At 63.4% G+C, this 87,346-nt stretch carries 95 protein-coding genes and 1 riboswitch (1 of these 96 cut by a window edge); of the genes, 68 read left to right on the forward strand and 27 right to left on the reverse strand.

The features are described 5' to 3' along the window. Both NKH06_RS04350 and NKH06_RS04355 read right to left on the reverse strand, forming a co-directional pair. Positions 1 to 219, reverse strand: partial view of a GFA family protein gene (locus NKH06_RS04350; RefSeq protein WP_023813817.1) — the beginning only. The gene continues 225 nt to the left of window position 1, outside the view; 219 of the gene's 444 nt are visible here — the first part of the coding sequence; it begins with the start codon at positions 217 to 219; its stop codon lies off the left edge, out of view. A 263-nt stretch (positions 220 to 482) separates the two neighbouring features. Continuing rightward, entirely contained in the window at positions 483 to 662 is a 180-nt protein-coding gene (locus tag NKH06_RS04355; protein WP_023813816.1) for a DUF3606 domain-containing protein, read from the reverse strand. 565 nt (positions 663 to 1,227) lie between these two features. Here NKH06_RS04355 and NKH06_RS04360 point away from each other — a divergent pair. Then, positions 1,228 to 1,656, forward strand: a complete 429-nt coding sequence (locus NKH06_RS04360; protein WP_352441241.1) for a DoxX family protein — start codon at positions 1,228 to 1,230, stop codon at positions 1,654 to 1,656. A gap of 58 nt (positions 1,657 to 1,714) precedes the next feature. Here NKH06_RS04360 and NKH06_RS04365 read toward each other — a convergent pair whose 3' ends face one another. Together NKH06_RS04365 and NKH06_RS04370 are read right to left on the reverse strand one after the other, a co-directional pair. After that, positions 1,715 to 2,020, reverse strand: coding sequence for a hypothetical protein (locus tag NKH06_RS04365; RefSeq protein WP_023813813.1), 306 nt, complete (start codon positions 2,018 to 2,020; stop codon positions 1,715 to 1,717). A 73-nt stretch (positions 2,021 to 2,093) separates the two neighbouring features. Next, positions 2,094 to 2,363 (reverse strand): hypothetical protein, encoded by a 270-nt coding sequence (locus tag NKH06_RS04370; protein WP_023813812.1) that lies wholly within the window; start codon positions 2,361 to 2,363, stop codon positions 2,094 to 2,096. Positions 2,364 to 2,710: 347 nt separating this feature from the next. Between NKH06_RS04370 and NKH06_RS04375 the strand changes: the two genes are divergently transcribed. The 10 genes from NKH06_RS04375 (at position 2,711) to NKH06_RS04425 (ending at position 7,638) form a co-directional block, all read left to right on the forward strand. Beyond that, complete coding sequence (locus NKH06_RS04375; protein ID WP_023813811.1) at positions 2,711 to 2,908, forward strand: hypothetical protein; 198 nt, start codon at positions 2,711 to 2,713, stop codon at positions 2,906 to 2,908. 171 nt (positions 2,909 to 3,079) lie between these two features. After that, entirely contained in the window at positions 3,080 to 3,496 is a 417-nt protein-coding gene (locus NKH06_RS04380) for a hypothetical protein (RefSeq protein ID WP_352441240.1), read from the forward strand. After that, positions 3,489 to 3,911, forward strand: coding sequence for a hypothetical protein (locus NKH06_RS04385; RefSeq protein WP_352774108.1), 423 nt, complete (start codon positions 3,489 to 3,491; stop codon positions 3,909 to 3,911). The genes NKH06_RS04380 and NKH06_RS04385 overlap by 8 nt, the downstream gene beginning before the upstream one ends. Then, a complete protein-coding gene (locus tag NKH06_RS04390) occupies positions 3,832 to 4,533 on the forward strand; it encodes a terminase large subunit domain-containing protein (RefSeq protein WP_352774110.1) in 702 nt (233 codons plus the stop codon). Before NKH06_RS04385 ends, NKH06_RS04390 begins: the two co-directional genes overlap by 80 nt. A gap of 374 nt (positions 4,534 to 4,907) precedes the next feature. Continuing rightward, on the forward strand, positions 4,908 to 6,023 hold the full coding sequence (locus NKH06_RS31995; RefSeq protein ID WP_502914404.1) for a glycosyl hydrolase 108 family protein: 1,116 nt from the start codon (positions 4,908 to 4,910) through the stop codon (positions 6,021 to 6,023). Next, entirely contained in the window at positions 6,020 to 6,238 is a 219-nt protein-coding gene (locus tag NKH06_RS04405; RefSeq protein ID WP_352441210.1) for a hypothetical protein, read from the forward strand. Before NKH06_RS31995 ends, NKH06_RS04405 begins: the two co-directional genes overlap by 4 nt. A gap of 1 nt (position 6,239) precedes the next feature. Beyond that, positions 6,240 to 6,473 (forward strand): hypothetical protein, encoded by a 234-nt coding sequence (locus tag NKH06_RS04410; protein WP_023814075.1) that lies wholly within the window; start codon positions 6,240 to 6,242, stop codon positions 6,471 to 6,473. After that, entirely contained in the window at positions 6,458 to 6,643 is a 186-nt protein-coding gene (locus NKH06_RS04415; RefSeq protein WP_032909564.1) for a hypothetical protein, read from the forward strand. Before NKH06_RS04410 ends, NKH06_RS04415 begins: the two co-directional genes overlap by 16 nt. Next, positions 6,643 to 6,966, forward strand: coding sequence for a hypothetical protein (locus NKH06_RS04420; protein ID WP_013530789.1), 324 nt, complete (start codon positions 6,643 to 6,645; stop codon positions 6,964 to 6,966). Before NKH06_RS04415 ends, NKH06_RS04420 begins: the two co-directional genes overlap by 1 nt. A 432-nt stretch (positions 6,967 to 7,398) precedes the next feature. Then, positions 7,399 to 7,638: a hypothetical protein gene (locus tag NKH06_RS04425; protein WP_352441209.1), complete on the forward strand. Its 240-nt coding sequence runs from the start codon at positions 7,399 to 7,401 to the stop codon at positions 7,636 to 7,638. Positions 7,639 to 7,724: 86 nt separating this feature from the next. Here the strand turns inward: NKH06_RS04425 and NKH06_RS04430 are convergent, their stop codons facing one another. Both NKH06_RS04430 and NKH06_RS04435 read right to left on the reverse strand, forming a co-directional pair. Further along, positions 7,725 to 8,432: a hypothetical protein gene (locus NKH06_RS04430; protein WP_352892351.1), complete on the reverse strand. Its 708-nt coding sequence runs from the start codon at positions 8,430 to 8,432 to the stop codon at positions 7,725 to 7,727. A gap of 39 nt (positions 8,433 to 8,471) precedes the next feature. Further along, positions 8,472 to 8,642 carry a hypothetical protein gene (locus tag NKH06_RS04435; RefSeq protein WP_164762750.1) on the reverse strand — a complete coding sequence of 57 codons (171 nt, stop codon included), beginning with the start codon at positions 8,640 to 8,642 and terminating at the stop codon, positions 8,472 to 8,474. A gap of 89 nt (positions 8,643 to 8,731) precedes the next feature. On the opposite strand from NKH06_RS04435, the gene NKH06_RS04440 reads away from it, so the two are divergent. The 4 genes from NKH06_RS04440 to NKH06_RS04455 all read left to right on the forward strand — a co-directional run bounded on the left by NKH06_RS04440 (position 8,732) and on the right by NKH06_RS04455 (position 12,348). Further along, positions 8,732 to 10,276: a glycosyltransferase family 39 protein gene (locus tag NKH06_RS04440; protein ID WP_352441207.1), complete on the forward strand. Its 1,545-nt coding sequence runs from the start codon at positions 8,732 to 8,734 to the stop codon at positions 10,274 to 10,276. A 132-nt stretch (positions 10,277 to 10,408) separates the two neighbouring features. Continuing rightward, positions 10,409 to 10,927, forward strand: coding sequence for a peptide-methionine (S)-S-oxide reductase MsrA (msrA, locus tag NKH06_RS04445; protein WP_023814070.1), 519 nt, complete (start codon positions 10,409 to 10,411; stop codon positions 10,925 to 10,927). Between the two features lie 25 nt (positions 10,928 to 10,952). Then, a complete protein-coding gene (locus NKH06_RS04450) occupies positions 10,953 to 11,186 on the forward strand; it encodes a hypothetical protein (RefSeq protein ID WP_155930624.1) in 234 nt (77 codons plus the stop codon). A 130-nt stretch (positions 11,187 to 11,316) separates the two neighbouring features. Beyond that, complete coding sequence (locus NKH06_RS04455) at positions 11,317 to 12,348, forward strand: formyltransferase family protein (RefSeq protein ID WP_352441206.1); 1,032 nt, start codon at positions 11,317 to 11,319, stop codon at positions 12,346 to 12,348. A gap of 44 nt (positions 12,349 to 12,392) precedes the next feature. Here NKH06_RS04455 and NKH06_RS04460 read toward each other — a convergent pair whose 3' ends face one another. Next, positions 12,393 to 12,713: a RodZ family helix-turn-helix domain-containing protein gene (locus NKH06_RS04460; protein WP_023814068.1), complete on the reverse strand. Its 321-nt coding sequence runs from the start codon at positions 12,711 to 12,713 to the stop codon at positions 12,393 to 12,395. Between the two features lie 195 nt (positions 12,714 to 12,908). Continuing rightward, positions 12,909 to 13,022, forward strand: a riboswitch (TPP riboswitch). Here NKH06_RS04460 and NKH06_RS04465 point away from each other — a divergent pair. From NKH06_RS04465 to NKH06_RS04495, 7 genes are all read left to right on the forward strand, one after another. Continuing rightward, positions 13,013 to 13,621 carry a YkoF family thiamine/hydroxymethylpyrimidine-binding protein gene (locus tag NKH06_RS04465; protein ID WP_352441205.1) on the forward strand — a complete coding sequence of 203 codons (609 nt, stop codon included), beginning with the start codon at positions 13,013 to 13,015 and terminating at the stop codon, positions 13,619 to 13,621. It overlaps the preceding riboswitch by 10 nt. A 95-nt stretch (positions 13,622 to 13,716) precedes the next feature. Then, positions 13,717 to 14,478, forward strand: a complete 762-nt coding sequence (locus NKH06_RS04470) for an ABC transporter permease (RefSeq protein WP_023814066.1) — start codon at positions 13,717 to 13,719, stop codon at positions 14,476 to 14,478. Next, positions 14,475 to 15,242, forward strand: a complete 768-nt coding sequence (locus NKH06_RS04475) for an ABC transporter ATP-binding protein (protein WP_023814065.1) — start codon at positions 14,475 to 14,477, stop codon at positions 15,240 to 15,242. The genes NKH06_RS04470 and NKH06_RS04475 overlap by 4 nt, the downstream gene beginning before the upstream one ends. Further along, the gene (locus NKH06_RS04480; protein ID WP_352441204.1) at positions 15,235 to 16,254 is read left to right on the forward strand and encodes an ABC transporter substrate-binding protein; all 1,020 of its coding nucleotides are present in this window, start codon (positions 15,235 to 15,237) and stop codon (positions 16,252 to 16,254) included. Before NKH06_RS04475 ends, NKH06_RS04480 begins: the two co-directional genes overlap by 8 nt. Before the next feature lie 236 nt (positions 16,255 to 16,490). Next, positions 16,491 to 17,126 (forward strand): methyltransferase family protein, encoded by a 636-nt coding sequence (locus NKH06_RS04485; RefSeq protein ID WP_352758656.1) that lies wholly within the window; start codon positions 16,491 to 16,493, stop codon positions 17,124 to 17,126. Between the two features lie 376 nt (positions 17,127 to 17,502). Beyond that, positions 17,503 to 18,108 (forward strand): hypothetical protein, encoded by a 606-nt coding sequence (locus tag NKH06_RS04490; RefSeq protein ID WP_031213861.1) that lies wholly within the window; start codon positions 17,503 to 17,505, stop codon positions 18,106 to 18,108. Between the two features lie 251 nt (positions 18,109 to 18,359). After that, the gene (locus tag NKH06_RS04495) at positions 18,360 to 18,515 is read left to right on the forward strand and encodes a DUF3309 family protein (protein WP_023814061.1); all 156 of its coding nucleotides are present in this window, start codon (positions 18,360 to 18,362) and stop codon (positions 18,513 to 18,515) included. Positions 18,516 to 18,797: 282 nt separating this feature from the next. Here the strand turns inward: NKH06_RS04495 and NKH06_RS04500 are convergent, their stop codons facing one another. After that, complete coding sequence (locus NKH06_RS04500; protein WP_023814060.1) at positions 18,798 to 19,055, reverse strand: hypothetical protein; 258 nt, start codon at positions 19,053 to 19,055, stop codon at positions 18,798 to 18,800. 60 nt (positions 19,056 to 19,115) lie between these two features. Between NKH06_RS04500 and NKH06_RS04505 the strand changes: the two genes are divergently transcribed. The 10 genes from NKH06_RS04505 to NKH06_RS04550 all read left to right on the forward strand — a co-directional run bounded on the left by NKH06_RS04505 (position 19,116) and on the right by NKH06_RS04550 (position 28,208). Further along, positions 19,116 to 19,409, forward strand: a complete 294-nt coding sequence (locus NKH06_RS04505) for a DUF982 domain-containing protein (RefSeq protein WP_245482812.1) — start codon at positions 19,116 to 19,118, stop codon at positions 19,407 to 19,409. A 217-nt stretch (positions 19,410 to 19,626) separates the two neighbouring features. After that, positions 19,627 to 20,352 carry a GntR family transcriptional regulator gene (locus tag NKH06_RS04510; RefSeq protein WP_352892354.1) on the forward strand — a complete coding sequence of 242 codons (726 nt, stop codon included), beginning with the start codon at positions 19,627 to 19,629 and terminating at the stop codon, positions 20,350 to 20,352. 3 nt (positions 20,353 to 20,355) lie between these two features. Next, positions 20,356 to 21,396, forward strand: a complete 1,041-nt coding sequence (locus NKH06_RS04515) for an ADP-ribosylglycohydrolase family protein (RefSeq protein WP_023814057.1) — start codon at positions 20,356 to 20,358, stop codon at positions 21,394 to 21,396. Then, entirely contained in the window at positions 21,393 to 22,364 is a 972-nt protein-coding gene (locus NKH06_RS04520) for a PfkB family carbohydrate kinase (protein ID WP_128304630.1), read from the forward strand. Before NKH06_RS04515 ends, NKH06_RS04520 begins: the two co-directional genes overlap by 4 nt. Before the next feature lie 57 nt (positions 22,365 to 22,421). Continuing rightward, the gene (locus tag NKH06_RS04525) at positions 22,422 to 23,483 is read left to right on the forward strand and encodes an ABC transporter substrate-binding protein (RefSeq protein ID WP_128304631.1); all 1,062 of its coding nucleotides are present in this window, start codon (positions 22,422 to 22,424) and stop codon (positions 23,481 to 23,483) included. Between the two features lie 65 nt (positions 23,484 to 23,548). Further along, positions 23,549 to 24,412: an ABC transporter permease gene (locus NKH06_RS04530; protein WP_127317861.1), complete on the forward strand. Its 864-nt coding sequence runs from the start codon at positions 23,549 to 23,551 to the stop codon at positions 24,410 to 24,412. Next, the gene (locus tag NKH06_RS04535; protein WP_352630498.1) at positions 24,412 to 25,200 is read left to right on the forward strand and encodes an ABC transporter permease; all 789 of its coding nucleotides are present in this window, start codon (positions 24,412 to 24,414) and stop codon (positions 25,198 to 25,200) included. The genes NKH06_RS04530 and NKH06_RS04535 overlap by 1 nt, the downstream gene beginning before the upstream one ends. Beyond that, the gene (locus NKH06_RS04540) at positions 25,200 to 26,264 is read left to right on the forward strand and encodes an ABC transporter ATP-binding protein (protein WP_352630452.1); all 1,065 of its coding nucleotides are present in this window, start codon (positions 25,200 to 25,202) and stop codon (positions 26,262 to 26,264) included. The genes NKH06_RS04535 and NKH06_RS04540 overlap by 1 nt, the downstream gene beginning before the upstream one ends. A gap of 238 nt (positions 26,265 to 26,502) precedes the next feature. Further along, positions 26,503 to 27,753: an aconitase X gene (locus NKH06_RS04545; RefSeq protein WP_352630454.1), complete on the forward strand. Its 1,251-nt coding sequence runs from the start codon at positions 26,503 to 26,505 to the stop codon at positions 27,751 to 27,753. Continuing rightward, positions 27,750 to 28,208 carry an aconitase X swivel domain-containing protein gene (locus NKH06_RS04550; protein ID WP_352441197.1) on the forward strand — a complete coding sequence of 153 codons (459 nt, stop codon included), beginning with the start codon at positions 27,750 to 27,752 and terminating at the stop codon, positions 28,206 to 28,208. The genes NKH06_RS04545 and NKH06_RS04550 overlap by 4 nt, the downstream gene beginning before the upstream one ends. On the opposite strand, the gene NKH06_RS04555 is transcribed toward NKH06_RS04550, so the two are convergent. Both NKH06_RS04555 and NKH06_RS04560 read right to left on the reverse strand, forming a co-directional pair. Beyond that, entirely contained in the window at positions 28,169 to 29,254 is a 1,086-nt protein-coding gene (locus tag NKH06_RS04555) for a siderophore-interacting protein (protein WP_128303399.1), read from the reverse strand. The genes NKH06_RS04550 and NKH06_RS04555 overlap by 40 nt on opposite strands. A 2-nt stretch (positions 29,255 to 29,256) precedes the next feature. Continuing rightward, complete coding sequence (locus NKH06_RS04560; RefSeq protein ID WP_352721965.1) at positions 29,257 to 31,383, reverse strand: TonB-dependent hemoglobin/transferrin/lactoferrin family receptor; 2,127 nt, start codon at positions 31,381 to 31,383, stop codon at positions 29,257 to 29,259. Positions 31,384 to 31,569: 186 nt separating this feature from the next. Between NKH06_RS04560 and NKH06_RS04565 the strand changes: the two genes are divergently transcribed. The 7 genes from NKH06_RS04565 (at position 31,570) to NKH06_RS04595 (ending at position 38,198) form a co-directional block, all read left to right on the forward strand. Next, positions 31,570 to 32,511 (forward strand): heme/hemin ABC transporter substrate-binding protein, encoded by a 942-nt coding sequence (locus NKH06_RS04565; RefSeq protein WP_352892358.1) that lies wholly within the window; start codon positions 31,570 to 31,572, stop codon positions 32,509 to 32,511. A gap of 278 nt (positions 32,512 to 32,789) precedes the next feature. Continuing rightward, positions 32,790 to 33,386 carry a thioredoxin family protein gene (locus tag NKH06_RS04570; RefSeq protein WP_352892360.1) on the forward strand — a complete coding sequence of 199 codons (597 nt, stop codon included), beginning with the start codon at positions 32,790 to 32,792 and terminating at the stop codon, positions 33,384 to 33,386. Between the two features lie 30 nt (positions 33,387 to 33,416). Beyond that, a complete protein-coding gene (locus NKH06_RS04575) occupies positions 33,417 to 35,042 on the forward strand; it encodes an FAD-binding protein (protein ID WP_352554748.1) in 1,626 nt (541 codons plus the stop codon). Beyond that, positions 35,039 to 35,365, forward strand: coding sequence for a 4Fe-4S dicluster domain-containing protein (locus NKH06_RS04580; protein ID WP_023814043.1), 327 nt, complete (start codon positions 35,039 to 35,041; stop codon positions 35,363 to 35,365). The genes NKH06_RS04575 and NKH06_RS04580 overlap by 4 nt, the downstream gene beginning before the upstream one ends. Before the next feature lie 32 nt (positions 35,366 to 35,397). Then, positions 35,398 to 36,234, forward strand: coding sequence for an ABC transporter ATP-binding protein (locus NKH06_RS04585; protein ID WP_352775310.1), 837 nt, complete (start codon positions 35,398 to 35,400; stop codon positions 36,232 to 36,234). A 12-nt stretch (positions 36,235 to 36,246) separates the two neighbouring features. Further along, complete coding sequence (locus tag NKH06_RS04590; RefSeq protein ID WP_352554749.1) at positions 36,247 to 37,143, forward strand: ABC transporter permease; 897 nt, start codon at positions 36,247 to 36,249, stop codon at positions 37,141 to 37,143. Between the two features lie 35 nt (positions 37,144 to 37,178). Next, positions 37,179 to 38,198 carry an aliphatic sulfonate ABC transporter substrate-binding protein gene (locus NKH06_RS04595; RefSeq protein ID WP_352554750.1) on the forward strand — a complete coding sequence of 340 codons (1,020 nt, stop codon included), beginning with the start codon at positions 37,179 to 37,181 and terminating at the stop codon, positions 38,196 to 38,198. 49 nt (positions 38,199 to 38,247) lie between these two features. On the opposite strand, the gene NKH06_RS04600 is transcribed toward NKH06_RS04595, so the two are convergent. Beyond that, positions 38,248 to 39,276, reverse strand: a complete 1,029-nt coding sequence (locus NKH06_RS04600; RefSeq protein WP_352554751.1) for a LacI family DNA-binding transcriptional regulator — start codon at positions 39,274 to 39,276, stop codon at positions 38,248 to 38,250. Positions 39,277 to 39,612: 336 nt separating this feature from the next. Here NKH06_RS04600 and NKH06_RS04605 point away from each other — a divergent pair, with 336 nt between their 5' ends. The 15 genes from NKH06_RS04605 to purU all read left to right on the forward strand — a co-directional run bounded on the left by NKH06_RS04605 (position 39,613) and on the right by purU (position 54,579). Next, positions 39,613 to 41,226 (forward strand): extracellular solute-binding protein, encoded by a 1,614-nt coding sequence (locus NKH06_RS04605; RefSeq protein WP_023814038.1) that lies wholly within the window; start codon positions 39,613 to 39,615, stop codon positions 41,224 to 41,226. An 81-nt stretch (positions 41,227 to 41,307) separates the two neighbouring features. Further along, complete coding sequence (locus NKH06_RS04610) at positions 41,308 to 42,168, forward strand: carbohydrate ABC transporter permease (RefSeq protein ID WP_013530821.1); 861 nt, start codon at positions 41,308 to 41,310, stop codon at positions 42,166 to 42,168. Further along, positions 42,165 to 43,124 carry a carbohydrate ABC transporter permease gene (locus NKH06_RS04615; protein ID WP_352892363.1) on the forward strand — a complete coding sequence of 320 codons (960 nt, stop codon included), beginning with the start codon at positions 42,165 to 42,167 and terminating at the stop codon, positions 43,122 to 43,124. Before NKH06_RS04610 ends, NKH06_RS04615 begins: the two co-directional genes overlap by 4 nt. After that, positions 43,121 to 44,212: an ABC transporter ATP-binding protein gene (locus NKH06_RS04620; protein WP_352798914.1), complete on the forward strand. Its 1,092-nt coding sequence runs from the start codon at positions 43,121 to 43,123 to the stop codon at positions 44,210 to 44,212. Before NKH06_RS04615 ends, NKH06_RS04620 begins: the two co-directional genes overlap by 4 nt. Position 44,213: 1 nt before the next feature. Continuing rightward, positions 44,214 to 45,275: an ABC transporter ATP-binding protein gene (locus tag NKH06_RS04625; protein ID WP_352441187.1), complete on the forward strand. Its 1,062-nt coding sequence runs from the start codon at positions 44,214 to 44,216 to the stop codon at positions 45,273 to 45,275. Positions 45,276 to 45,310: 35 nt separating this feature from the next. Further along, complete coding sequence (locus NKH06_RS04630) at positions 45,311 to 46,396, forward strand: Gfo/Idh/MocA family protein (RefSeq protein ID WP_352798912.1); 1,086 nt, start codon at positions 45,311 to 45,313, stop codon at positions 46,394 to 46,396. A 56-nt stretch (positions 46,397 to 46,452) separates the two neighbouring features. Continuing rightward, positions 46,453 to 47,367, forward strand: coding sequence for a sugar phosphate isomerase/epimerase family protein (locus tag NKH06_RS04635; protein ID WP_023814032.1), 915 nt, complete (start codon positions 46,453 to 46,455; stop codon positions 47,365 to 47,367). A gap of 56 nt (positions 47,368 to 47,423) precedes the next feature. Next, positions 47,424 to 48,368, forward strand: coding sequence for a sugar ABC transporter substrate-binding protein (locus NKH06_RS04640; RefSeq protein WP_352892365.1), 945 nt, complete (start codon positions 47,424 to 47,426; stop codon positions 48,366 to 48,368). Between the two features lie 82 nt (positions 48,369 to 48,450). Beyond that, positions 48,451 to 49,431: an ABC transporter permease gene (locus tag NKH06_RS04645; protein ID WP_352674316.1), complete on the forward strand. Its 981-nt coding sequence runs from the start codon at positions 48,451 to 48,453 to the stop codon at positions 49,429 to 49,431. Next, complete coding sequence (locus NKH06_RS04650) at positions 49,428 to 50,210, forward strand: ATP-binding cassette domain-containing protein (RefSeq protein ID WP_164892899.1); 783 nt, start codon at positions 49,428 to 49,430, stop codon at positions 50,208 to 50,210. Before NKH06_RS04645 ends, NKH06_RS04650 begins: the two co-directional genes overlap by 4 nt. A gap of 16 nt (positions 50,211 to 50,226) precedes the next feature. Continuing rightward, positions 50,227 to 51,408: an aldose 1-epimerase family protein gene (locus tag NKH06_RS04655; RefSeq protein WP_352892368.1), complete on the forward strand. Its 1,182-nt coding sequence runs from the start codon at positions 50,227 to 50,229 to the stop codon at positions 51,406 to 51,408. 49 nt (positions 51,409 to 51,457) lie between these two features. Then, positions 51,458 to 52,540 carry a fatty acid desaturase family protein gene (locus NKH06_RS04660; RefSeq protein WP_164892896.1) on the forward strand — a complete coding sequence of 361 codons (1,083 nt, stop codon included), beginning with the start codon at positions 51,458 to 51,460 and terminating at the stop codon, positions 52,538 to 52,540. Between the two features lie 11 nt (positions 52,541 to 52,551). After that, positions 52,552 to 52,866: a MocE family 2Fe-2S type ferredoxin gene (locus NKH06_RS04665; RefSeq protein WP_013530832.1), complete on the forward strand. Its 315-nt coding sequence runs from the start codon at positions 52,552 to 52,554 to the stop codon at positions 52,864 to 52,866. Positions 52,867 to 52,900: 34 nt separating this feature from the next. Next, complete coding sequence (locus NKH06_RS04670; protein ID WP_031213845.1) at positions 52,901 to 53,701, forward strand: 3-methyl-2-oxobutanoate hydroxymethyltransferase; 801 nt, start codon at positions 52,901 to 52,903, stop codon at positions 53,699 to 53,701. After that, a complete protein-coding gene (purU, locus tag NKH06_RS04675; protein WP_128303416.1) occupies positions 53,698 to 54,579 on the forward strand; it encodes a formyltetrahydrofolate deformylase in 882 nt (293 codons plus the stop codon). Before NKH06_RS04670 ends, purU begins: the two co-directional genes overlap by 4 nt. Before the next feature lie 11 nt (positions 54,580 to 54,590). Here the strand turns inward: purU and NKH06_RS04680 are convergent, their stop codons facing one another. Further along, on the reverse strand, positions 54,591 to 56,078 hold the full coding sequence (locus NKH06_RS04680; protein ID WP_128303417.1) for an HAL/PAL/TAL family ammonia-lyase: 1,488 nt from the start codon (positions 56,076 to 56,078) through the stop codon (positions 54,591 to 54,593). Continuing rightward, a complete protein-coding gene (locus NKH06_RS04685; protein WP_023814023.1) occupies positions 56,075 to 57,076 on the reverse strand; it encodes an ornithine cyclodeaminase family protein in 1,002 nt (333 codons plus the stop codon). Before NKH06_RS04685 ends, NKH06_RS04680 begins: the two co-directional genes overlap by 4 nt. A 137-nt stretch (positions 57,077 to 57,213) precedes the next feature. Between NKH06_RS04685 and NKH06_RS04690 the strand changes: the two genes are divergently transcribed. The 7 genes from NKH06_RS04690 (at position 57,214) to NKH06_RS04720 (ending at position 66,514) form a co-directional block, all read left to right on the forward strand. Beyond that, positions 57,214 to 58,647: a DHA2 family efflux MFS transporter permease subunit gene (locus tag NKH06_RS04690; protein WP_128303418.1), complete on the forward strand. Its 1,434-nt coding sequence runs from the start codon at positions 57,214 to 57,216 to the stop codon at positions 58,645 to 58,647. A 270-nt stretch (positions 58,648 to 58,917) separates the two neighbouring features. Next, positions 58,918 to 59,904: an ABC transporter permease gene (locus tag NKH06_RS04695; protein ID WP_128303419.1), complete on the forward strand. Its 987-nt coding sequence runs from the start codon at positions 58,918 to 58,920 to the stop codon at positions 59,902 to 59,904. 65 nt (positions 59,905 to 59,969) lie between these two features. After that, on the forward strand, positions 59,970 to 60,995 hold the full coding sequence (locus NKH06_RS04700; RefSeq protein ID WP_128303420.1) for a sugar ABC transporter substrate-binding protein: 1,026 nt from the start codon (positions 59,970 to 59,972) through the stop codon (positions 60,993 to 60,995). 77 nt (positions 60,996 to 61,072) lie between these two features. Beyond that, the gene (locus NKH06_RS04705; protein WP_352798904.1) at positions 61,073 to 63,196 is read left to right on the forward strand and encodes an ABC transporter permease; all 2,124 of its coding nucleotides are present in this window, start codon (positions 61,073 to 61,075) and stop codon (positions 63,194 to 63,196) included. Continuing rightward, the gene (locus tag NKH06_RS04710; protein ID WP_352892371.1) at positions 63,193 to 64,248 is read left to right on the forward strand and encodes an SMP-30/gluconolactonase/LRE family protein; all 1,056 of its coding nucleotides are present in this window, start codon (positions 63,193 to 63,195) and stop codon (positions 64,246 to 64,248) included. Before NKH06_RS04705 ends, NKH06_RS04710 begins: the two co-directional genes overlap by 4 nt. After that, positions 64,248 to 65,744: a sugar ABC transporter ATP-binding protein gene (locus NKH06_RS04715; protein WP_352892373.1), complete on the forward strand. Its 1,497-nt coding sequence runs from the start codon at positions 64,248 to 64,250 to the stop codon at positions 65,742 to 65,744. Before NKH06_RS04710 ends, NKH06_RS04715 begins: the two co-directional genes overlap by 1 nt. A gap of 362 nt (positions 65,745 to 66,106) precedes the next feature. Continuing rightward, positions 66,107 to 66,514 carry a carboxymuconolactone decarboxylase family protein gene (locus tag NKH06_RS04720; RefSeq protein WP_352892375.1) on the forward strand — a complete coding sequence of 136 codons (408 nt, stop codon included), beginning with the start codon at positions 66,107 to 66,109 and terminating at the stop codon, positions 66,512 to 66,514. A 4-nt stretch (positions 66,515 to 66,518) separates the two neighbouring features. Here the strand turns inward: NKH06_RS04720 and NKH06_RS04725 are convergent, their stop codons facing one another. From NKH06_RS04725 to NKH06_RS04780, 12 genes are all read right to left on the reverse strand, one after another. Then, the gene (locus NKH06_RS04725) at positions 66,519 to 67,406 is read right to left on the reverse strand and encodes an amidohydrolase family protein (protein WP_352892398.1); all 888 of its coding nucleotides are present in this window, start codon (positions 67,404 to 67,406) and stop codon (positions 66,519 to 66,521) included. Next, positions 67,406 to 68,542 carry a vWA domain-containing protein gene (locus NKH06_RS04730; RefSeq protein WP_352892377.1) on the reverse strand — a complete coding sequence of 379 codons (1,137 nt, stop codon included), beginning with the start codon at positions 68,540 to 68,542 and terminating at the stop codon, positions 67,406 to 67,408. The genes NKH06_RS04725 and NKH06_RS04730 overlap by 1 nt, the downstream gene beginning before the upstream one ends. 220 nt (positions 68,543 to 68,762) lie before the next feature. After that, positions 68,763 to 69,644, reverse strand: a complete 882-nt coding sequence (locus tag NKH06_RS04735; protein ID WP_352892380.1) for an AAA family ATPase — start codon at positions 69,642 to 69,644, stop codon at positions 68,763 to 68,765. An 8-nt stretch (positions 69,645 to 69,652) separates the two neighbouring features. Continuing rightward, entirely contained in the window at positions 69,653 to 70,657 is a 1,005-nt protein-coding gene (locus NKH06_RS04740; RefSeq protein WP_127295450.1) for a xanthine dehydrogenase family protein molybdopterin-binding subunit, read from the reverse strand. 1 nt (position 70,658) lies between these two features. Further along, entirely contained in the window at positions 70,659 to 72,026 is a 1,368-nt protein-coding gene (locus tag NKH06_RS04745; RefSeq protein WP_127295452.1) for a xanthine dehydrogenase family protein molybdopterin-binding subunit, read from the reverse strand. Between the two features lie 13 nt (positions 72,027 to 72,039). Continuing rightward, positions 72,040 to 72,522 (reverse strand): (2Fe-2S)-binding protein, encoded by a 483-nt coding sequence (locus NKH06_RS04750; protein WP_127295454.1) that lies wholly within the window; start codon positions 72,520 to 72,522, stop codon positions 72,040 to 72,042. Between the two features lie 60 nt (positions 72,523 to 72,582). Further along, positions 72,583 to 73,377 carry an FAD binding domain-containing protein gene (locus NKH06_RS04755; protein WP_127295456.1) on the reverse strand — a complete coding sequence of 265 codons (795 nt, stop codon included), beginning with the start codon at positions 73,375 to 73,377 and terminating at the stop codon, positions 72,583 to 72,585. 13 nt (positions 73,378 to 73,390) lie between these two features. Further along, on the reverse strand, positions 73,391 to 73,834 hold the full coding sequence (locus NKH06_RS04760) for an SRPBCC family protein (RefSeq protein ID WP_127295458.1): 444 nt from the start codon (positions 73,832 to 73,834) through the stop codon (positions 73,391 to 73,393). A 130-nt stretch (positions 73,835 to 73,964) separates the two neighbouring features. Next, entirely contained in the window at positions 73,965 to 74,792 is an 828-nt protein-coding gene (locus tag NKH06_RS04765; RefSeq protein WP_127266791.1) for an AraC family transcriptional regulator, read from the reverse strand. A gap of 175 nt (positions 74,793 to 74,967) precedes the next feature. Beyond that, complete coding sequence (locus NKH06_RS04770; protein ID WP_023813246.1) at positions 74,968 to 75,735, reverse strand: SDR family oxidoreductase; 768 nt, start codon at positions 75,733 to 75,735, stop codon at positions 74,968 to 74,970. Positions 75,736 to 75,801: 66 nt separating this feature from the next. After that, a complete protein-coding gene (locus NKH06_RS04775; RefSeq protein WP_023813245.1) occupies positions 75,802 to 76,800 on the reverse strand; it encodes an ABC transporter permease in 999 nt (332 codons plus the stop codon). 41 nt (positions 76,801 to 76,841) lie between these two features. Continuing rightward, a complete protein-coding gene (locus NKH06_RS04780; RefSeq protein WP_013530854.1) occupies positions 76,842 to 77,582 on the reverse strand; it encodes an ATP-binding cassette domain-containing protein in 741 nt (246 codons plus the stop codon). 466 nt (positions 77,583 to 78,048) lie between these two features. On the opposite strand from NKH06_RS04780, the gene NKH06_RS04785 reads away from it, so the two are divergent. After that, positions 78,049 to 79,038, forward strand: coding sequence for a sugar-binding protein (locus NKH06_RS04785; protein WP_023813244.1), 990 nt, complete (start codon positions 78,049 to 78,051; stop codon positions 79,036 to 79,038). A 198-nt stretch (positions 79,039 to 79,236) separates the two neighbouring features. After that, complete coding sequence (locus tag NKH06_RS04790; RefSeq protein WP_023813243.1) at positions 79,237 to 80,019, forward strand: FadR/GntR family transcriptional regulator; 783 nt, start codon at positions 79,237 to 79,239, stop codon at positions 80,017 to 80,019. Between the two features lie 24 nt (positions 80,020 to 80,043). Here NKH06_RS04790 and NKH06_RS04795 read toward each other — a convergent pair whose 3' ends face one another. Next, on the reverse strand, positions 80,044 to 80,982 hold the full coding sequence (locus NKH06_RS04795; protein WP_023813242.1) for an NAD(P)-dependent oxidoreductase: 939 nt from the start codon (positions 80,980 to 80,982) through the stop codon (positions 80,044 to 80,046). 119 nt (positions 80,983 to 81,101) lie between these two features. Between NKH06_RS04795 and NKH06_RS04800 the strand changes: the two genes are divergently transcribed. Together NKH06_RS04800 and NKH06_RS04805 are read left to right on the forward strand one after the other, a co-directional pair. Then, positions 81,102 to 81,998 carry an NAD-dependent epimerase/dehydratase family protein gene (locus NKH06_RS04800; RefSeq protein ID WP_023813241.1) on the forward strand — a complete coding sequence of 299 codons (897 nt, stop codon included), beginning with the start codon at positions 81,102 to 81,104 and terminating at the stop codon, positions 81,996 to 81,998. Positions 81,999 to 82,099: 101 nt separating this feature from the next. Continuing rightward, on the forward strand, positions 82,100 to 82,876 hold the full coding sequence (locus NKH06_RS04805; protein WP_023813240.1) for a FadR/GntR family transcriptional regulator: 777 nt from the start codon (positions 82,100 to 82,102) through the stop codon (positions 82,874 to 82,876). A gap of 12 nt (positions 82,877 to 82,888) precedes the next feature. Here the strand turns inward: NKH06_RS04805 and NKH06_RS04810 are convergent, their stop codons facing one another. Continuing rightward, positions 82,889 to 83,179: a DUF3175 domain-containing protein gene (locus tag NKH06_RS04810; protein ID WP_031213606.1), complete on the reverse strand. Its 291-nt coding sequence runs from the start codon at positions 83,177 to 83,179 to the stop codon at positions 82,889 to 82,891. 170 nt (positions 83,180 to 83,349) lie between these two features. Here NKH06_RS04810 and NKH06_RS04815 point away from each other — a divergent pair, with 170 nt between their 5' ends. The 3 genes from NKH06_RS04815 (at position 83,350) to NKH06_RS04825 (ending at position 87,214) form a co-directional block, all read left to right on the forward strand. Next, complete coding sequence (locus NKH06_RS04815; RefSeq protein ID WP_023813238.1) at positions 83,350 to 84,579, forward strand: MFS transporter; 1,230 nt, start codon at positions 83,350 to 83,352, stop codon at positions 84,577 to 84,579. 177 nt (positions 84,580 to 84,756) lie between these two features. After that, on the forward strand, positions 84,757 to 85,785 hold the full coding sequence (gene gntR / locus NKH06_RS04820) for an HTH-type transcriptional regulator GntR (protein WP_023813237.1): 1,029 nt from the start codon (positions 84,757 to 84,759) through the stop codon (positions 85,783 to 85,785). 301 nt (positions 85,786 to 86,086) lie between these two features. Further along, positions 86,087 to 87,214 (forward strand): sugar ABC transporter substrate-binding protein, encoded by a 1,128-nt coding sequence (locus NKH06_RS04825; protein WP_023813236.1) that lies wholly within the window; start codon positions 86,087 to 86,089, stop codon positions 87,212 to 87,214. Positions 87,215 to 87,346 lie beyond the last annotated feature (132 nt).

The raw sequence follows: 87,346 nt of genomic DNA on the forward strand, positions 1-87,346 counted from the left end.
GCCGCAGGTCGGGCAAAAGCTGCGCGTGCCATAGGAGCTGACGAGGCCGGTCGTCTCGAAGGCCTCGCGCGGCCAGATGGCAAAGGCCGAATAGACCGACCCGCCGGCCTTGCGGCAATCCTTGCAGTGGCACAGGCCGACGCGCAACGGCGGGCCGTGAACCTCGAACTGCACGCCGCCGCACAGGCAGCTGCCGGTCCTGCGTATGGTGTCGGACATGACGACCTCCCTCAATGCGTGGCGCTGCGGGCCGGGTGGGACAGATGCTCGTCTGCCGTTTCGTTGGCCAGGATGAGAAACCGGGAAAAAGACATCCTGTTCACCGTACCACCAGGCCCGGTTGACACGGCCCGCAGCATCTTCAACGCCGTCCAGGCGAAATGGTTTCGGGCCTAAAGCGCGCCGCGCCCGAACGAGTTCAGACGACCCGCTTCATGCATGTCGTTCTCCCAAAACCGAGATCCACTTTTGGGCGACATGCGCTAGCCGCGGGCCGCCATATGGGCGTCGAGCTTTTTGCGCGATGGGCCGTAGCGCTTGATGATGGTTTGTGCCTCGCTTGGCGGAATGCCGTATTTGCGGGCAAAGGCGGCAACCTCGTAGGGCTCTTCGCTCGAGACCTGCTTGCGGTCCTGTTTCGTCTTCGACTTGTCGTCAGCCATCTCAGGCCTCGCTTTCTGTTGTCGGGACGCGCAGCCTTCGGCGCCCGCGATCAACACGACATAACACAGATTGGCGCCGCCGGTTCCACCAGACGACACGGCCTGGGCTGCGATAGGCATGTATCAGGCCGATGGCCGCATGGGGTCGGCGTCGGCAGTGTGGTCGCCGTCACATTCGGAGCATGCCGCGCTGAGGCCGGGGCAGCCGCGCCGGTGCGTACCGGCAGGGCAGCAATGGCCGTTGGAACTCGTCCAGCGCGGACACTGGAAGACCTGGCCAGCGCCGCCGCAGCCGCTGCATTCCAGCGTCGCCGACCGCACGCTATGAGATATCGCCCCAAACCTGACGCTTGTACGCAAATTCAGCCCACCCAAAATCGCTGCGCCGGCACGCCGGTGCATTAGCCCCGACTAACGATAGCACTTCCGTGATTACCAACAAGTTTCAATCGCGGGCGGCGCCGGAAGCCGTTCGGGCCTCTCGAGAAAAATTGGCCTGATGTGTCGGACCTGGCGTCCGTCGCGCGTCCTAGGAGCGAGCAACCTGCAAAGCTGGAGAACGAGCATGTCGTCGCAAATCACTCAATCGCCGTGGCAGACCGCGGCCCTTCTCATCGCCCGGCTGATCTTCGCCGGCGTCTTCCTGATGGCCGTGACCTTCAAATTCATGGGCATGGCGGCGACCGCCGGCTATATCGCCGCCGCCGGCTTTCCGTTTCCGTTGTTCCTGGCCTGGTGCGCTGCGATCCTGGAAGTCGCGCTGGTGCTGTGCTTCCTGACCGGCGCCTTCTTCTCGCAGGCGGCCCTTGTCGCCGCCGCCTATGTGCTGTTCCTCGCCCTGGCCTTCCACGGACCCAGCCACTGGGCCGGCAACCAGGCCGAGTTCGGCTTCTTCGTCGACCATTTTTCGTTCCTGGCCGGACTGCTGTTTGCGGCCGTGCATGGACCGGGCAAGGTGCTTTCGCTCAATTTGGGATGGCCGGGCAGGGCTTGAGGCGAGACCGACCGGCACCGCGCGAAGGACGCGCGCCGGGGCCTGCCTTGGCACCCCCTCACAGCTGGTCGTTGTAGGGTTCCTTTATCTTGCCGACCATGCGGGCCAGCTTCGAAAAAGACGGCATCTCCGCCTCCGGCTGGCACTGGTTGGCGAGTTCCAGCAGCCGGATCGGAAAGTTGACGGCGTCGCGGCTGGACGCGGACATGCCTTCGGACCGCTCCTGGTTGGTTTCGCCTGCCTCGGTCTTGCGCAAGGCCAGGTCGATTTCCTCCGCCGTCAGCACCCCCTTTTGAACCAGGAGGCGGTTGATCGAGGCGACGGCCATCAACAGGCCTTCGAGTTGCAGGTTGGCGACATTCATGGCGATTGCTCCCGTGACTGGGGTTGAAACGCGCGAGCGGCATTTCCGCTCCAGAAAGGCTGCGGGCGAACGCCTATTCCTGCGTCAGCCGTTCGCCATATTCGCGCCACAGCGCCTTGACCTCCAGGCTGCCGAGGCTGCCGATCGAAACATCCCCACAGCTGATGGCGACGGCGCCGATGTCGTATTGGGGGTAGGCGTTGGCGACGAAACGGATGGCTTCGCCCAGCGAACGCACGCGGATGACCGGATCCGCCTGACCCTGGCCGGTGCTGCGCACGCCGGAAACCATGGCTGGTGCATGCCGCATCCTGAACACGGATGCCATGGCTGGTCTGTCCATCGTCCTCTCCCACAAGGCCGTGCGACGGGAATCATTCCATGAGCTTCGACGAATGATTTCACACCTGCCGGCTTGTGACCAGCCGCCGGCAAAAGCAGGGTTTTACGCGCTTTGCCAGCGTCGGTCAGGCCGGAATTGCGATCGATCTAGGAATTTTTTCTCAGAAAACGGTTGACGGGGTGAGTGCAGCTATGCTACATTTTTGTCCATGGTGCTGAGTTGCGCCGACGACCCGCCGCCGAGGCGGGTTTTTTGTTTCTGGGCTAGACATGTCGGCAGGACAGAGGGGGGGCCCAAGGAATGCCATCCTTCGCCCGATGACTCATTTCGCAATCCGAGAGACACTCATGACCCGCTATGCCACCATCATCACCGATGCTGACGGCCAGGAAATCGTCAGCGCCATCGGCGAATTCGAAGGTGCTGCGCCGCAGCCAGGCCTGGGGCGTGTCGAGCAGGTCGCGCCCAGCGTAAAGATCGGCATGGTGCGGGATGCGGCCGGCGGGTTTGACCGAATTAGGAATTTTTTCTCAGAAAACGGTTGACGGGGTGAGTGCAGCTATGCTACATTTTTGTCCATGGTGCTGAGTTGCGCCAACGACCCGCCCCTGAGGCGGGTTTTTTGTTGCTGGGCTAGACATGTCGGCAGGACAGAGGGGGCGCCAAGGAATGCCATCCTTCGCCCGATGACTCATTTCGCAATCCGAGAGACACCCATGACCCGCTACGCCACCATCATCACCGATGCTGACGGCCAGGAAATCGTCAGCGCGATCGGCGAATTCGAAGGCATTGCGCCGCAGCCACGCCTGGGGCGTCTCGAGGAGGTCGCGCCCGGCGTAAAGATCGGCATGGTGCGGGACGACGCTGGCGAGTTCGGGTTCTCGCAGGCCGGCATCGCCGGGCACCTTGTCGGTCTGGTCATGGCGCGTCTCAGGGCGCGGGCCGGTCTGGCAAGGCCTGCCCCGGCGGCGAAGCCTGCCGACGCGGCAAAGCCAAAGCGCGTCCAGGGAGCCAAGAAGCGCACCAGGAAGAAATCCGCTCGTTCAAAGAAACCGGCCAGCCGGGCCGGATCGATGCCGAAGGCCGGCATTCCCGCTGCCAACGCCGTGGGTGGTGACGTCCGTGACTGACAAGACCGCCGCCGGGCCAACGCGCCGCAAGCCGGCAAAGCGCAAACCCGCCGCCAAACCGGCCGCGCAAAAGCCGCGCCGCAAGCGCGCCAAGAAGACACTGGGCGACGATTTCCTGGCTGCCGTGCGGGCTGATTTCCGCGCCTATGGCGCCGGCGTGATCGCCCAGGTGCGAGCCGACAAGCCGGACCAGTATCTGAAGATCGTGCTGTCGGTGCTGCCCAAGGATTTCGATGCCAAGATCAACCAAATGGACAGCCTGAGCGATGACGAGATCCGCAGCCGCATCCGCGCCCTCGAGGCCGTCGTCAGGCCGTTTCTCGAAGAGCCCGGTGATGTCCGTGAAGATGGAATATCTGGCGCTGCTGGCCGAACTGGACAGACGGCGCCGGACCAATCAATTGGCGGCCTATAGACCGTATGAACGCCAGGCCGAGTTTCACGCTGCAGGCGCGCAGAACCGCGAGCGCCTGTTCATGGCCGGCAACCAGCTCGGCAAGACCAGGGCAGGGGGCGCCGAATGGGCCATGCACCTGACCGGCCGTTATCCCCAGTGGTGGCAAGGCAAGGTTTTCGACACGGCCGTTCGGCTGTGGGCGGCCGGCGTCACCGGCGAAGGCACGCGTGACAATCCGCAGCGCGTGCTGGTCGGTCCGCCGCAGCAGCAGGCGGCCTGGGGCACGGGCATGATCCCGGCCGACGCCATTGTGCAGACCTTCATGGGCCGCGGCGCACCGGGCGCGCTGGACAGCGTCGTGGTGCGCTGGGGTGGCGGCGGCGACGTGCAGGCCGATGAATCGGTGCTGTCGTTCAAGAGCTTCGAGAAGGGCCGCGAGAAATGGCAGGGCGAGACTTTACACGGCGTCTGGTTCGACGAGGAACCGCCGCTCGACATCTATTCCGAAGGCCTGACCCGCACCAATGCGACGGGCGGCATCACCATCGTGACGTTCACGCCGCTGCTTGGGATGTCGGATGTGGTGCTGTTGTTTCTTTCGGCGGCGCAAGTGGAGGGCATGGCCAAAGGCAGCGGATGAAGACGTTCAAGGGTATTTGCTGCCCGCAAGCTGTCTGGCGCGGGCCTTGGGATCGGTTGCTTTCCGGGTTAGCGGTTGGCACCATATTCTTTCATCACCCGTAATCTGGTTGTACCAGACATTGCATACTTTGTTTGGTGTGTCCGGGATACAAACTTCGCGTTGGAACCCTGAAGAATTGGCGTACATCTTGCAGGTTTTCTTACTCGTATCATACGGAACGTTCGATTGGCATGCCGACGCGCTCGCGGCAATGGCCACAACGATTGCTATGCGGATCATGTATCTCCCCCAATTGGCCAGCAGCTTTGCATTGATAAACAGTATTATCAATGGCGGTTACTCGTTCCGGCAAATAATTTAGGCAGACTGATATGTCTCGACACGTCACCTTCATGACCATCGACGATGCCGCGCACTACACGCCGCAGGAGCGCGCGGCGATCGTCGCGGCCTATCCGGCGCACGAGCGCGAGGCCCGGGCTCGGGGCATTCCGGTGCTGGGTTCCGGTCGTATCTTTCCGGTGGCCGAGGCGCTGATCGCCTGCGAGCCGTTCCGGCTGCCGCGCTACTGGCCCAGGCTAGGCGCGCTCGATTTCGGCTGGGACCATCCTTCGGCCGCGGTCGAACTCGCCTGGGATACGGAGGCCGACGTCGTCTATGTCAGCAAGGCAGCGCGGGCCTCGCAGCAAACGCCGGCGATGCAGACGCTGACCTTGAAACCATGGGGCGAATGGCTGCCCTTCGCCTGGCCACGCGACGGTCGGCGCGAAACGCTGGAAGGCGCGGGCGTGGCACTCGCCCGGCAGTACGCCGCGCACGGGCTGAACATGCTGAGCCGCCACGCGCAATTCCCCGACGGTTCGGTCTCGGTCGAGGCCGGGCTGATGGAGATGCTCGACCGCATGCAGAGCGGACGCTTCAAGGTGTTTTCCACGCTGGCCGACTGGTTCGAGGAGTTTCGGCTTTATCGCCGCTTCTACTGGGACGCTGTGCTCGGCGCCGAATTGCCCGATGGCGTCGACCATGCGGTGTTCGATTTCGCCGTCAACAGCGGGCCTGGCCGGGCGGCCAAATATTTGCAGGCGGCCGTCGGCGTTGCGCAGGACGGGCGGATCGGACCGGTCACCGTCGCGGCGGCCAAGGCAAAGCCGGCCGGCGTCACCATCGATGCGCTTTGCGATGCGCGGCTGGCGTTCCTCAAGCGGTTGCCGACATGGGCAACATTCGGGCGCGGCTGGTCCGATCGTGTCAGGTCGGTGCGGGTTCAGGCCCTGCTGATGTCGGCGCAGGGCCCCGCGGCACCGGTGGCCGCGCCGGCGTCGCCCAGGTTTGAGACATCGGCTGATGTGATGCCGGCGACCCAGCCCGTGCAGCCGGCATCCGGCGGCAAGACGGCTGCCGCGGCCGGCATCCTCGTTCTCATGGCCGGAGCGCTCGCGGCCTTCCGGCATCGGGTCGCCGATTTTTTCGGGAGCCTGTTTCAATGACATGGTTCAACACCAATGCGCTGCACAATCTCCTCAACACGCTGATCACCATCATCTGCGGCGGCGCGCTCGCCGGCTTCGACTGGACGCTGCTCGGGGTGGGCGACCGCACCGCGCTTCAGATCAGCGGCGCCATTGCCCTTGCCAAGATCATCATCAACGCGGTGCGTGACGGGCCGCGCGGCATGGTCGCGCCGCCGGCCAAGGAGACATGAGATGGGAACACTCGCCCTCGCGCTGCTTGGCCAGGCCTGGCCGTATCTTCTGGCAATGGGCGCCGCGCTTGCCGGTGTCTGGACGGCCTATGCCAAGGGCAAGGCCAGCCAGAAGGCCAGGCAGGATGCGGCCGACGCAGCGGCGCGCACCGAAGCCCAGAAGATCGACGATGCCGTCGCCGGCCGGGCGCCGGACGACAACAGGGGGAGACTGGCCAGATGGTCAAAATCATAGCGCTCTCGCTCCTGCTGGCCGGCTGCACCAAATCAGGCGGGTCGTTCTGCGCGGCCGGGCATCCCCTCCGCCCGACAAGGGCAGAGGCGGCGACCCTTTCCGATGCGTCGGTGGCGGCGATCCTGGCTCACAACGAAAAGGGCCAGAAACTTTGCGGCTGGAGGCCATGATGAACGATCTTTTCGACCTGCTCGGCATCAAGGGACCGGTCGTGGCGGCCGGTCTCGCCGGCGGCGTTCTGCGCGCGCTGTCGCGGCATCGCTACAAGCTGCGCGAAATGGTGGCCTCGCCGATCTGCGGCGCACTTGCGGCGGCCTACCTGACGCTGCCGGCGGTTTCCTACGCCAGGATCGCCGGCCTGCCGATGCCCGATCCCGCCGACGACACCACCACGCTGGCGGCTGCCTTCCTGATCGGCGTCTGCGCCATGTGGATTTCGGACGTGCTGTTCGAGTTTGTGGTGCGGAGATTCAAGCCGGGGGTGGAGGAGTAGCTATTGGCACCGCGTCGTCTGTTGGCTACTGCCTCGGAATTACCGAGGCAGGCAACCTGGCGCGGCGCTGCTCTCATTTCCAGAAACGACCGCTGCCCGCTTCGGCTCACGCCGGGGCGGCTTTTTTGTATTTCGATCGGCTATTGCTGAGCGGCATTCGATCTGACCGGTCTCGTCATCGCCCGTTGTCACAAGCAAGTTAATCATGTCGGTTATGCATAATGATTATTGTTAATTTTTGATTGATGCACCGAAACCAGATAAAGACTTGAGCGGATGAAGTGTTCATATATTGTTAAACAAGAGGTAGACCACAGAAGACGGAAGCCATCTCCATCATCAAACGGGAGTAGCTTTCATGAACAAGTTCACTGTTATTTTAGCCGCTGTTGCAGTTGCATCGTCCGTTGGAGCCGCCGAGGCAGGTTGTGGGTGCGGAGGTTCGGGCGGCTGGGGAGGCAATTCGGGCAGCCTGATCAATGTTTCGCCATCCATCGACCTGGCAAGATCACCGCGCTGAACGACGTGCTCAGCGGCAACAACATCCTGAGCGGCAATGTCGTCTCAGGCATTCTGAACGGCAACAAGACCAACATCGTCGGTGGCGTTCTGAGCGGGCTCGGCGTCAACCTGCTGGGCGGCAACAGCTACAGGCTGGGCAAGCGCCACTAGTTCGGCGCTGCATTCCAATCATCGAAGACAACCCAAAATAGCCCGTTCCGGTTCGCCGGGCGGGCTATTTTCGCGTGTCGGGCCGATCAAGCGAGGATGTTGACCGCGCGTGCCGCGACCAGCGCGATTGTCAGCAGCGAGATCATGGCCTCGGCCATCATCAGCAGCTTGGCGCGCTGGGAGAGTGGCAAGGTATCGGTGGGCGAAAATGCGGTCGCATTGGTGAAGGCGAGGAAGAAATAATCGACGAAGCCGGGCAGCCAGTCTCGAAGCTCACGGTCGTTCAACGTCATCTGCGCGAACAGGAAATCGGCCTGTGCGAGCTTGACGAGGCCGCAGGTCGGCGGACCGCCGCGGTCGGTGCTCCAGAACCACAAGGCAAACACGATGACGTTGGTAACCCAGATGTTGAGTGCGTCGGTCAGCAGCGTCGTACCGCTGTTGCCGGCATGGCCCTCCAGCAAGGCACGCACCAGCAGGACCAGCGAACCGCAATTCATGATGCTGATGATGGCGGTCATGGTCAGGGCTGTTCTGCGGATCATGACCCGAAACTGGCCGATCGCATGCCACTCGTGGTCCTCGACCGCCTTTCGGGTAGCGGCCTGTGTCCAGGCGGTGGCCACCGACAAGGGCAGCAGCAGGGCCGCCTCCAGCGCGGGCGCCACCCAGCGCGGCCCGAATGAGAGATTGTTGATGACCAGAAGCTGCAGGCAGATGATGACGAGAACGGCCGCACGGGCCATCCAGAAATCGAGCGCACGGTAATGAATGACGGCATGGTGGTGGCGCATTTTTCAAATCCTGGATGCTTTTTTGGGGACGGGAGCCGGTCAGGCGTAGGCGACACCTGCCGCGATCACGCCCAAGGCGCCATGCCCGGCATGTTCAGGGTGCTGCGGGATGGCGTGTTCCATTGTTGTCTTGCTGGCATGTGATGACGGGAGAGGCGGCATGGTGGCGCGAAACTCTGCCTCAATCTTGGTTTTGCCATGGTCGGCCAAGTATACATTTTCGTAAGCTTCAAGTTCTGGGCTGTTCGTAAAACCGTCCGGTGTGATTTATCCACCGCATGACGCGAATCGACGAACCCATGAACGGTTGGCTGCCGGTCGGCAGTTCTGTTCCAGGCGACTGGCGGCAGTCGTCGATCTGGCCGGGTCTGATGCGCTATCCAGAAGCCGGCCTGGCGCTTTTATGCCTGACGCAGATCCTGTGCTGGACCGTGGTTCCGGCGCTTGTCGATGCCGCCCCGCCCGGCGATGTCGTCGAGAGCTTCATGTGGGGCCGCGAATGGGTGCTTTTGACCTACAAGCATCCGCAGCTCCCCGGCTGGCTGCTCGAGATCAGCCATCTTCTGACCGGATCGTTCCGCTGGCCGCAATATCTGCTCGCCCAGCTTGTCGTCTCGGCGACCTTCGTCTTCGTCTACCTGCTGGCCCGCGACATGCTCGGGAGAACCCGCGCGCTGGCCGCCGTGCTTTTGATGCCGTCATTGTATTTCTTCGGCTGGCCGACACCGCAGTTCAATCATGATTACGCGCAGATGCCCTTCTGGGCCGCAATCTGCTGGCTGCTGTGGCGTGCGGGCCGTGGCGGTGGGCCGGGCTGGTGGCTGCCGCTCGGACTGGTGTCGGGCGTCGGGCTCTATGCCAAGTTTTCCACCGGGTTGCTGTTGCTCTTCGGGGCGATCTGGCTGTTGTCGGACACACGGGCACGCAACCGGCTCGCCACGCCCTGGCCCTGGCTTGGGCTCGCGGTTTTCCTCGCCGTCGCCGCGCCGCTGGCCGTCCAGCTCTACCGCATCGATTTCCTGCCGCTGACCTATGTCGCCGGCCGCGATGAATGGGTGTTGGTCCACCGCGCCCGCCTTTACTATATCGGTGTCCAAATGGCGGGGCTCTGCGGCTTATTGCTGGTGCTGTCGATATCGGGGCTGTTGCGGCGTTCGCCCGCGCCGGAACAGCCCATCGAGAGCGGCGCGCTGGCCTATCTCGTGTGGATGGGGCTTGGTCCGGCGGTGCTTGTCATGGTGGCTTCGCTGTTCACCGGCGCCGGCGAGGCGTGGGGCGCGCCGATGTACAATCTGGTCGGCGTTGTGGCGCTCGCCTTGCTGGGTCATCGGCTCGGCGCCGTCGAACTGCGACGGCTGGCGATCTGCGCGTTCGCCTGCATCCTCGGCATGTCCGGTGCCTATGCGGGCATCCGCTGGACGAGTTGCAATTTGCGCGGGCGCATGGATGCCGTCTGCTGGCCAGCGCGGCAGATTTCGGACGAAGCCGAGGCGGTCTGGCACGCGGCGGTGCCCGGTCGGCTCGACATCGTCGGCGGCGATACCCGCATCGCGTTGCTGGCGGGCCTCAACGCCTATGACAAGCCGTCGATCTTCACCGACCTCGACATGCGGCTCGCCCCCTGGATCACCAGCCAGCGGCTGCGCGATCACGGCATGCTCCTGGTCTGGCCCGGGAGCGGCGTGCCACCTCGGCTGCTGGCGTGGCTGGGCAACATCCCCGTCAAGACCGTTCTTTTCGACTGGTCGCTCAGGGCACCACCGGTGGCGATCAGCTTTGCCGCCATTCCGCCTGGCATGAAGCTACCGGGTTTGATCGACAGGCTCGCCCAAACGAGCAACTGAAGTAGATCCACCGCGTCCGCTGGACGAAGCAGGTGACAATGCCCATTTATGGCGAGACCACTTGCTTTTACGCAATTCCAGACGGAAAACCGCTACACACTTTTCCTGGAATTGCTTTTGAGGAGACGTGACATGGCGACTTCGACCGAACGTGCAGTCCTTGCCGGCGGCTGTTTCTGGGGCATGCAGGATTTGATACGGCGCTATCCCGGCGTCATCTCCACCCGTGTCGGCTACAGCGGCGGCGACGTGCTCAACGCCACCTACCGCAACCACGGCACCCACGCAGAAGCCATCGAGATCAATTTCGATCCGGCCATCATAAGCTTTCGCACGCTGCTGGAACGCTTTTTCCAGATCCACGATCCGACGACCCGCAACCGCCAGGGCAACGATGTCGGGACGAGTTATCGCTCGGCGATCTATTACACCAGCGACGAACAGAAGCGCGTCGCCGAGGACACCATCGCCGATGTCGATGCCTCGGGCCTGTGGCCGGGCAAGGTCGTCACCGAAGTCGCACCCGTTGGTCCATTCTGGGAAGCCGAGCCCGAGCATCAGGACTATCTGGAGAAATATCCCGACGGATACACCTGCCACTTCGTCAGGCCAGGCTGGAAGCTGCCGGTTCGCGAGACGGCGGTTTCGTAGATTTGCAACTGCGATTTGCCCTGCATTGCTGCTCGACGGTGTCGTCGAGCAGATCATCGCATCCAAACCCCTTTCGGTCAGCGCGGCTTGTCGCGTCGGTGAAGCCATCGAGCTTTCACCAATGTGCGAAAGCGCCCTTCGAACACCTTCGTCAACGGCGAATGCGGATGCGGTAGGCAAACACGGTCAGGCGGTTGACAGCCTGCCGTATCGCGGTCCAACTGCGCAGGAAGAGTTGATTTCGGGAGACGGGCCGTGAAAAAAGTTTACGAAAAGCCAGTGTTTGTAAAACGCGAGCGTCTTTCGGTTGTCACTGCCTTGGCATCGCCTTCCACTCAGCCGACCTGACAAGCTCGCCCTGACCTGTCGGCCCGTTTGAGCCGCCGAAGATGAGGCCGATCGAATCGACCGATCACTCGGAGCCGATCACAGCCGTTTTTGTCCTCGATATCTCTAACTATACGGGGCCTCTGCTCGCCGGCTGGCTAGAGGCTGGAAATGCAATTGGCGCGATCATCGTGCCCGGGTTCCGGCGTCGTCCCACCGGTTTCAGCATTGGCAATTTCCGGCGAAGGCTTCAACGCAAGCTGCTGCTCAGGCGGTTTATCGGTAACACGCCTGTCAAGTTGATCGAATTTGGCCGCCCTTACGATTGGAATGCGCTTGGTCGGCAATTGTCTGACGTCCGCGCCGATGTGCTGGTCTGCTACACTTTGCCTGTCTTGATCCCTCAAGAGGTTCTTGGCCATTTTTCCAAAGGCGGGGTCAACCTCCACCCGGCGCTGCTCCCCGACTATCGAGGGCCCCACCCGATCCAGCGCTTGGCCGTGGACGGCCGGCATGCGGCTCATGGCGGCGTCACGCTCCACAAGATGTCCGCCGGTTTTGACGAGGGTGACATTCTCGGGCAGGTGCCGTTTTCCGAAGCTGACTGGACATCGAGAGAAGCCCTGGTCGACAGCACGGCAACCGCTATGCGGATTCTGGTGAGCGAGGCGGTGCCGACCTACTGCCGGGGGCTGTTGTCAGGAATGCCGCAACCGAAAGGCGATTTCGTCTGGGCGCGGCTTCAGCCCAGCCACCTGATAATCTCGCCGGCCATGTCGGTCGAGCATGTTGTACGGCTATGGCATGTGCTTGGCCTTCTGCCAGGCATCTATCTTGAAATCGGAACGCGCAAAGTCAGGCTGGGATTCCAGATCAGAAGGCTGGGGCCCTGCACAGGAAAGGCCCCGGTCAGGCGGTGGGGAACAGTGGAATTTGATCTCGCCAACGGTCGGGTCCTGTATTTTACCTACGGTAGAGTGCTCAAACGGCTGCTCAATTCGAAACACCTATTTTCGCGCCCGCCCGCCGGGAGACCCGCTCCAGAAATCCGGCTGTTCGGCAAAGCGCGTGCTGCGGACCAGAAAAACGGATGAAGTCGCTGGGCGATGCCCAGCGGCTTCATCCGTTTGCGACGTGGTTACTTGCCACAATGATTATCGTTTACCGTTGGCGCCGTCGCGTTACCATCGGCGTCCGGCTGCGCGCCTTGCGGGTTGGTCGGGCAATTCTGATCCGCGTTCGAATTCATGTCCCCTACCGTGCCAGTCGTGCTGTTGGTCGTGCCCGGGTCGACAGTGTCCGGCTCGATCGTATTCGGGGAAGCCGGCGTGTTCGGCTCAACCGTCACCGACTTGCCGCTGCCGCTTCCATTTGCGTTGTTGCTGCCGGCGCTTTGCGCCATGGCTGACGTGGCCAGACCAATGGTGAGAACCGAAGCTGCGAGGATTTTCATGAACATGGTTTGTCTCCATTTCTGTGAAGTCGTCGCTTATTTTCTACGAAAGTGATCGCGTTGCGACTGTGGGGACAACCGGTCGCGGCGGCGAAGGTTCCCGACAAAATTCCGCTCAGGCGCACCGTGACTGGCGCAATGCTTTTGGCGCAGTGCTCTGAAAAAACGGCTTTCCCTTGAACTCGAATGATGCTTTAAGGCGCACATCCACAGGGGTGCTCCGTACGGTCGGGGCTGAGACGGGGGCGGCAAGCCCACAGACCCTAGAAGCTGATCTGGGTAATACCAGCGGAGCGAGGCGGGCGATGTTTTCAGGCGCACAGATTTCCCTATACCCCATGACCGACGATTTCGTCGGTGTCATTCTTGGCGCGCTCGGTGCGCTCGATCCCTGGCGCGACAAGCTCAGGATCGAGACCGACGACATCTCGACCTTGCTGGTCGGGTCGCCCGAAGTGCTGTTTCCCGCCATGCGCGACCTCTTCGTGGCGGCGGCACGTAGCGGCAAACATTGCGTGTTGTCGGCCACCATCTCGCGCGGGTGCCCTGGCGAGCCGGATGATCCGATCTGCCGCTCCGATGCACTTGGCGGGCCTGTCGGGCCACTCGGCCCGCGCAAGGATGCGGCCATCGCGGCGGTGCGCAATGCTGCTGCCACCGGCCAGCCGGCGGCGGCGCAGTTCTCGCTCTATGTGATGGGCACCGACGACCACATGGACGAGATCTACGGCTGCATCGATTTTCTCAAGCAGTCCGGCGTCTATGAGCGTTCCAAGCATTTCTGCACGAAACTGCGCGGTGATGCCGGTGCGATCTTTTCGGCGCTGGACGAGGCCTTCTGCCGCTTCGGACCAGGCGCCGGCCACGTAACCCTCGACGTCACGGTCTCGGCCAACAGCCCGTCGGCTGTCTGAAGCTGCCGCCGCCTCCGCGCGGCCGTCAAAGGTTATCTCCCGTGGTCTCATCATCATTCGCTTCGCGCCCGATCGCGGGCCTTCTTGTCAAGGCAATGCCGGCCATGATCTCGGTCGGTTTGCTCCTAGTGGCGTGGGAGCTTTATGCCACCTATTCCGGCATCAGGCCGACGATACTGCCGGCGCCGTCGCGCGTTTTCGAGCAAGCGCTGCTCAATCGCCAGGCGCTGGCCGACAACGCCATTCCGACCATCGGCGCCACGCTGCTCGGCTTTGCCTGTTCGCTCAGCGCCGCCTTCGTGCTGTCGATGCTGGTCGACTTCTTCCAGCCGCTGCGGCGTGCGCTGTTTCCCGTCTTAATCGTCAGCCAGACCTTGCCGCTGGTGGCCATCGCGCCGCTGGTGGTGCTGTGGTTCGGCTTCGGGCTGGCGCCCAAGATCATGCTGGTGGCGCTGGTTACCTTCTTTCCGATGCTGGTTGCATTGGTCGAGGGTTATGAGTCGACCGAGGCCGAGATCGGGCAAATGCTGCGCGCCATGGGGGCAGGGCGCTGGCGCATCTTCGTGCTGGCACGGCTGCCTTCGGCGCTGCCCTATTTCTTCGCTGGCTTGAGGATCTCCATCACCTACGCCGTGGTCGGCGCGATCTTCGCCGAATATGCGGGGGCCGCGAAGGGGCTGGGCATCTACATGCTCAACGTCAAGAACAATTTCCGTCCTGACCTGGTTCTTGCCGCCGTCGGAGTGAGCGCTGCCCTGACCCTTGTCCTGTTCGGGTTGACTGTACTGCTGCAGCGCCTTGCGATGCCCTGGGAGCGGGCCGGCAAGGAAACCGCCGGGAAGGGAGCCTGGCGATGAGCCGGCTGGAACTGCGGTATGTGCGCAAGGCGTTCGGTGGGCTCGACGTGCTGGCCGATATTTCGCTTAGCGTCGGCGCTGGTGAATTCGTCTCGATCCTTGGACCCTCGGGCGCCGGCAAATCGACGCTCTTCCAGCTTCTGACCGGCGCCGAGCATGGCGAGGGCGAGATGTTGTTCGACGGCGCGCCGCTCGACGACCACGGCAGGCATTTCGCCTTCATGCCGCAGCGTGACGCGCTGATGCCGTGGCGGCGCATCCTCGACAACGCGACGCTCGGGCTCGAAGTCCAAGGCATGAGGAGACAGGCGGCGCGGGTGCGCGTTGCGCCGTTGTTTGCCGAATTCGGGCTTGCCGGCTTCGAGCGGCATTTTCCAGCGCAACTGTCCGGCGGTATGCGCCAGCGCGCGGCCTTGCTGCGCACGGTGGTGCAGCAACGCGACATGCTTTTGCTCGACGAGCCGTTCGGCGCGCTCGACGCGCTGACCCGCACGGCCATGCAGCGCTGGCTGGAACAGATGTGGCGGCATCATCGCTGGACGGCGCTCCTGATCACCCATGACGTGCGCGAAGCCGTGTTCCTGTCCGACCGCATCTATGTGCTGTCGGCGCGCCCGGCCCGCATCGTGCGTGAAATCAAGGTGCCGCTGCCGCGCCCGCGCAGCCTTGGCGGCGATGCCGCGCGCCAGGCAAGTGCGCTCGAGGCCGAGATTCTCGACATCATCCTCAACGCCACCCCATCCAAAGGACACGATCATGATTGACTTGACGCGCCGGCAGGCCTTGTTGCTGACCCTTGCCACAGGCCTTCCGCTCATTGCCGGATCGGGGCGAGCCCAAGCACAATCGGCACAAAAGGTCACCGTTGCCCTCGACTGGACGGTCAACACCAACCACATCGGACTGTTCGTCGCCCGCGACAAGGGCTTCTATCGCGAGGCCGGGCTCGAGGTCGACATCCTGCCTTACAGCGATACCGGTGCGGGCACGCTGGTTGCAAATCGCGTCGCCGATTTCGGCATCAACGGCACCATCAGCCTGTTCACCCAGAGAACCGCCGGAGCGGACCTGAAGGGCGTCTATGCGGTGGTGCAATCGGAAACCGGCCGCGTGGTCTTCAATGCGGCCCGCAGCGAGATAGTAAGCCCGAGAAACCTCGACGGCCTGACCTATGGCGGCTTCGGCAGCGCCTGGGAAAACGCCCTGATATCGACCATCATCCGCCATGATGGCGGCAAGGGCAATTTCGAGACGGTGACGCTCGGCACCTCAGCCTATGAGGCGCTGGCCAATGGTTCGGTCGATTTCACGCTCGAAGTCTCGACCTGGGAGGGTGTCGACGCCGAGCTCAAGGGCGTCAAACAACGCAGCTTCGTCTATGCCGATTACGGCGTGCCTGACGAGCACACGACACTGATCTCTTCGAGCGAAGCCTATCTCCAGGCAAACTCCAAGCCTGCGGCCGCCTTTGTCCAGGCGACGCGGCGCGGCTACCAGTTCGCGGTCGATCACCCCGAAGATGCGGCAGCCCTGCTGATCGCGGCCAACAAGGATGCGTTGACCAATCCGGCGCTGATCCACGCCTCGCTGAAGGCGCTGATCGACGGCCATTATCTGCGCAGCCAAAGCGGCGCCATCGGGACGATGGATCCAGCCAAGATGGAAGCGATCGGCGGCTATCTCTTCGCGTCCGGCATTTTGCGTGATGCCGACGGCAAGCTGGTTGCTCAACGCCCGGATTTCGGGAGCTATTTCCGCAACGACTATCTGAGCTAGTCTGGCAAAACCAAATGAAATGGGTCGCCAGTCTATTTCTGGACGACCGCGTGGAGCAGGGTCGTCTGGATGTGGCACCCTGGCTCCCCGACAGCCAGTTTAAACACCGATCTGATCTTGTTGATTAACTGCCCGGCAATGGTTGCGTGCAAAGGTCGCCTCGAGGGATCATCGGGGTGTTTGCATTGCTCATATCAAAAAGCGAGGCGCTTTCGCACGTCAGTGACGGCAGGATTTTGTCCGCAGCCCGAAAGCGCGAAATCCTGGTGGATTTGCGCGAAGGTTTCTTTCGGATCTGCGCGCTGGCCTTCGCGGGCATGTTCGTCTACCGCGGCGTATATCACCTGATGCTCGACCCGACCCGCATCAATGTGGCGCTGGTGGCAATTTCCGAGATCCTGACCTTTACCTGGCTGCTTCTGTCGCGGCGACCGCAGGTACGCGACTGGAACCCGCTGACGGTGGTTGTTTCGGTGGTCGCCAGCTTCGGTGTCGGCTTCATCGACCTGCAACCGGGCGTGGCCATCATCCCGGTCTATGCCGCTGCGCCGCTGCAAGTCCTGGCGTTGGGGTTCGTGATCTGGGGGAAGATATCGCTAGGGCGTTCTTTCGCCATTCTGCCAGGCAATCGCGGCGTGATGACCGACGGTGCCTACCGCCTGGTGCGGCACCCGATCTATGCCGGATACCTTGCCGGTCATGTCCTGTTCCTGCTGTCGGCCTTTTCCTTCTACAATCTTGCTGTCTACGCCGCGATCACCTTCTTCCAGGTTCATCGCATCCTGCGCGAAGAGGCGCTGTTAGCCGCCACGCCGGAATACCGGGACTATATGAAGCGCGCCCACTACAGGCTGTTCTACGGGATCGTCTGACAAGCGGGCCGGCGCAGAATCGTTCGGCCTGCAATCACGCTTGCACTCTCTCACTCCCGCATCCGGCCGCCGATAGACTCTGGCCACTTGCAATCATCGCGGCGGTCTTGCTGATCTTGCGAGAGGCCTATCCATGTCCAGCGCGGTGTGCGGCATGGAGCAGAGTAACGTCCGATCGCCAATGCCTTACGAATTGTTCGTGTAAAGAACAATTATTCAAACTTTAATATCATTTTGTTTCAGAAATTTTGTTGATGTACACCACGCCTCAGGTTCAGTATTCTCTCTCTGAAACTGAAATTCACCACCTCGCGTAGTTGATCTTGCAATCGGCCTCTCGCCAATTGCTTTAGCGCAACGACAACAGGAGAGTGTTATGGCTCACACCATCAAGACAGTCGCCAATATGTTGGCGGGTAGTGCGGTAATTTTAGCTCTTTCCCTGCCCGCCAATGCTGCGGGAATCGGCCTTGGCGTTGGTGCCTCGGTGGGTGGTAGCGGCGGCGTCAATGCCGGTGTCGGGGCTTCCGTTGGCGGCAGTGGCGGCATCAGTGCCGGAGTGGGCGCCTCGGTCGGCGGCAGCGGTGGTGTAAATGCCGGTGCCGGTGCCAATGTTGGCGGCTCGAGCGGTGTCAATGCTGGTCTCGGCGCTTCGGTCGGCGGCAGCAACGGCATCAATGCCGGCGCGGGCGCCAACATCGGAGGGTCTGGCGGCATTACGGCCGGCCTTGGCGCCAATGTAGGCGGGACGAGCGGCGTCGGCGTGGGTATTGGTGGCGGCATCAATCCAGGCAATCCGTCGAACCCGAGCAATCCGTCCAATCCGTCAAACCCCAGCAGGCCGAGCCTGCCGGGTGTCGTGGCCCAGATGTCGGATAGCAACGTGGCGCGAATGAAGAAGCGCTGCGTCGACGTGCTCAGCAGCGAAGGCGCCTACGACCGCGATCTACGGCAACTCTGCCTCCTGATCGCTCGTCGCTGATACTGGAGGGGCCGGGGATTGGAAGTGCCGAATCAGCCGTGAGGCTCGACCGCACTCTCCTGGCCTCCGGCCGGTAGGAAAGCCCGCCACGCTGGCGGGCTTTCTGCGTCCACAGGCGTGCCGGAATCAAATTCTGGTTGCCATCATCTGGATGGCCGCTTCTGTTGCCGGCAGACCTCTTCCGCACGCGATGCCCGCCACAATCGCGCGGAACGGTAGAGCCTTTGGAGCGCTCGTCTTTGAACATCGCTATGAGTCTTGGAACCATACCGATCATCATTGCGCTGCTTGGCGGCCTCAGCGGCCTCGGTGGCGGTCCGTTCTACGGCACCGGCTACTATGGCGGCGGCGGCCTTGGGCTCGTGCTGCTCATCGCCATCGTGCTTGTCGTGCTCGGGCGTATCTAGCCGGGTTATCGCAACTGATCGCAATCTCGTGAGCGCCCCCAATATCGGCGTGCACCGGATTGTGATGCAGGCAAGCCGGCTTGTGATCCTGCACTCTGCAAAACTTTCGTATGGTCATTGCGGTCCACACCCCCCCGTGGAAACAAGAGGAGAGGGTCCCACCCCTTGTCCTCCTCCAAGGCCCGCTCCGGTTCACCGTAGCGGGCTTTTGCTTGCTGGCGAGGGGAAACCGGCTCGCATCAAACCCTATGGGCAAGGCATCCAGAAGCTGACGCCAGTCGACTATTCCATGTCAGGTACGTCGCCGCTGACGAAGAGCGTGTTCGGCGGGCCGTATTCGCCCAGCGTCGGATCGGCCTCGCGGCTCCAGGCGATGACGCCGGCATGCTTTGCCGCTAGAGCCCTGGCGGTGCGTATGGCGCGGTCTTCGCTCTGCTGGTCGGCGGGTCCAAAGGCTGGGAACAACTCGCCATCCTCACCGCGATCGAACGCGACCACGACGATCAGCCTGGGATTTTTCTGGCCACTGGAATCGGACATCTTGCACCTTTGTCGCGGAACCTATCACATTGCGCGGGGTTGAAGGCCGCGAATCGATGAATGCCGACTTTGGGGAGTGGCATCGTGCAAGATCAGCGTTTCGATGAGCCGGTCAGGATTGCGCTCGGCCGATCGCGAAACTCGATCTTCAACGTGGAGCGGGTCGCTCAGGCTGCCGACATCCTGCTGAACCGCTGGCCGGTTGCAACCGGGCAAAAGCATATGGTTGCCCGTAAGGTCTGTCTGGCCGTGCTAGAGGGAAAGAAAGAAGTCTCGGCGGCAAGGGCGGCGTTCATCAACGCCGCTATCGAGGCGGACATTCTCGTTGAGCCGCGTGAGGTGTCGATCCCGTAGCCTGCCCGGTGAAATTGAATCAAGGATCGGCTCTATCCTCTTGGTTGATCTCGGTCTTTCACCGGCTTTTCCGGGCCATGGCAACCGGCCAGTTCGGCGCGCTCTGCGGACAATCCGAAATTCGGGGTTCATTGGGCCTGTTTCCGGCATCTGTTGACACGGCATTTCTATCCAGATATTGAACAGGACTATACAGGTTCACTGAACAGGTACCTATATGAAGCGGCGCGCGGTTCAACTGTCTCCCGGTACGGGCAAACCCGAGCAGATCGCCACCGTTCTCGAACATGAAATCCGCTCCGGTGTTCTCGGCTTCGGCGACCGCCTGCAAAGCGAGAATGAACTTGTCCAGCGCTTCTCCGTCAGTCGCAATACGGTCCGCAAGGGCCTCGAAGAACTGTCCAGCCGCGGGCTGATCACGACCAGGGTTGGTATTGGCTCGTTCGTCACCTTCGACGGCAAGCCGGTCGATGACTCCATCGGTTGGTCGCGCGCGCTGGCCGATGCCGGCGCCAATGCCGAGACGCGGACGCTGCGGCTGGAGGTCATCGAAGACCCCGATCTGGCTGCGCTGCTTGGTATCGAAAGCCCGTTCTTCATTGCCGTTGACCGGGTGCGCACCAACGCCAGCGACGGCCATGCGATCTCCATCGAGCGCAGCCGGCTGCCATTGTCCTCCGAGCTTGAGGACGTACCGTTGCGCGGACTGCGCGAGGGCTCGCTGCACCAGACGCTGCGCGCCGCCGGCCTCATTCCCGGCCATGGCGAGGAATGGGTCGAGATCGAGATGCTCAATGCCGAGGATGCGGCCATCCTCGGTTGCCCACAAGGCACGCCCTTCCTGCGCGGCCGCCGGCTGACGCGTGCGGCTGACGATCGGCCGATCGAGTATGTCACCAGCCTGCTCAACCCGGCACATTTTGCGCTGCATATGAGGTTCTGAGCGATGTCGGATGCAACCAGCAAGGCCATCGATCGCGCCATGGGCGCGCTTGTCGGCGGAGCGCTGGGAGATGCGCTCGGCATGCCGACGCAGCTTTTGTCGCCGGTTCGCATTGCCGAACTCCACGGCCATGTCGAGGATTTCATCGAGCCTTTCGCCGATCATCCGGTGTCGAAGGGACTGGCTGCCGGCACCATCACCGACGACACCGAACAGGCGCTGCTGCTCGGCCGCATCCTGGTCGAATCCGGCGACCGTTTCGACCACGCGCGCTGGGTCAATGCGCTGCTCGACTGGGAGCGCGAGGTCAAGGCGCGCGGCAGCTATGATCTCTTGGGGCCGTCGACCAAACGGGCCATCGACGCCATCAACAATGGCGTACCGGCCGAGGAAGCGGGACGCAGCGGCGACACCAATGGCGCGGCCATGCGCATCGGGCCTGTCGGCATCATGATGCCGCTCGAACCATTGGAGGCGTTCGTCGCCAAGGTGGCGGAGACCTGCCGGGCGACGCACAACACCTCGATCGCAATCGCTTCCGCTGCTGCCGTTGCCGCTGCCGTCAGCCGCGGCATCGCCGGCGGTGGCTGGCGCGATGCTTCCGCCAGCGCCGTCGCGGCGGCGAGGCGAGGGGCGACGCTTGGTCATTGGGTCACCGGCGGCGACATCGCCGCGCGTATCGTCTGGGCGCAGGACATCGTGCGCGGCAAGGCGATCAGGGATGCCATTCGGCTGATCACCGATCTGGTGGGTACCGGCGTCGCCAGCCAGGAATCCGTCCCGGCGGCCTTCGCCGTGCTGGAAGTCGCCCGTGGCGACCCATGGCAAGCAGCTATCATCAGCGCCAATATCGGCGGCGACACCGATACGATCGGCGCCATCGCCGCCGGCATGGCCGGCGCCTGCAGCGGTTTTTCCCGATTGCCGCAACAGCATATCGCCCGGCTTGTCGGCCTCGACATGTCAGAGGTTCGCGCGCTTGCCGCCGACCTCGTGGCAGCAAGGGTGGCGAAAATCGGTTCCGGCAAGGACGCGGCGGAATGAGCGGCCGTCTCGTCCATGTCGGCAGTGCCGTGGTCGACTATGTCTACCGCATCGACGCCCTGCCGGCGCCCGGCATGGAAAAGACGGCGTCGAGCTTCGCCCAGGTCGCCGGCGGCGGCTTCAACATGATGGTCGCGGCCAGCCGCACCGGCATGCAGGTGGTGTTCGGCGGCCAACTCGGCAGCGGACCCAATGGCGATTTCCTGCGTGCCGCTTTCGCCGCCGAGGGCATCGCGACGCTGACGCCGCCATCGCCATTGACGGACAGCGGCAACTGCGTCGCCATGATTTCGAGCGACGCCGAACGCACCTTCGTGTCGTGGCCAGGGGCGGAGAGCGTGCTCAGCCGCGACCTGATGGCGCCGGTCGCGGTGGCGCCGGGAGACTGGGTGTTCACCTCCGGCTACACGCTAAGCTATCCCAAGAGCCGCGATGCGCTCACCGATTGGATCGAGGCACTTCCGGCAGATATTCCCTTCGTCTTCGATCCGACGCCGGTCATCTCGGACATTCCGCGTCCCATCCTGTCGCGGGTGCTTGCCCGCACCACATGGCTGAGCTGTAACACGACGGAAGCCGCCGAGATTGCCGGCCCAGGCGATGTCGAGGGACTCGCGGCACGACTTCTCGCCGACCACTGCCCCAAGGCTGCTGGCGTGATCATTCGCGCTGGCGCGAAGGGTTGCCATATCAGGCTGGCCGACGGCACAGCGCAGACCATTGCCGGCTTCAACGTCAGCGCCATCGACACCAATGGCGCCGGCGACACCCATATCGGCGGTTTCGTCAGCGCGCTGGCGCACGGCATCCCGCCCTTCGAGGCAGCGCGCTATGCCAATGCTGCAGCGGCCATTTCGGTCACCCGCCATGGCGGCTCGTCGGCGCCGACGAACCGCGAAATCCAGACATTCCTGAGCCATGCCGCCGACCCATCGGGAGCAGGCCGGACACAGAAGGCCAATGCATAACAGCTGGAAAGCCTGACAAGCCCGGGAAGCGGGCAAACCCACAGAGAGGAACCAACCATGCGCATGCCTGACTTGACTGCTCTGCTGACGGCGACCGCCGTCTTTACCTCCGCACTCACGTTCGCCGCCAAGGCCGACGAAGTGCATGTGCTCAACTGGAAGGGCTACGGCGCCGACGAGCCGTGGGCCGTCGAGGCTTTCGAAAAGGCGACCGGCAACAAGGTCGTCAACGATTTCTTCAATTCCGAACAGGAAATGCTGACCAAGATCCGGACCAATCCCGGCCTCTACGACGTCGTCATGATCAACGCCGCCTTCAACGACCAGGCGATGGACGGCAAGCTGATCCAGCCGATCGACGTTTCCAAGCTGCCGAACTACGCCGACATCAGCAAGGACAAGGCGGGATCGCCGATGCTCGTCCACGACGGCAAGGTCTATGGCGTGCCGTGGGTATGGGGCCTGACGGCGCTCGCCATCAACGAAAAATCCTTCGACAAGCCGCCGACGAGCATCGCCGAGATGTGGGATGCCGCGCACAAGGGCCGTGTCGTCATTCGCGACGACGCCGTTGAAGCGGTGCAGTTCGGCGCCATCGCCACTGGCCAGAACATCAACGACATCAAGGATATGGATGCGGTCAAGACGAAGCTGACCTCGCTGATGCCGCAGATCAAGACCTTCTGGAGCTCGGAGAACGACTGGAACCAGATGGTCGCCTCCAACCAGATCGACATCGGCACCTACTGGAGCGGCTCGGCCGATCGCGCCAAGACGCATTTCAAGCTGCCGGTCTCGCTGGTCGTGCCGCAGGAAGGCGCCGTCGCCTGGCTCGACGCGTTTTCCATTCCGGTCGGCGCCAAGAACGTCGCCGGCGCCGAGGCCTTCATCAACTACATGATCGACCCGAAATTCTACGTCGAATGGGTCACCAAGGTCGGTGCTCCCGTCTCCGCCAACACCAAGGCGGTGGAAGCGCTGCCCGAGGATGCCTTCAACCGCAAGGTCATGGGTGATCCCGAAGTGGCCAAGCGCATCCAGTTCCAGGCGCCGATCACCGACGCCCAGCGCGAAGCCTATCTGGCGCTCTGGCAGCAGCTTAAGGTCGACGTGAAGTAAGATCACAGCCAGGCCAGCCGGCGGTTCGCGTCGGCTGGTTCTTCCAATACTGGGAGGAGGGTACCATGGCAGCTGCGACAGCGTCGCGAAGCGGGCTGAGATCGGCATTGCCGCTGCTGGCGCCAGCCTATCTCTGGCTGACGGTGGCGATCTTCCTGCCGCTATCCGCTATGGTCTTCTTCTCGTTCATGACCGAGCTGCCGCTGTCGGGAAAGCCGTGGGCGTTCACGCTTGGCAACTATGCCGCCTTCTTCTCGCAAAGCCTCTATCTGACGCTGCTGCTGGCCTCGCTGCGGCTTGGCCTCGAAGTGACGCTGTGGTGCGTCGTCATCGGCTATCCCGCGGCTTACGTGCTCGCCAAGGTGCTGAAGGGGCGCAGCCGCGAGGCGATCTTCCTGCTCGTCATCCTGCCGTTCTGGTCGAACGGGCTGGTGCGCATCTTTTCCTGGGCGATGGTTTTGCGCGAGGGCGGCATTCTCGACACCGCGCTCAACGCGGTGCTGCCGTTCAAGATCAACATCGACCTGATGTATTCCTATCCAGCCGTCATCATCGGGCTGGTGCACTCCTATGTGCCCTACATGGTGCTGACCTGTTATCTGACGCTGCAGGCGATCGACGACTCGCTGATCGAGGCCGGGCGCTCGCTTGGCGCATCGCGGTTGCAGGTGCTGAAGCGGGTGATCATCCCGCTGTCGATGCCCGGATTGGTCGCGGGTGCGGCGCTGATCTTCGTGCCGGTCGTCGGCTCGTTCATGGAACCGCGCATCCTCGGCGGCCGCACCGGCACCTTCTACGGCACGGTCATCGAGGACCAGTTCGTCGCCGTGTTCAACTGGCCGCTCGGTGCAGCGCTCTCCTTCATCCTGCTGGCGGTGGTGCTGGTCATCCTGGCGGTGGCGTCGCCGGTGCTGCGGAGGGCCGCGTGATGGTGACGACCCGCATCCTCGAATGGCTCGGCCGTCTCTACATCTTTATGCTGCTCGCCTTTCTTTATCTGCCGATCATCATCATGGCGCTGATGTCGTTCAATGTCTCGCCCTTCTACCAACTGCCGTTCGAATGGACGACCGAATGGTACGCCTCGCTGTGGCAGAACGACCAGCTGATCGCGGCCACCTGGAACAGCGTCGAGATCGCGGTCATCACCACGATCATCTGCGTGGTGCTCGGCTCGGCTGCATCATTGGCGCTCTATCGCTACGAATTTCGCGGCAAGAAGTTCCTGCAGGCGATGCTGTTTCCGCCGATCGCCATACCGTGGCTGATCACCGGCACGGCGATGCTGATTTTCTTCTTCGGTGTCGGCATCGGCCGCGGCCTGCATGCGATCCTGCTCGGCCATGTCGCGCTGGCGCTGCCCTATGTCATCGTCGTCGTCTCGGCCCGGCTGCAGACCTTCGCGCCGGAGCTGGAAGAGGCGGCGCGCTCGCTCGGCGCCAACCAGTGGCAGGTGACGAGGCGCGTTACGCTGCCCTGGATCATGCCCGGCGTCATCGCCGGCGGGCTGTTTGCGTTTGCCGTTTCGTTCGATCAGTTCGTCGTGTCCTATTTCCTGGCGACGCCGGGCCAGACGACGCTGCCGGTCGAAATCTACGCCGCGATCCGCAAGGGTTTTACGCCCGAGATCAACGCGGTCTCGACCATCATCATTGTCGTGTCGATGGCGCTGATGCTGCTGACAGCGCGGTTCTTCAAATTCGGCGGAGAGAAATAATGGCCGGCGTGCAGGTATCTGATGTCTCGCGCAGTTTCGGCGCGCACAAGGCACTGGACGATGTCTCTATCGATTTCGCCGATGGCGGCTTCTATGCGCTGCTCGGGCCATCGGGCAGCGGCAAGACCACGCTGCTCAGGCAGATCGCGGGGTTCGATTTTCCCGATTCCGGCCGCATCACCATCGGCGGCGAAAGCGTTGAGCGGGTGCCGGTCGAAAAGCGGCGCATCGGCATGGTGTTTCAGAACTATGCGCTGTTTCCCAATATGAGCGTCGCCGACAATGTCGCCTTCGGCCTGTCGGTGCGCGGCGAGGCCAGGGCGATCATCGCTACCGAGGTGCAGCGCGCGCTCGATCTGGTGCAACTCGGCAAGCTCGGTGGGCGGCGGCCGCATCAGCTGTCGGGCGGCCAGCGCCAGCGCGTGGCGCTCGCCCGCGCCATCGTCACCAAGCCGCGCGTGCTGCTGCTCGACGAGCCGCTCGGCGCGCTCGACAAGGCGCTGCGCGTCGATATGCAGATCGAGCTCAAGCGCATCCAGCGCGAGATCGGCATCACCACCATTTTCGTTACCCATGACCAGGAAGAAGCGCTGACGATGAGCGACCGCATCGGCATATTGCGCGACGGCAGGCTGGTGCAGGAAGGACCACCGGAGGAGATCTACGACCGGCCGAAGAGCGAATTCGCCGCCACCTTCCTCGGCGACGCCAACATTTTTCGCGGCGATACGACGGGCGATGGCATCCGGCTGCCGGACGGCACGGCGATTGCCGCCGGCGCGGGTGCTCGCCTTGCTGCTGGTGCCAAGGCGAGTTGTGCGGTGCGGCCCGAACGCATCCGTATTGCTATTGATGGCGGGGCTTCGGATGGCAACGCCAACATGCTCAAGGGGCAGGTCTCCAAGCGCATTTTCGCCGGCAACAACAGCACATACTTTGTCGAGCACGCTGGTCAGACGTTGAAGGTCATCGTGCAGAACACCGGTGCCGAAAGACTGGCCGAGGGTCAGGAGGTAATGCTCAGTTGGTCGCCGAAAAGCACCGTGCTGATTGCGGCAAACTAGTCGACGCGGTTCGATAGCAGGGACTGTTGGCGTTCCTTCGCACCCCCCTCTGTCCTGCCGGACATCTCCCCCGCAAGGGGGGAGATTGGCGGTTTGAGCGTCACTGCCCTTTTTGCAACGTCGAAAATTTGCGAAAGCAGGTATGACGGCTAATCTCCCCCCTTGCGGGGGAGATGCCCGGCAGGGCAGAGGGGGGTGCTGTCCCTCCATCGGGCTAGATAGGGCCGGGAGCACATCTATGACGCTGGAATTGACGGCTAAGGACCGATCCATGCTCGACGGCGAGCAGGGCCCGTCCGCCGCCGCTGCCATGAAAATCCTCGTCGCATTTTCCAATGCGGTTGGGGCGCGCGGTCTGCTCGACATCACTGGCGCCCATATCGATGGCTGTCTCTACCACGGCAAGGCAGGGCTCGATTTCGTCGAGCGGCTGGTCGAAGGCGGTGGCCGGGTCCAGGTGCCGACGACATTGAATGTCGGCTCATTCGACCTCATCCATCCCGGCATGGTGAAGATGCCGGCAGCGGAAGAGGTGCCGGCGCGGCGGCTGATGAAGGCGCATCTGGAGCTCGGCTGCCAGGCGACCTTCACCTGCGCACCTTACCAGACGCGGTTCAGGCCGGAGTTCGGCGAGCAGATCGCCTGGGGCGAATCCAACGCCATCGTCTTTGCCAATTCGGTGATCGGCGCGCGCACCAACCGCTATGGCGATTTCATCGATCTGTGCTGCGCCATGACCGGCCGCGCGCCGGCCTGGGGTCTGCATCTGAGCGAGAACCGGCGCGGCCGGATCCTATTTGAGCTGGATGTTCCGGACGGCGAGCCGAGCGACAGCCTTTTCGTCGGCGTCGGGCTATTCATCGGGCAAGCGAGCGGCGACCGCGTTCCGGTGATTGCCGGTCTGCCGCAGCCGCGCGATGAGGACCAGCTAAAGGCGCTGGGCGCGGCGGCTGCAACGACGGGTGCTGTGGCGCTGTTCCATGCGGTCGGCATCACGCCGGAAGCGATGACGCTCGATGAGGCGTTCCAGGGTCATGCGCCTGACGAAACGATCCGCATCACCCGCGCCGATATCGACCATGCGCTGGCCAGGCTATCGAGCGTACGGGATGGCGCGCCGGTGGCGGCCGTGTCGCTCGGCACGCCGCATTTTTCGTATGAGGAGTGGATGCGACTGTTGCCGTTGCTGCGCGAGGCAGCACCCGGAAGGCGCATCCCGATCTACGTCAACACGGGCCGTGCGACCTTGGCGCGACTGCAGGAGGAGGGCGCGCTGGCGGGGATGGAGGCGTTTGGTCTGGTCCCGGTCGCCGACACCTGCACCTATGTCACATCGATCCTGGAACGCCTCGACGGCGTCGTGATGACCAATTCCGGCAAATGGGCGCATTATGCACCGGGCAATATCGGCGTGTCCGTCGCCTTTGCCGAGATGGAGGATTGCATCCGCTCCGCTGCCGTCGGGCATGTCGTGCGGAGCGCCTCATGACGCGACCGGTGGCACGAACCGGCACCTTCCAGTTGGCCGGCGAAGCCAAGGGCCAGGCGCTGGTGTTCTCGCAACCCCTCAGCTTCTGGGGCGGTATCGATGCCGAGACCGGCGACATAACAGACCATTCGCATCCCGGCCTCGGCCAAAATGTCGCCGGCAGGATTTTGGTCATGCCGAGCGGGCGCGGCTCATCGTCTTCATCCTCGGTGCTGGCCGAGGCGATCCGCAGAGGCACGGCGCCGGCCGGTCTTCTTCTGGAGCGGCCGGACCCGATCCTGGCGGTGGGCGCCATCGTTGCCGAGTTTCTTTATGACATCCGCATGCCGCTGGTGGTGTGCGATATTTCGAACCTTGTCTCCGGTGATCAAATTGATATCGGCATCGGCAAAGACGGCGGGCCGATCATCAGAGTTCACCCCGCCATCAATCCGGCAGAGCCACGCCGCCAATAGGCAGCCGCCAGCGTCTGATCGCGACCAAGTCCCAGCGTGTCGCGCCAATATTCGCGCACGATCTTGGCGGCAGCGGCTTCCGCCGCGAACCAGCCGAAGGCCGAACCGTCCTGCGGCCACGCCACCGAGCGGACAGCCTCGGCCAGCCGTCTGTCCTCGCCCGCCGCCACGCCATCCCGTGTCAGCCAATGCACTTCGATGCGGGTGGGGTTGGCGATCTTCTGCCGTTCACCGTCATTGGCGATCTCGACGAAGGCAACGCCTTTTGTCTCGGCCGGCAGCGTCTCCAGCAGCCGCGCCAGCGCCGGCAGGCCGGTTTCATCGGCACCCAAGACATACCATTCTGCCTGCCGCACCGGACGGCCGACCGGTCCCATGATGCCGACCTTCATGCCGGGCGCTGCCTGCATGGCCCAGGTGGAGCCGACGCTCTCGCCGGTATGAATCAGGAAGTCGACATCGATGATGCCCTTTTCCACGTCGAGCGCGCGGATGGTGTAGACGCGCGCCACCGGGCGCCGGTCATCGGCGGGCCAGACCGGCAAGCCATTGCCGCCGAGCACCGGCCACAGCGGATCGGGCACCTCCCTGGTCGGAAACAGCATGCGGATATGCATGCCGCCGAATTTGGCGAAACGGCTGAGATCCTCGCCGGCCAGCCGGATGCGGCGCATATGCGGGGTGAGGTCGCGAATATCCGTCACCACCATCTCGCGGAACTGAGCGAGGCTGGTTTCGCCTGAGAGATCGCCGGTCCAGACGATCTCGGGATTTTCCTCCTTGGCGTAGACCTGTACGGCCGTGGCCAGCAGGTCCTTGATACGGGCCAGCCCGTCGCGGTCGGCGGCATTGGCCCGCATCACCAGCCGTTCCATGTCGAAAGAGGCGCCACCGAAGGCAAAGCGGAAATCGATGCGCTGTCCCTGATGCGAAGCATCGGCCTCGAAGCTCTGCAGTCTGTCGCTGATGCTGTCCATGTAATCGGGCAGATGTCGCAGGTTGAGCTGTGCCTCACAGGCCAGTTCACGCACCGATGCTTGGCTCATTGTCAGCCTCCGATCCTGCCGGTGAGCGCCACCTTGAAGGTGCGGCCCTTGCCCTGTTCGGTTGCCGCCGAGGTCGACCATGCGCTTTGCGGGTCGGTGTAGGCGGTGTTGAAGATGTTATCGACGCCGAAGTCGAGCTTGAGGTTGTCATTGACGCGCCAGTTGGCGAAGACGTTGACCAGATCGAAACCGTCATCGACGACCGGCACGGCGTTGGGATTGGTGCGGCTGGTGCGGGTGATCTTGCCGACGCTGAGATATTGCGCGCCGACGGTGAGCTGGTCCTCCAGCATGCGGAAGCCGATGGTGGCCGAGAAGCGGTCGAGCGGCGTGTTGTTCAGCGCCTGGCCGGAATAGACGCCGCTGACGACCTTGGCGTCGATCAACGCGCCGGCAAGGTTCACAAAACCCCAGTTGTAGTCATAAACCATCTCGGCCTCGATGCCCTTCAGCCGGGCGTCGCCGATGTTGATCGCGGTGCGCGGCAGGACGGTCAGGTCGACGTCGATGTAATCCTCGACGGCAGTGTGGAAGACGTTGAGCTTGGCGCGCAACCGGTCGCCCGCCGTCAGAACATCGTCATACTTGACGTTGATGCCGGCCTCCCAGTTCTTCGCCGTCTCGGGCTGCAGCAGAAGATTGGGCCGGTATGTATCGCCGCCGCCATGCGCGCCGCCGCCGCGGAAGACATCCTGCAGGCCCGGCGCCCGATAGCCTTCGGAATAGGTGCCATAGAGCTGGAAGCCATCGAATGGCGTGACGCCGACGGTGAGGCGCGGCGACCAACGATCGCCGGAGATCGAGGCTTCCTGCGGCGACGGGATGCGCGTTTCGCCATCGAGCTGGTAGCCGTCATACCGCATCGCAGTGATGACCTGCAGCCAGTCCTCGTAATCGCCCTGCCACTGCAGGAAGCCGCCATAGCCCTGCTGTTCGCCAGCGCCGAAATGCGCCGCTTCCGAGGAGGCCTCGAGATAGTAGTAATCGAGTCCGTAGGTCAGCGTATGTGCTAGTCCCCAGGCGTCGAAACGTGAGGAGTTCTTCACGTTGAAGCCGGATGTGGCGACATCGTAAAAACGGAAATTGCCGATCCCTGAGGCAGGCGCGACCTGCGTCTGCTCGGTGCGGGTGCGGTTGTGGTAGGCATTGGCGCTGAAGTCGATCAGCTCGTTGTCGTCTGGCTTCCAGGTGTAGGCGGCGGTGTAGGTCTGGTTGGTGGTGTTGGTGTCGTAGCGGCTCAGCGTCGGCGAGGTCGAGCCGCTGGATCCGGTGATCTGGTCGTTGTAGCGCTGCAGGATGGCGCCGAGCTTCAGCTCATGGTCATCGGCCGGCCGCAGCGTCGTCTTCAGATAGCCGCTGGTCACCCGCTCGCCGGTCCATGGCACGGTCTCGCCATTGCCGTCGGTGTAGCTGTCGCGGTCGCGGTAGATGAGGTTGCCGATGATGTCGGCATCGTCGCTGAAGCGGTAGGCACCGGTGGTGCTGGTGGTGAAGCCGTCGCCATTGTCCTCGTAGCCGAGCTTCTCGCTCAGCGCCCAGCGCTCGTCCTTCTTGAGGAAATCGCCGGCGTCCTTGGTCTCGAAGGAGACGACGCCGCCGATGCCGCCTGACCCATAGGCATTCGACACCGGGCCACGAATGACGGTGGCTTCCTTGATCAGGTCCGGTTCGACATAGAACGAGCCAGAGCCATGACCGACGCGCCAATAGTCCTGACGGGCGCCGTCGAGCGTCACGACGACGCGGCCATATTGCTCCAGGCCGCGAATGTTGATGGCGGTTGCGGGATCGTCGCCATTCATCGAGGCAGCGACGCCGGGCGTGGTGCGGAAGATGTCGGCCGCTGTGTCGGGCTGAATGCGGTCGAGTTCGTCCTGATCGACGGCGCTGATGGCGGCCATCGATTCGATCACCGCCGTTTTGATCATCGTCGCCGAGATGGTGATCACGTCGAGCATCGTCGCCGGCTGATTCTGCGCGGCACTGGCCGGCGCCAGGCGGCCGGCCTTGGCGGCGGCCTTTTTCTCCTGGTCCTGTTCCTGCGCGCTGGCAAGAGGCACGGCGCAGAGGCCGAGCACGAAGGCGAGCGCGGTGCTCGCCATCAAGGTCGTGTTTGTTGTCGTTGTCATCGTCATGCAGCCCCCAAGCAAAAGCAAAACTGCTGGCGGTGGCTGAAGGGCCTTGGCTGGCATGATCGAGAATCCCTCGACCAGGCGGGCCGGGGCAGGGGTCACATATTAAAACATGATGACACAAGTCAACTTTAAATTTATAGCCGACCATCATCGAGAAGCATCTGGCACGGGAACAGCGGCATGGTCGGCAGTTTAGGCGAAGGCAAGACGACCCACTGGTCGCAACCTGGCAGGATCGCGGCGGTGCTGCTTCTGGCGCTGTCGGTGCTGGCGCCTTCCTGTGGTTTCCAGGCGCTGGCCGCCGAGGGCGTTGTCGACGCGCTGGGGCGAACCGTCGTGCCGGGCGCGGCGACCCGAATCGTGACGCTCGGCTCCGACGTCACCGAGATCGTCCACGCGCTGGGCGCCGGCGAGCGGATCATCTCCGTCGATCGCGGCAGCAAATATCCGCCTGAAGTCGCGCAAAAACCCAATGTCGGCTACCGCCGCCAGCTTTCGGTCGAGGGGCTGGCCAGCCTGCGTCCCGACCTGATCCTGGCGGCCGAGGACAGCGGACCGCCGGAGGCGGTCGAGGTGCTAAAATCACTGGCGATCCCGATCGTCTTCGTCCCGCAGGACAACAGCCCGCAAGGCATCGAGCGGAAGATCACCCTGATCGCCGCCAGCCTTAGGCTCGAGGACAAGGGCAAGGTGGTTTCCGCCGAGGTGCTCACCGCCTTTCAGACGGCAGCCGATCTGGCAGCAAAAATCCCGCCGGAGCGGCGCAAGAAGGTGGTGTTCTTCCATGGCCTCGTGAAGCTGAGCGCTGCCGGCGCCGGCACCTCTGCCGACGCCATCATTCGCTATGCCGGCGGCCTCAACCCGATGGATGTCGTGCATGGCTACAGGGCGGCATCGGAGGAAAAGCTGATCGAGATGGCGCCTGACGTCATCCTGATGATGAGCGACGGCAAGAGCGGGCCGACGCCCGAGCAGGTGTTCGGCAACCGCGCGCTGGCGGCAACGCCGGCGGCGGCCAACAAGGCGCTGGTCGTGCTTGACGGCGCCTACATGATCGGCTTCGGGCCGCGCACATCAGATGCGATCCGTCTGGCGAAGGCGCTTTATCCGGAAGGGGAATGACGCCGTAAAATCGCAAGGCGGTTCGGCTGGGCAGTACCAATTCGTCGGCGAACCAGTTGAGCTTGATAAATCCTGTCCGTCCGGATTTCTCCGGATCGGCTTCCGCCCGAACAAACTTGGCGGCTCGGCCTGAAACATTGGCACGATATTCTAAGCCGCGCGGTTGACCGCGAATGCGCTATCCAGCCTATAATTATACTAAATTCATAGACTAACTGCGGACGTTCAGGGCGCTCGCACCTTGGCCTGTGAAAATGGTTGCACAAGGGAGCGCATCGATGCCGAAGACAGAGTCCAATCCGATCGACCTCGGCACCAGGGCGGCCGATTTCCTGTTGCCCGACGCGCAAGGCGTGCTGCACCGCCTCGCCGATTTCGACGCCAAGCCGGCCCTGCTCGTCGCCTTCATTTCCAACCGTTGCCCGTTCGTCGTGCTGATCCGCGAGCAGCTTGCCGCTTTCGCCAGGGATTATGCGGGCAAGGGGCTGCAAGTGGTGGCGATCAACGCCAACGACCACGAAGCGCATCCGGAAGAAACGCTTACCCGTATCGGCGAAGAGGCCGAAAAATTTGGCTATTCCTTCCCCTATCTCAAGGATGCGTCGCAGCAGACGGCGAAAGCCTATGGCGCGGCCTGCACGCCCGACTTCTTCCTGTTTGATACCGACCGGCGGCTCGCCTATCACGGCCAGTTCGACGAGGCGCGGCCGGGCAACGGCAAGCCGGTGACGGGTGCCGATCTGCGAGCGGCGGTCGACACGGTGTTGGAGGGCGGCAGGCCCATTGCCAGCCAAGTGCCGTCGATCGGCTGCAACATCAAATGGAGTGCCGGCAACGAGCCGGTCTGGTCTTCCAGCGCGGCGCGCGCGGCCTAGCGCCGGCCTCGACGCATTCGCCAGGTGTCCATGCACAAGCCGCAAAAATCCGCTTCCGACAGCTTGCTGCTCCAGGCAGACGTGCTGGTGCTGGGCGGCGGCCCGTCGGCCGCCTGGGCGGCAGTCGCGGCGGCCGAGGGCGGCGCCAAGGTGGTGCTGGCCGACAAGGGCTATCTCGGCACCAGCGGCGCCACCGCGCCGTCCAACACCGGCACCTGGTGCGTGCCGCCGGGTGACAACAGGCACGCCGTGGTCGAACGACGCTGGCAGCGCACCGGCGAACTCGCCGACCCGCGCTGGATGCTGCGCTGCGTCGACACCGCCTACCGCAACCTGCTCAGGCTGTCCGAATGGGGCTATCCCTTTCCGAGCGAGGATGACGGACGGCTCTACATCGCCAATCTGCGCGGCCCGGACTACATGCGCTTCATGCGCCGCCGGGTGCTTTTGGCCGGCGTCACCGTGCTCGACCATCATCCGGCGCTCGAACTTCTGTCCGACGGCGATGCCATTGTCGGCGCCGCCGGTGTTGCGAGACAGATCGGCCAGGACTGGCGCGTCGACGCCAACGCCGTGGTGCTGGCGACCGGCGGCTGCGCCTTTCGCGAACGCATCCTCGGCGCCACCGGGCTGACTGGCGACGGCTATCTGATGGCGGCCGAAGCCGGCGCCAGCCTGTCGGGCATGGAGTTCACCGGCAAATACACGCTGGCGCCCTATGGCTCATCGCTGAACAAGGGCCTGCCGTTCCGCTGGGCCTCGTTCCATCGCGAAGATGGCTCGCCGATCGTCGGACCGACCGGCGAGCCGTTGCGTAACGGCATCGGCGACCGCGAGGAGGAAGTGGCGCGCGCGCTGATCGACGGCCCGGTCTATGCGCGGCTCGATCAGGCCGAACCGGCGCTGCAAGGCTGGCTGCGCCAGGGCCAGCCGAATTGCTTCGTGCCCTATGACCGCGTCGGCATCGACCCGTTCAGCGAGTTGTTCCGCATCACCTTGCGCGCCGAAGGCACGGTGCGCGGCACCGGCGGCATCGACATCGTCTCCGACGATTGCGCCACCGGCGTGCCCGGCCTCTACGTCGCCGGTGATGCCGCCAGCCGCGAGATGATGACCGGGGCCGTGTCGGGCGGCGGCGCCGTCAATTCATCCTGGGCGCTGGCCAGCGGCTGGTGGGCCGGCAAGGGCGCCTCGACCCATGCCAAGCGCCGCACCGGCAAGGCGTTCCGCAGTGCGGTGCAGTCGCTCGGCCAAGCCGGGTTGCGTCCGGCATCGTCGGCGAGTGCCGACATCTCGGCGAGCGAAGTTATCGAGGTGGTGCGTAGCGAAGTGACGCCGCTCGGCAAGAATTTCTTCCGCACCGGCGAGGGCCTGGAGAAAAGCGGCGAGCGGCTGGAGAGTGTCTGGCGCGACGTGCGCGACCATCTGCAAGGCGAGGGGCTGGATCGGGTCCGCACGCGCGAGGCGGCATCGATCGCCGCTGCCGGGCGCTGGTCCGTGGCCGCAGCGCTGCACCGCACCGAGAGCCGCGGCATGCATCGCCGCACCGACCTACCGGGCAAGAGCCCGGCCTTCGCGCACCGGCTGGTCATCACCGGTGTGGATGAGTTCCGCATCGCAGGTGCGCCTGAGCGGCTGGCGGAGCTGGCGTCATGATCGAGATCGTCTCGGCCACGCGCTGCGTCGAATGCGACATCTGCGTCAAGGTGTGCCCGGCCAACGTCTTCGACGCGACCGACAATGGCGTGCCGGTGATCGCTCGCCAGGAGGACTGCCAGACCTGCTTTCTCTGCGAGATCTACTGCCCGACCGACGCGCTTTATGTGGCCGAGTTCGCCGAAGGGCCGACCGGCATCACGGAAGCTCAGGCCGACGCCCGACGGCTGTTCGGCTCCTATGCCCGCGCGCTTGGCTGGAAGCGCGGCAAGGCGGGCGGCTCGGAATTCGACCCGACGCACCGCATCCGCGTGGCGCAGTGAACCGATCGGAGACAGATATGGATCGCCCGAACATGGACCGGATCGTCGTCAGCGACATCAGCAAGACGTTCCAGCTCAAGCCGGGGCAGTTCGTCACCGTCGATGGCGAGGCGACCGACCGCGTCACCGTGCTCGACGGCGTTGATCTCTCGATCCGCAAAGGCGAGTTCATCACGCTGGTCGGCCCGAGCGGCTCGGGCAAGTCGGTGCTGCTCGATATCATTGGCGGGCTGACGCAGGCGACCGGCGGCAATGTCCAGCTCGACGGCAGGCGCATCACCAGGCCCGATCCAAAGACCGGCTATGTCTTCCAGCAATATGCGTTGTTTCCCTGGCGCACGGCGCTCGCCAACATCGAATATGCGCTGGAAGTGCGCTGCGTGGCCAAGGCCGAGCGTACCGCCACAGCCCGCCATCTGTTGGCGCTGTTCGGCCTTGCTGGTTTCGAGGACCGTTTTCCCAACCAGCTGTCCGGCGGCATGCAGCAGCGTGTGGCAATCGCGCGTGCGCTGGCCAGCAACCCGGAAGTGCTGCTGATGGATGAGCCGTTCGCGGCGCTCGACCAGCAGACGCGTGAACTGCTGCAAGGCGAGCTGCTGCGGATCTGGGGCAAGATCAACACGACTGTCATTTTCGTCACCCACTCGATCGACGAGGCGATCTTCCTCGCCGATCGCGTGGTGGTGATGACGGCGCGGCCGGGCGCGGTGAAGGAGATCATCGATATCGACCTGCCACGGCCGCGCGACGGCGACATCCGCGCCAGCGCCGAATTCAACGCCTATCGCGCCCGCGTCTGGGACGTGCTGCGCGACGAGGTCAACAAGGCGCAGAAGGACTGGACCCTGTCACCAGCCTTCAGTCACTGAGGAGCTGGACCAATGGCCTATCTGACCGAGAAGTTTGGCTCCGCTGGAGCGCTCCACCTGTTTGCCGGCGCTGGCGAAACGGTCGCCGTCGCTAGGGTCCCGGCCATCAAGGCCAGCGCCAAGAACCGGAGCAAGAAAGCGAGCCACGGCACGTTCCTCTATGGCTTGCCGCTGCTCGGCCTGTTCTTCCTGCTGTGGGAGATCGCGCCCCGGCTCGGCTGGCTGAACCGGATCTTCTTTCCGCCGCTGAGCGAGGTGCTGGTCGCCTGGTGGGCGCTGCTCGCCTCGGGCGTGCTGATCGAGCATATCGGCATAAGCCTGCAGCGCGCTGCGATCGGCTTCGCACTCGGCGTGGTGGTGGCCATCCCGCTCGGTCTGTTGATGGGGCGCTATTGGCTGTTCGAGAAGGTTTCCGACCTTCTGGTGCAGACGCTGCGCAACACATCGCAATTCGCACTGCTGCCGGTGTTCATCCTTTTGCTCGGCATTGGTGAGGAATCGAAGGTGGCGATCACCTTCTACTCCTCGGTTTTCTTTCTCCTCGTCAACACGATCAGCGGCGTCAAGTCGGTGGATCCGCTGCTGATCAAGGCGGCGCGCTCGATGGGCACGTCCGACTTCGATCTGTTCCGGAAAGTCATCCTGCCGGCCAGCATTCCCTCGATCGTCGCCGGCGCGCGGCTGGCGGTGAAATCCTCGCTGTTCGCGGTCATTGGCGCCGAGATGCTGGCGGCCAAATCCGGCCTCGGTTTCCTCATCCAGAACTCGCAGCTGATGATGGAAACGGCCGACATGTATGCCGGCATCCTGACGCTGACCGTCATCGGCCTGACCGTCAACTACCTGCTTGTCTGGTTCGAGCGCTGGGCGACAGCCTGGAAAGGCCAGTCCGAGACCTCGCTCATCTGAGCCGTCCATTCATTCCAATCAGGAAGGATTTTCCCATGCCCAGCATTCCATTCGATGCACTTCGCCGACTGCTCCTGAAGGGCGCCATTGCCGTCGTCATCGGCCTTGGCGGCATGCCTGCCTTCGCCCAGGACAAGCCGGAAATCATCCGCATCGGCAGTACCGCGCCGGGGCATCTCAAATTCATCCTCGCCCAGAAGGACGGCTGGTGGGAGAAGGAATTCGCCAAGGACGGCATCAAGGTCGAACTGGTGACTTTCAATGGCGGTTCGGAGGCGACGACAGCGTTGGCCACCGGCGCGATCGAATTCACCTATACCGGCAACAATCCAGCGCTGCGGGTTGCTGCGTCCGGCGCCGACGTCAAGCTGATCGGCCTGTCGAGCTATGTGAAGGCCGGCGGTTCCTACATCGTCGTCAAGACCGACTCGCCGCTGAGGACACTGCAGGATCTCAAGGGTAAGAAGGTCGCCTATTTGACCGGCACGGTGCGGCATTCGAATTTCAGCAAGGCGCTGAACAGCGTCGGCCTGACCACCAATGATGTCGAAGGTCTGAACCTGCCTTTCGAGGCATCCGGCCCGGCGCTGCTGCGCGGCGATATCGACGCCATTGTCGAGACCGATTCGACGGCGGCCAAGCTGGTCGACACCGGCGAGGCGCGCGTCCTGTTCGACACCAGCACCCATCCGGAATGGAACGTGCCCAACGTCATCTCGGTCAACGGCGCCTTCGCGGCGAAATATCCCGATCTGGTCAAGCGGCTGCTGAAGGTCGATATCGAGATTTCGCGCTGGGCCGACGCCCATCCGGACCAGACGATCAAGACCTTTGTCGAGGCGACCAAGTCGTCGGAAAAATCCGTCCGCAAGACCTATGCCGACGGGGTGTTCCATCAGGATCCGAAACTCACGGACGACGCGATCGCCGCCTTGCAGGGCGAGGAGAAATTCATGGCCAGCGCCGGGCTCCTGAAGGGCTCGATCGACTATGGCAAATGGGTCGACAAGAGCTTTGTCGATGGCGCCGCGGCTGAAGTCGCTGCCGTCCAATAGGCCCGGAAAGATCGAGCGGGCGGCGCTTTGCGGCGCCGCCTCGTACAGGTCAAATCTCCGGAATGTTCTCCTTGAAGACCACCTGCAGCCTTGGCTGGTGCAATTCGTAGGGCAGCCCCCGGACCGCATGGATCAGGGTGTTGAGCGCTTCGCGGGCCTCGACGCGCGGGTTCTGGTCGATCACCGCGTCGAGCGTGCCGTCGAGCAGAAGGTCCTTGGTGCCGTCCGTCACTTCGTGGCCGAGGAAGACCATGGATTGGGCGCGGCCGCGCTCCTTGAGCGCGCGGGCGATGCCGGTGTTGCCGGCGCCGACATTGTAGATCGCGGCAAGGTCGGGGTGCCGCTCCAGCAGGGCCGATGCCTCCGAATAGGCCTTCTCGCGGTCGTCGAGCATTTCGCGCATCTCGACGATCTGCAGATTGGGTGATTCCTCGGTCAATACGTGGCGGAACCCCATCTCGCGTTCCTCGTGGCCGCGATAAGACAGCGAGCCGGCGAACAGCGCCACCTTGCCCGGACGCCCCGATCCCATGAAGCGGTTGAGCAGATAGCCGGCCAGCCGCCCGGCGGCGCGGTTGTCGATGCCGATATAGGCGACCCTGGGTACATGCAGGATGTCGGAGGCGATGGTCACCACCTTGATGTCGTTGGCCGACAGGGAGCGGATTGCTTCGCGCACCGTCGGATGGTCGAGCGCGATGACGCCGACGCCTTGCGTCTGTCCGCGCAGATCCTGCAACAGGCGAGCAAGCCGGTCAGGATTGAAGCCCTCGATGGTGGCGATATGGACATCGAGGTCGGGCCGCGCCAGAGCCTGTGCCTCGATCTGGCGGTGCAGCATCTTGATGAAGGAATTGGTGCCGGCCGGCAGGGCGAAGTCGAGCCGGATGACCTCGCCGGGCGAGGGTCGTGGCGGCGCGCCGTTCGGGCCTTCGGCGATGTAGCCGAGGCGCTGCGCCATTTCGAGCACGATTTCCCGTGTGCGCGCCCGTACGCCGGGTCGGTTGTTGAGCACGCGGTCGACGGTGGCGGCCGAGACGCCGGCCTCCCGGGCTATGTCAGTCAGGGTGGAACGCACCGTCTTTCATCTCCTGCATGCGTCAGATCGGCTGGTGACGGCTTCCCCGCCATCGGCGATTCTGATGGGAAATGATGTATCCGCCCTTGGCCGATGTGCAAGCCGCCGCGCTAAATCAAATCGTCCGGCAGGGCTGCGCAGGGCCGGTAAGGGCCGGGTGCCCTCAAATTGAGGCATTCGGCGTGACGCATGGATCCCGTTTTTGTGCATTTCCTTGCCTTGTTGCAACGTTATGAGGTGTTTTGATTATTTATGATGTTGACAGCCTTGCCATGCTGCCGTCAATATCCCTCATAAGGGCCGTGGAGGAAACGTGGCCCTGAGGGAGGAGTTTCAATGTCTGACTTGATCCGCATCTCGCGGCGCCGGCTGCTGGCATCCGGAGGAAAGGCGGCTGTGATCATGGCCGCCGCTGGTATCGCACCCCAATTCATTCGTCCCGGACGTGCCTATGCGGCCGACGCGCTGGCGCCCGGCATGATCGGCGGCCCGACGGGCTTCGAAGGGGCCGAGCGCTACCAGTATGGCGCCGATACGCCGGAAGGCCGCGCCATCGAGGCGGCCAAGGCGCTGAAGGGCGCCGGCAAGGCGCCGGCCAAGATCGTGCTCGGCCTGTCCGACGGCTCGATCGGCCAGCTCACGCAGCCGTTCCCGGCCGGTGCGCCGTCGATCAAGGAGCTGTGGGAAAAGGAAACCGGCATCGCGATCGAAATCGTCGGTTTGCCGAACGGCCAGGAATTCACCAAGACGATGCAGGACATCTCCACCAAGGGTGGGGCCTACGACATCTACTCGACCGAATGGAACCGTCTTGGCGACCTCGCCGAAACCGGCGGCATCGCCAAGCTCGACGACTTTGTCGCGCAGCATAAGCCTGAATGGGACGATCCGGTCAGCGGCTATGTCAACGGCGCCAAGGGCGTGTCGCTGCTCAACAAATACCGCGGCTCGAACTATGGCGTGTCGCTGGACGGCGACTTCCAGACTTGGGTCTACCGCGCCGACCTGTTCGGCGACGAAGCCGAGAAGAAGGCCTTCAAGGACAAATACGGCTACGATCTGGCGCCGCCGAAGACCTGGAAGCAGCATGGCGACATAGCCGCCTTCTTCCAGCGACCGGACAAGGGCCTGTTCGGCTCGACCGACCTGCGTAACCAGGGCTGGGGCTACACGAACTGGTACCAGCGCTATGTCTCGATGGCTTCGCCCAACCAGTTCCTGTTTGGCGATGACGGCAAGCCGATGATCAATTCCGAGCAAGGCATTGCCGCCACCAATGAATATGTCGCTTCGCTCGCGCATCATTCGCCGGATGCGATCTCCTGGGGTTGGCCGGAGCAATACGGCAACTTCGCCAAGGGTGGTGCGGCGATGACCTGCGCCTTCTCCAACTTGCCGAAATTCCTCGACAATGCCGGCAACAAGGATTCAGCCGTCACCGGCAAGATCGGCTCGATGCTGCCGCCCGGCCGCGAGATCGGCGGCAAGCTGATCAGCCGTTCCGTGTTGTGGTTCTCGCTGACCGGCATGGTCTCGTCGCAGTCGAAAAACCAGGAGGTCGCCTATCTCCTGCTGCAATGGCTGGGCTCGGCCCGTATCTACGCATGGATGAGCGCCAACCCCGGCGGTTATCTGGACCCGTTCCGGCTTTCGGACTTCTCCGATCCGCTGGTGCGCCAGACCTATCATGCCTACCACATGGACGTCGTGCGCGAGACGGTCGCCCGCACCGTGCCGACCATCAACTATCCCGGCGCGACAGCCTTCCACAATGCGCTCGACGAGAACCTGATGGCGGCGCTGACCAAGGCCAAGACATCGGAGCAGGCGATGGCCGATACCGAGGCAGAGTGGAAAAAGATCGCACGGCGCACCGGCGAGGACAAACTGCTCGAAGCCATCAAGACCAACAAGGAGGCCTGGCCGACAGTTCTCGATCCAATCGTCTGATCCTTCTCCCTGGATCATATCGAAGGAGGGGAGGAGCTTGCTTCTCCCCTCCGCCCACAACGCCACCAGCAAAGCCGCCAGATGAAGCGTTCCGTTCCTTTCCTGATATTCCGCTATGCCGCGATCTTCGCGGCCATGGCGGTGACGCTGGTGCCGATCCTGTGGATGGTATCGATGGCCTTCAAGCCGATCGCCGAATGGTCGGCGACCGGCGCCGACCTGACCTGGTGGCCGAAGAACCCGACGCTCAGCAATTTCCGTTTCGTCTTCGGCGAGTCGACCAACAATTTGATCGTCGCGCTCGACCGTAACGCGCTGAAGCCGATCCTCGCATCGCTGCTGTCGGCGGTTTTCGGCACGGTGATCGCCATGTCGGCGGGCACTGCCGCGGCTTATGGGCTGTCGCGTTTCGGCTCCGGCCAGAACCTGCCGCTGGCGCTGATTCAGCTCCGGATCTTTCCGCCGATGGCGGTCATGATCCCGGTGATGATCATGTGGGCTTTCCTCAACTTCACCGATAGCTGGTGGGGCCTGGCGCTGATCTACGGCATCGTCACCTTGCCGTTCGCCTTCTGGCTGATGAAGACCTTCTTCGACGACATGCCGCGCGAGATCGAGGAGGCGGCGCTTGTCGAAGGCTGTTCGCGGCTGCGCGTCTTCACGCGCATCACGCTGCCGATGATGCGCGCGCCGCTCGCCAGTGCGGCGCTCTTCGTCTTCATCCTCAACTGGTCGGACTATTTGATCGCGCTGCTTCTGACGACGCGCGAATGGGTGACCATCCCGGTCTACATGGCCTCTCTGTCCTCCTCGATGACCGGGCAGCTCTATGGCGCCAAGGCGGCGCTTGGCCTGATCGCGGCCGTGCCGCCGGTCATCATGGGCATCGCCATCCAACGCCATCTGGTGCGCGGGTTGACGTTCGGGGCGCTCAAGCAATGAGCGCGGTGACTGTCATGACTTCCAAGGATGAGATGAAAGCCGTCGGAGCAAAGCCGGTTTCGCGCGATGAGGGCGCAAGGCTGGGTTTCCGGCTGACATTGCCTGCGCAGATCCTCGTGCTGTTCATCTCGGCCTTCCCGCTGTTGATGCAGCTCTACATCAGCGTCACCGACTGGTCGCCCCTGTCGGGCACCGGCTGGTGGAACGCCTGGTCGATGTGGAACAGCTTTGCCAACTACACCGATCTCGCCGTCGACGCGCGCTTCTGGAGCGCGCTGAAGCGTACGGCCATCGTCATGATCGTCTGCGTGCCGGCGGAGTTCCTGCTCGGGCTGGCGCTGGCGACGCTGTTTGCCGACGATTTCCCGGGCAAGCGCGTCTTCTATTCGATCCTGCTGATGCCGATGATGGTGGTGCCTGCGGTGGCCGGCTACATGTTCTTCATGCTGTTCCAGTCGGGCGGCCCGGTGAACGACATCTTGTCGTCGCTGACCGGTTCGCCTGTCACCATCGCCTGGCTGTCGGACCCGACGCTGGCGCTGATCGCGGTGATGGTCGCCGACATCTGGCAATGGACGCCGCTGATGTTCCTCATCCTGCTCGCCGGCCTGGTCGGCGTGCCGGAGGACCAGATCAAGGCGGCGACGCTGCTCGGCGCCAATCCCTGGCAGCGCTTCGTCACCATCGTGCTGCCGAAGATGAAGACTATCATCATCATCGCGCTGGCGATCCGGGTGATCGAGAACTTCAAGATCTTCGACACGCTCTACATCATGACCGGCGGCGGTCCAGGCGTCGCCACCGAAACCATCTCGGTCTACATCTACAAGCTCACCACGCAGGACCTGATCTGGGGCTATGTGGCGGCGATCGCGCTGGCCATTTTGGTCGTGCTGTCGATCGTCGCGGTGTTCGCCATGAAGCGCATGGCGCGGGCATGCGAGGTGGCGGCATGAGCGCCATTCACCTGCAAAACCTGATCAAGAAATTCGGCGACTTCACCGCGCTGAAAACGATGGATTTGGCAATTGCCGATGGCGAGTTCATGGCGCTGCTCGGCCCGTCGGGCTGCGGCAAGTCGACGACGATGAACATGATCGCCGGCATGGAAGAGCCGACCGGCGGCAAGATCCTGTTCGGCGAGCGCGACATGGCCGGCGTACCGATGGGCCGGCGCGGCGTCGGCTTCGTGTTCCAGAACTACGCCATCTTCACGCATATGACGGTGCGCCAGAACCTTGCCTATGGACCAAAAATGCGAGGGGCTGCCAAAGCCGAGATCGATCGCCGTGTCGGCGCCATCGCCGAGATGCTGCAACTGACGCCGCTGCTCGACCGCAAGGCCGACAGGCTGTCGGTCAACATATTGCAGCGGGTGGCGATCGGCCGCTCGGCGATCATGGAGCCGGCGATCTTCCTGCTCGACGAGCCGCTGTCCAATGTCGACGCGGCTTTCCGGGCCGTCATGCGCACCGAACTGAAGCAGCTGCAGCGGCAGTTCCGCCAGACCATGGTCTACGTCACCCACGACCAACTCGAGGCGATGACCATGGCCGACCGCATCGCGGTCATGGATCATGGCGTGCTGCAGCAGGTCGGCACGCCGCTCGAGGTCTACAACGATCCAGCCAATGTCTTCGTCGCCCGCTTTATCGGTGCACCGGGCATGAACCTGCTCAAGGGCAGGCTGGCGGAGAGCGATCGCGGACTGGTCGTCGATCTCGGGCCGTTGGGCGTCACGCCGCCGCTGCCGGGCGAACTCGCGGCGGCCATGCGCGGTGCCCGCGGCGAGGTGCTTTACGGATTCCGGCCGGAACAGGCGACGTTGGTGCAGAATGGGCAGGGCCTCGCAATGCCGGTGACCTTTGTCGAACGGATCGGTGCGCGCACCATCGTTCATCTCGGCCAGGGCGAGGCGGCTGTGAAAACGGTGTTCGACAATGATGTCGGACTGGCTATCGGCGACACCGCTGTCATCGCCCCCACTACGTCGTCGGTGCGCGTCTTTGACGCCGCTGCCGGCCTTGCGATGAAGGCAGGTTGAGATGGCCGATATCGTCTTCCGCAACGTGACCAAACGCTACGGCAACACACTTGCCGTCGACGACGCCTCGTTCACCGTCAACGACAATGAGTTCTTCTGCTTCTTCGGACCGCCGCTGTCGGGCAAGTCGACCATCCTGCGCCTGGTGCTTGGGCTGGAGACACCTGACTTCGGAGAAATCCTGATCGGAGGCAGGCCGGTCAACGCGATGTCACCGGCCGAGCGCAACGTGGCGATGGTGTTCCAGAACCTGGCGCTGTTTCCGCATATGAGCGCGCTCGGAAATGTCCGCTTCCCCCTGGTCGAACGCCGGGTGGCCGAGGTCGAGATCAAGCGGCGGGTCACGGACGTCGCGGCGAAGCTGCATATCGGCCATATCCTGCACAAGCCGCCGGGACAGCTTTCGGGCGGGGAGCGGCAGCGCGTGGCGATCGCGCGGGCTCTGGTGCGCGATCCCAATGCCTATCTGATGGACGATCCGATCTCGGCGCTAGACGCCAGGCTGCGCGAGGAAACGCGCGTCGAGCTGAAGCGCATCCAGCGCGAACTCGGCAAGACGCTGATCTATGTCACGCATGACCAGGAAGAGGCGATGTCGGTCGCCGACCGCATCGCTATCCTGGAGGACGGCAAGGTCAGGCAGATCGGCACGCCGGCAGAGATCTACGACCGCCCGGCCAGCACCTATGTGGCAAGGCTGCTTGGCTCGCCGATGATGAACATTCTCAGATCGGCGCGCGGCGAGGGCGGTGTCGAAGCGGCTGAAGGCACGATCCGCATCGAAGACAAGACAGCGCCCGCCGACGCCGTGGAGATCGGCCTGAGGCCGGAAGACATCAAGGTCAGACCGTGGGCGGATGGGGGCCCGGGCCGCCCGGCGCGAGTGTTCGAGGTCGAGCCGCTTGGCGGCTACACCGTGGTGACGCTCGCTGCCGGGCAGGCGCGGCTGAAGGCATTGCTGCGCGGCCAGCCCGACATTCGGCCGGATGCCATGGTGGCGATATCCTGCGAGCCGGCCAGAGTGCATTATTTCGAACAGAGCGGCGGGGCGTTGGCACGATGACGGCCGCCGCAAGGAAAGACTTTCGGGAGGAAGAGATGGCAAACAAGGGCTTCGAGCCGGACGTGAAGGTCCGCACGAAGGAATACAGGATCGGCTGCGTCGGCGCCGGCATGATCATGGCCGAGTGTCATCTCGCCGCCTACAAGGAAGCTGGATTCCCGGTGGTGGCGATCGCCTCGCGCACCAGGGCCAGCGCCGAGAAGGTGGCGACGCGCTGGAGCATCCCCACGGTCCACGACACGCCTGAAAAACTGATCGAGGACGAGAATGTCGAGATCATCGATCTTGCTTTCCCGCCCGACCTGCAGCCGGCGCTGATCCGTCACGCGCTGAAGCAGAAGCACATCAAGGCAATCCTGGCGCAGAAGCCGTTGGCCTTGTCGGTCGATGAAGCGGTCAAGCTGCGTGACGAGGCGGCCAAGGCCGGCAAGATCCTCTCGGTCAATCAGAACATGCGCTACGACCAGTCGATGCGCGTCTTGAAGCAGATCATCGACAGCGGCGCGCTGGGCGACATCGTCTTCGCCCAGATCGACATGCACGCCATCCCCCACTGGCAGAGCTTCCTCGAGGATTACGACCGGCTGACGCTGGCCAATATGAGCGTGCATCATCTCGACGTTCTGCGCTTCCTGTTCGGCGATCCAGATGAAATCACCACGCTGACGCGGAAGGATCCGCGCACGACATTCGACCATTCCGACGGCATCACCGTGTCGACGCTGCGCTTCCCGTCCGGCGTGCTCGCCGTGTCGCTGGAGGATGTCTGGTCCGGTCCGCGCCAGGATGGCTACAAGGACGACCAGCACATCAACTGGCGCGTCGACGGCACCAAGGGCGTCGCGAAGGGCACCATCGGCTGGCCGACGGGCGCGGCCTCGACGCTGACCTATGCCTCGACCGAGACGACCGGCGGCGAATGGGTCAGCCCGAGTTGGGACACGATGTGGTTCCCGCATGCCTTTATCGGCGTGATGGAGCAGCTCCAGCATGCGGTGAAGACCGGCACGCCGCCGGCGCTGTCGGTGGCCGACAACGTCAAGACCATGGCGCTGGTCGAGGCGGGCTATCGCTCGATCGACGAGGGCCGCACTGTCAAGCTTTCCGAAATCGCTATCTGATCACCGCAACTGAAACACCAGACAACTGAATCGCTTACAGGGAGGAATTTCACACCATGATGCAGGCAGGTATTTTCACGGGCTATTTCCCGTACGGCCTCGAAGAGACGGCGAAGAAGATCCGCGGGCTCGATTTCAACACGGTGCAGCTCGACCTGCATTTCAAGGACGTCGACCTGTCGGCGGGGCAGATCACCAAGGACAAGGCCAAGAAGGTGCGCGACGTCTTCCGCGATCATCACCTGCCGGTGTGCTGCATTTCCGGCTACACAAACATCATCCATCCCGACAAGGCCGAGCGCGACAAGCGTGTCGGCTACCTCAAGGAGATCATCCGCAACGCCCGCCATTTCGGCAGCCCGTATGTGATCTCGGAAACCGGTACCTACAACACCGAATCCGACTGGGTGCATCACCCCAAGAACAAGACCGAGGAAGGGTTCGAGGAGTGCCGCAAGGTGGTCGCCGAGCTCGCCCAGACGGCCTATGACCACGGCGCGGTCTTCCTGCTCGAAACCTACGTCAACAACGTCGTCGGCTCGGTCGAGGAGACGGTGAAGATGTTCGCGCAGGTCGACCATCCGGGCCTTGGTCTGCTGATGGACCCGACCAATTATTTCGAGACGCATAACATCGACAGGATGGACCAGATCCTGAACCAGGTGTTCGACACGCTGACCGACAAGATCAGAATAGCTCACGCCAAGGACGTCAAGCGTTCGGGCGGCGACAAGTCCGAGAAGCACGCCGATATCGGCGACGAGGACGCGCTGGAGAGCCACACCTTCCGTGGCGTCGGCGAGATCGAGCTGCCGGCACCGGGCCTCGGTTCGCTGAACTACGATCTCTACCTCCAGCGGCTGGCGGAAAAGCATCCGAACATTCCTGTGATCATCGAGCATCTCTCGGAAGACGACGTGCCGCGCGCCAAGAAATTCCTCGACGGGAAGTTCCGCGCCAACGGCCTGTGACGGTCACTGCGCGCCGTCGGTTCGCGGCGGCGCGGCCCAAAGCAAGGGAGGAAAGAATGTTGAAATTCGCATTGAAACTGGCGGCTGCCGCAACGCTGCTCGCCGGTGTTTCTATGGGCGCGCCGGCAATGGCGCAGGATGGCCAGAAGACGTTCTACCTGCTGTCGCATGGCGGTCCCTCGGATGCGTTCTGGCTCGACTGGAATGCCGGCGCGACCAAAGCCTGCGACCAGCTCAAGGTGACCTGCAAGATCTCCTTCAGCGGCGGCGACATGGCGGCGCAGAAGGAGGCCTTCAATTCCGCGCTTGCGGCCAAGCCCGACGGCATCGCCACCACCTCGGCCCAGCCGGGCCTGTGGACCGAGGAAGTGAAGGCTGCCAAGGCGGCCGGGATCCCGATCGTGTTCTTCAACACAGACGATCCGGCGACCGGACGGCAGGCCTATGTCGGCGCCGATCTCAAGGAGGCGGGCGTCATCTGGGCCAAGTATCTCGTCGACCGCAAGATGGTGAAGCAGGGCGACAAGGTGTTCCTGCCGGTGGAAGTGCCTGGCGCCAGCTATCAGCAGCTGGAGACCGAAGGCATCGCCAGCGTCTTCGATCCGTTGGGGATCAAATATGATGTGGTCGATTGCGGCACCGACCCGGCCGGCATCATTGCCAAGATGACCGACTATATGGTGGCCAACAATCCGCCGGCGATCATCGCGCTCGGCGATTCCGTGGCGGCCAGCGTCAAACGGGTGTTCGACGGCGCAGGTGTGCCGGCCGGCAAGATCCCGGTCGTCGGCTGGGGCAATTCGAAGGAAACCGCCGAGGCCGTCAAATCCGGCTTCGTCAACGCGGCCGCCTGGCAGTTTCCGTCTGCGCAGGGCTTCATGCCGGTGGCGCTGCTCGGGCTCGCCGCGTCGGGCGAACCGATCGGCTACGACATCCATACTTTCAGCCTCTACGACGCCTCGAGCGTCGAACCGATCCTGAAACTCTACGACACGAAGTGAAAACCGGTGCCCGCGGCGCAGGCCGCGGGCACCATTTCAAAGCATGGTTCAAGCAGTCATGATGATCGCCGCAGAAGACGAAATGCCTGTCGGGAAACGCAGATCGAGCCTTATGCGCTCGCCGCAATTCTCCTCGCTCATCATCCTCATTGTCCTGCTCGCGGTGTTCGCCATCGCCGATGCCAATTTCCTGTCGCCGCTCAACATCTCCAACATGATGGCGTTCCTGCCTGAGCTCGGCATCATCGCGCTCGGCATGACGCTGCTTCTGACGGCGGGCGAATTCGACCTGTCGGTTGGTGCCGTGTTCGGGCTGGCGCCGGTCGTCGTCATGCTTCTGGTGCAGAACGGAGGCGTCGATATCGGCATCGCGCTTCTGGCCGGGCTTCTGCTGTGCGTCGCCATCGGCGCGATCAACGGGTTGATCGTCACCAAGATCGGCATCTCCTCCTTCCTGGTCACGCTGTCGATGCTGCTCGTGGTGCGCGGGGCGGCGCTCTACATCACGCAGGGCTTTCCGCTGAAATCCTGGGACCAGCCAGGCTTTTTCGTCACGCTGCTGGCCGGCAGCTTCAATGTCGGGTCGTTCCGGTTCTACACCTCGCTGTGGTGGTTCATCGGTCTCTCGCTGCTGGCGATCTACGTGCTGCGCTATGCCAAGCTTGGCAACTGGATCAGCGCCATCGGCTCCAACCGGAACGCGGCGGTGGCGCGCGGCGTGCCGGCGGACGCCGTCAAGGTGTGGCTGTTCATCCTGACTTCGGTCCTTGCGGGACTGGCCGGCATGATCAGCGCCTTCCGCATCTCGGCCGCCTCACCGGTGGCCGGCACCGGCTACGAGCTCGAAGTGATCGCCATGGTGGTGGTCGGCGGCACGGCGCTGACCGGCGGACGCGGCACGATCCTCGGCACCATCGTCGGTGCGCTGATGCTGCGCGCGATCCGCAACGGCATCGTGCTGATCGGCGTGCCGGGCCTCGCCTACAACATCTTCGTGGGCCTCATCATCCTCGCCATGCTCATCCTGCACGCTTTGCTGCAGAAGAACGCCGCAAGGGGCTGACGATGGAAGTGCTTCGGCTGCAGAATCTGCAAAAATCCTTCGGCAGCGTTCGGGCGCTGAAGAATGCGTCCTTTGCCCTCAACGAAGGCGAGGTGGTGGCCTTGCTCGGAGACAATGGCGCCGGCAAATCGACGCTGATCAAGGCGATCTCGGGCGTGTTTCCAGCCGATCGGGGCGACATCTATGTGCGCGGCGAAAAGGTCTCGATCCGCTCGACGCGCGATGCGATGGACCTCGGCATCGAGACCATCCACCAGGATACGTCTCTGGCGCCGGATCTCAGCATTGCGCGCAATCTTTTCCTTGGGCGCGAACCGGTGAAGCTGAAATGGCTGGGCGTGTTCGCGCCGCTCGATTTCGCCAAATTGCGCGACGCGGCGTCGGCGCTGTTGAGGCGCGTCGGCATCTCGAAGAAACTCGACGCCGATGCGCTGGTCTTAACGCTGTCGGGCGGCGAGCGGCAGTCGATTGCGATTTCTCGCGCTATGCAGTTCGCCGCCAAGGTCATCATCCTCGACGAACCGACCAACAATCTCGGCGTCGAGGAAACACACGGCGTGCTGCGCTTCGTCAAGGAGGTGCGTGACGCCGGCCATTCGGTGCTCTTGATCACCCACAACATCCATCACGTGTTCCAGGTAGCCGACCGCATCATCGTCATGCGCCGCGGCGAGATCGTTGCCGAGCAGACGGTTGCCGATACCGATCTCCTGACCGTGGAAAGCATTATCACCGGCGCCGACATGTCGGCCCTGCTGAAAGAGACGAGAGCGAAGTGAAGAAGTTGGCCGTCACATGGTAGAACTCTATGGCAAGACGCTTTCGCGCCGGCAGGTGTCGGAACGTTCGGGCATGCTGTCGCAATTTGCCGGCGTGCGGCTGATGACGCTTGGCGACGGTGTGGAACGCGGCATTCGCATGCTGGAGTTCCGCACCGGCTCAGGCCTGCGCTTCACCGCGCTGGTCGACCGGGCACTCGACATCGCCGACTGCGACTATAGGGGACAGGCGATCGGCTGGCATTCGCCAAGCGGCTTTCGTCATCCCGGCCTGCACGATTACGAGGGGGAGGGGGGGCTCGCCTGGGCGCGCTCGTTTTCAGGCCTGCTTGTCACCTGCGGCCTCGACCACATATTGGGCCGCGAAGAGGTGCCTGCCGATAGCTACAACTACCCGGGCAAGAAGACCGTGATCCATTCGCTGCATGGCCGCGTGGGCACCATTCCAGCGCGGCTGACCGGTTATGGCGAGGCCTGGGATGGCGACCGCTGCGTGCTTTGGGCCGAAGGCATCGTTCAGCAATCGGTGGTGTTCGGCGAGGATTTGCATCTGACCCGGCGTATCGAGGCCGATGTCGGCGGCAACGAGATCCGGCTGTCGGACCGCGTCGTCAACCATGGCTTCAATCGCACGCCGCATATGTATTTTTACCACGTCAATGTCAGCCACCCCTTGCTCGACGAGGGTTCGCGCTATCTGGCGCCGATCCGCGACGTCGTCTGGGCTGGCCATGCAGGCGAACGCTACGAGGCGCAGAAGGTCGGTTACCGCACCGTGCCGACGCCGCGACTGGGCTTCAGCGAGCAGGTCTGGCAGCACGAGATGGCGGCGGACGCCAATGGCGAGGTGCCGGTGGCGGTGGTCAATGACGGCATAGGGCTTGGCCTGGAAGTGATCACGCGCAAGGACCAGCTGCCTTGCGCCTATCAATGGCAGAATTTCCAGGCGGGGCAGTATGCGTTGGGCATCGAGCCCTCGACGCACCATGTGCTCGGCAATCTCGCCGCACGTGAGCGCGGCGAAATGATCTGGCTGGAGCATGGCGAAAGCCGTTCCTACGACGCGATGTTCCGAGTGCTCGACGGTGCCGGCGAGATCGCCGCGACGGAAGAGAGGATCGCTTCGATCGCCAGGCAACCGCAACAGGATTATCCTGCGCCGTCGGGCAATTTTCCGGGATTGGCGGACAGGGCATGATGCGAAACGAATGCTCCGGCTGGCGGGCCGGAAATCGGAGGTCGATGTGATGGCGAAAAAGCGCGACTACAGCCTGGTCGGGGAAAGCACGCGCACCGCGATCGAGACCGGGCTGGCCTCGGCCGAGTGGTATCACACCGATGTGCCGCGCAAGGCGATGAAAGAGCTGATGCAACGCTCGGACGGGCCGGCGATCCGCGACACGATCATCTGGATCGTTGCCATATTGGGCTCTGCCGCCGGGATCGCCTGGTTCTGGGGCACGTGGTGGGTGGTGCCGTTCCTGCTCGTCTATGGCGTGCTCTACGGCTCGTCCAGCGACTCGCGCTGGCACGAGTGCGGCCACGGCACCGCTTTCCGCACGCGCTGGATGAACGATGCCGTCTACCAGATCGCCAGCTTTATGCTGATGCGCAACCCGGTGACCTGGCGCTGGAGCCATGCGCGCCATCACACCGACACGATCATCGTCGGCCGCGACGCCGAGATCGCGGTGATGCGTCCGCCGGACCTGCTGCGCGCCGCACTCGCCTTCACCGGCATTCTCGATTTCCGCTATTCGCTGCCGACGCTGGTGCGCAATGCGTTCGGCAGCATCTCGCCCGACGAGAAAAGCTTTATCCCCGAGATGGAGCTTCACAAGGTGGTCACCGCCGCGCGTTGGCATGTCGCCATCTATGTCGCGGCGATCGTGCTGGCGCTCTATCTGTGGTCGTTCCTGCCGCTGGTGCTGATCGGCCTGCCGCGCCTCTACGGCAGCTGGCACATGGTGCTGACCGGCCTGCTGCAGCATATCGGCCTCGCCGATAATGTCACCGACCACCGGCTGAACACGCGCACCGTCTACATGAACCCGATCAGCCGCTTCATCTACTGGAACATGAACTACCATGTCGAACATCACATGTTCCCGATGGTGCCGTATCACGCGCTGCCGAGGCTGCATGAATTGATCAAGCATGATCTGCCCGCGCCGAACCCTTCGATGTGGCATGCCTACCGCGAGGTCTGGCCGGTGCTGCTGAAGCAGCTTCAGTACGAGGACTATTTCCTCAAGCGTGAATTGCCGCCGACGGCCAGGCCGTACCGGGACGAGTTCCATGCGCTGACCGTTCCGGCGGCGGCGGAATAGGGGAGAAGCAGATGGCCGACTGGGTTGAAGCGTGTGGCGTCGACGATGTCGAGGAAGAGGATGTCATCCGCTTCGATCATGGCGGCCGTACCTTCGCCATCTATCGCAGTCCCGATGACGAGTACTTCGCAACCGACGGATACTGCACGCATGAGAAGGCGCATCTGGCCGATGGGCTGGTGATGGACGACATCATCGAATGCCCCAAGCACAATGGCCGCTTCAACTACAAGACGGGTGTGGCCCGAGGCGCACCGGTATGCGTCAATCTCGCCACCTATCCGGTGAAGGTCGAGGCTGGCAAAGTGATGATCCAGATCGGCTGACCTGCCGCCGAATGCAACTGAGGGAACCCATTTGATGAGCCGAAAAAGACCAACGGTGGCGGATTTGCGCGCCATGAAGGGCAAGCGACAGCTGACCATGCTGCGCGTGCTGACGATGGACGAGGCCGAGGCCGCCGAGCGCGCGGGGGTCGACATCGTCTCGGTGCCGCCCGAACTGGTGCTCAACCCGCAATACCGGGACGCCGCACCCAGCCTGTTCACCATGCCGGGCGACAATTTCTACGAGATCGGCACGGCGGACGATTTCGTGCGCTGGGCTTTCCTGCTCTACAAGGCCGGCGCCGACGCGGTCTATTGCAGCGCCGGCTACGCCACGATCAAGCGGATGGCCGATGACAATATCCCGGTGATCGGCCATGTCGGGCTGATCCCGTCACGGGCCACCTGGACCGGCGGCTTCAAGGCGGTCGGCAAGACCGCCGACACCGCCATGGAGGTCTTCGCGGCGGTGAAGCAGCTGGAAACTGTCGGCGCCATCGGCGCCGAGATCGAGGTCGTACCGGTCGAGGTGGCCAAGGCGATCTCTGAACGGACATCGTTGATCATGCTGTCGATGGGAGCGGGCACCGGTTGCGATGCGCAATATCTGTTCGCCGACGACATCCTCGGCCAGAACCGGGGCCACATGCCTCGCCATTCCAAGGTCTATCGCAATTTCGCCGCCGAATATGATCGTTTGCAGGCCGAGCGCATCGCCGCGTTCTCGGAGTACGTTGCCGACGTCAACAGTCTCGCCTATCCCGAAGACAAGCATGTGGTGCATATGGATCCGGCTGAGCTCAGCCTGTTCATGAAAAGGGTCGACAGGGCGTGAAATCTCAAGGCAATGATGCGACGGGCGAAGTCGCGCCGGTTCATATTCTTACGCTTTCTTGCGAGGACCGGCCGGGGATCGTCGCCGCCGTCACGGCGGAGCTTGCCGCGAACGGCGCCAACATCGCCGAAAGCAGCCAGTTCTGGGACCGGCAGACCAATCGCTTTTTCATGCGCATCGCCTTCATCAGCCCGCCAGGCTCGACCAAGGACAGCCTGGAACGGGCGTTGAAATCAAGCGTCGATCGCTTTGGCATGAAGACCGCGCTGGTCGATCAGGGACGCCGGCCGAAGATCATCGTCATGGTCTCCAGGTTCGACCACGCGCTTCTGCACCTGCTGTACCAGATCAGGGTCGGCTGGCTGAACGCGGAGGTTGCCGCCGTCGTCTCCAACCACGAGGATGCCCGCCGCTTCGCCGAGCTGGAGGGTGTTCCCTACCACCATTGGCCGACCACGAGGGAAAACAAGGCCGAACAGGAACAGAAGCTGCTGGACCTGGTGCAGCGGACAGGGGCCGAACTGGTCATCCTGGCGCGCTACATGCAGGTCTTCTCGAAAGGCCTGTCGGACCGGCTGTTCGGACGGGCGATCAACATCCACCATTCGTTCCTGCCGAGCTTCAAGGGCGCCAAGCCGTATCACCAGGCCTTCGACCGCGGCGTCAAGCTGATCGGTGCGACGGCGCATTACGTCACCTCCGACCTCGACGAGGGCCCGATCATCGATCAGGAGACCGAACGCGTCACCCATGCGATGAGCGCCGAGGATTTCGTTGCCGTCGGGCGCGACATCGAAAGCCGGGTGCTGGCGCGCGCGGTCAAGCTGCATCTCGAAGCCCGCGTCATGCTCAACGGCCACAAGACCGTCGTTTTCTGAGCGAAGCCGCGTCAGGCCGGCCAGCTTCCGCCGGCGAGCGCAGCGTAAAGTGCCTCGGCGTCGATACCGAGCGGCCGGTCCTCTTTCAGCATGGGGACGAGAGCGCGTATCGCCGCGTGAAGTGCGGCGGTGCGTGGCGCCAATGTGAAGCCGTCGCGCAGGTCTATGGCCTGTGCGGCGGCCATCAGTTCGAAGGCGATCAGCCGCCGCCACAGCTCGATCATCCCGGCGCATTTCGCAACCGCCAGAGGCGTCTGCGTGGCGTGATCCTCGACGCCTTCCGACACGGCCAGGAAGTCGAGCATCACCGGATTAGCCTTGTGGCGGATGGCGGCCAGGATCGAGGTCACTGTCTTCTGCAGCGGCACGAAGCCGGCCGAGGCGCCGCCGACCGGCGACAGATATTTCGGCAGGCCATTGCGGCCCGAGCCAGTGAGCTGGATAAAGCGGGCGGCACTGGCCGCGGCACATTGGGCGATCGCCAGGCCGAGCGTCTCGAAGGCGAGCGCCAGTGCGGCGGTGTGGAAATTGCCGGTCGACAGCACCAACTCATCATCGCCCAGCACCAGCGGATTGTCGGCGGCGGCGTTGAGTTCGATCTCGACAGCCTGTCTCGCCTGACCGATCGCCTCGATCAGCGCGCCATGGATCGACGGCATGCAGCGGATCGACAGCGGGTCCTGCAAGGTGGTCGGCACCAGCGCCTCGTCGCGGACGAGCAGATCGTGCAGCACCTTGGCTGCTTCCTGCTGGCCGGCCGCCGGGCGCGCCATGTGCAAGCGCGGATCGAGGATGGTGCGGTTGGCACCAAAACCTTCCATGGTCAGCGCCCCGGTCTGCTGTTGCTGGGCAAGAGCCGACAGCGCATCCGTCACCGCAAGCGCGCCGCTGCCGGCGGACACCGCCGAGGCATTGATCAGCGACAGCCCATCCTTGGGCGCCAGGCTGATGGGGGCGAGGCGCGCCATCATCAGTGCCTTGGCCGCCGGCATGCGACGGCCCTGATAGTCTGCTTCGCCTTCGCCGGTGAGCATGCGGGCGAGTGCCGTCATCAGCACCAGATCGCCGGCGCCGATCGAGCCGAGTGACGGCATGACGGGATGGACGCCGGCGTTGAGCGCGTCGACCAAAGCGACGAAGACGGAGGGCGAAAGGCCGGAGCCGCCAACCGACAGCATCGCGGCGCGGGCAAGCATAGTAGCGCGCACGGCTTCAACCGGCAGCACCTCGCCGACGGCGCCGCTGCGTCCTTCAAGCAATTGGCGCTGGAAGGCGCCGGCGTCGCCGTCGACAGCAGTGCCGAGATTGGCGCCGAGTCCGGTGTTCAGGCCATAGATCTGCTGGCCGGATGCGGCGGCCTGGTCGAGCACTTTTCGCGCCTTCTGCAGCCTGCCGATGACATCGGGTCCGATCTCCACCTTGCGACCATCGCGGGCCACGGCGGCGACATCGCCAATGCCAATGCCGACGCCGGCTCCGGAGAGGACGAGCACGGTCATGCGAAGCGCAGCCGCTGGCCAATGCCTTGCACTTGCGCCTTGGCCAGCATCGCCTTGCCCAGCGCAATGTCGGACAGCGACAGGCCACGATGCCAGAATAGGATCGTTTCGTCGTCGCTTTCGCGCCCGACTTTCAGACCGGCGGCGATCTGGCCAAGCTCGGCGTGCAGCGTCTTCTCGCTCAGCCGCCCGGTCTCGACATGGGCGCGCAGCGAGCCGAACTTGCCGCCCTTGCACTGGCCCCAATCGTCGACGACCATTTTCTGCATGATCTCGGTCAGCGACAGTTCGACCGCGCTCATCGTGCCATAGGGCACGACCAGCGCGCCGGGCTTGATCCATTCGGTCTTCAGCAATGGCTGCGGCTCCGGCAGCCGCGAGGCTTCGACGACGATGTCGGCGCCCTCGATGCAGCTCTTCCAGTCGGCCACCGCAGTGACCGTCTTGCCGAGATCGGCGGAGAGTTTGGCGGCAAAACCGTCGCGGCTTTCCGGCCGGCGCGAATGGACGCGGATCTCGTCGAAGTCGAAGAGATGGTCGAGCAGGCGCACGTTCCAGTAGGCGGTGCCGCGCGCGCCGATATGGGCCAGTACCTTGGAATTCTTGCGCGCCAGATGTTTGGCGCCGATGGCGGTGACAGCGCCTGTGCGCATGTCGGTGATGACGGTGGCGTCGAGGATGGCGCGCGGCGTGCCGGTTCGCGGATCGAACAGATTGAGGATGCCGAATTCGGAAGGCAGGCCATGCAGGTAATTGTCGACATAGTCGCCGACGATTTTCACGCCCGCCGTGTCGAGCGGCGCGACGTAGCCACGCAAGACATTGAAATGACCGTGGAAGGACGGGTCCGGTTCGAGATGGACGCGCGGCTCGATCACCGTCTGGCCGTTGCCTTGCGCCACCAGGCCAGCCTCGACGGCGGCAATGATTTCACCATCGGTCATGGCAAGGGCATCGATGTCGAGGGCATTGAGGTAGTCGATATAGATGGGCTTCATTTTACGCAGACACTTTCCTCGGCCACCCCGTCCATCCCATAGCAGGCCATGGCGCGACCCGAAAGTTTCGCGACACGAAAGTTTGTTGCGCTATCTCTGGACGCGGCCGGCCAAATGCTGTTCAAACCGGTTCCGTCATGACTGCCATTCCCGATACCGAAATCTTACCCGAAACGGCCACCAATGCGCGGCGCGTGGCGCTGATCGTCGCCATCGCCTTCTTCATGCAGTTGCTGGATTCGACGATCATCTCGACCTCGCTGCCGCAGATGGGCGCGTCCTTCGGCGTGTCGCCGGTGGCAATGAGCATCGGCATCACCGTCTACATGCTGACCATGGCGGTGTTCGTGCCGCTGTCGGGCTGGCTCGCCGACCGGTTCGGGGCGCGCAACATCTTCCTGCTGGCGATCGTCCTGTTCACCCTGGCCTCGCTCGCCTGCGGCCTCTCGCAAACCCTGACCCAGTTCGTCGCCGCCCGTGTCGTGCAAGGGCTCGGCAGCGCGCTGATGACGCCGGTCGGGCGGATTCTCGTCCTGCGCAATGCGTCGAAATCCGAATTGCTCAACGCCACGGCGCTGATCACCTGGCCAGCACTGTTTGCGCCGGTGGTCGGGCCGGTGCTCGGCGGCTTCATCACCACCTATCTGTCCTGGCACTGGAATTTCTTCATCAACATCCCGCTCGGCGTGATCGGGCTGTCGCTGGTCGCCCGCTTCATTCCGGGCGACCGTGAGGCTGACCCCAAGCCGCTCGACTGGCCGGGTTTTTTCCTGACATCGGCCGGACTTGCCCTGCTGCTCTATGGCCTTGAACGCATTGCCCATCCGGAGGACGGCGTGCTGCCGACAGCGCTGCTGATCGTTGCCGGCATTGTCATAGGCTGGCTGGCGGTACGGCATCTCCGGCGGGCGCCGCATCCGCTGCTCGATCTCTCCTCGTTCAAGGTGCTGACCTTCGCCATCTCGACATTGGCCGCCGGCACCATTTTCCGGGTGGCGATCAACGCCACGCCGTTCCTGCTGCCACTGCTGTTCCAGGTCGGCTTTGGCCTCTCGCCCGTCGATGCCGGCTTGATGATCCTGGCCTATTTCCTCGGCAATCTTGGCATGAAGACGGTGACGACGCCAACGCTGCGGCGTTTCGGTTTCCGCTCGGTGATGGTCGTCAACGGCATCATCGCCTCGGTCTCGATCATGGCTTGCGGGGCGGTCTCGCCGCAGACGCCACAGGCGCTGGTGGTGGCGCTGATGCTGATTGCCGGCCTGACGCGCTCGATGCAGTTCACCGCGCTCAACACACTGGCCTTCGCCGACATCGATGCGGCGCAACGAAGCTCGGCGGCGACCCTGTCCTCGATGCTGCAGCAGGTGGCGATGCTGTTCGGCGTCGCGGTGGCGGCGGCGATCCTCAATTTGTCGCAGATCGTCAGGGATCGCCCCGCTCTCGACCTTCTGGATTTTCGAATCGCCTTCCTGGCGATCGGCGCCATCGGGCTGGTGGCGGCGTTGCGTTTTCTCGTGCTGCCGCCAAGTGCGGGCGCGGAGGTTTCCGGCCACTCGCCGGGAAATTGAGATCGATTTTTCCGCCTGATGCGGAGATAAATTCCGTCTCGTCCTTTCGCCGTAGTGCAGCGCTTTCGCGAGCGGCCGCAATGGCGCAACCAATTGCCAAAAGTGCAGGCCTTTCCATGCATTGCGCCAGCTTCGGCAATCGACGCGTCCACTCGGTGAATATCGCTGCCGGCCTGGGTTCCGAGCGCGGATTCATTTGACGAACCGGCGTTGGGCCGATTAGCGTTCTTTCCCAGGGATGGCAGCGCTGCCATCGGGGCAAACGCAGACATGAACACGATCGGCTGGCCGAATTTCAGGAGCCTGAATCAGGAAGGCATTGTCTTTGCCATCGCGGTGGTGCTGTTCGTTGCAGCGGCCATCGGCCTGCCGGGCTTCATCGACCCCAACAACCTTGTCGCCATTGTCCGCTCGGTGTCGGTGCTCGGCATTCTGGCCCTTGGCATGGCTGTCGTCATCATCGGCCGCGGCATCGACCTCTCCGCCGTCGCGATCATGGCGATGTCTGTCGCCTGGTATCTGCAACTTCTGAATTCGGGGACGCCGGACGGGCTGGCCTTCGCCTATGTGCTGGCCGGTGTGCTGGCCATCGGCCTGCTCAATGGCTTTCTCGTCGCCTATGCCGACGTGCCGGCGATCTTCGTGACGCTGGCGACAGGCTCCTTCGTCTTCGGCTATGTGCGCTCGCAACTGATCACGCAGGATGCCGTGCCGGTGCCGCAGGGCCATTGGGTCGAGCTGCTCGGCGGCCTGCGCTTCCTCGATGTTCCCATCGAGGTGTTCGTCTTCGCCGGCCTGGCATTCCTGTTCTTCCTGTTCCTGCGCTACACCAAATGGGGACGCTACATCTATTTCGCCGGCGACAATCCGGTCGCCGCCCGCAACATCGGCATTCCGGTGCGGCCGATGCTGGTGCTGCGCTATGTGCTCTCCGCCCTGGTCGCACTGGTCGCCGGCCTGCTGACGGCGGCGAGCCTGCATTCGATCAACACCCGGGTCGTCAACTCAACGCTGCTCTACGATATCGTGCTGGTGGCGGTGATCGGCGGCATCGGCCTGTCCGGCGGGCGCGGCGGGGTGCGCAACGTGCTGGTCGGTGCGGCACTGATCGGCATCCTGCTCAACGCCATGACCATCATCGACATTCCGCTGCTCTACCAGAACCTGATCAAGGCAGCGATCCTGCTCGGCGCCATCATCGTCGACGGCATCATCAATCCACGTGACGAGCAGACCGCCCAGCAGGGTGACATTTAGTACCTGAACTGCAGCGGACGGTTGGGGCCGGCCGCTGATAACAAAACCAAACCAGAGGATGTGACATGAAACTGATCAGAACACTCATGGCAGCTGCCACGGCGCTTGCCGTCACCGCATTCGTGGCGCCCACCTTCGCCGCCGACGATCCCGGCCCGGCGGCTTACGCACAGGCGCTCAAAGGCAAGCGCGTCATGCTGGTGCCGCTGGCGATGGGCTTCGACCTGGCGCAGGGCTGGGCGCATTATCTGAAGACCGAAGTCGAGGCGTGGGGCGGCGTGTTCGAGACGCGCGATCCGAACTGGGTCGTCGACGCCGGCGCGCAGGCGATCACCGACGCCATCTCGTCGGACACCAGGCCGGATGTGCTGATCATCCATGCGCCGGACCTCAACTCCTATTCCAAGCTGATGAAGAAGGCGCAGGCCGCCGGCACCTACGTCATCCTGGTCGACAATCCCGCCAACTTCCCGGCCGACGCCTTTATCGGCAGTGACTGGGACCGGCTTGGCCAGCTCGAGGCCGAAGCGGCGATCAAGGGCTGCGGCCCGAACTCCTCGAAGAAGATCGGCCTTGTGCAGGGTGACCAGGCCAACTCCTCCAGCCTTTACCAGTATGCCGGCATCATGAAGGTGCTGGAAAAGAACCCCGACTTCAAGGTGGTGGCCAAGCCCGACTCCAACTGGGACGCGACGACCTCGCGCAACGTGACGACGACGATGCTGCAGCAGAACCCGGACATCTGCGCCATCATCGATTTCTGGGATGGTGACGCCACCGGCGCGGCCGCCGCGATCCGCGACGCCAAGCTCGACGGCAAGGTGTTCCTGGTCACCACGGGCGGTGGCGAGAAGGCGGCCGATTGCGACAAGCTGCAGGACGGCACCTATGGCGCCGTGGTGATGACCGATCTTGCTCGCCAGTCGGGCGACATGAACGCGATCATCAAGTTCCTGCTGCAGAGCGGCCAGCCGGCCGGCACCTCGCACACCTACATCTACACGCTGGAAAAGGCGACGACCAAGGCCGACCTGAAGCCCGACAGCTGCTGGGACCTGAAGGCGCTGCAGGCGCAAGCGGCTGCGAAATAAGCCGATCCTTGCCAACACCGATCAACGAGGTGGCCGGATTGCCCGGCCACCTCTTTCTCATGGAATAGCAGCTGCCGATGTCCTTTCGCGAACGCCTCCAGTCCTGGCGGTACAATCTCGTGCCCGACCATGTCGTCGGCGAGATACTGACCAAACGCTGGACCGACAACGCCATTCCGTTCCTGGCGCTGGTGGCGACGCTGGCAACCTTCGGCTCGATCATTCCGGGCTTCTTCAAGCTGACAGCGCTGCAGGAATCGACCCGCCAGCTCGGCGAGTTCTCGATGGTCGTCACCGGCATGACGGTGGTGATGCTGGGTGGCGGCATCGACCTGTCGGTCGGCTCGATCTTCGCGCTGTCCTGCTTTTCCGCCGTCTATGTCTTCTTCATCCTCGAACAGTCGATCTGGCTGGCGCTGGCTGCGTCGCTGGCCACCGGTCTCATCTTTGGCGCCATCAACGGCTATCTCGTCGGTTATCTCAGGTTGCGCGCCTTTCTGACCACGCTGGTCACCTTCATCTTCGGGCGGGCGCTGTTTGATATCCTGGTCACCACCTATGCCGCCGACGTGCAGCTTTCGACCGCGACATCGGATGTGCTCGATTTCATCGGCGACAGCACGTTCTGGGGGCTGTCCGTCTCGGTGTGGCTGGCGATCATCCTGGCCATCGTCACCCATATCGCGCTGACCCGTTCACGGCCGGGCTGGCATGTGCTGGCGGTCGGCGGTTCCAGGCGCTCGGCGCACAATGCCGGCATCCGCGTGCGCCGCACGGTGTTCATGACCTACGTTTTTTCAGGCTTCTGCGCCTCGATCGGCGGTTTTTTGATCGCCTGCCGGTTGAGCGGGGCAGGGCCGGGCACCGGCCTCAACCTCGAGATCATGGCGCTGACGGCGGCGGTGGTCGGCGGCGTCAGCCTCGGCGGCGGGCGCGGCTCGGTGATCAAGGGCCTAATGGGCGCCATCATCGTGCTGACCATGACCAACGGCCTGATCCGGCTGGGCTACGGCACCGGCACCAACCAGATGGTGCTGGGCATCATGCTGGCGGTGGCGGTGACCATTGACATTCGCTGGCTGAAGAACCGCCACAAGGTGCTCAACGAGGTCTATGTCGCGCCTGTCTATCTCAGAATGGGCGAAACGCAGTCGGCCGCACCCGGCTCGGGCACGCCCTACCAGCTTGATAACAGGCTGTCGGCAGCCGACCATATCGGGCTTGGCGAACTGGAAGGGCCGGAAGACGTCATCCTCGACCGCGACGACAATCTCTATTGCGGCACGCGTCATGGCGAGATCGTCCGCTTTTTCGCGCCGGATTATGTCAAATCGGAGGTGTTTGCCCATATCGGCGGCTTTCCGCTCGGCCTCGCCTTCGACAAATCGGGCAATCTGATCAGCTGCGTCGGCGCCATGGGGCTCTACTCAGTCTCGCCGGATCGGGAGGTCAAACGCCTGTCGGCCGAAACGTCGCGCTCGTGGACCTCGATCGTCGACGATGCGCGGCTGCGTGACCCCAACGACTGCGACATCGCACCCGATGGCCGCATCTATTTCACCGACTCGACCAAGCGCTACGACGCCCATGACTGGGCGCTGGATTCGATCGAGAACCGCGCCACTGGCAGGCTGCTGGTCTACGATCCGAAGGATGGTTCGACGAAGACGTTGCTCGACGGCTACCGCTACACCAATGGTGTGTGCATGGCGCATGACGGCAAGTCGCTGTTCTTCGCCGAAAGCTGGGCCTGCCGCGTGCACCGCTACTGGCTGGAAGGGCCGAAGGCCGGCACCGCCGAATGCGTCATCCGCGACATGCCGGGCTATCCCGACAACATCAACCGCGCCTCCGACGGCAATTACTGGATGGCGTGGCTGGGCATGCGCACGCCGAGCTTCGATCTGTCGCTGCGCCATCCCGACATGCGCAAGCGCATGACGCGGCGGCTGCCGCAGGACGAATGGCTGTTCCCCAACATCAACACCGGCGGCGTGGTGAAATTCAACGAGAAGGGCGGTATCGTCGAGGCGATGGGCGACCTCACCGGCGGCGCGCACCCGATGGTCACCTCGATGCGCGAGCACAAGGGATATCTGTTCGTCGGCGGCATCCTCAACAACCGCATCGGCCGCTACAAGATTTCAGGCGCAGACCCGAACTGGACCAGCCCCGCTTCCTATTGGGGAACAAAGCCATGATCCTCGATCCTGTGCTGGACCTGTTTCGCGGCAAGGCGGTGACCATCCCGCCGCTCGATGGCGCTTTCCGACCCAACACATTGCTGGATGACGCGCCGGCTTTTACTGAGCTGACCGAGCCGGACAATCTGCTGGTTGCCGATGGCAGGCTGCTGGCCTCCAGCGGCAACGCAATCTATTCGATTGCTGCCGGAACCGAGCCCAGGGTTGTCGAAACCTTTCCGTCTCCGGTCACGGCGCTGGCGCTGGCGCTGTCGCCATCGGGCGAACTGACGGTGGGGCTGGAAAGCGGCAAGCTGCTGATATCAGGCAAGGAGGTTTCGCTGCCGGCCGAGATCCGCTGCATAACCGCGCTTGCCTACGCGGATGACGGCACGCTGTGGCTGGCCAACGGCTCGGTCGAGCATGCTCCATCGCAATGGGCCGCCGATCTGATGAACAAGGGGGCTTCCGGTTCGCTCTGGAAGCGAGACGCAGCAGGCGGTGATTTCCGCAAGGTCGCCGGTGACATTGCCTTTCCCTATGGGCTCTATCCCGTCGGCACGGATGTGCTGGTCAGCGAAAGCTGGCGCCACCAGCTCGTCCGCTTCGATGGCGCGACTGGTAACCGCTCGACGGTGCTGACGCATCTGCCGGGCTATCCGGCACGGCTGTCGTCCTCCGCCGGTGGCGGCGCCTGGCTGACCTTGTTTGCGCCGCGCAACCGGCTGATCGAATTCGTGCTGCAGGAAACGCATTACCGGCAGGATATGCTGAGCCAGGTGCCGCCGGCCTACTGGATCGCGCCGGCGCTGGCCTCCAGCCGCAGCTTCCTCGAACCGCTGCAATGCGGCGGCATCCGCACCATGGGCATCCACAAGCCATGGTCGCCGAGCCGCTCCTACGGGCTGGTGGTCAGGCTCGACCAGAAGATGCAGCCGCAATTCAGCCTGCACAGCCGCGCCAACGGCACGCGCCACGGCATTTGCAGCGTTGCGGAAAAGGACGGCCTTCTGTTCGTCGCCTCCAAAGGCGGCGACTGCATCCTTTCCGTCGCCACGGGAGGTTTCTGATGGAGCCGATCGTTCGTCTGGAGAATGTCACCAAGAACTATCGCGGCGTGCCCGCTGTGAAGAATGTCAGCTTTGAGCTGCGCAAGGGCGAGATCCACGCGCTGCTTGGCGAGAACGGCGCGGGAAAATCGACGCTGACCAAGATCATCGCCGGGGTGGTCGACGCCACTTCAGGCAAGATGTTCCACAAGGGGCAAGAGATCGCCTACGCCTCGCCGCACGCAGCGCTTGAAGCCGGCATCGCGATGGTGTTCCAGGAGACGAGCCTGGTGCCATCGATGACGGTGGCGCAGAACCTTTATCTCGGCACCGAAAAGTTCCTCAACCGGCTGCGCGGTACCTACATTTCGGCGCAGCAATTCCTGCAATCGCTGAACTTTCCCGTCGACCCGAACGCGATGGTGGCGACGCTGGGTGCTGCCAAGCGGCAGATGGTCGAGATCGCGCGCGCGGTGCACCACAATGCCGAGATCATCATCTTCGACGAGCCGACGGCGACGCTGACGCCGGAGGAGAAGCGGCACTTCTTCGCACTGATCCGCCGGCTGAAGGCGAGCGGCGTGTCGATCGTCTTCATCAGCCACGCGCTGGAAGAGGCGCTCGATATTGCCGACCGCATCACCATCCTGCGCGACGGCGAGCTGGTCATCACCGACGATACATCCGCCTTCGATCGCGACCGGATCGTCGCGGCCATGGTCGGGCGCACGCTGTCGGGGCAGATATACCGCCAGCGCGACGAAGCGAAGCTGCGCAAGGCGGGCAAGAAGGTGCTGTCGGTGCAGGACATCTCGATGAGCAATGTCGTGCGCAACACGTCCTTCTCGATCTTCGAGGGCCAGATCACCGGCGTGTTCGGGCTGATCGGCTCCGGCCGCACCGAAACCTTCAAGATCGTCTCCGGCATCTACAAACGCGATTTTCTGCGCGGCGGAGCGATTGAACTCGATGATAGGCCGGTGCGCTATCTCGTGCCGAGCGAGGCGGTGGCCGATGGCATTGTCTACGTCACCGAAGACCGCAAGAGCGAGGGCATCTTCGAGACGATGGGCATTGCGGAGAACCTGTTCGGCGGACTGCTGGCGGCGGGCCGGGAAAAGGCCTGGGTGATCAATGCGCAGGAAATGCGCGCGCTCTCAGCCGAATGGACGAAGACGCTGAACATCAAGGCGATCAACGACAATGCGCGCGTCGTCGAACTGTCCGGCGGCAACCAGCAGAAGGTGGTCATCGGCAAGGGGCTGGTGCAGCAGCCGCGCATCGTCATCTTCGACGAGCCGACGCGCGGCGTCGATGTCGGCGCGATCGCCGAGATCCACCAGATCATCAACCGGCTGACCGACGAGGGCCTGGCCGTCGTCGTCATCTCGTCCTACCTGCCGGAGATCATGAATTTGTCGGACCGGATTTTGGTTTGCCGGCAAGGGCGTATCGTCGAGGAGTTTTCGCCGGCGGAGGCTACGGAGGAGAAGATCATGTATGCGGCCGTGCATTAGGTTTTTGGCTGGTGCCTACGTTGATAATTGGCCAGGACATCCATCCCTTCGTCATCCACGGGCGGAGCAAGGCGCGCAGCGACGCGGCGCAGACCCGAGGATCCATGCCGCGACTCGGAAGCGCCGCGACCGTGCAGAATTCTGCTCCGTTGCACTCCGCGGCTGACGTCACGGAATGGATCCTCGGGTCTCCGCGACGGCGCTTCGCGCCTGCTTCGCCCTAGGATGACGAAGTTTAGGTGCCTCGGCTAATCTTCAACGCTATTGCGCCAAAAACTGAGTCAAAGAAGCTGGTTAGCCGCCTTTGCTCGAAACTTGATTCAACGAACCAGTTCATCGATCGAAGCGAAAGGACCACCACCATGGCCACCACAAGACTCCTGACCGATGCCGAGGTCGAAAAGATCCCCGCCGTAAAAGCCGTGTTCGACGACATCCGTGCGACGCGCAAATCCGATTTCGTCAACAATTTCTGGCGCGGTCTGGCCAATGATCCTCCTGCGCTGAAGCGGATCTGGGAACAGTTGAAGGTGGTGATGGTGGCCGACAGCGCCATCGATCCGTTGACCAAGGAGATGATCTACATCGCGGTGTCGACTGCCAATGGCTGCTCGTACTGCGTCCATTCGCATACGGCGGCAGCGCGAGCCAAGGGCATGACCGATGCGCAGCATGGCGAGCTGGTGTCGATCATCGGATTGGCTGGGCAGACCAACCATCTGGTGACGGCGATGCAAATCCCGGTCGATCCGCAGTTCGAGGTTAAGTGAAGCGTCACACCGGCCGGTAAACCTTCTCCGCCGTGTTCCAGAAAATATCCGCCTCCGCCGCCGCACCATGCCTGGCCACCGCATCGCGGTGCGCCCTGATCAGCTCGGCGTGGCTGGTCCACAGCTTCTCGATCGGGAAGTTCGAGCCGAACATCAAATGGTCGGCGCCGAGGATGTCGATCGCGTTGTCGACGATATAGGCAATCAGCGCCGGGTCGTTGCGGTGGACGAAGGTGCCGAGGCCGGACAGCTTGGCGTAGAAATTGGGCGCCGCCGACAGCGTGCGCAGGCCTTCTTTCCAGGCTTCGGTGGTTTCCGGTTCCATGCCGGTCAGCATGCCGGCATGGGTGAGGATGAAATTCGTCTCCGGGTTTTCGCCAACCAGCGTCAGGCCGTCCTTCATCTGGGCGGGGAAGAGCTGCAGGTCGAAGGAGAGGCCATAGTCCTTGAGCCGCGCGACGTTGGCGCGCACTTTGGGGTCGATCACCTGGTCGGCGGAGGCGGCGAAGCGGAAGGCCGGGGTCTCGTGCCAATGCAGTTGCATGCGCACGCCGCGCAGCAGCTTGTATTTCATCAGCCGATCGATCTGGGGCCTGATATCGTCGACGGTCATGTCGGTGTAGCCGACGATGGCATGCGGCCAGCCGGTTTCGTCGGATGTCTTCTGCAGGAAGGCGACTTCCTTCTCGAAATCCTCCTTGGCCCAGTTGGTCTGGACATAGACGGCCTTTTCGACGCCTGAACCCCTCTGGTCTTCGAGGAATTCCTCGATCGGGTAGTCGCGCTGGAGCGGCTCGTAGGGACCGAAGATGCGCGGCACCATCGGCCCGACCAGCCAGGGCTGGTCCTTTTGGCGCCAGATGTGGAAATGCGCGTCGATGGCTTTCTGCATCACGAAACCCTCTTCCAGATTGTCGCCGCCGCTGAAGCAGGGCGGGCGAGCGACAGGATGAAATCGGTGAGGCTTTTCACCGACGAGCCGTCGACGAGGTCGTCCAGTACCGGCAGGATGGCACGAAGTGCAGCCGTTGCCGGCCGGAAGCGCGGGTCGCCGGCTAGCGGTGTGGCCAGCGACAGCCGGAAAGCGCGGGCGCTCAGCCGTCGCATAGCTGTCTCCAACTCGCCATGATCGCCGCGCTCCAGCGCGTCGGACAGGATGACGACCGTGGCACCGCGTGCAAACGACGAGAAGCGCGGCACCGATAGGAAGGCGAGCAGCGTCGGTCCCATGCGGGTGCCGCCGTCCCAATCGTCGACCTGGGCCGCGGCGCGCGGCAGCGCCTGGCCGCGGTCGCGGATGCGCAATGCCCCGGTGACGCGGGTCAGCCGCGTGCCGAAGGTGAAGATTTCGGCGCGGTCGGCACCTTGCACGGCCGCATGTGCCAGCTTGAGATAGTCCGCGGTGTGCAGCTTCATCGAGCCGGAAACGTCGATCAAGAGCAGCAGCTTGCGCGGCACGGTCTGGCGGCGGCGCAGCAGCGGCGAGGGGACGTCGCCATCGGCACTGACGATTTCCCTGAGCGACCGGCGCAGATCGAGCTTTCCGCGCGAGTGGGTGCGTACGGTGCGGAAGGAACGGCGGGCGGGCAGGGCGGATGCGAGCTTGCGGCGGAAAGCGGCAAGGCCGTCATCGTCACGCTGGAAGGCGCGGCTGCTCAACTGCTCCAGTGCCGAGGACAGCTCGCCGCCCTCTTGGGTTTGTTCGGCTTCGATCCGTTCGTCGTCGGCGCCGCCATCATCCTTGATGCGGGTTTCCTCGTCGGCGTCGCCTTCCACCACGGCGGATGTGTTGCCATAAAAGTGGCTCTGGAAATGCGCTTCGAATTCGTCGTGGCGGTCGGGCGGCGGCGCCAGCGTCGCGAGCGCCGCCTCGCGGATGTCTGCCATCGAGCGCGGCCCGAGCAATGTCACGGCCTGCATGAAGCTGGAGACCTGCTCGGGCGCTATGGCGAAGCCGTAGCGGCGCAGCAGCCGACCGAAGCTGAGCAAGGGCGCTGCCGCGCGGGGTAAGCTTGTTTCCCGCATCATTGCGTGGCGCCCCCCTCTGTCCTGCCGGACATCTCCCCCGCAAGGGGGGAGATCAGCAGCTTCGATGCTTCGCTCCGTTCTGCGACGCTGGAGATTGTCGAAAGCCGGAATGACAGCCAATCTCCCCCCTTGAGGGGGAGATGTCCGGCAGGACAGAAGGGGGTGCTGTCCCGCCAGCGTTGCGGAATGAACGGGGAGAACGTGCCGTTGAGGTCTCGGCTCACGCCAGCGCCTCCTCGACAATCCGGCCAAGCTCGGGCTCGATGTAGGAGAGATCCTCCTCGTCCTTGATCAGCACGCCGATGGCGCGGCGGAAGGCTTCCGGCCACGGGCTGCCGCCTTTTTCCAGGATGGTCGCGGCGTTGGCCCATTCGACCGCCTCGGCAATGCCGGGCGGCTTGGCGAGCGGGCGGGCGCGAATGGTCTGCACGGCCGCCGCCACCGCGCGTGCGGTGGCTTGCGCTACATCGCCGGCGCGCAGCATGATGATGGCGGCCTCGCGCTCGGCGTCGGGATAGCCGATCCAGTGGTATACGCAGCGGCGGCGCAGTGCTTCGGCCAGTTCCCGGGTGCGGTTCGAGGTCAGGATGACGATCGGCTGTGCCGTGGCGCGGATGGTGCCGCGCTCGGGAATGCTGATCTGGAAGTCGGAGAGGAATTCCAAAAGCAGCGCTTCGAATTCGTGGTCCGAGCGGTCGATCTCGTCGACCAGCAGCACGCGCTGCTCGGGCGCCTTCAGCACCTGCAGCAGCGGCCGGGCGATCAGGAAACGGTCGTCGTAGATGTCGATCTCATGCTCGCCGGCATGGCGGATGGCGAGCAGTTGGCGCTGGTAGTTCCATTCGTAGAGCGCATGCGCGGCATCGATGCCTTCATAGCATTGCAGCCGCACCAGATCACGGCCGAGCAGCGCGGCGATCGCCTTCGCCGCCTCCGTCTTGCCTACGCCCGGCGCGCCTTCGAGCAGCAGCGGCTTGCCCAGCCGGATTGCCAGGAAGATCGCGGTCGAAAGGCTCTCGTCGGCAAGGTAGCGCGAGGCGGCCAGGTGCTGCGCCACAACCTCCGGCGAGGTCGCGACAGTCTCGGCGCTTGTCCCTGTCATTCCAGCCCTCAATTCGCCGTTTGCGCCTTCAGCGCGCGCAGGATGCGCTCCGGCGTGATCGGCAGAGTGTCGATGCGCACGCCGACGGCGTCGAAGACGGCATTGGCGACGGCCGGGATCTGCGGGTTGGCGCACATTTCGCCCGGCCCCTTGGCGCCGTATGGTCCGTCCGCCGAAGGCCGCTCCAGAACGATGATCTCGGTCTCGGCGAGATCGCCGGGGCCGGGCATCAGATACTGGTTGAAGTCGGTGCCGCCATGGTCGCGGTTGGGATAATAGGGCTCGGTTGTCTCATAGAGCGCATGGCTGATGCCCATCCAGGAGCCGCCAACCAGCTGCTGTTCGACCATCTTTGGGTTCAGCGCGCGGCCGATCTCGAAGACGTTCTTCACCGTCAGCACGGTAACCTCGCCGGTCTCGTCGTCGACCTCGACCTCGGCCACCGTGCAGGCATGGGCATAACAGGTCGACGGCTTCATCGCGCCGGTTTCCTTCTCGGGATAGGAGCGCGGGATCAGGAACATGCCGCGGCCGGAGATCGAGCGGCCACGCTTGAAATGCGCCGACAGCGCGACATCGAAGATCGAGATCGACTTTTGCGGTGCGCCTTTGACCAGGATGTTGCCCTGTCCATCGGTCTCGAGGTCGGAGGCGTTGACCTCCAACTCCTCGGCGGCCACTTCCAGCATCACCTGGCGCGCTTCCCTTGCCGCCTGGATGACGGCGTTGCCGGCGCGGTGGGTGCCGCGCGAGGCGAATGTGCCCATGCAGTGCGGGCCGGTGTCGGTGTCGGCGGTGTCGACGACGACACGGTCGGTCGGCACGCCGATCGTCTCGGCGCAGATCTGCGCCATGATCTGCTTCATGCCCTGACCGAGATCGACGCTGGAAAGCGTCACCATGAAATTGCCGGTCGGCGTCGAATGCACCAGCGCCTGCGTCGGGTCGCCGCCGAGGTTCATGCCGGTGGGATAGTTGATCGCGGCAACGCCGCGTCCACGCCTGATCGCCATCTCAAGCTCCCTTCACGTAAGACGACATGGCCATGTATTTCTCCGCCACCGGCCAGTTGGCTGCGCGCGAGGCTTCCTGCATGCATTCGATCAGCGCCGCGCCCTCGGTCGGCTGGCGATGCGCCTTCATGTCGCCGTCGCGATAGGCGTTGATGAAGCGGAATTCGAGCGGATCCATGCCGATCAGCCGCGCCAGTTTGTCCATCTGCACCTCCAGCGCGAAGTCGCCGATGGTGACGCCGAAGCCGCGCATGGCGGAGGAGGGCGTGCGGTTGGTGTAGACGCAGTAGGTGTCGATCCAGACGTTTGGGATGGTGTAGGGGCCGGGATAGTGCCCCGCGCCCTTCTGCGCGCCATAGGGCGAGTGGCGCGAATAGGCGCCGGCGTCGGTATAGCCGGTGACCTTGCGCGCGACGATGCGGCCGTCCTTCATGACGCCGTCCTTGATGACGACCTTTTCGGCCGCTCGCGGCGACGAGATCTGCATCTCCTCCTCGCGGCTGTAGATAAAACAGACTGGTCGTCCTGTTAATTTTGCGCCGAGGATGGCGATGGGCTCGACGATGACGTCGACCTTGCCGCCAAAACCGCCGCCGACGGTGCCGCCGACGAAATGCAGTTTGCTGCCCGGCATCTGCAGGATGATCGAGGTGTTGTCGAGCGTGAAGAACATCGCCTGCGTGTTGGTGTAGCAGGTGAAGCGGTCATTGCCCTCGGGTGCCACCACGCAGCCGGTGGTCTCGGTCGGCGCGTGCTCGATCGGCGAGGACTGGTAGCTCTCCTCCAGGATGTGGTCGGCGCCGGCGAAGCCCGCCTCGACATCGCCGAAGCGCACCTTGCGGCACTCGCCGCTGTCATAGAGGTAATAATTCTGGCCGTGATATTCGTTGACCAGGGGCGCGCCGGGCTTCAGCGCCTCTTCCATGTCGAAGACGGCCGGCAGCACCTCATAGTCGACCTTGACCTTGGCTGCGGCCTCCTGCGCGGCACGCTCGGTTTCGGCCAGCACGGCCACCACGGCCTCGCCCTTCCAGCGCACCTTGCCGTCGGCAAGCACCGTCTCGTCCTCCGGCCCGACCTGGATCAGGATCAGGATGGTGTAGACATTGTGCGGCACGTCCTTGGCGGTCAGAATCTTCACCACGCCCGGATGCTTTTCCGCTTCCGAGGTGTCGATCGAGCGGATGCGGGCATGGTGATGCGGGCTGCGCACCATCTTCAGGTGCAGCATGCCAGGGAAATTGCGGTCGGCGAAAAAGGCGGTCTTGCCGGTGACATGGCCTGGCGAATCCGAGCGCGGCCGGGGCTGGCCGATCTCGTTCAGATCGTCCTTGCGGATATCAGTGAAGTAGTTCTTGCGCAGTTCCATTGCTTTGGACCCCTCAGGCCGCGTTCTGCGAATTGGCGCGGGCGGCGGTCAGCACCGCCTGGATGATCGGCTCGTAACCGGTGCAGCGGCAGATGTTTCCCGACAGCGCCTCGACCACCTCGTCGCGGCTGGGGTTGGGTGTGTGGTCGAGCAGCACCTTTGCCGCCATGATCATGCCCGGCGTGCAGAAGCCGCATTGCGTGGCGAACGTGTCGAGGAAGGCGCGCTGCAGCGGGTGCAGCACGCCAGCTTCCGAAAGTCCCGATGTCGTGCTGATGACGGCGCCATCGCAGGTCTCGGCCAAGGTCAGGCAGGAGAGCCTGAGTTCGCCGTCTATGATGACCGAACAGGCGCCGCAGGTCCCTTGATGGCAGCCGCCTTTCGGTGAGGTGTCGCCGATCTTGTCGCGCAGGGCCTGAAGCAGCGTCGTGCCGCTGTCGATGAATTCGGCCTTTTCCGAGCCGTTGAGCGTGAATTGAACCGGAACCTTTGCCATGTTTTCCTCCCAGCGCGCCTGCCCGAACCGGCGGACAGACGCGCGCCCCCGAACGAAATATTATGCGAGCAGCAACCGGCCGAGATGAACCGGCAAGACTTCGGCGCGATACCAGGCGCTGGCGATCGGGTCGGTGATGGGCGAGGTGCCATCACCGGCCGCGGCCAAGGCCGGCGCGATGCCGTCAGCGGTCAGCTTTCGGCCGATCAGCGCTTTTTCCGCCGCCCTGGCGCGCATTGGCCGATCCGCCATGCAGCCGAGCGCGATCCGCGCCGAGGTCACGGTGCCATCCGACGACAGTTCCAGAGCACCGGCTATGCTGAGCACCGAGACGCCCTTGGGCTTGACCCTCGACACTTTCAGGAAGCGGAAACTGTCGGCCTTCGGAAGCGTGAAGCTCACGGAAGTGACGACGGCACGGCTGCCGTCCCGATTGGCCAGAAAAGTCTCGATAGGCGTTTCGCCGCCATCGGTGCCGACCATGGCATCGAGCGCCAGCAGGGCAACAGCGAAATCGCCATAGGGGGCCGGGGCAAAAAGATTGCCGCCGACGGTCGCCATGTTGCGGATGGCCGGGCCACCGACGGCGCGGGCGGCCTTGGCGAGCGTGCCGAGCTCCGGATGGCCGGCGATCGCCGCCATCGTCACCGAAGCGCCGACACGGGCTTTTCCACCGGCAACGGCGATGGTGGACAAAGACGGCTCGGTCGACCTGACAAGGCCGGAAACCGAGACATCGCCCTCATTGGCCGCGCGGACGACCAGCGTGCCGCCGCCGAGATAGCGTGTGCCCTGGGCTTTCAGTGCCGCGTTCGCGTCTTTCACCGTTGCAAAGGTCTGCAGTGCCAGCGCCATGGTTTGGCTCCTGTCAGCTCTGGCCGGCGAAATGGCTTTTCAGAGCGTTGAAGCCGCCCTGAAAGACATTGGCGCCCATGCCCTCGGCCAGCTTGTCTGCCTCCTCGGGCGCGGCGTCGAAGCTGGCGGTCCATTCGGCGTAGGTGCGGTCGCCATCGGTCACGCGCCGCAACTGCAGCGTCGCCTTGTGATTGGTCAGCGGCTGCGGCGTCTCCAGGATGGAGTAGCTGACGAGGAAATTCTGATCGGAAAAATCGAGCAGCTTTTCGCGCAGGCGGGGGCCGCTGGCGAGCTGGAAATTGCGCACGCAGCCGATCGTGGTGGCATCCTTGCCGTCTTCAATGTGGCTTTCCACCATGCGCGGATGCCAGCCCGGCAGCCCGTTGAAGTCGCGTATGCGCGCCCAGACCTTTTCGACCGGCGCGTCGATGACGCTGGATATGGTGACTTTGGCCATTCAAATGTTCCCTTGCAAAAGCGATCCGGTGCAAGGGTAGGGCGGCCATTTCAGCGACGCTTATCAATGCGTCTTGAGCGTGTATCAAGGAGTCTGAAAAACAGTCGACCTTGACTAAACGAGGACAGGTTCAGGCAATCGCCCGCGCGGCCTCGCGGTAGAGCGTCGGCGGCACGCCGACATGGTCGCGGAAAAAGCGCGAGAAATTGCCCTGCGTGGTGAAGCCGAGATTGCAGGCGACCGAGATCAGCGGCTCCCGCGACCATTGCAGCTGCCGCACCGCTTCCTCCATGCGCAGCGTATTCCAGTAGACATTGGGCGTCAGATTGGTCTGTTCCTTGAACAAAGCGAAGAAATGCGGTCGCGACAGGCCGACGCTGCGCGCCACGTCGTCGAAGCAGATGCGCTCGCAGACATTGGCCTTCATCAGCTGGATTGCCTTGCGGACACGGAAATCCTGCATGGTGTTGATGCGGACACGGGCCTCCTGCGGCGCCGAGGCGTCGGCGGCGTCGAGCACGCTATCGATGAAACGCTCGATCTCGTAGTTGGCGATATCGTCGACGCTCTCATTGTCGCTGAGGTGGTCGAGCAGATTGGCGGCGGCCTGATGCAGCCACGGTTCCAGCGTGATCGCGGCTTGTGAGAACAGCGGCGCAGACGAAGGCAGGTCGCGGCGGCGCCGCGCCCAGTCGGGATCGATGTAGAAGGCGAGAAACAGACCGGGCGTCCCGTTTTGCGACAGAACATGGCTGTGCGGCTGGAAGGAGTTGATGCCGGCGGCCGTTCCAGGTCCAAGCCGGACGGTCTCGCGGCCGATGGTCATTTCGCCGGCCGTACCTTCCAGCCAGATGATCAGATGGGCCTCGACATGGGCATGAGTGACGAAGTCGCTTGCGACATTCAGGATAGAAACATGTCCGAACCGGCCCCAGTAGAGCCTGATCGCTTCCGTCATGGGTATATCCTCCCGCAGACGACTGGCCTCCCTTCGCCTGCAACAGGGATTGTGCGGCGGAGTTCGGGGCCGCGTCAAGACGCGCGGGGGCGGCGAGGGCCAATGACGGCCGATGCGGCCGGATTTTCAGACTGAGCGATAGGTTTCCTCTTCTCCCACAAGGGAAGAACGCCCTTCAAACCGAAGCCGTCATGCCGCCATCGACATACAGCGTATGGCCGTTGACGAAAGACGATGCGTCGGAGGCAAGGAACACGGCGGCGCCGATCAACTCGTCGACATTGCCCCAGCGCCCGGCGGGCGTGCGCTTTTCCAGCCAGGCGGAAAATTCCGGATTGTCGACCAGCGCCTGGTTCATCTCGGTGCGGAAATAGCCGGGTGCGATCGCATTGATCTGCAGGCCGTATCTCGCCCAGTCGGCGCACATACCCCTTGTCAGGTTGCGGATCGCGCCTTTGGTCGCGGTGTATGGTGCGATGTTCGGCCTTGCCAGCTCGCTCTGCACCGAGCCGATGTTGATGATCTTGCCCTTGCCGCGCGGGATCATGTGGCGGGCGACCGCCTTGCCGACATGGAAGGCGCCCGACACATTGGTCTTGAACAGGCGCTCCCACTGCTCCTCGGGAAAGTCCTCGAGCGGAGCGCGGAACTGCACGCCGGCATTGTTGATGAGGATGTCGATGGCGCCGATCTCGGCCTCGATGCGGGCAATGTCCGCGTTGACCGCCTGAAAATCGGTGACGTCGAATACCGAGGCGTGCGCCTTGAAGCCGACATCGCGCAGCTTTTCGACGGCGCTGTCGATCCTGGCGGTGTCGCGACCGTTCAGCACTATGCTTGCACCGTGTCCGGCGAGGCCCCGAGCCAGCGCAAAGCCGATGCCTTGACCGGAGCCAGTCACCAGCGCCACCCGCCCCTCGAGGCTGAACAGGGAGTTGGCCATCAAACAGTCTTTTGTTTGACCATGATCTTGCCTGAAAACCGGTTTCCACTTTTCGGGATCATGGTTCTAGTCGCTGCGGCGGAAATTGCGGATGCGGTCGAACAGCACCGCCAGCAGGATGGCGCCGCCGATGAACACACCTTGCCAGAAGGCATTGATGCCGAGCAGACCGAGACTGTTGCGGATCACCTCGATCAGGGCCGCACCGACGATGGCGCCAAAGGCGGTGCCGACGCCGCCAGCCAGATTGGCGCCGCCAATGACGGTTGCGGCGATCACCTGCAGCTCCATGCCGGTGCCGAGATTGGTGGTGACGGCACCCAGCCAGCCGGTCTGGATGATGCCGGCAATGCCGGCCGACAGCGCCGAGATCATGTAGACGGCAACCTTGATCTGGCGCACCGGAACGCCGGTCAGCGTTGCCGCGTGCTCGTTGCCGCCAATGGCGAAGATGTGGCGGCCGAACTTCGTCCAACGCAGGATAAAGCCGGTGATCAGCGCCAGAAGGATCATGTAAAGCACCGGATTGGCGATGCCGAACACCCAGGCGCCGCCGCCCAATGACAGAAGCTTGGCGTGGTCCGGCCCGAACTGGAAGACGACCGTGTTGTTGGAGGCGACCATGGCTAGGCTGCGGGCGATCGACAGCATGCCGAGCGTCACCACAAAGGGTGGAAAGCCGAGATAGGCGATCAGCACGCCGTTGAAGGCGCCAATGGCGAGCGCGGTGGCGATCGAGGCCAGGATGCCGACCTCGATCGAGTAGCCGGCATGCATCGTGACGGCCAAAATCATCGACGACAGGCACAGCACCGAGCCGACCGAGAGGTCGATGCCGCCGGTGATGATGACGAAGGTCATGCCGAGCGCGATAATGGCGACGAAGGTGATGTTGCGGGTGATGTTGTAGAGGTTCTTCGACGTGGCAAACGCGTCGGTGGCAAACGACAGGAACACGCAGGCGAGGATAACGGCGATCACCACCCAGAAGGTCTGGCTGGCAAACACTCTTGCCGGCAGGGATTGCTGCTTGTGTTCGATCGGCTGGTCAATTGTCAGTGCCATCGTCGACCTTCATCTGCTGTGCGTGGTGAAATTCGCTGAAATCAAACCTGTTCGATGGCGCCGGTGATCAGCCCGGTGACTTCCTCGGGCGAGCTCGACGCAATCGTCTTGTCGGCGACCTTGCGGCCGCGCCGCATGACTATGACGCGGTCGGCGACGGTGAAGACGTCAGGCATTCGGTGACTGATCAGCACGACGGCAATGCCTTGATCGCGCAAATGGCGGATCAGGTTCAGCACTTCGGCGACCTGGCGCACCGAGATAGCGGCCGTCGGTTCGTCCATCAGCACGATCTTGGCCTGCGACAGCATGGTGCGGGCGATCGCCACCGCTTGGCGCTGGCCACCCGACATCTGCTTGACGAGATCGCGCGGACGGGTCTCGGACTTCAATTCGGCGAAGAGCTGGCCGGCACGCTTGTACATCGAGGCATAGTCGAGGATGCGGAACGGCCCGACGCCGCGCCGCAACTCGCGGCCGAGATAGACGTTGGCGGCGGCGGTCAGATTGTTGCAGAGCGCAAGGTCCTGGTGGACGATCTCGATGCCGTGCTGGCGGGCTTCCGCCGGCTTGTGCAGGATCAATTCCTTGCCGTCCATGTGCATGGTGCCATGGCTCGGGCGGAAATTGCCGGCGATCATCTTGACCAGCGTCGACTTGCCGGCGCCGTTGTCGCCCATGAGGCCGACCACCTGTCCGGGCTCGATCGACAGCGACACGTCGTTGACGGCCTGGATGGCGCCGAAATGCCTTGAGATGTTGGTGAGTTCGAGAACCGCCACCAGCCTTTGCCTCCCCGTGATTTGCGACCTGCTGCTGTTCCCGGCGTGGATGCCGACGCTGCTTTGGCCTCGCTCTCCCCGGCTCCTCCCGAAGACGGCGTTAGCGTTCTTTTACGCAAAAGCCGGCGCACGTCAATCAATTGTCGGACGAATTGGGCCAGGACTATTTTAAAAATCCGTTTTGTAGGACAAATAGCATTGACGTTGGCGCCAAGCCGATATTAGCTAAGCGTCGGAGGAGATTATGCCGATCTCCGCTGGCGGTTCGCCGGCCGGAATCGGCGGAGGTTTGACGGCCCAAGATCAAGTGGCACCTGTGTGTGAGTTGATCTGAAGCCGAATCTGGAAATGCTTATCGATCTGTCCTGGCGACACGAGCGCTCGCGAAACGACCCTCGGTCATCACGCATCCGGTCGATCTGTATGGCGGGCACGCCGTGTCCGTTTGTTTCAAGGGAGGACTGACATGAGGAAAACACTTTTGCTCGCCGCCGTCGCCGCAATGGCGTTGGGTGCCGGGCCGGCTTTGGCCAAGAAACAGCTCGTCATTGTCGTGAAAGGTCTCGACAATCCGTTCTTCGAGGCCATCCACCAGGGCTGCGAGAAATGGAACAAGGAAAACGCCAGCTCGGAGTATGAATGCTTCTACACCGGTCCGGCGTCGACTTCGGACGAGGCCGGCGAGGCGCAGATCGTCCAGGACATGCTGAGCAAGGCCGACACGGTCGCGATGGCGATCTCGCCGTCCAACGCGCCGCTGATCGCGCAGACGATCAAGAGCGCCAATCCGACGATCCCGATCATGACGGTCGATGCCGATCTCAGCAAGGAAGACGCAGGTCTTCGCAAGACCTATCTCGGTACCGACAATTACCTGATGGGCAAGAAGATCGGCGAGTACATCAAGAAGGGCAAGCCGAATGGTGGCACGATCTGCACCATCGAAGGCAACCCGGCAGCCGACAACATCCTGCGCCGTGCGCAAGGCATGCGTGACGCACTGTCGGGCAAGGAAGGCCTTGCCGCACTTGCGGGTGAAGGTGGTTGGACCGAAGTTCCCGGCTGCCCGGTGTTCACCAATGACGATGGCGCCAAGGGCGTGCAGGCGATGACCGACATCCTCGCCGCCAACCCCAAGCTGGACGCCTTCGGCATCATGGGCGGCTGGCCGCTGTTCGGCGCGCCGCAGCCCTACCGCGATCTGTTCGGGCCGCTCAAGGACCGGATCGCCAGCAACGACTTCGTCATCGGCGCCGCCGACACGATCGGCGACGAAGTGGCGATCGCTCGTGACGGCCTTGTAACGGCTCTGGTCGGCCAGCGGCCGTTCGAAATGGGCTACAAGGCACCGTCGGTGATGATCGACCTGATCGAAGGCAAGGCGGTCGCCGATCCGGTGTTCACCGGCCTCGACGAGTGCACCAAGGATACGGTCGACACCTGCATCCAGAAGTAGGTTCTCGATTTCGGGGCGCCCGGTTGCGGGCGCCCCGTCATTCCTGAACGGAAGCGGTAATTCCCGAACGGACGCAATAGTTGGGGCAATCGGCTCCGGCTTTGCCGCGCCCGTGATCTGGATTTTTCGGCAACGAGATCGGCGCCCGTACGGTTCGGACCAGTCCGGACGACAGACGGTCGACGCATTGGAACGTGGATGCCGGACGAGAAGTCAAGCAAGCGAACCGACCTAACCAAGGCACAAGCGAGCCACGGTCCGGCTGTCATGCGGAAGGCTGGTGCCGCGCATTTTGCGGGGGCGAGCGTCCATGTCTCGTTGGCCGGCGAGATTGGCCTGCGGATCGTGCGTGGCGACTATCCGCCCGGCACCATCCTGCCCAACGAGTCCAAATGGGCCGAGATCTTCAATGTCAGCCGTTCGGCGGTGCGCGAAGCCATCAAGATGCTGATGGCGAAAAGCCTGTTGGCCTCACGCCCCAAGATCGGCAGTTGGGTCGAGCCGAAGGAGCGCTGGAACCTGCTCGACCGCGACGTTCTGGCCTGGTACGCGACGGCGCCCGACCGCGAGGCGTTCCTGCGAACCGTGCAGGAGTTTCGTCATATCATCGAGCCGGAAGCGTCGGCCTTTGCCGCCATGCGGCGCAGCGACGAGCAAATGGCGGAAATCAGCCAGGCCTGCCGCGACATGGGCGAGGCCTTGAGCCTGCAGGAGCGTATCCGCGCCGATACGCGCTTTCATCTGGCCATCCTGCGCGCTTCCGGCAACGACCTTCTGGTGCCGCTCGGCGTGCTGATCGAATCGGCGCTCGACCATCTCTTCGCATTCACGACACAGCAGGTCGCCGATCAGCGCCAGGCGCAGAAGCTGCATGAGGCGATCGAAAAGAACATCCGCCTGCAGCGCCCAGCCGCTGCGCGCAACGCCGTGCACAAGCTGCTTGCAGATACCGACGATGGGATAGGGCGGTGGCGGCGGTGATCGGCGCCGGCGTTGGGCAATCGGTTAAATGGTCTGTTTCTTGCCATCCTTCATCGGCATCAGGTCGACACCGTTCACCCCAGCGATATGCGTCGCCAGCATCGGTACGAATTGCTCGGCCGGGCCGGTTGCATGGGCACCGGCGAAGGAGTTCTTGGTGGCGTTGCCGAGCGGGTTGGCAATGCCGGCCGCACCCGCCATCGATTCCAGATAGGTCAGGTCCTTGAAGGCATTGGCGATGGTGAATTTGTGCGCGTCGCGGTCACCTTCCAGCGTCCAGCGCATGAAGGTCTGGTAGAAGCCGCAATCCATGCGGCCATTGCGAATGACGCTGTCGAAGCGCGGCGGCGAGATGCCGACCTTCTCAGCCAGTGCCAGTGCCTCGGAATATATCGCTGCGTAGCCAAGCGAGATGAAATTGTTGAGCAGCTTCATGCGATGGCCATCGCCGGTGTCGCCGATATGGACGATGCGGCCGGCCCAGGTTTCGATCACCGGTTTCACCCTGGCAAAAAGGGCGTCCGGCGCGCCGACCATGGCGTCGAGCGTGCCTTCCCAGGCTTCCTTCGGCGTGCGGCTGAGCGGCGCGTCGACAAAATCGATGCCGAGCGCCTTAAGTTCCGCTGCCAGCGCCACCGTCGAGACCGGATCGGAGGTCGAGCAGTCGACGACGACCGAGCCCTTTTTCAAGCCCTCCTTGAGGCCGCCGGGGCCGCGAATGATGGCTTCGACCTCGCGCGAACCGGTGACGCAGATGAAGACGATATCAGATGCCGCCGCCACATCGCGCGAGGTCGATGCTTCCGTGGCGCCGCGGCCAAGCAGGTCTTCCGCCGGTTTGCGGTTCTTGCGGCCGAGGAAGGTCAGACTGTAGCCCTTGTCGACGATGTTCTTGGCGATCCCGTGGCCCATCAGGCCAAGCCCGATGAAGCCGATCTTTTCGCGCGCGGCAGTCGTGTTCATGTCTTCAAGTCCTGTTGCAATGATTGATGTCAGGCGCTGCCGTTTTGCAGGCGAGGGTGGTTGCAGATGGCGATATTGTCTGACAATACACATAAATCCCTGAGGATGTGGAGAGCAAAATGACAAAACGGATCATGTTCACCGGCGGCAGCGGCAAGGCCGGACGCCATGTCGTCCAGTATCTGGTCGAGCAAGGCTGTCAGGTGCTCAACATCGACACCAGGCCGCTCGACAATCCCAAGGTGCGCACGCTGATCACCGACATCACCGACAGCGGGCAGGTGTTCAACGCGCTGTCGAGCTATATGGGCCTGCATGAATTCGACCCCTCGCTGCGCCCGCAGCCGGTCGATGCGGTGGTGCATTTCGCCGCCATCCCGCGCATCATGATCACCACCGACAACGAGGTGTTCCGCATCAATGCGCTCGGCACCTACAATGTCATCGAGGCGGCGGTGAAGCTCGGTATCCGCAAAATTATCATCGCCTCCAGCGAGACGACTTATGGGCTTGTGTTCGCCAACGAGCCGCGCGATCCCAAATATTTCCCGCTCGACGAGGAGTATGACGTCGACCCGATGGACAGCTATGCTTTGTCCAAGGTCGTCAACGAGAAGACGGCGCGGGCCTTCGCCCAGCGCAACGGCACCGACATTTATGCCCTGCGCATCGGCAACGTCATCGAGCCGCACGAATATTCACTGTTTCCGAAATGGTTCGCCGATCCGGGTTTCCGCAAGCGCATCGCCTGGAGCTATGTCGACGCGCGCGACCTTGGCCAGATCACGCTGCGCGCCATCGAGAAGGACGGCCTCGGCTATCAGGTGATCAACGCCGCCAATGACGACACCTCATCCGACCTGCCGACTGCCGAACTCCTGAAGCGGTTCTACCCCGGCGTGCCGGTGAAGGCCGAGCTCGGCGAATACGAGACGCTGCTGTCGAACCGCAAGGCGCGCGACGTGCTGGGCTTCCGCCCGGAGCATAGCTGGCGCAAATACGTCAAGCAGGACTGATCCGCGAAGCAATCGAGCTGATCTGTGCACAGCGGGCGGCTTTGCGGTGCAAGCCGCTTGCCGCGCTTGACAGCCTGCTTAATACGGACTTTCTGGAACCCATGCGGGACGCGAAGCCGAACAAGGAAAAATCGTTGGGGAAAGCGGCCTCCGGGGACCGTCCGGGCGGCGTTCGCCGGGCGGACGCCGCCCGTATTCCTGGCTCCAGCGTCCACGCCTCGCTGGCCAGCGAAATTGGCCTCAGGATCGTGCGCGGCGACTATCCGCCTGGTACCATCCTGCCCAATGAAGCGAAATGGTCGGAGACCTTCAGCGTCAGCCGCTCGGCGGTGCGCGAGGCGATCAAGATGCTGATGGCCAAGAGCCTTTTGGCCTCACGTCCCAAGATCGGCAGCTGGGTCGAGCCGAAGGAACGCTGGAACCTGCTCGATCGCGATGTGCTTGCCTGGTACGCGACGTCGCCGGATCGCGAAGTGTTCCTCAAGACGGTGCAGGAATTCCGCCACATCATCGAGCCGGAAGCGACCGCGTTTGCCGCCATGCGAAGAACCGACGAGCAGATGGCCGAGATCAGCCTGGCCTGCCGGGAGATGGGAGAGGCGACGAGCCTGCAGGAGCGGACCCGCGCCGACACGCGCTTCCATCTTGCCATCCTGCGGGCTTCGGGCAACGACCTGTTGGTGCCGCTCGGCGTACTGATCGAATCCGCCTTCGATCACCTCTTTGCCTATACGACGCGGGAGATCGACGATCTCAACCACGCGCAGAAGCTGCACGAGGCAATCGAGAAGAACATCCGCCTGCAGCGCCCCGACGCGGCGCGCAATGCAGTGCGCAAACTGCTCGCCAACACAGACGGCGTCATCCGCGCCCGGTAGGGCCGGCCGCCGCTAATCATCCTTGTCACGTCCGAAGGCGCTGCGCAGTTCATCCTTGGCGTCCTCAAGCACTTTTTTGCGCGCGGCAGGCAAGTTCTTGCCGGCGCGGTTGATGTAGAAGTTCAGCATCGACATGGCCGACTGGAACGGCTCGGCCTTGCGCCGGTGGCTGTGTTCGGCGGATCGCTTGAGCGAGGCGGCGATCTTCCTGGCGTCGTCGGATTCGAAGACGTGATCCTCAAGATCCATCGCGTCGCTGTGCTCGGTCACCTCGGCCGACCATTTTTTCCTGGTGGCGGTCATCGCAGGACTCCTCTGCAGGGTAGGCTGCCAGGAAACTCCGCACATCGGCATCGGTTCCGCCCTGGCTCTGGAGCCACGGATTTGCCAGCTGTGGCGCTGCTGCGACCCGAGAATGCGCCGATAGTGGCGCAAACGGCAGCCGATCTCCGAGACCGCCGACAGGAAACGCCTTGACCCGAACCGACAGCATCCAGCCCGGCCCCGGCATCGACAGCTCCTATGCCTGGATGCGGCTTGCCATCTCGATGCTGCTGGCGACGATCGGCGCCGTCGGAATGTGGGCAGTCGTCGTCGTGCTGCCCGCGGTGCAGGCCGAGTTCGGCGTCGACCGCGCAGCGGCGTCCATGCCTTATACTGCGACCATGGTCGGCTTTGCCGCCGGCAACGTGCTGGTCGGCCGCGCCATCGACCGGATGGGATACTGGATCCCGGCGCTGCTCTCTTCGATTGCGCTTTCCGCCGGCCTGCTTCTCGCGGCGCTGTCGACCTCGATCCTGCAATTCACGCTTGCCCAAGGAGTGCTGATCGGTATCGGCACGTCGGTGATCTTCGGGCCGCTGATCGCCGATATCTCGCACTGGTTCAACCGCCGGCGCGGTGTCGCGGTGACCGCGGCGGCCGCCGGAAACTACCTCGCCGGAGCGATCTGGCCGACCATCATGCCGACGCTGATAAAGGCGGAAGGCTGGCGCTTCACTTATGCCGCCATCGGCATCTTCTGTCTGGTGACTATGGTGCCGCTGGTGCTGATGCTGCGGCGCGGTGCCCCAGTTGCGGCTGCCGCCGGTTCGCCCGGAAGCCGGCCGGTGCAGTCGATGCCGCTGTCGCCGGCGGCGTTGCAGGTGCTGCTGGTCGTCGCCGGCCTCGGCTGCTGCGTGGCGATGTCGATGCCGCAAGTGCATATCGTCGCCTATTGCATGGACCTTGGCTACGGCGTCGCACATGGCGCCGACATGCTGTCGATCATGATGGCAGGCGGCGTCGTCAGTCGGCTGGCATCGGGCTTTCTCGCCGACCGCATCGGCGCGGTGTGGACACTGATGATCGGCTCGGTGCTGCAATGCCTGTCGCTGCTGTTCTACATCCCATTCGACGGGCTTGCCTCGCTCTATGTGGTGTCGCTGGTGTTCGGCCTGTCGCAGGGCGGTATCGTGCCTTGCTACGCGATCATCGTGCGCGACTACATGCCGGCCAAAGAGGCTGGCCAGCGTATCGGCATCGTCTTGATGGCGACGATCTTCGGCATGGCGATCGGCGGCTGGATGTCGGGCTGGATCTACGATTTGACCGGCTCCTATGCGGCTGCGTTCCTCAACGGCATCGCCTGGAATTTGCTGAACATACTGGCGATCGGGCTGCTGTTGTGGAAGGCACGGCGCAGCACAGCCGTGATGGCCTGAGCTCACCCTGCCCAATGGTCCGGGAGCTGCGCGGCTTGACAACCACCCAAGGCTGCGCGACGCCGGAAGGCGGATGGGTGCGGCAACAGGCCGATTTGGCATGACGACGGTGGCAAAGACCCTGAATATGGTTCTAAAGGCGCTTGGCTGCACAAGCCCGTCGCCAGGAGTGCGCCCTTGACCAAGCCGCGCTCGCGCCGGGGCGGCGGCCGCCCTACCATCGCGGATGTCGCGCGCAAGGCCGGCGTTGGTGCGATCACCGTGTCGCGCGCCCTGCGCGAGCCGGAGCGTGTGTCCGAAGAGCTGCGCCGCCAGATCCAGGCCGCCGTCGACGAACTGGGCTATGTGCCGGACCCGAATGCCCGGGCCCTGGCCTCGGCGCGCGCGGAGGTGTTCGGCGTGCTGGTGCCGTCGCTTACCAACAACGTCTTCGCCGAGGTGGTGCGCGGCATCTATGACAGCCTGTCGGCCAGCCCCTTCCGCATCCAGCTTGGCAACACCCACTATTCCGGCCTCGAGGAAGAGCGGCTGCTGCAGGTGTTCGGTTCGCAACGGCCGGCAGCGTTGATCGTCGCCGGCATCGATCAGACACCGGCTTCGCGAAAGCTGCTGGAAAGTGCCGGCTGCCCTGTGGTGCAGGTCATGGAAACGGGTCCCGATCCGGTCGACATGATGGTCGGCTTCTCGCATCTGGATGGCGGCAGGGCGGCGAGCGAGCATCTGATCGAGGCGGGCTATCGCCGCATCGGCTTCATCGGCGCGCGCATGGATCCGCGTTCGCAGCGGCGCCTTGCCGGCTATCGCGCGGCGATGGAGGCCGCGGGCCTGTTCGACCCGCGCCTCGTCACCACTACGCCGGTGCTGTCCAGCGTCTCGCTCGGCCGCGAGATGTTCCGCGATGCGCTGGCCAAGGTGCCGACACTCGACGGTGTCTTCTGCAACAATGACGATATCGCGCTCGGCGTCTTGTTCGAATGCCATCGCGCCTCGATCGCGGTACCGAAGACGATCGGCATCGTCGGGTTCAACGATCTCGACATGATGCAGGTGGCGTTTCCTTCGGTCACCAGCATCCGCACCCATCGTTATGAGATCGGCCGGCGTGCCGTTGCCATGGCGCTTGCGGCGATCGCCGGCAACAGACCGGAGCAACGGATCGTCGACCTCGGTTTCGAGCTCAAGCGCCGCGAGAGCACGGCGCGTTGAAACGCACAGGAGCGACTGTGCAAATGCCGGTTTACACGCCAATTTGGTAGCGCTACCATTTCCCGCAGGCAGGTGCATAAACGACAGGGCGTACCTGTTTATTATACATAAGCGACAACTAATACTTGTTTATTATGGATAATATGATAGTTTTCGTACCGCTGGGGGCGACAAGGGAGGAACCGGGTCGGCCACCACGGGCGGCCAAGGACGCGCATGGCGAGGCGGGAGGTGCCGGTCCATCGCGCGAAAATTCGCGTTGCGAAACGAACAATCTGAACTGCAATCGGGAGGATTATCGATGATCAAGTCACTTGTTGGTGGCGTCGTTGCCGCCACTGCATTCGTCATGCTCAATTCGGCCGCCATGGCCGCCGGACCCGAAATCGTGTCGGGTCCCGCCGCTCAGGCGGACTGTTTCGCGCCGTGGAGCGCGGAGACCAAATTCTTCAAATATCCCAAGAAGGAAGGGCCGTTCCGCATCGCCTTTGCCAATGGCTATATCGCCAATACCTGGCGCATCCAGATGGTGCAGACGGCCAAGGCCTACGCCGCACAACCTGAAGTCAAAGCCAAGATCAAGGAATTCAAGGTCGTCTCGACGGGCGAGGACGTGCCGGCACAGATCTCGGCGATCAACAATTTCATCGATTCCGGCTATGACGCCATCGTCACCGACGCCCAGAACCCGACGGCCTTCGGTCCGGTCATCAAGCGCGCCAAGGAAGCCGGCATCGTGCTGGTCGCCTTCGACAACATCCTCGACACCAAGGACGCCATCAACGTCAATGTCGATCAGAAGGGCCTTGGCGAATTGTGGGCCAAGTGGCTGGTCGCCAAGATTCCGAACGGCGGCAAGATCCTGGAAGTGCGCGGCGTCGCCGGCACCTCGGTCGACACCGATCGTCACAACGGCATCCACGAGGTCTTCGACGCGTCCGGCAAGAAGTGGGACGTGACCGAAGTCGCCGGCAAATGGGATGACGGCGTGGCACAGAAAGTGACCGCGGATGCGATCGCCACCAACGGTCCGTTCGACGGCATCACCGGGCAGGGCGGCGACACCGGCATCGTGCAGGCGATGATCGACGCCAAGCATCCGTTCGTGCCGTTTGGCGGCGAGACCGAGAACGGCTTCCGCAAGTTCTGCGCCGCGCATTCGGCCGACGGGCTGAAGTGCTCGTCCGCAGGCTCGGGTCCGGCTCAGGTCGCCGTCGCCATCAAGACCGCGATCGCCGCACTCGAAGGCGAGGTTGTGCCACAAGAGGTGAAGCTGCCGCTGGCGATCGCCGAAGACCCGAACTTGAAGGAAGGCACGGATTATTTCCCCAAGGAATCCGATAATTTCTTCGTCGGCAATTCCTTCCCGACCTGCGGCATCAATTTCAGCGCCCAGGAAATCATGGGTCAGACCAAGGAAAACCAGTAAATCATCGCTGGCTGTCACCTGGCGGCGGCGGGGGGGGGCCCGCGGCGGGGTGGAAAACACCAAAACACCCGGGGGGGGGGGGGGGGGGGGGGGGGGGGCGGGGGTGTTTTTTGTGGGATAAACAAGCCAGGT

The organism is Mesorhizobium sp. M1342 (assembly GCF_040317955.1).
GTDB lineage: Bacteria > Pseudomonadota > Alphaproteobacteria > Rhizobiales > Rhizobiaceae > Mesorhizobium.

Excerpts from the sequence above, each read along its gene's own strand:
- NKH06_RS04585 (WP_352775310.1), top strand. The coding sequence starts at position 35,398 with ATGGACCGGATCGTCGTCAGCGACATCAGCAAGACGTTCCAGCTCAAG.
- NKH06_RS04740 (WP_127295450.1), bottom strand. The coding sequence starts at position 70,657 with ATGGCGATCAGGCGTGGACGCGGCGTTGCCGCGATCAACTATCCCACC.
- NKH06_RS04785 (WP_023813244.1), top strand. The coding sequence starts at position 78,049 with ATGAGGAAAACACTTTTGCTCGCCGCCGTCGCCGCAATGGCGTTGGGT.
- NKH06_RS04710 (WP_352892371.1), top strand. The coding sequence starts at position 63,193 with ATGATCCTCGATCCTGTGCTGGACCTGTTTCGCGGCAAGGCGGTGACC.
- NKH06_RS04745 (WP_127295452.1), bottom strand. The coding sequence starts at position 72,026 with ATGGAACTGCGCAAGAACTACTTCACTGATATCCGCAAGGACGATCTG.
- NKH06_RS04655 (WP_352892368.1), top strand. The coding sequence starts at position 50,227 with ATGGTAGAACTCTATGGCAAGACGCTTTCGCGCCGGCAGGTGTCGGAA.
- NKH06_RS04550 (WP_352441197.1), top strand. The coding sequence starts at position 27,750 with ATGACGCGACCGGTGGCACGAACCGGCACCTTCCAGTTGGCCGGCGAA.
- NKH06_RS04470 (WP_023814066.1), top strand. The coding sequence starts at position 13,717 with ATGCCGGCCATGATCTCGGTCGGTTTGCTCCTAGTGGCGTGGGAGCTT.
- NKH06_RS31995 (WP_502914404.1), top strand. The coding sequence starts at position 4,908 with ATGTCTCGACACGTCACCTTCATGACCATCGACGATGCCGCGCACTAC.
- NKH06_RS04555 (WP_128303399.1), bottom strand. The coding sequence starts at position 29,254 with ATGAGCCAAGCATCGGTGCGTGAACTGGCCTGTGAGGCACAGCTCAAC.
- NKH06_RS04790 (WP_023813243.1), top strand. The coding sequence starts at position 79,237 with ATGCCGGACGAGAAGTCAAGCAAGCGAACCGACCTAACCAAGGCACAA.
- NKH06_RS04495 (WP_023814061.1), top strand. The coding sequence starts at position 18,360 with ATGAGTCTTGGAACCATACCGATCATCATTGCGCTGCTTGGCGGCCTC.
- NKH06_RS04630 (WP_352798912.1), top strand. The coding sequence starts at position 45,311 with ATGGCAAACAAGGGCTTCGAGCCGGACGTGAAGGTCCGCACGAAGGAA.
- NKH06_RS04480 (WP_352441204.1), top strand. The coding sequence starts at position 15,235 with ATGATTGACTTGACGCGCCGGCAGGCCTTGTTGCTGACCCTTGCCACA.
- NKH06_RS04535 (WP_352630498.1), top strand. The coding sequence starts at position 24,412 with ATGGTGACGACCCGCATCCTCGAATGGCTCGGCCGTCTCTACATCTTT.
- NKH06_RS04460 (WP_023814068.1), bottom strand. The coding sequence starts at position 12,713 with ATGTTCATGAAAATCCTCGCAGCTTCGGTTCTCACCATTGGTCTGGCC.
- NKH06_RS04640 (WP_352892365.1), top strand. The coding sequence starts at position 47,424 with ATGTTGAAATTCGCATTGAAACTGGCGGCTGCCGCAACGCTGCTCGCC.
- NKH06_RS04490 (WP_031213861.1), top strand. The coding sequence starts at position 17,503 with ATGGCTCACACCATCAAGACAGTCGCCAATATGTTGGCGGGTAGTGCG.
- NKH06_RS04645 (WP_352674316.1), top strand. The coding sequence starts at position 48,451 with ATGCCTGTCGGGAAACGCAGATCGAGCCTTATGCGCTCGCCGCAATTC.
- NKH06_RS04660 (WP_164892896.1), top strand. The coding sequence starts at position 51,458 with ATGGCGAAAAAGCGCGACTACAGCCTGGTCGGGGAAAGCACGCGCACC.
- NKH06_RS04795 (WP_023813242.1), bottom strand. The coding sequence starts at position 80,982 with ATGAACACGACTGCCGCGCGCGAAAAGATCGGCTTCATCGGGCTTGGC.
- NKH06_RS04680 (WP_128303417.1), bottom strand. The coding sequence starts at position 56,078 with ATGACCGTGCTCGTCCTCTCCGGAGCCGGCGTCGGCATTGGCATTGGC.
- NKH06_RS04365 (WP_023813813.1), bottom strand. The coding sequence starts at position 2,020 with ATGAATGTCGCCAACCTGCAACTCGAAGGCCTGTTGATGGCCGTCGCC.
- NKH06_RS04410 (WP_023814075.1), top strand. The coding sequence starts at position 6,240 with ATGGGAACACTCGCCCTCGCGCTGCTTGGCCAGGCCTGGCCGTATCTT.
- NKH06_RS04545 (WP_352630454.1), top strand. The coding sequence starts at position 26,503 with ATGACGCTGGAATTGACGGCTAAGGACCGATCCATGCTCGACGGCGAG.
- NKH06_RS04805 (WP_023813240.1), top strand. The coding sequence starts at position 82,100 with ATGCGGGACGCGAAGCCGAACAAGGAAAAATCGTTGGGGAAAGCGGCC.
- NKH06_RS04605 (WP_023814038.1), top strand. The coding sequence starts at position 39,613 with ATGTCTGACTTGATCCGCATCTCGCGGCGCCGGCTGCTGGCATCCGGA.
- NKH06_RS04420 (WP_013530789.1), top strand. The coding sequence starts at position 6,643 with ATGAACGATCTTTTCGACCTGCTCGGCATCAAGGGACCGGTCGTGGCG.
- NKH06_RS04695 (WP_128303419.1), top strand. The coding sequence starts at position 58,918 with ATGAACACGATCGGCTGGCCGAATTTCAGGAGCCTGAATCAGGAAGGC.
- NKH06_RS04455 (WP_352441206.1), top strand. The coding sequence starts at position 11,317 with ATGAGGCCGATCGAATCGACCGATCACTCGGAGCCGATCACAGCCGTT.
- NKH06_RS04565 (WP_352892358.1), top strand. The coding sequence starts at position 31,570 with ATGGTCGGCAGTTTAGGCGAAGGCAAGACGACCCACTGGTCGCAACCT.
- msrA (WP_023814070.1), top strand. The coding sequence starts at position 10,409 with ATGGCGACTTCGACCGAACGTGCAGTCCTTGCCGGCGGCTGTTTCTGG.
- NKH06_RS04525 (WP_128304631.1), top strand. The coding sequence starts at position 22,422 with ATGCGCATGCCTGACTTGACTGCTCTGCTGACGGCGACCGCCGTCTTT.
- NKH06_RS04560 (WP_352721965.1), bottom strand. The coding sequence starts at position 31,383 with ATGACAACGACAACAAACACGACCTTGATGGCGAGCACCGCGCTCGCC.
- NKH06_RS04415 (WP_032909564.1), top strand. The coding sequence starts at position 6,458 with ATGGTCAAAATCATAGCGCTCTCGCTCCTGCTGGCCGGCTGCACCAAA.
- NKH06_RS04590 (WP_352554749.1), top strand. The coding sequence starts at position 36,247 with ATGGCCTATCTGACCGAGAAGTTTGGCTCCGCTGGAGCGCTCCACCTG.
- NKH06_RS04770 (WP_023813246.1), bottom strand. The coding sequence starts at position 75,735 with ATGGCCAACTCCCTGTTCAGCCTCGAGGGGCGGGTGGCGCTGGTGACT.
- NKH06_RS04465 (WP_352441205.1), top strand. The coding sequence starts at position 13,013 with ATGTTTTCAGGCGCACAGATTTCCCTATACCCCATGACCGACGATTTC.
- NKH06_RS04595 (WP_352554750.1), top strand. The coding sequence starts at position 37,179 with ATGCCCAGCATTCCATTCGATGCACTTCGCCGACTGCTCCTGAAGGGC.
- NKH06_RS04570 (WP_352892360.1), top strand. The coding sequence starts at position 32,790 with ATGCCGAAGACAGAGTCCAATCCGATCGACCTCGGCACCAGGGCGGCC.
- NKH06_RS04750 (WP_127295454.1), bottom strand. The coding sequence starts at position 72,522 with ATGGCAAAGGTTCCGGTTCAATTCACGCTCAACGGCTCGGAAAAGGCC.
- NKH06_RS04390 (WP_352774110.1), top strand. The coding sequence starts at position 3,832 with ATGTCCGTGAAGATGGAATATCTGGCGCTGCTGGCCGAACTGGACAGA.
- NKH06_RS04370 (WP_023813812.1), bottom strand. The coding sequence starts at position 2,363 with ATGGACAGACCAGCCATGGCATCCGTGTTCAGGATGCGGCATGCACCA.
- NKH06_RS04540 (WP_352630452.1), top strand. The coding sequence starts at position 25,200 with ATGGCCGGCGTGCAGGTATCTGATGTCTCGCGCAGTTTCGGCGCGCAC.
- NKH06_RS04735 (WP_352892380.1), bottom strand. The coding sequence starts at position 69,644 with ATGACAGGGACAAGCGCCGAGACTGTCGCGACCTCGCCGGAGGTTGTG.
- NKH06_RS04620 (WP_352798914.1), top strand. The coding sequence starts at position 43,121 with ATGAGCGCCATTCACCTGCAAAACCTGATCAAGAAATTCGGCGACTTC.
- NKH06_RS04730 (WP_352892377.1), bottom strand. The coding sequence starts at position 68,542 with ATGATGCGGGAAACAAGCTTACCCCGCGCGGCAGCGCCCTTGCTCAGC.
- NKH06_RS04705 (WP_352798904.1), top strand. The coding sequence starts at position 61,073 with ATGTCCTTTCGCGAACGCCTCCAGTCCTGGCGGTACAATCTCGTGCCC.
- NKH06_RS04775 (WP_023813245.1), bottom strand. The coding sequence starts at position 76,800 with ATGGCACTGACAATTGACCAGCCGATCGAACACAAGCAGCAATCCCTG.
- NKH06_RS04580 (WP_023814043.1), top strand. The coding sequence starts at position 35,039 with ATGATCGAGATCGTCTCGGCCACGCGCTGCGTCGAATGCGACATCTGC.
- NKH06_RS04810 (WP_031213606.1), bottom strand. The coding sequence starts at position 83,179 with ATGACCGCCACCAGGAAAAAATGGTCGGCCGAGGTGACCGAGCACAGC.
- NKH06_RS04505 (WP_245482812.1), top strand. The coding sequence starts at position 19,116 with ATGCCGACTTTGGGGAGTGGCATCGTGCAAGATCAGCGTTTCGATGAG.
- NKH06_RS04440 (WP_352441207.1), top strand. The coding sequence starts at position 8,732 with ATGAACGGTTGGCTGCCGGTCGGCAGTTCTGTTCCAGGCGACTGGCGG.
- NKH06_RS04575 (WP_352554748.1), top strand. The coding sequence starts at position 33,417 with ATGCACAAGCCGCAAAAATCCGCTTCCGACAGCTTGCTGCTCCAGGCA.
- NKH06_RS04405 (WP_352441210.1), top strand. The coding sequence starts at position 6,020 with ATGACATGGTTCAACACCAATGCGCTGCACAATCTCCTCAACACGCTG.
- NKH06_RS04720 (WP_352892375.1), top strand. The coding sequence starts at position 66,107 with ATGGCCACCACAAGACTCCTGACCGATGCCGAGGTCGAAAAGATCCCC.
- NKH06_RS04665 (WP_013530832.1), top strand. The coding sequence starts at position 52,552 with ATGGCCGACTGGGTTGAAGCGTGTGGCGTCGACGATGTCGAGGAAGAG.
- NKH06_RS04690 (WP_128303418.1), top strand. The coding sequence starts at position 57,214 with ATGACTGCCATTCCCGATACCGAAATCTTACCCGAAACGGCCACCAAT.
- NKH06_RS04430 (WP_352892351.1), bottom strand. The coding sequence starts at position 8,432 with ATGCGCCACCACCATGCCGTCATTCATTACCGTGCGCTCGATTTCTGG.
- NKH06_RS04500 (WP_023814060.1), bottom strand. The coding sequence starts at position 19,055 with ATGTCCGATTCCAGTGGCCAGAAAAATCCCAGGCTGATCGTCGTGGTC.
- NKH06_RS04755 (WP_127295456.1), bottom strand. The coding sequence starts at position 73,377 with ATGGCGCTGGCACTGCAGACCTTTGCAACGGTGAAAGACGCGAACGCG.
- NKH06_RS04360 (WP_352441241.1), top strand. The coding sequence starts at position 1,228 with ATGTCGTCGCAAATCACTCAATCGCCGTGGCAGACCGCGGCCCTTCTC.
- NKH06_RS04510 (WP_352892354.1), top strand. The coding sequence starts at position 19,627 with ATGAAGCGGCGCGCGGTTCAACTGTCTCCCGGTACGGGCAAACCCGAG.
- NKH06_RS04825 (WP_023813236.1), top strand. The coding sequence starts at position 86,087 with ATGATCAAGTCACTTGTTGGTGGCGTCGTTGCCGCCACTGCATTCGTC.
- NKH06_RS04725 (WP_352892398.1), bottom strand. The coding sequence starts at position 67,406 with ATGCAGAAAGCCATCGACGCGCATTTCCACATCTGGCGCCAAAAGGAC.
- NKH06_RS04700 (WP_128303420.1), top strand. The coding sequence starts at position 59,970 with ATGAAACTGATCAGAACACTCATGGCAGCTGCCACGGCGCTTGCCGTC.
- NKH06_RS04685 (WP_023814023.1), bottom strand. The coding sequence starts at position 57,076 with ATGAAGCCCATCTATATCGACTACCTCAATGCCCTCGACATCGATGCC.
- NKH06_RS04355 (WP_023813816.1), bottom strand. The coding sequence starts at position 662 with ATGGCTGACGACAAGTCGAAGACGAAACAGGACCGCAAGCAGGTCTCG.
- NKH06_RS04765 (WP_127266791.1), bottom strand. The coding sequence starts at position 74,792 with ATGACGGAAGCGATCAGGCTCTACTGGGGCCGGTTCGGACATGTTTCT.
- NKH06_RS04715 (WP_352892373.1), top strand. The coding sequence starts at position 64,248 with ATGGAGCCGATCGTTCGTCTGGAGAATGTCACCAAGAACTATCGCGGC.
- NKH06_RS04380 (WP_352441240.1), top strand. The coding sequence starts at position 3,080 with ATGACCCGCTACGCCACCATCATCACCGATGCTGACGGCCAGGAAATC.
- NKH06_RS04375 (WP_023813811.1), top strand. The coding sequence starts at position 2,711 with ATGACCCGCTATGCCACCATCATCACCGATGCTGACGGCCAGGAAATC.
- NKH06_RS04615 (WP_352892363.1), top strand. The coding sequence starts at position 42,165 with ATGAGCGCGGTGACTGTCATGACTTCCAAGGATGAGATGAAAGCCGTC.
- NKH06_RS04610 (WP_013530821.1), top strand. The coding sequence starts at position 41,308 with ATGAAGCGTTCCGTTCCTTTCCTGATATTCCGCTATGCCGCGATCTTC.
- NKH06_RS04635 (WP_023814032.1), top strand. The coding sequence starts at position 46,453 with ATGATGCAGGCAGGTATTTTCACGGGCTATTTCCCGTACGGCCTCGAA.
- NKH06_RS04670 (WP_031213845.1), top strand. The coding sequence starts at position 52,901 with ATGAGCCGAAAAAGACCAACGGTGGCGGATTTGCGCGCCATGAAGGGC.
- NKH06_RS04475 (WP_023814065.1), top strand. The coding sequence starts at position 14,475 with ATGAGCCGGCTGGAACTGCGGTATGTGCGCAAGGCGTTCGGTGGGCTC.
- NKH06_RS04530 (WP_127317861.1), top strand. The coding sequence starts at position 23,549 with ATGGCAGCTGCGACAGCGTCGCGAAGCGGGCTGAGATCGGCATTGCCG.
- NKH06_RS04760 (WP_127295458.1), bottom strand. The coding sequence starts at position 73,834 with ATGGCCAAAGTCACCATATCCAGCGTCATCGACGCGCCGGTCGAAAAG.
- NKH06_RS04800 (WP_023813241.1), top strand. The coding sequence starts at position 81,102 with ATGACAAAACGGATCATGTTCACCGGCGGCAGCGGCAAGGCCGGACGC.
- NKH06_RS04625 (WP_352441187.1), top strand. The coding sequence starts at position 44,214 with ATGGCCGATATCGTCTTCCGCAACGTGACCAAACGCTACGGCAACACA.
- NKH06_RS04515 (WP_023814057.1), top strand. The coding sequence starts at position 20,356 with ATGTCGGATGCAACCAGCAAGGCCATCGATCGCGCCATGGGCGCGCTT.
- NKH06_RS04520 (WP_128304630.1), top strand. The coding sequence starts at position 21,393 with ATGAGCGGCCGTCTCGTCCATGTCGGCAGTGCCGTGGTCGACTATGTC.